Consider the following 115,343-nt stretch of genomic DNA (forward strand, 5'->3'; position numbering starts at 1 on the left):
CATCCCGACTCCCGGGCGATCCGGATCGCGTCGATGCGGTTGCGCGCCTCGGTCTTCCTGGAGACGGCGTTCAGATGATTACGGACCGTCCCCACCGACAGCGACAGCAGTTCGGCGATCTCACGGGTCGGAACGCCGTCCGCCGCCAGCCGCAGCACCTCCCGCTCCCTCGGCGTCAACGGACTCTCCGCCGAGGACAGTGCCAGCAGGGCCAGCTCCGGATCGACGAACCGCTCCCCCGCCGCCACCCTGCGCACCCCTTCCGCCAGGATGTCGCTGGGCCCGTTCTTGCCGACGAGGCCCGCGACCCGCAACGCCAGCGCCTGCCGCAGGAAACCGGCGGTCGCCGACTGGGTCACCAACAGCGTCCGGCACTCCGGCAATCGCAGGGCCAGCTCCCGTGACGTATCGAGTGCCCCGACCTCACCGCTGTCGCCGTCGCTGTCGATGACGACCACATCGGGCCGGTGCGACAGCGCCCGCGCCACCGTCTGCTCGGGCGCCGGACACGCCGCGACGACCTCGATGTCCTCCTCCCGGGCCAGCAAGGCGGCGAGAGCCCCGCGCAGCAACTCCGTCTCCTCGACAAGCAGCACACGGATCAACGTCGCTCCCGCCCGGTCACCAGCGGCCTCCCTCGCACGGTGTGCCTCCGACACCGCGACAACACCGTACGACGTATGACCGCCTATCACCCTGATTGCCGGACTCCTCACCCCCTCAGAGGCGGCTGCGGACGAACACATCCCCGATCAGGTTCGTGTCCTCGGGCACGAGGCCGGGGTGGTACGACTCGAAGACGACGGTCGACTCGTCCCCGCTCAGCGCCGCGTCCCCCACGGTCACGGGCTTGCCGTCCTGCCCCGGCGACAGCAGCTCCTCCTCGCCGGTGCACAGGTCGCGCAGGATCAGACCGAGCGAGGTGCGGTTCGTGTCCGCCGTGTTCAGCAGTAGCTTCGAACCGTCGCGGGACAGATCCGAGACCAGGGTGAGGTCGGTGGGGGCGTGGCCGTCGTACCGCTGGAGGGTGCCGGTGCGCAGGTCGCGGACGAAGGCGTTCCACGAGGTGCTGGTGTTCCCGTTGGGATCGACGCCGGGTACCAGGTTGCTGGCTACAGAATTGAAGCCGACCTTGGAGCCGTCGGCGCTCAGCACCGGGGCGATCGCCGACTTGTCGGCTGCCGCCCCGTCATGGGTGGCGTCGGCCTGCACGGTACGTCCGCTCCTGCGGTCGTAGACCAGGATGTCGCCCTGGTCGTCGCCGGACGGCCCGGAGTAGCCCTCCAGATAGGCGACCTTGCGTCCGTCCGCGCTCATCGAGATCTGCTCGCACCGATGGAAGTCCTTGGACCCGTCCGCGTCCCGGCTGACCCGCCGCACCGTGCCCGTCTTCCGGTCCAGCAGCATGACCCGGCAGGAGAAGGCTCCGTTCGGATCGACGGCGGGCCGGGCGACGAAGGCGACGTACCGCCCGTCGGCGCTGACCGGCGCGATGCCGTACGACACCTGGTAGCCGTCGCCCATGGCGGGCGCCAGCCGCTGCGTGTCCCCCGTGTCCAGGTCCATGACATGCACGGAGGAGGTGGCGGTCGTGGCCGCGTACGAGCCGAAGGTCAGATACCGCCCGGACTCGGACAGCTGCGGAGTCGAGGTCGTCTCCCCCGGCACGGCGACGCGTCGTAACGGCTCCCCGGGCCCGGTCCGGTAGTACACGCTGTTCCGCACGTCCGTGCCGGGCCCCAGGTTGGTGGCCGACGACACGAAGGCGACGACACGCCCGTCCGCGCTGACGACGGGGTCGGTGGAGTGGCCGTTGCCGCCGGTGGTGCCGTCGGGGGCGACACTGATCCGCTCGGTCCTCGGCACGAGCCCCGGCACCTCGTCCCCGCCGGCGGCCTGCGCGGGCCAGACGGGAGTGACGACGGCGGCCACCACAACGGCGTTCACGAGCATGCGTAAGGACGGTCTCATCAACTCGGCTCCCCCTTCGACCAGGGACGACCCCAGCCGCCCCGGACACCCCGTCGCCCCGGCCCTGCGCAGAGGACTCACAAGGGTGGTGCAGGCGATGAAAGCGTGTGACCGGTGAAGGGTCAATGCATCGGGGCTACCTTGCGGAGGTGTAGGTAGTCCGCCCCCCTCCGCGAGGGCAACGGGCGTACCCAGCGCACCTTCCTCACGGAGCTGAGCAGGCAGGCGGGTTGCCCGATCAGCCGGGCTGGACGCGGACGAGAGCGAGAACAAGAACGAGAACGAGAACGAGAACGAGAACGACCGAGCGTCAATCAAGATCCTCGTGGGCGACAACGAAGCTGAACGGTCTCGACTCGGTGGAGATCCGTTCGGACGGCCCGCACGGCTCGACCGGCGTACACATCGGCACGATGTTCCGGTTCAAGGGGCTGGAGTACCAGCGAATGATCATCGCGGGCGTCGCGGCCGGACTCGTACCCCGCGAGGGCGTCAACGGATTGCGTGATACGGACCCGGTCCGCCACGGGCGGGCCCCAAGGCATCGGCGACGTGAGCTGTGGCCACACACCATGGGTGGCTCCGCCATTGCGGAGCGGCCTCAGCTCACAGCCCCTGGTCGTCCATCAGCCGCATGAGATTCCGCTTGCGTCTCTGGGATGCGCGCAGGGCGGCGACGTACGCGGTGAACGTGTCCGGTGTGCCCAGGCGGTGGTGGCAGTCCCGGATGCTCAGCAGCAGGGCGACGAGGTGCTGGTAGACCGGGTTGCCGGTCTGCGCGGACAGCGGCTCGGCCAGGCGAAGGTAGATGTCGAGTGCCGCGGCGGGGCGGTCGGGACGGATCTGGTCGGCGAGAGTGAGCCACTGTCTGTCGTGGGCGCCGGTCTCCACGGCGGCCTGCCACGCGGCGGCCCCGTCCTTGTCGTCGAGCAGGGCGTCGACCAGGACCGGGCCGCCGTACCAGCCCTGTTGCTGTCGCTCCGCGTCGGCGCGCAGCACAGCCAGCGCGCCCTCGCGCTCGGCCGGCCAGCAGTCGGCGGCCCGTGCGGCGGCGCGCAGCTGCTGATACGTGAGCAGGGAGCGGCGGGCGCCGAAGTGATCGCGACGCAGGGCGACGGCGTCAGGGAGCCGGGCCGCCTGTGCGTAGCGTTCGCAGAGGTGGTCGACGAGGGCGGTGTCGACGTCGGCGAGGTCCGGGGTTTCCCGGACGCCACGCTCAGCCCAGGTCAGGGCCTCGTCGGGGCGCCGGGCGGTGTCCAGCTCGCGGGCGATGAGCAGATGTGTGTGGCCGTTCGGCGCAAGGTCGGCCGCGTGCACGGCGATCACCGTGTCGACGTCGCCTCCCGCTTTGGCCAGGCGTTCCATCAGGTACCTCTCGGCCCACCCGGTGCGGTTGCCCCGCCATGCCTCGACCACCAGTTTGCGCACGGCGGCCATCCCCGTGTCACCGAGGACGTCCCGGTAGTCGAGCGGATCGATCTCGGTGAGGCCCTCGTCGATGTCACCGAGTGCTTGGCCGACCAGCCAGCGTGCGAGTTCCTCCGGGTCCGGACATGCCGAGCGGCATGCTTCGAGGTGGGCGGCGGCGAGATCGGCACCGACCTGTCCAAGCCATCCGTCGGAGTCGTCGACGCTCTCCGCGGCCTCGGCCAGCAGTCGCATCGCTTCCCGCGTCAGGTCGATCGCCTCGGCGGCCCGTCCGGAGCCGGTGAGCGCCCCGATCGCGGACACCGCCTGCCCGGCCTGCTCGGCGTAGGCGCGGGCGTCGGCGTACTCGACGTATCCGTACCGGGCGAACGGGCGTACGTCGAGCAGCTCACGGACGCTCGCCCGGACCCCGGCGAGGTCGCCACGGGCGCCCGCAGCGCGCAGTTCCAGGCGACGTCGCAACTGCCGGTCCTCGCCCACCTGTTCCCTCACCAGGTCGAGCAACTCGTCCCTGGACAGAGCCGACAGCCACAGGTCGAGGTCCTGTGCGCGGTCCCGGGCCGCCTTCCGCTGCCTCGGCAGGCTCGCCCCCTGGCCGAGCACGGTCAGGCCGAGGGCCACCAGGTGCTTGCAGAAGTTGCCCTCCATCCCGTACGGGCAGTCGCACTCACCACCCAGCCCGCCGGGCCCGTCCAGGACCAGCTCCACCTCGTACCGCTCCGTGCCTTGGACGCTCGCGGTGACCCAGCCGTCTCCAACCTCGACCCCTGACACCGCGTCGACGTAACCGAGCCCCCGCTCGAAGGAGCGGGGGCCAGCCAACGCTCTGAGGTTCGCTTCGGTGAGCCTGTCCGCCATTCTCTTCTTTCCTGCCCTGCTCGACGTCTCTCAAGAGGGGTTCCAGCGCCGCCTCCTCATGCAGGCGGATCTCCAACACCCTTATTCTCAGAGCCGGTTCCGCATCCCGCAGGGCCGCGACCTGCACACCGCCGAGCACAAGCGGCGGCATGCTGTGCGGTTCGGTTTGCGTCGCAAAATACCCGTAGTCCCACGTGTGCACACGCCACGGCGCAGGGTGCGTCTCCCGGAGTCGGGCCGTCCAGGTTCTGAAGGCCGCCTACGACGCGGGGCCGCGTTGTTACCCTCGCACCATGCATCATGCGGTGCGGGAGATGCGCTCTCCGATTCTGTCGATCCATCCGTACGTGCCCGCCCGGGAGCAACACGGCGAGGTGATCTGTTCCATGGCTTCGCGCGGCGACTGCGACCGCATACTCGTCTATCGCGTCACTCGACGTCATCCCCGTCGTCAAGGTTGAAATCGAAGGTCAGCTGCCCCCGCAGCTCCCCGTCCGGCGGAGCCGCAGGCTGGGGCCGCGTCGGATCTACGGAGTCATCGATCTCGTGCGGCAGGGCATAGTCGTCCGCCAACCGCGCGAGGTGCAGGATGAGGGGCATGCCCAGGCCATCGCGGGCCTCTCGGTAGTCCTCACTGAAACGCTGCTGGTGCACGAACGCTGCCCAGGCTTCAGCCTCGTCGCCCGGCTGGAGACAGGCGACCGTGAATTCGAGAAGATCCGGGTTCCAGGCGTTCACCGTCGGCCGGTGTGCGCTGTTGCCCGACGGGTTGGTGTGCGGCGTCAGCTTCGCGTCATCGTTCGTGAGCTTCGTCTGGGTACTGGACTTGCCGACCGTGCTGTAGAAGACGCGGCCCGGATCGCCCTGTACGCCGGGCTTCCACAACCCCATCGCAAAACCCCCTCGCTGCTGGCCCTCCAGCTCGGGTTTGAGTTCCTCCCGCTCCGCCCACCACTGCGCCGTTTCGTCCCTGGTGCCATCGGCGACCCGGACGACTCGCAATTGCTTGCCATAGAGTCCGATCCGCTGCGTCGGCCCTCCGTCGAGACCGAGGCGGTCCTGCTCCAGTCCGTCGTTCTTCAGCCACATCCAGCGCTTCCGCAGGTCCTGGGCATGTGTCAGTACGAGCGTTGGGGTGCTGCGCAGGCTCGACAGCGTCTGCTTGATGAAGGCCGCCATGAGCGTCGCCTGGTCGGCGCTGGTCCTCTTTGCCTCGACGCGTCCGGTCAACGCCTTGAGGAGTTCCGGATACGAAACCCATCCGTGCATGTCCGCGGACCTGCCGAGGACGCACTTCGCGCCCGGTCGGATGAGGATCGCGATCGGCGTGAACTGCTGCCTGCCCGTAGGCCCGTCGTGGCGGCGCTCCACGAGATGGAAGGCCACCTGGTTCAGGCCGGTGGGGATGAGGTCACCAAGAGTGTGCTGCGGCAACAACCGCATACCGGTCTGGCGCATACCGTCCGACCAGGCCGAGGCAGCACGCATCCGCGCGTCCTCCATGGCCTGCTCCTGCTTTTCAGCGGTGGCGTCCAAGGGACGGATGAACTGGGTTACCAGGCCCGCGTCGGCGCAGCCGAGACGGATCGCGTACTTGGGGTCGCTGCGCCGTCGGGCATGTTGGAAAGCATCCTGGCCGTCGAGTTCCACGATGGCCAACCGCATGCCCGGAACGGTCGCGCGCAGGCTGTTCATGGCTTCCGCCACCTGGGTCCGGCGGCCCGCGATGGCCTCGTCGTGCTCCTTGCCCCTGCGGGGCACGCGGTCACCACCCAGTGGACCGCCCAGAGAGCCCAGTCGCCTGGCGTGCAGCCGAACCGTCAGCTCCTCCGACTCCCAGACCCACGTGTCGGCTGCCTCCTCCCGCCGGAGCCCGGCAAGACCCAGTCCAGCCTCCGCGGCAGCAACGATCTGATCACGCATGATGTCCGACTGATAGAGAACGAGCGTCGTGAGATCCTCACCCTCCATGGCCTCGGCCAGGCGAGCGCGGAGCACCTGGGCGTTGTGCGCCGAGAAGAGTTCTCGCTGGTCAAGGATCGCGGTGAGATCCTCCGGCGTCTGCTCCTTCTTGGGAATGGACGGCAACTTCTTCAACTGCTTCTTGGGCGGTCGAGCGTACGAGCTGCGCGTGAGTGCCGCAATGGGCACGAACTCCGGGGCGAGCGCCTGTTCCGCCCACTCGATGAGCCTCCGTCGTTCGCTGGGCATCAGGCCCGTTCCGATGGTGTGCTTACCCATGACCGCGTGATGCCCGACGGCGATCCGGATGCCGTCCCGGCCGTGGATCCAGTGGTCGGCCTCCTTGACCAGCCGGTCCGGGGAGGGCAATGCGTCAAGAGCGGTGATCTGGGTGAGCATTCCCTCCGGTCCGCCCTGTCGCCACTCGGTCGTGCCGTTCCTCCAGTCCAGCATGGCGACCGCGAAGCGCTGCGGGGCAGGGCCATCGAGGACAAGTGAGGCGTCCGGCAGCAGGTAGGCCGACACACCCTTGCCATAGGGGATGAACACCTTGCCGCTCACGAACCGACGGACACCGGCACTCAGGTGGACCTGCGGAACGGGCGAGAACGGCACGGTACGTACGGTGACCCGAATGGTCGCGGCGTAGTACGCCGGCCTGCCGTCTCCTCCTCCGCGGCGCTTGGGCACGTACTCGATCAGCTCGGACATCAGCTCGGCGCCCCCGCTGCCCGCTCCGCGGGAGCCGCCGAGACCCGCCACTTGGCGGAAGGTGAGTCGCTTCCCGTTGTGCTCGTACGGCGCCAGGCAGGTGATCCTGGCTGCGAGAACGTCGGGCAGGAGCCGGTACACGTGGGCTGCGGGGACCGCGGTCTGGCGTGGGGTATCCCGTAGTTCGAGCAGATCGACCATGCCCTGCTGCCAGCTGAGGGCGGACGTGTCCAGATCCCGGAAGCAGTCCATCAGCAGCCCCGTCGTCTCGGGGTCGTCCGGGTTCCTCCGGAGGCTCTTGAGCCAGGTGGCGACGTAGAGATTGGTCACCGCGATCGGGTACGGGCCCGTGCAGTACAACCAGGGGTTCGCCGAGCCGAACCGGGCCGTCGAGTCGACCGTGACGATGTCCGGGGCGGTGGCGCGCAGCAGCTGGTTGATGCGCTTCGTCGGCACGCGCCGGCGTCGCTCGGCCTGCCGCTCGTGCAACCCGTCGTGGTGCAGGCGCAGGACGGGTTCCTCCCAGTGCTCGGGGAGAGCGAGCGTGTGCATCGGAACCGTGAACGGTCCCTGCGCCGGGTCGGGCATGTAGGCGGCGGCCCGGAGGCACTGGTATTCCACGGTGCTGGTTCTCCTTGGAGGCGAAGAGGGTCGTGTGGTCTCGAATGTGCCGACGAGCCGTCAGCCCATATCCGCAAGGGCGCGGTAGAGCGGTTCGTACAGCTCTCGGACGAGCGACTTGTCGATCGGGGCAGGCTCGGGATCGGCCGCGCCGTCTGCGGCGAAGTAGGGGGCGAGGACTTCGCGCATACTCGCCAGAAGACTCGTGTCGGGCGTGTCCATGGCCTGGAACCCGGCTTCGCGCGGCGAGAACGCCGCGTCGACGAAGACCACCCTGGCCGGCACGCCGCCGCGTACGAGTCGGCCGATGACCTGCCACATGACGACGAGTTGGTCCCAGGTGAACGCCACCTTCTCGTCGTCCCGCAGGCTCGACCAGGCGAGTTTGCGGGTCAGGTAACGGTTCCATTGGCGGCGGGCACGGCTGCGGAAGGCGACGGCGGCTCGGTCGGGTGTGGCCGCGGCGAGCGCCCCTTGCCAGAACGTGCCGTCGATGTCGCGGAGTTGGCGTACGGCCCAGTCGTTGATGGACTGGATGGCGAGCGAGATGTCGTCGGGGCGCGGGTGGGGGCGGGCCAGGAAGTACACGGTGCCGATGGCGGCCTTGCCCCCACGCAGCACGATGTTGTGCCCGCGCTCCACCGCGAGGAGCGGGGCGACGAGGAGGTCGCCGCCGACGGAGGGAAACGACTTGACGTCCCCGCGCGGCAGGGTGCGCGCGGCATTGTCCTCCGGCAGCCGCGTCCAGGCGGTGTCCGCGTCCGCGTCGTCGGACACGAGTTGGGTGACGCGTCCGTTCCACTCGGGGATCTGGTTGAGGTATTCGGCTGCCCTGCGCGCCTCGTCATAGCTGCCGACGAGGAGCAGGATGCGGCGTCGCTCCGGGTCGTCGATCTCGTCCAGTTCGGCGTCCAGCATGCTCACCGAGTCGGGCAGGCTGCGGTCAGGCACAGCCAGCTGGTGCAGCATGTGCAGCAGGGCCTGCGGGCGCTCCTCGGGGTCGCAGCCGGACAGGCGCAACGGCTTCGGCTGGTCGCCTCCGGGCCAGTACAGGAACTCCTTGCGGAACTCGCTGCCCAGCACAGCCTCGACCTCCTCGTCGCGGGGTCGCAGTACGGCTCCCACGTCGGTGTGCACGTGGTACCTGCTGGAGGTGCCCGCCCAGCTCGTGGCGGACATCAGGAGGACGTGCGGTCCGGGGCGGCCGTCCACTGCGCACAGGTCGCCCAGCCGCATGAGCAGCTCACGGCCGACGCCGTTGCAGTGGAAGAAGCGGAGTTCGCCACTGCGGTCGCCGTCTCGCTCCCGGTCGTCGTGGCGGAACTGGAAGCCGAGGACATTGCCCATGGGTGACTCGGGGATGACCGCCTCATAGTCCTTCGGGGGCCTCCTGGAGAGCACGTTGGAGGCGCTCTCCAGGTTGAGGGCGGCTTCGACGCGCGGCCACAGCGTGGTCATGAAGTCGAGCCGGCTGTGCAGGGCGGACAGGATCAGTGTGAACTCGAAGCGCCGGGCCTGGAGGTCGATATCGGCGCGTACGCCGCAGTCGTCCGAGACGACGTCGGTGAGGGCCTCGCGGAGCCGTTCGCGGGTTCGGGCTCCCTGAGGCGCGTGCAGGAGCTCCAGGGTGAGGTGGACGAAGGTGTTGACCAGGGGAGTCACCTCATCGTCTCCCGTGCCGCTCTGTTGCTCGTGCAACGGATCGTCCCTGAACCGTCCGAGTGCGACGTCCAGACTCCGGGCCGCCGCAGGAGGGCGCTCACCCTCATTCCGGCCGGGAAACCAGCTGTCGAGCAGCAGACTGTGCAGGGTGAAGGCGCTGAAGTAGTCCGTGCTGATCCAGCGCCTGAGGCCGTCGTCCTTGACGAGTAGCGCGTAGAGGCGGTCGGTGGCGGCGCTGACCGTGTTGACGGCGTTGGTCCAGTCGTCGACGTCACGGGCGGACAGCTGGAGCCGTCCATCACGGGCCATCTGCTGGAACTTGTGCACGGCGACCTCATCGAACCAGGAGTTCGGGGCTTTACCCACGAGGGTGCTGGCAGGCGCGAAGGCCGTGTCGAGTTGCATCTGCACCCGGTCCGCCTCGTCCACGATGATCAGATCGCTCATCCGGCAGGCGAGTTCGAGATACCTCAGCTGCTCGTCGTGCTGGTGCTGCGGCACGGAGCTGTGCACCAGGCCAGCCGGAGTGGCGACCCACACCTGGGCGTCGACCAGGTCGCGGGCCCCGCGATGTCGGGGACAGCGGTTCCACAGCGGGCACAGCCGCCGCTGTGGCTTCGGACGCCGGGAGTCACGCACCGCCGGGCTCTCGTCGTCGAGCAGCGGATCGCCGTCAGCCGACTCGACCTCGGGCACGGTGAAGAGGGTCAGACACGGTGCCTCACGGATGCCGAGGGGTCGGCGCGCCTCCAGGCCGCGCAGAACGTCGACCGGGCAGGCACTGCTCAGATAGGCGAAGCCCGCATGGTCGTGCCCCAGCATGGTGGCCGCACCGGCCGTGGCGGTGCGGCGGTGCAGCCGGTTGATGTTGCGCTCGCGCGTGGAGTGCCCGAGGATCGGCGCGGCCCGCACGCCCAGCCGGTCGAACTGCTCGACGACAGCAAGGGTTTCCGCCACGTCGCCGACGACAATGGTGACGCGACGGGGTGTCTGGGTCACGACGTGGTACGTCAGGATGTCGCGGATCGTGGACTTTCCGGCGCCGACCATGCCCACCAGGTGCAGGAGCCGGTCGACCGTCAGCCGCCCCTTCTCCGTGAAGTTCTCGGCCGCCTCGTCGCGCACGAGCAGCTTGACGCGCCGAAGACGCCCGGCCCAGTCGTTGCGGGGACCGTGCGGTGCCGCCGCCTCTGCGGTGTCCATCGCGTCGGCGGCTTTTTCGAGTTCCGCCCAGGTGACGTCGATCGGCTCTCCCCGACCTGCGGGCTGCGCGTCGAGGGCGTGCGCACGGGGCAGGGTGTCCGACAGGAGTTCCTCCTCGAACACCACGGAGTGGGTGCGGTCCTGTACGCGGAAGGTGTACTCACCCGCCTCGGCGAAGGGAACGGAGCGCGTCGAGAAGTCGGGCGCGGTGCTGAGCAGATCTTCGAAGATCTCGAAACGACGCGCGGCGCGCGCGGGCTCGCGGCGACGCGGTACGTCATCGGGTCCATCGAGGTCGTAGCCCCGCAGTTGCTGAGGAACTGTCAAGTAGTCGGCCAGTGCCTCGCGCCAGGCGTGCCGCCGGCGCAGGTCCCACAGGTAGTGGCGGGCCCGCAGGACGCGCAGGCGCTGTTCGTCTGTGCGCACGTCGCCGAAGGCTTCGCTGTAGGGGTAGCCGCCCAGCAGCGGCCAGACGTCGGCGGCTGTGCGGGTCGGCGTCACGTCCTGAAGCAGGTACAGGCCCAGTTCGATGTCGAGGAGGTCGCCGGGACGGAAGCTGCCGAGGTTCGCCGGCCATACTTCGGTGAGCTGCTTCGGCGAGCAGCGTCGGTGCCATCCACTGCGGTCACGCATGGCGGCCTCCTTCGGTACGCGGTGGTTCTGGCTCCTGTCGGCTCGGGGCGGAGAGTTCGCGGCCCACCAGCCGTAGAAACGCCTGGTCGTCCAGGAGAGTGACCCGCCCGGCCATGTCGTCGGGCAGGTTGCGGCGGAACTGCCGCCCGTACGCCTCGTTCTCGCGGAAGCGGTACCGGGGTACGACGAGGAAGGCACGCTCGTACGGAGGGTCACCCCGGAAGGGAATGGTCGTGCGCGCCAGGAGTGCGGGGTTGACGCGGTCCTTCACATCCACGGCCCAGTGCCGACGCCCGGGCAGCGGGACGCGAAGGTCGTATGCGTCGTAGTTCGGCCACATCTCGGCCGTGATCCCGAACTTCTTCTTCAGTGCGGCTTCCAGATCCGTCTCGGCGAGTCCCGGGCTCGTGACGAACATGCGGAGGGGACGGCTGAGTTGGAAGACACCGCCCTTGTCGGGGCGCAGTGGAGTGCCATCGCCCCCTGCCCCGTCACGGCGGCAACGGTCCAGTTCGCAGCGGTGTCCGCCGACGAGCAGCGGCACCATGAGGCAGTGGCAGCGCGCGCACTGCCGATACGCGCCGTCACGCAGATAGGACGCGGGGGCGGGTTCGTAGCAGCGCTTGATGACGCTGTGCAGCAGCATCCCGCATTCCGGATCGCCGCCGAGCAGCGCCAGTTCAGCACCGGTGAGCACGGGCCGAGTGGTGAGAAGGGCACGGAAAGCGGTGTAGGTGCCGGGTGACTTGGCTGCGCGGCAGACTGCGAGGGCTTCCAGGATCCGTTCGTTCTCGAACAGTTCGGCGGCGGGATCGGCGGCGCTCACCTCCCACTCCAGGCACAACTGGTGCGGCAGCCTGGTCTCGGGATCGACCAGCAGAGCCGTGCCCGAGCGGACCTCGTCGGTGAGGGTCAACGGCCATTCCCCGAGCGGCCGTTCGCAGGCCCAGCGAACCATTTCAGGCACGCTGCCCGGTGGTTCCTCACCCCGCCGCAGGCAGTGCAGCACGAGGCGGTTGTAGGCGTTCTGCACCTTGGCCGGGTAGACCGGGTTGGGCACGGTCCGCAGTCGGGACAGGCAGGCGAGGGCGCTGGCGATCAGGCGCAACAGCGTCTCGTCGGCGGTCCCTGCGCCTTCGGGAATCGCGGGCAGCAGGTCCGTCGTCGTCATACCTCTCCCTCTCCAGCAACGGTCGGGCCTGGCCCGGCACTCGGACACCACTGGGATACCGGACAGGACTGACAATGCGGTCCGGGCCGGGCGTCCCACGCCTCGTCGTCTCGCCAGGGACCGCCGTACCGCCGCAGCACGGACCGCGCCTTGGCCTGCTGCTCGGGATCGGTCGGATCGATGACATGGGGATCGGAGCCGTCCGGCCGGAGGATCTCCACCTCGACGCGCGATCCGCCCGGGTCACCGCCCAGCGCACCCTGTGCCAGCAGCGTGACGGCCAGAGCGAGTTGGGGATACGTCTCCAGGAGATCCACCTGGTTCCGTCGCCGCTTCCTCGTCGTCTTGAGTTCTCGCCACACCCAGGAGCCGTCCTCCTGGTAGAGCAGGTCGGGCTTGGCGACGACCACGGCCTGTGCGGCGGTGTCGTGGACGACCCGCAGGGCCTCCGGCTCGACCCGCTGGACAAGTCCCGGGTCCTGGAAGGGGCAGGCGTCGACGTGGTGGAGCAACATGTCCCGGCCGGTCGTGGCGTCCTCGTCGGAGACCCGCCACCGCCCTTCCGTCCAGTTCTCGCCTTCGGTAGGCATGTCCGCGACGGCGCAGGGCGGCCACCCGTCACGCCGGTGCAACTTCTCGATCCAGCCGTGCACCGCCTGGCCAAGTTTGGCGGCGCTGCCGTACTCATCGGACCTCGGCAGGTGTAACGCACGCAGGAACGCCTGTGCGGGGCAGGCCGCGTGGTAGCGGAGGTCGCTGACGGACACCTTCCGCAGCGGTGCGACACGCGACGACACCCCAAGGACCCCGGGCCTGCGCGGCACGGCCGGGCAGGCCGTGAACTGCTTGCAGTCGACACAGGAGGAGCCGGGCGTCGGCGCCCCACCCGCCACGACACGAGCGACGTGCGAGTGCCCATGCTCGGCGTAGTACGCCTCGGCGTCCTCGGCGGTACCGTCGAACTGCACCCGGGGCCGGCCATCGGCCAGCCCAACCTCGACGACACGAACGCGCTCGGGCCGGGCGACGGGTCCGAGCGGCTGGAAGGCCCGCGACCACTTGAGGGGCCAGGCCGCCGGTCGCCCGTGGACCGCCACGTACACGGCGATGGCTATCTCGCCGGACTCGGATGCCTTGGCCTGGCCGTGCCGCAACCGCCGGTACTCGCGCAGCCGTCCGTCGGCGGACTCGTACCGCCGCCACCAGGCGTACATCTCCCAGAACTTGCCGTTCTCGCGCTGCGCCACCCAGTAGGCACGGACGGGGCGCAGCTTCTTGTCGCTTTCCGCGGCCAACGCCTGCATGTACGACCGCAGGGCATGCTCGGCGTAGGTGAGATGTCCGGGGTGGAGGGCGGGCGTCCTGAAGCGCAGCCCCTCCAGGGCCTGGTCGAGTGTCTGCTCGTGGAACTCGACCCGGTCGACGGCGTCCATGACCGGCCCGAGGGTGAAGGTTTCGAGCTCCGCCTTCGGCAGCCGCAGGCGCTGGGTCGGCCACAGCCCTGGTCGGGCCTTGGCGGCGGCGTGCGAGGGGCAGGTGTGCTCCTCGTCTCCGCCGGTTCCGGGCCCGACCCGCAGAAGACTGTCGTCCCCCGTGAGCCAGTGCGGCCTGCGCCATGCCATGTCGTGGCCCATTACCTCCCCCTTCGAGACAGACGTCGCCCAGACGCCACCCCTCGGCGTGGCCGGGGGCGTCGATGTCTTCGACCGTAGCACGGAACATTGGAACTCCTTGGAAGTTCTTGGCATAGATTGGCTCGTGCGCTAAGGTGCCCCTCATGGCGGCATCACTGGAGGAGCTCGAGCAGCGCCTGTCCCATCTGCGCACCGAGTTGCGCGGCGCCGTACGCGCCCGGGACAAGGCCGAAACCACGCGCATCCGTCGCGCCCTGCGCGAGGCGGAAACCGCGTGGGAGCAGGCTCTCGATGCAGAGGCCGCGCCGGATGCCGAAGCCGGGCCGGACACCGAGGCACTCGCGCCGGAGGCCGGGACGCGGAAGCCACCCACGACGACAGACGAACCACGCCGCCAGGAGCGCCCCGCGCACGGCTCCATCCCGGTCCGCGAACAGGTGCACCAAGCGCTCACTCTGCTGGGTGCTCCCGCGTCCCCGAAACTCATCTCGTCCGCGTACGAGGCGTTCTTCACCGAGCCGCTCGTCGCCGCCAAGCTCGCGTCGCTGCGCCGGGACGAGGAACGCTCCTTCACGGCACAGGGTTTTGCCCGCCCGTACTACATCTGCGCGGCCCTGACCCACGACCGTCTCGTCCCCGCCCGCGGGCTTCTCGCTCTGTCCACCTGGCCTGTGGAGCGACGGATCATCGCCCCGCTCAGCCCCCGGACCGACTTCCTCACCCACGCGGTGGGCACCGCCGAGCAGATCCAGCGACTGGCCACCGCAGGGCATCCGGCCCCGGACGCGGCCTGGCGGCTGCTGCGCCGGTTCGCCCTCACGATCCCGGGCGCCTGTGATTCCGCGGCCCCGGAACCCGACCCCGCCCGTGTGATCGCCGCCGCCCGTGCCGAAGCGGCCGTCCACCAGCAGGAGGACGACCAACAGCGGCAGACGGCGGCGGAGCGCGTCCGTTCTCAACTCACCGACACACAAAAGCTGTTCGGTGCAGCACCGCTGCGTGATGCCCTGCGTGACGCGAGCGGCAGCATGCACTGACCTCTCCTGGCGGGTGAGACGACCACGGTCGTCCCACCCGCCGGCACACCTCCGAAGACGTCCCCGAAGCAGAGACGATGCCCTCTCAGCAGTCCGAACCCCCCGACGACAGCCTCGCGCGGCTACGCGGACCGCGCCCTCCCCAGCCGTACACCGCCCGCAAGATCACCGCCCTGACCGCCAATCCCGCCTGCGCCCGCCGCGCCGTCCTCGACGCGGCCGGCGTGGACAAGGCGCTGCTCGCCCAGCAGGTCGGATACGAGCCGCGCTTCGGCCAGTCACCCTTCGCCCTCGCCCGCGAGCAGGCGTTCCACAGCCTCGTGAAGTGGGGCGGCTACGCCGAGCTCATCCGGCTGCTGCGCGAGCAGCTCACCGTCCCCGTGGCAGAGGCCCATGTCACCGACCTCAACGAGGTGGCGGGCAACACGGCCCTGCACGTGCGCGAGCGGGAGACCCGCTGCCTCATCGCGCATGTGGCCTCCGGCCAGGACGTACGGCTCATCCTCGACCGCCCCGTGCTCACCCTCGAAGTCGCCGGTCAGACGGCGTACTTGGAACCGGACGCGCTCACCCACCGCATCGACGGGAAGTTCCACGTCGTCCTGATCCGCTCGTTCGCGGCGATCGACGGCCAGGCAAACCCGACCGCCGTCGCCGAGGCGGCCAAGCAGGCCGCGGTCTACGTCCTAGCCCTGCGCCGCGCCTTCGACATCGCCGGGCTGCCCACCGAGCAGATCTCCCACAAGTTCCTGCTCGTCTGCCCCAAGGACTTCTCCAACCGCCCCTACGGCCGCCTGATCGACCTCCGGCAGGAACTCGACGCCCTCCAATTCCAGCTCACGCGCCTGCGGCGCGCCGAGGACCTCGCGGCCCGACTCCCCGAGACGGCGACCCTGGACACGACCCGAAGCACGGACGAACTCTCCTCTTCCATAGAGGCGTTGGACGCGTCGTACACGCCCTCCTGCCTGTCTTTCTGCGAAATGGCGCGCTACTGCCGCGACGAGGCCGACGGATGCGCCTCTCCGGCCCGCCTGGGCAGCGGCGTACGCAACAACCTGCCGGGCATCGACTCCACCCGCACCGCGCTCGACTACCTGGACGGCGTCTCCGCCCCGGGAGAGGCCGAAGCGGAAGCCGCCGACCTGTTGCGCGATGCCGCCCGACTGCGCCGACTCCGCCGGGGGGCCGCATGAGTGTCCTGTCCACCGTCGCCGCGCTCACCGCATCCCGCACCGGCCGTGCCGAACCGCTGACGACCGTCCGCCATCAGCACCTGGACGAGAAGCCGTTCGTCCTGGTGCCACTCACCCTCGCCGGCGAGGCGTGCGCGCCCCTGGCCGCGCTCGCGGGCACGGACCCCGAGCACCCGACCCTCCTCACCGTCCGCCAGCCGCGCAACCGCGCCGAACGCTTCCGGTTCGCCGAACGCCTCGCCGCACTCCTCCTCGCGTACATCGACGGGTGCCGGACGGAGACGGAGCCCTACACCGTCGGCCGCGGCAAGGAGAAGGAGGAACGCCTACGCTTCCAGCGGGCCCCGCAGCTCCTCGTACCGAACGGTGAGGGCATCGCGTACGTGCGCCTGCTCGGCCGTCTGACCAGACTGCGCGCCACCGAGGGGCCGTACGCGGTCGACCCGTCCGTGCCCACCCTCGGCAAGTGGCTGACCTGGTACGCGGAGCTGGCCGAGTTCCCGAACTCCGGTGTGCTCCTCGCGATGACCCGGCTGCTCGCCGCGCACTGGGTCACGGGCCAGAGCCCTTCCGAGGACTCCCACCTCGCGTCCCAGCTCGCCTGGATCGATCCACCGGAGGGCAGCGACGGCGCGCGTGCGGCGCGGGAGGCGGAGGACCCCTCCGTGTGGCCGCCGGCTGGTCCGTCCACGGACCCGGTCTTCGACCGGACCCTCCACGAGCTGATGACGCGCTACGACGAGGCGTCCGACGAGCGCGGACGCGAGGCGGTCGGCCGCCAGATCGACCGTGAGCTGAGCGGCCAGATGCTGCCCACCTGGCGGCTCATGTGGCGCGGCGTGGAGCTGCTCCACGATCTGCCGGAGGGCGCCCACGTCCCCGACCGCTGGGCCCTCGACCGCCGCTGGTTCTCCGAGTACGCCGAGTACCTGGACGCCGACGGCCGCCCGCAGGCCCGCCGCGACCAGGCCGTCAGAGCTGCCCGCCGCCTGGCCCGGCTGGAGGACGCGGTCACCCGCTACGAGGCGGAGCGCGCCTACGACGATCCGCTGGTGATGGCGGAGTACGAGCTGACCGGCGAGGCGTTCACGGGAACGGTGACGGCCAGGGACGAGGACCGCTACGTCCCCGGCGACCGTCCCGGCTCCCAGGTCTGGCGCCCGATGATCACCCTCCGCACCGGCACCGACACCCGCGTCGGTCTCGCGGTCGGCACGGAGGTGAAGTCCCCCGCCCGGCCCGGCCAAGCAGCCCGGATCCTCGAAGTACGACAGGAGGACGACGGCGGCCACACCGTGGTGCTCCAGCTCAAGGGCGGCTTCGCGAACAAGCGCAAGCCACCGGCACCGGCCGGCACCCTCGCGGAGACCGGCGAGGAGCTGACGTACACCACGCTCAACCCCACGGCCATGCCGTCCGCCCTGCCCGACGAGGAGAACACCCCCTGGACCCACGGCGGTCCGCCGCAGCCGTACGAGCCCACCAACGAGGACGCAGAGGAGACCTGGGAGTGACCGCCCTCCTTCCCGACACCGGGGAGCCCGAAGCCCTCACCCCCGGCGAACGCGCGGACCGGGCGGTCGCGGGGATCCTGACCAGCCTCGACACCGCGCCCGGCCGGGGTGTCGTCGTGGACTCGCCTCCCGGGGCCGGGAAGTCCACGCTGGTGGTGAAGGCCACCGGGCACCTGACGTCCGCGGGCCACCAGCTCATGATCGTCGCGCAGACGAACGAGCAGGTCGACGACCTCGTGGACCGCATCGCGCGGGAGCATCCCGGCCTGGCACTCGGCCGCCTCCACGCCGGCGGCCACGTCCTCCCGCCCCGCGTCACCCGGCACTCCAACGTCACCGGGAGCCGCCAGGTGACGGACCTGCGCGACCTGCCCGTCGTGGTGTCCACCGCGAAGAAGTGGTCGTTCGTCACCCCGGACAAGTGCGCGCCGTGGCGGTGGGCCATCGTCGACGAGGCGTACCAGATGCGCTCGGACGGGCTCCTTGCGACGGCCCCGCTGTTCGCCCAGGACCACTCGCAGGCCCTCTTCGTCGGCGACCCCGGCCAGCTCGACCCCTTCGCCACCGTGGAGAGCGACCGCTGGCACGGCCTGACCTGGGACCCCCTGCGCAACGCGGTCGACGTCACCCTCGCCCATAACCCCGACCTCGTCCGCCACCAACTCCCCGTCTCCTGGCGCCTCCCGGAGACGGCGGCACCTCTGGTCGAGCAGGCCTTCTACCCCTTCTACCGGTTCGTCCCCGGCACGACGGCACCGGAGCGCGTGCTGTCGTACGCCAGCCTGCCCCACGGCTCCGGCCCACTGGACGACGTCCTAGCCCGGGCGGCCGACTCCGGCTGGGGCCACCTGGAACTCCCCGCCCGCCACACCCTCGACCAGGACCCGGAGGTGGCGGACGCCCTCGCGGCGACGGCGGCCCGGCTGCTGGAGCGTGGTGCGTTGGTCAATGGGGAGCGGCTGACTGAGGCGCGCATAGCGATCGGCACGGCACGCACCGTGCAGGCCGACGCGGTCCGCGCCCGACTCGCCGATCGCGGCCTGACCGACATCATCGTGGACACCGCCAACCGCCTCCAGGGCCGCGAGTTCGACGTGACCCTGGTCTGGCACCCGCTGTCCGGCCGCCACGACGCCTCCGCCTTCCACCTGGAGACGGGCCGCCTGTGCGTCCTGCTCTCCCGGCACCGCTTCGCCTGCATCGTGGTGGCCCGCGCCGGCATCCGCGACCTGCTGGACCGGCATCCGCGGAGCAGTCCTGTGTATCTGGACGTGCCGCCTAAGTTTCCGGATGGGTGGCGGGCGCATCAGGTGGTCATGGGGTGGCTGGAGCGGGGGGAGCACCGGGTGCGGGCGGCGTGATCATGGGACGAATGGGGTCATTGTCAGTGGCAGGCTGTACGGTCCACGCAGATGTGGCGTGAGGGAGATATCTAGAGCATGGCAGCAGTGATCGAGAACCCGATCATCAATTCGCCCTACGCGGAGCCGGCCTGGCACTGGGAACTGGACGAGCGGGGCCAGCCGACCGGTGAACGGGCTCCCGGTCGCCGCCCGAGCGAGACCTGGATGCCCGTTCCGCGCGCTCGGAAGGGACGCCAGACGTCGGCCGGTGTCCAGCACGAGCTGTTCATCGACAGCATCCTGGAGGAACGCAAGGGCCAGGACGTCATCGGCAACATCCGCAACGAGGTCGACCGCTGGCGCACGGCGGGATACCCCAACATCACGCCGACGACCCGCCGTCTCCTGGAGTACTGGACCGACCCGACCCGGGAACGGAAGCTCTTCTTCGCCCAGGTGGAAGCGGTGGAGACCGCCATCTACCTGACGGAGGTGGGCACGAAACTCGGCAGGCCGTGGATCAAGACCCACCTGGAAGAGACCAACCAGGAGCACAACGCGGGGCTGCCCAGGGTCGCCCTGAAGATGGCGACGGGTGCGGGCAAGACCGTCGTGATGGCGATGCTGATCGCCTGGAACGTCCTCAACAAGGTCGCCAGTCCGCAGGACCCCCGGTTCGCCAAGCGCTTCCTCCTGGTCGCGCCCGGCGTGACCATCCGAGACCGGCTGCGGGTACTGATGCCGTCCGACCCGAACAACTACTACAAGGAGCGGGACATCGTCCCGGCGGACCTGTGGGGTGCGCTCGGCCAGGCGCAGGTGGCGATCACCAACTACCACGCCTTCATGCTCAAAACGACGCGGGAGGGCCAGGGACTCGCGTCCAAGACCAAGAAGCTGCTGCTGGCCAGGTCGAAGAACGACCCCTTCGTCGAGACGCCCAACATGATGGTCAACCGGGTGCTGCGCGATCTGGGCGGAAGCAAGGGCGAGATCGTCGTCTTCAACGACGAGGCGCACCACTGCTATCAGACCCGCGGGGCCGCCCTGGAAGGGGCCGTCACCGTCGACGACCTGAAGGGCGAGGAAAAGAAACAGGCCGAGGAGGAGAACAAGCACGCGCGTCAGTGGTTCGACGGCCTGAACCACGTCATGCGCAAGACCGGCATCAAGACGGTCTACGACCTCTCCGCGACCCCCTTCTACCTGAACGGCTCGGGCTACCCGGAGGGCACCCTCTTCCCCTGGGTGGTCAGCGACTTCGGGCTCCTGGACGCGATCGAGTCAGGCCTGGTCAAGATCCCGCGTGTGCCGGTGGACGATGACGCGGAGCATAAGGACGTCTCGTACCTGAACCTGTGGGAGCACATCAGGGACGAGATGCCGAAGCGCTCCCAGAAGCCGGAGACGCTTGCGGACAAGACGCTTCCGGCTGTCCTGGACGGGGCAGCCCACAGCCTGTACCGCAACTACGCGGAGTCCTTCGCTCGTTGGGAGGAGGAAACCCGGGGTACCGGCTCCACTCCCCCGGTTTTCATCGTCGTCTGCAACAACACGATGGTGTCGAAGTGGGTGTACGACCAGATCGCTGGGCACGAGATGCCGGACACGGACGCCCTCGGCAAGCCGGGCATGTTGGAGCTCTTCTCCAACTACGACAAGCAGGGCCGCCGCTACCCCGTACCACGCACCATCCTGGTCGACTCTGCACAGCTGGAGTCCGACAACCCTCAGCTGGACGCCCAGTTCAAGGCCGCGGCGGCCGAGGAGCTGGAGGCGTTCAAGGAGGAGTATCGCACCCGGTTCCCCGACCGGGACGTGGAGGCACTCACGGATGCCGACCTGCTGCGTGAGGTCCTGAACACCGTCGGCAAGAAGGGCAAGCTCGGACAGGACGTCCGGTGTGTCGTGTCCGTATCCATGCTGACGGAGGGCTGGGATGCCAACACGGTCACGCACGTCCTGGGGGTCCGGGCCTTCGGCAGCCACCTGCTGTGCGAACAGGTGGTGGGCCGAGGGCTACGCCGCATCTCGTACGCGGCGAATGACGAAGGACTGCTGGAGCCCGAGTACGCGGACGTGTACGGCATCCCCTTTCAGTTCATCCAGACCGACCCGAATCGGGAGCTGAAGACCAAGCCCCGACCGGAGCCGAAGCACGTCCGGGCCATGAAGGATCGCGAGGAGCTGCGCATCTCCTTCCCGCGCTTGGAGGGGTACCGAGTAGAGGTCGAGGAGGCGCGCTTCTACGCGGACTTCACGCAGGCGGAGCCGTTCAAGGTGAACGAGCACGTAGCAACGCGGGCCGAGGTGGAAGGCCTCATCGGGAAGAGCGCCACACACACGCTGGTCGACAGCCGAGGTGTCCGCGTCCAGCAGGTCGCCTTCCAGGTGGCCAAGCTGGCGCTGGAACTTCTGGAAGATCCGAAGCAGGGACGCAAGCCTTGGATGTTCCCGAACCTCGTGCAGCTCGCGAAGGACTGGATCACTCGCTGCGTCGGGACGGACAACCAGCGGGACTTGACGATCATCTCCCAGGTCTCCGAGGAAAGGCTGCGCGCCGCCCAACAGTTCTTCGCCGCGCTGAACCGTCAGGAAAGCAACAACTCGTCCAAGGTGGTACCCATCTTCGCGCGGTACGCGCCGGAGGGTTCCACAGACGACGTGAACTTCTACACGACCAAGGCTGTCCACGAGGCCGAACCGGACAAGTCGCCGGTGAACTTTGTCGTCCTCGACGGAATAGGCGGCAACACGTGGGAACAGATCCTGGCTACGCTGCTCGACGGCGGTAAGAACGTGGAGTCGTATGTCAAGAATGACCACCTGGAGTTCGCGATCCCGTACCTCTACGCCGGGCGCACGCACCGGTACCTGCCTGACTTCATCGTCCGATTGAAGCCACGCGATGAAGAGGACCAGCGGCGTCACCTCATCGTGGAGGTGTCGGGCTCGCGAAAGTCGGCTGGCAAGCGGGCCATGAAGGCGGAGACCGCACGCATGTGGTGTGCGGCCGTCAACAACCACGGGGCATTCGGCAAATGGGGTTACGTCGAGCTGTCGGAGGATCCCACCAAGTTCAAGATCGGCCTGAACATGGCGATTCAGTCGCTGTACGACGACGGTGCACTGACGGGCCTCTACGAGGACGGGCTCAAGAGCGTCGAGCGACTCAAGGACGACGATGACGGCGCGGACTGGGGCGGCGACGACTACCCCTGGGACGACCTGTTCAGCGCGGCGCGCGAGGCGGAGGCCGAGCAGCGGCGGCACGACGGCAACGACGAGGAAGGGAAGTAAGGACTATGGCCGCTCCCCGCAGAGGCAACGTAAAGATCGCCGCGAACCGCACCAAGGCCGTGCAGGCCATAAGGCATGAGGACACCCGAGTGAACAACCCCACGGCAGACGCGATCGACCTTGTCACGGAAGAGGTCGAGCAGTCGAAAACACTGCTGTACCCGCGTGACCCCTCGCTCGACCCTCAGCTCGTTTGGAAGGGCAAGGACGAGCAGGACCGCCAGGATCTTGAAATCCCAGCTCCGCCGATCTTCCGCCAGGAGCGGATCGAGCCGCGCTACCTCGTCAAACAGCTGATGGACGAGACGAAGAAGCGACGGGAGAACGCAGGAGGCGAGGGGACCGAGGAAGAACTCTCGCTCTTTGGCACCGACTTCTTCGACGACGGAATCCCGGATGAACTGGACAAAGTCGACTGGTACAACCACCAGATGAACTGGACCAATCGCATGATCCTAGGCGACTCTCTCCAGGTGATGGCAAGCCTCGCGGAGCGGGAAAACCTGCGGGGCAAGGTCCAGATGGTGTACATCGATCCGCCGTATGGGATCAAGTTCAACTCGAACTGGCAGGTATCTGCACAGTCAAGGGACGTAAAGGACGGGGCCCTCACCTCAGCAACGCGGGAAGTGGAGCAACTCAAGGCGTTCCGCGATACGTGGGATTTGGGCATCAACTCATATCTCGCATATTTGAGGGATAGGCTGATTACAGCGCGCGACCTGCTGTCGACATCCGGCTCGGTATTCGTCCAAATCGGGGACGAGAACGTACACCTTGTGCGATGCCTCCTGGACGAAGTATTCGGAGGCGAGAATTTCGTCTCACAGATCACATTCCTAAAGACCAGCAGCTCAACCAGCACATTCGGCGGCACCGCCGACTACATCATTTGGTACGCCAAGTCACGACAAGACATGAAGTTCCGCCAGCTCTTCCGAGAAAAAGCTACCGGCGGCGCAGGCGGATCAGGGTACACGCGCGTACGCCTACCTAACGGCACCGTTCGGCCACTAACTAAGACCGAAGTCGCAGATAATTCCACTCTCCCCGAGGGTGCCAGAATTTTCGCAGGCGATAATTTGACAAGTCAAAGCATGGGGCGCACCAAGGGAGAAGGTGCAGCCTCCTGGTTCAGGGTAGAGATCGGGGGACGATCATTCGACCCTGGACCGAAGGCCCGCTGGAAGACCAACGAACCCGGCATGCGAAAATTGATCGCCGCAAGCCGTGTCACCCCGACTACTGGAAAGAATCTGTCTTACGTTCGTTATCTTGACGACTTTCCGGCCATGCCGTTGAGTGACGTCTGGACCGACACGCTGGGGCAGAACCAATTCGGAGGCGACAAGGTATACGTCGTTCAAACTGCCCTTCCAGCTGTGACTCGATGCATGATCATGTGCACCGACCCGGGCGACCTGGTTCTCGACCCCACCTGCGGATCTGGAACAACCGCCTATGTAGCGGAGCAGTACGGTCGCCGCTGGATCACGATCGATTCTTCCCGCGTCGCTATCACTCTTGCTCGCCACCGTATTATGGGCGCGCTGTACCCCTCCTACCTCCTCGCCGACTCCCCCGAAGGGAAGGCCAAGGAAGCTGAACTCAGCCAGCAGCCGCTTGACCGCTCGCCCTCCAAGCACGACATCCGTCGCGGCTTCGTCTACGAGTGCGTCCCACACATCACGCTGAAGTCGATTGCGAACAACCCCGACATCAAGGATGGGCTGACCCGCGACCAGATCGACAAGGCGATCAAGAAGCACGCCGAGTTCGAGACGCTGTACGACCGTCCCTACGAGAACAAGAAGGCTGTCCGGGTTGCCGGAGCCTTCACCGTCGAGTCCCTGTCGCCGCACCGCTCCGTCTCCTTCGACCAGGAGGTCCCTGCCTCCGAGAAGGCCGCCGAGATGATGCCGTCTGGCGCCTCGTACGAAGAGACGATCCTGGAACACGTCAAGAAGGCGGGCGTGCAGAACGGCTACCGGAACGAGCGGCTGGAGTTCGAGTCGGTCGAGCCGGTCTCCGGTCGGATACTGACCGCCGTCGGCATCCGCAAGGACGCCGAGGAGGGCACGCCAGCCCGCGTCGGCATCGCACTCGGCCCCGAATACGGAACCGTCGACTCGCTCTTCATCAAGAACGCGGCCCGTGAGGCACTCAGGTTCGGCAAGATCGACCTCCTACTCATTCTCGGTTTCGCCTTCGATGCCAACGCGACCGAGGCGACCAACGAGATCAACGAGGAGAGGGGCGAGTTCTCCGTCATCCAGGAGCGCCACGTCGGCACGATGACCGTGCTCAACGTCCGCATGAACCCGGACCTCGCCATGGGTGACGAACTCGCCAACACCGGTGTCGGCAACCTGTTCACCGTCTTCGGCGAACCCGACATCGAGGTGACCGAGACGAGCGACGGCCAGCTCGTCGCCGAGATCAAGGGCCTCGACATCTTCAACCCGACGACGGGTGACGTCCGCGCCGAGGGCCCCGACGACATCATGATGTGGTCCATCGATACGGACTACGACGCCGAGGCCTTCATCGTGCGCCACGTCTACTTCTCGGGCGAGAACGGGAAGTCCACGGGTCTCAACCCGTACGAGCGGCTCGGCAAGGCACTCAAGGGACAGATCGACGAGGAGGCGCTGGCCACCCTCTTCACCACGAAGTCGCGCCCATTCCCCAAGCCCGAGTCCGGCCGCCTCGCGGTCAAGGTCGTCAACTATTACGGCGACGAGGTCCTCAAGGCCATCGAGGTCTGACGTCACCACTCGCGGGGTGGGTGCCTCCACGGCACCCACCCCGCCCACCACCGGCCTCGCACACGGAGGCACCAGTCAGTTCCGGGGGGAACAATGCTGTTCACGGATGCTCAGCACACCGCCATCAACACCCACGACGACAACCTCCTCATCGTCGCCTGTGCCGGTTCCGGCAAGACGGAGGTCATCTCGCAGCGGATCGCCGGCCTGATCGGGCGGCCCGGTATGCAGCCGAAGAACATCGTCGCCTTCACCTTCACCGAGAAGGCCGCAGGTGAGCTGAAGGAGCGTGTGCACACACGGATCCGTGAACTCCACGGCGAGGTGCACGGCCTCGCCGAGATGTACATCGGCACCATGCACGGCTACGCCCTGGACCTGCTGCACAGCCACGTCCCCGAGGCATTCAAGTACAACGTCCTCAACGATGTGCAGACCCGCCTGTTCATCGACAAGTACAGCAAACAGTCCGGTCTGACAACGACGAACGCGGTCGTGAACGGCACCACGAAGCCGCTTCGACGCTATATCAACTCCAAGCTGTACCAGCAGGTCATGTCCATCCTCCGGGAGGACGACGTGGACATGGACGGGCTCCGTCCTGATGTAGCGGACGGGCTCGACAAGTACATGCAAGTTCTCCGCGACCGCTCGTACTTTGACTACACAGCCATCCTCCACTACGCCGCTGTCCTGCTGAACGACGACAACGACGAAGGCAATGAGTCCGTCCTGAGCCTTCAGCGGCACATCAAGGAGACCGTCAAGTACGTCGTCGTCGACGAGTACCAGGACACCAACCCGGTTCAGGAGCAGCTGATCCACGGGCTCACCCGCCACGGCGCGAACCTCTGCGTGGTCGGCGACGACGACCAGACGATCTACCAGTGGCGCGGCAGTGCCGTCGAGAACATCCTCACGATCGAGGGCCGCTACCCTAACGTCCACCGCGTCACCCTGAACGAGAACTTCCGCTCCAGTTCCGCCATCGTCGATCTCGCACGCCACGTCGTCGAGCAGATCCCTCCCGGCGAGCGTCTCAACAAGGCGATGACGGCCGCGGGCCACCAGACCTTCGAGCGCGGTGACCTGCTGGCACTGGAGTTCCCTGACACCGAGGCCGAGGCCACCTGGCTCGTCGACCGCATGGAGCGGCTGCGCGGTGTTCCGTTCCAGGACCGGGAAGGCAGTGAGCCGCGCGGGCTCGACTGGTCCGACTTCGCCGTCCTGTTCCGTTCCGTCAAGGCCGACGCCGGGCCTCTCGTCGAAGAGCTGCGCCTTCGTGGCATCCCGTACGTCATCAAGGGCCTGACCAAGCTCTTCGAGACCCCGGAGGTGCAGGCGTCCGTCACCTGTTTCCGGTTTGTCGCGGGGCTGGCCGACGAGCAGGACGTCATCGATGCATGGGTGGACGCCGGCGTCGGGCTCGCGGAGAGCGACGTCCGTGCCGGGCTTCCCGTACTCACCGCCGCCATGCAGTGGGATGCCTCCAAGTCATGGGACTCCACCACGCTCCAGGGCGTCTTCCTTGAGTTCCTCGAAGCCGTGGAGCTGCGCGAGGAGCGTGTTCCGAACGAGCGGGGCGAACTCGTCTACTACAACCTCGGCCGCTTCTCCACCGCGATCGGGGACTTCGAACGCATCCACCTCACCAGCGAACCCCAGCAGCGGTTCGACGCGTTCGCCAAGTGGGTCGAGCACCAGGCACCCGACTACTACGAGGAGTCCGACGGGGACAACGGCTACGCCCAGCCCAACGCCGTCGTCATCGCCACCGTCCACCAGGCCAAGGGCATGCAGTGGCCCGCGGTCTTCCTGCCCGCCCTGCGCAAGAACACCTTCCCCGCTTCCGGCCGGGGCGGCCTCGGCGTCTTTCACGTGGTCGAGGAGGCCCTCATCCCGGGCGCGGCCCGCTACCGGGGCACCGAGGCGGACGAGCGGCGCCTCTTCTATGTCGCCGTCACACGCGCCCAGAAGTGTCTGGCGCTCTCCTTCGCTCCCAACGGTAAGCGAAACGGCAAGAAGCGCTCGGACTTCTTCAACGAAGCTACGGGAGTCCACACCGTCCTGACCCGGGAGGTCGTCCCCTCCCCCGATGGCCGACTGACGCCGACCCCCAGGCGCGGCACCCCCGAGGTCGTCATGTCCTTCTCGGACCTGAAATACCTCTTCGAGTGCCCGTACTCCTTCAAGCTCCGCCTGCTCTACGGCTTCGACTCGCCCCTGCAGAAGGAACTCGGCTTCGGCAAGTCCCTGCACGACGTCATGGCTGAGATCCACAAGCGTGCCATCGAGGGCGACATCGCCACCCCCGGGGAGGCGGAGGACCTAGTTGACCGCCACCTGAACCTCCCGTTCGCGAACAAGGCGGCGGCGGACCAGCTCCGCCCCGCCGCCGAGACGGCCGTCCGGCGATACCTGGAGCGCCATGGCGCGAGCCTGCACCAGACGCGGTACTCCGAGCAGCCTGTCGAGATCCACCCGGTCCCCGGCGTCACCGTGACCGGCCGTGTCGACCTGATCAAGCGGCTGGACACGAACGAGACGTCGGTCGTCGACTTCAAGTCCAGCGAACGCGCCCAGGCCGAGGACCTGACCCGTGACCAGTTGCACCTGTATGTACTCGGCTACCGGGAGCTGACCGGGCAGGACGCGGACGTCGTCGAGGTCCTCAACCTCGACAAGGCAGGACGCGACACCCGCGAGTTGGTGGACCCCAAGGTCATGACCGACCTCGGCAACCGGGTCACGGAGGCAGCGGATTCGCTGCGTACCAACCGGATGTCCCGCCTGGACCGCTGGTGCTCGTCCTGTGCCACCTGCGACTTCGCAGGCATCTGCCGCAGCCGCGAGAGCTGATGGCCACCGATCCATTATTGAAGGAGTCGGAACTCACAGCTCCGCTGAAACACAGGGCCGTCGGCCGTGAGATCCCACTCCGCCCCAACCGTCTTTCCACCAGTGTCGCTTCACCGACCGCCTTCTGACCCTGACGGCAGCACTACCCTGTGAGTTGGAGGGTTTTCAACCCGAGGAGGCTGACGCGAGTGCCCGCACTGTGTACCGGATGGCTACGTGAACTCCGAGGCCACACACTCATGTTCACCGGTAAGACTCTGGTGGATGGAGAGTGGGTTTTTCGCAAGGACTGCATCTCTCGTTCCGAAAACTTGGGAGCCACCTGTCAAAATAGTTTCTCCAAGCGAGTAACACTCGTCGTTCACGGTGAGTTGGCAGGCAACGTCAAGGACGCTGACCGCGGGCTAAGCCAAAAGCTCCTAAAGGTAATGCAGTCACGCAGAATGGGACAGCACATTCACGTGGTCGACGCCGCCGGCTTCTCAGATCTTCTGTTCGGAGTTCCGGCCCGGTGTCGAGATCTTAAGATGCAAGGTGACCAAGTAGCGGTAGTGCCCGAGGTCGGCGATGGGATTCTCGGTGGACCGTTCAACCGGCTCGATCTGCGTAACCGCAGGATCGGCCAGCTTGAGACTCGCCTTTTCGGACGCGGAACGCCCCGCCATGAGAGGATTTTGACGCGTCTGACTACTCAGATGACCGGACGGGTTTCCCTCGAAATTCGCGGTCCAGCACGCCGTGGTCCGCAATTCGACCTCGGCTGGGTCGACGGACAGACTGCTTACGGGGCCTGGGTAGCCAGCCCCGAACCGCTGAGCGGTGAAGGACTAGATCGGCTGGAGGAGGCCGCCCGGCACATTAGCCGGTCGGCCCGCTCCATCCCTTCGCAGAGTCAGTTTCAGCCACTAATGGTGCTGGAGAACTCTGTGGACCTTGGTTCCGGACTGCAGAAGACTGCTAAATCGGTCGGTGTTTTCGTCAGCAGAATACAGGAGCTTCCCGGTAGGAACTGAAAGTGTCATCCACATAACCGGGTACGCGCCACGTCCACATGATTCCCCTGAGCGGTACATTAACCCCCCCCAAGGCACTCTCCTCCCGCATCTACCCTCAAGGCACTCCAGGGCCGTATGCGCAGGTTCGAGGCCTGCCGGGGCCCACGTAAGAGGTGCCCAAAGCCCGTTATTGGCGATTTCGCTGTGGACAGGGTCTTCGTGTATGGGCAAACAAATGCCGGCGCAGGCAACCATCTGCCCACGAGTGGAAGCCGGCGGCGCTCCGGCGCCGCCCGGGAGCGATCGATGTCGGCCCTTGCCGACCCCGACTCCATGATGCTCTTTCTCGCACGCTACAGGACGCGGCGCACGGTTCCTTTCGAGGGCAGTGAGCGGTGATGGGCAGATCTGTTTCAGGGGCAACCCTCAGGTCGGCGTCCCTGCGGTGGAACACTTCTGCCCGTCGTTGCCGGAGCGGCCTACGCGGGGGCCAACTCGCACCAAACGACCTTCCCTCGACTGCCGCCTCTCGCCAGCGGCTGCCATCCCCACAGGTCGGCGCACGCCCGGACCAACCCCAAACCCCGCCCTTCCTCCGCCTCGGCCATCTGCTCCAGCGGCACGGGGGGCTCCGGCGGCTCGGGATTGGCATCCCACGCTCCGATGCGCAGCACGCCCGCGGACCAGCGCACACGCAGCGCGGCCGGGCCTTTGCCGTGTCGTACGGCGTTCGAGACCAGCTCTGTCGCGAGGAGCTCGGCGGTGTCAACCAGGCAGATCAGGCCGTGCATGGTGAGGATGAGGCGGAGGGTGCGGCGGCTGATGGTGACGGCGCGTAGGTCGTTGGGGATATAGAGGCAGTACTCCCAGGGTTCGTTCACGTTTTCGGGCATGGTCAGCTCCGGTCGGGTGGGGAGAATTGCGGGGGCGGGCGGTGGCATCGCCGCAGCCGTCGCGGCAGGACGGAGCGGTGCGCTTCCATAGTGTGTTCGCTGCATCACTTACGGTAGGCATAACATGTCATACGGAGCAAGTCGGCTGCGCAATCCGCCCCCAAACGAGTCACGCCAGCAGGCGTGTTGACCGAGGAGCAATCGATGGTCCTGAGGCGCGAACCCACGGCACGTCAGATGCGCCTGGCGATGGAACTGCGTCGACTCCGCGACGCGGCAGGGCTCTCCGCTCGCGAGGCAGGAGAGCTGATCGGAGCGAGTCGCGTCCAGATCAGCCACATCGAGGCGGGCCTCGCAGGCCTGAGCGAGCAGCGACTACGCTGCCTCGCGGCCCACTATGCGTGTAAGGACGGCAAGTTCATCGACGCCCTGGCCGCCCTAGCCACCGATCGGACACGCGGCTGGTGGGAGGAGTACCGGGGGCTACTCCCTACCTCGTTTCTGGACCTGTCCGAGTTGGAGTACCACGCTGCCTTCCGATGGGACGTGGACTTCCTGCACGTCCCGGGCTTGCTCCAGACCGAGGACTACGCTCGGGCGCTCTTCTCCCGCCGCGTTCCCGAACTACCTCGAGAAGACGTCGAGTTGCGCGTCCTCCATCGAATGCAACGGCATGTCATTCTGAAGCAGGCGAAGCCGGTCCCGTACGAGGTGCTGGTGCACGAAGCAGCATTGCGGATCAGGGTAGGCGGCCGCGCCACCTCACGTGCTCAGCTGGACCGCGTCCTGGAAATCTCCACGGCAGACCACGTGACCGTGCGCGTCATCCCCTTCGAACTGGACGACTTCGCCGACGTCACAGCTGCCATGGTGTACGCGGGTGGCCCCCTCCCAAAGCTGGACACCGTGGTACGCGACGGCCCGCACGGCGTGCTCTTCATCGACTCCGAAGCACAGCTCGGCGTCTTTCGAACGCTTTTCCGTAGAGTTGAGGGAGCGTCACTCGATCCCGCTCGGTCGCGTGACCTCATCCACAGGTTGGCCAAGGAACTGTGAGGCACTCGTGACCACCCTCGACAACTGGCAGAAGTCATCCCACTCCGGCAGCGGCGACGGCAACGCCTGCGTGGAAATCACAAACCGTCACACCCACATAGCCATCCGCGACTCAAAGGCCCCAGCCGGTGCAGTCCTCTCTTTCCCGACCGGCGCCTTCACCACTTTCATCGAGGCCCTGAAACTCACTCCGCTGCGACGGACTTCGCCAGTTTCCGAGGCTGATCCACCTCGTTCATCCCAAGCGCGGAGTGCCCGCGTTGCAGGTTGTGGAAGATCTCAAGCTACTCGAACAGCGTGGTGGAGAGCTCCAGCCGGGTTTGCCAGCGCCAGCTGTTGAGGAGCGTTATCACCCGCAGATGATGAGAGTCCGTGAGCCTGCCGCAGGCGGTCCGGACCCCTTCGCCGACACCGAACCGGATCACGCCGCTGAACGCCCAAATGCTCGGGACCGCAACGGCTCCGAGCCTGGACAGGTAGGAGCTGTCGGGGAAACGCTCCAGAACTGGCAGCCTGAGTGGGAGACTTGGGGCCTAACGACCTAAGGAGTTCAAGGTATGACAACAGGCGCCCACGACGGACCGGTTCCGGCAGAAGACGGACGTGGGCAGCGAGTCCTCGACCTCCTGGACAAGGCAATCGACAGTCAGAGCGTACTTGTGCGCAAGAACATCGCCCGGGCCCGCCAGCGGAACCCGGAGGCGACACCCGCACAGGTAATCCGCAATCTGGAGCGGATGTACGTCAGCGCCTTGACCGGGACGGGTGCCGCGGTTGGAGGAGTTGCAGCCGCGCCCGGCGTCGGCACGGGAGTCGCACTGGCACTGTCGGCAGGCGAGACTCTCTCGTCTCTTGAACTGAGCGCCCTCTTCGCGCTCTCGCTCGCCGAAGTCCACGGAGTCCCCATCGACGAGGTCGAGCGCCGCCGGACGATCGTCATGGGAATCATGCTCGGCGGGAGCGGCTCCGCCACCATCACCAAGGTCGCCGAGCGTACGGGGCAACACTGGGGACGTCAGATTGTCGCCAAGGTGCCAGTCGAGACGTTGCGTCAGATCAACAAGGTCTTGGGGAAGAACTTCATCACGAAGTTCGGGACCAAGCAGGGCATCATCGTTCTCGGTCGAGTGGCACCGTTCGGTATCGGCGCTGTGATCGGTGGTGGCGCCAACGCTGCCCTCGCCACTCTGGCGGTGAGGGCCGGTCGTCGCGCCTTTGGCCCACCCCCGACATCGTGGCCATGGCTGACGCCCAGCGCACCGCCGAAGTCCGAGAACTCGCCTGACTGACCCTCGGCGCAACCAAGGGGGTGCTTGTGGGCGGCGGAGGGTTCAACCGCACGTGTGTGAAGTGCCGCAACTCCATCGAGGTCGACCAGGACGGCCGCGTGGTCGCCCATGACAGGCTGGTGAGCCGTTTCCCCTGCCATGCCTCCGGTCAGCTCGCCGCACTCGTGTCGGTCGAGTGGGGGCCCGGACCTCGACGTAGCCGGCGGATTGCGAGTGGGGGCGAAGGACGCAGGCGTGACCGACGGAAGAAGACCGAGTACCTCAAGCCCCCTGAGTGGCTGCCGAATTATCGGGGCGAGCACCTGCCGACAATCGGCTTGCCCGCCAACGGGTGGTTCAGTGTCTGGTTCCCTGCTCACACGATGTGGGAGCACGAACGGAAACTCTCTGGCTGGGTCGGAAGCGATCGATCGCTCCGGTGGGACGGCCGCGAGGAGTGTTGGACGGTTGCCAGCGCTCACTTCCCTCGCATAAGCCGGGAGTTGCTCCGCAGGTACCCGAGCGTCCTCATCGGCCGTGAGTACAACCCGCGTGAAAGGTGCAACTCGTCCTGCCAGAACGCCCAGGGCTTCCTGTGTACCTGCTCCTGCCGTGCCAAGTACCACGGCCGTGGCAAATGGCGAAGCGGGTGGAGGACCCTCGGCGAGTTCAGCGGTCGGCGCGGGGGGAGGCCGTGGCACTGGACGGCCGTTGCCGTTGCCGGCTGATCGCCTCGGCACCCGCTCGCGGAGTAGGCCTGCCCAGGGCCGAGCCCCGCGCCCCGCTCCTGCCGCCGGAGCCCGTGCACCGCCCTGCGCAGCCATCTGGACGGGACGGGGCGTGGCTCTCGGCCATCAGACAGCGACCACGTGCACGTCCGTCGGCGCGAGGACCGTCAGGTAGGCGTGGATGTCCCCCGGGTCGGTGGTGAAGATGACCGCGCTGCCATGTCGGGCCGCTGCCAGCGCCACCCAGGCGTCCACCGCGTCCGGCCGCTTCTTCGTCGGCAGGGCCGCCTGCCCCAGAGCGGTGCCGATGCGCCGCCAGTCCGCGAGGTCCGGGCCCGTCGCACAGGCCAGACACTCCGGCCGGCCCGCCTTCGTCTCACGCATGGACGGCTCGGACGTACGGGCCTGAGGGACCACGCAGTCCTTCAGGACGCCGGACAGGGCATGCACCAGCGCCGGCTGGGGGCGCCACACCTGGGCGAGGACCGGGCCGAGCACCAGCACCCGGTGCGGGACCGCGCGCAGTCCCTCGTGGAGAGCCACCGCCTTCGCCTTACGGTCGGCGAGTGCGATGAGCATGCCCGTGTCGTAGACCGGCACCCGTGCGCTCACGCGGCATGTCCCGGACGGCGACCCTGCCGGTCCCGGCCGTGGACGAGGCCCAGGGCCTCCTCGACCTCGCGGCGTTCCTGCTCCGTCAGTTCCGCGGCCGGTTCCGGGACGGGTTCGGCGGGCAGTCCGTCCGCTGCCCGCTCCGCGCGGGCGATGAGTGCGTCCACCTCGGCGAACTGTTCCTCTATGGCATCACTCTCGGCCATCTGGCGCGTTGCGGCATGCACCAGGTAGGCCGAGACGTCCAGGCCCGCCCGCTCCGCGTGCTGCCTGATGCGTTCGGCCTGGTCCTGTTCCAAGCTGATGGTGATGCGCGTCTTTGCCACGAAGGCATCGTAATACGCGTATGACGACAGTGCGAGTGTGGTCACGGAGGGCAGCCGGGACGCATCCCCCTTCCGGGCGCCCCCTTCCGTCCGCCCCCCCGTTATGTTCTTCGCGGTCCTGCAACGGGACCGCTGGCCTCCGGGCCCGGTATGACTGTGTCCCCTCTGTCGAAGGCATGACCTGGGGGGTGGTGTCGCCGGGTCCGTGGGGTGCCGTCGGAGACGCTGATGAGAGACCCGGCCACCGCCCGGTCCGGCGCAAGGCCGGGCACAGACGTGGGCGGCAGGTCTGCATAACGTGGATGCGCGAGCACGGTGCCACCGCCATGGCCGGCGCGGTCAACGGCCTGGAAAGGATGCGATGTTCGACATCGAAGGCGTGGGCGTCTTCCTCGGGATGGACGTCGGCAAGACCGCTCACCACGGCCACGGGCTCACTCCGGCCGGGAAGAAGGTCTTCGACAAGCCGATGCCCAACAGTGAACCCAGGCTGCGGGCCGTCTTCGACAAGCTCAAGGCCAAGTTCGGCACCGTCCTGGTGATCGTGGACCAGCCCGCCTCGATCGGGGCTCTGCCGCTGACCGTCGCCCGCGACGCCGGCTGCGAGGTCGCCTATCTGCCCGGACTCGCGATGCGACGGATCGCCGACCTCTATCCGGGTGAGGCGAAAACCGACGCGAAGGACGCGGCAGTGATCGCCGATGCGGCCCGGACGATGCCTCACACGCTGCGCTCGCTGGAGCTGACCGACGAGATCACCGCCGAACTCACGGTGCTGACCGGCTTCGACCAGGACCTCGCGGCCGAGGCCACCCGCACCAGCAACCGGATACGCGGCCTGCTCACACAGTTCCACCCCAGCCTCGAGCGCGTGCTCGGGCCCCGGCTCGACCACCCAGCTGTCACCTGGCTCCTCGAGCGCTACGGATCCCCGGCAGCTCTGCGGAAAGCCGGCCGCCGCAGACTCGCCGAACTCATCCGGCCCAAGGCCCCGCGCATGGCCGCGCGGCTGATCGACGACGTCTTCGACGCCCTCGACGAACAGAGTGTCGTGGTCCCGGGAACCGGCACCCTCGACATCGTGATCCCGTCCCTGGCCGCCTCGCTTGCCGCGGTCCACGACCAGCGCCGGGCACTGGAAGCCCAGATCAGCAGCCTGCTGGAGGCCCACCCTCTTCACTCGGTCCTGACCTCGATACCGGGCGTCGGAGTCAGGACCGCCGCCATCCTGCTGGTCACCGTCGGAGACGGGAGCGCCTTTCCCAGTGCCGCCCACCTCGCCTCTTACGCCGGCCTCGCCCCGACGACGAAGTCGTCGGGGACCTCAATCCACGGCGAACACGCGCCCAGAGGCGGCAACCGGCAGCTCAAACGCGCGATGTTCCTCTCCGCCTTCGCCTGCATGAACGCCGACCCAGCCTCCCGCACCTACTACGACCGGCAAAGAGCACGCGGAAAGACCCACACCCAAGCCCTCCTCCGACTCGCCCGCCAACGCATCAGCGTCCTGTTCGCCATGCTCCGCGACGGCACCTTCTACGAGTCCAGAACACCCGCCATCGCCCTCGCCGCATGACCACCCCAAACACCCACACACCAGGCACCACGTCCTTGACGAAGGACATAGAGACACCCCCCCCCGCATACCGGCGTCCGCCACCCGCCCCGCACAGAGGACCTGGGGTCCGACGGCGATCCGTCACTATGTCGGGGCGCCGAGGCTCTGATCACCCGCTTCGACCGGCATCACCGAGCATCACCGATGCATCAGCTGCTTGCGGCAGCGGAGGCGGACATCACCCGGGCGCGCCTCGTCGTGCTCGCCGTACGCCCCCTACCCGGCGGTACGACCTCGGCCATCTCCAGTCGTTCCATGCCACGATCTTCGGTGACATCTATCCCTGGGCAGGCGAGTTGCGCACCGTCAACATCGCCAAGCGCACACCGTTCTGTCCGGCGAGAAGCCTGGTGCCCTACGCCGGAGAGGTCTTCGGCCGACTCGCCTCCTCCGGTCACCTACGAGATCTCCCCCGGCGGGAATTCGTCATCCAACTGGCCACGTTGTACGGCGACCTGAACGTCCTCCATCCACACTGTCGGTACCGGCTCAGGCGGCCGAGTAGACCGGTTCGGCCTTGGGGCGGCCATGGCGTCCCCTGCAATCCCGGCAGAGCGCGCGCGGGTCATGCGAGCGGAACGCGCGTTCACAGCCGTCGCAGGTGACGAGCGGTACCACTGGAAGTGGAGCCGTCACCGTCGTCGTCACAGGAGGCCCCGCCGGTAACGGCGGTGGAAGAAGCGTGGTCAGGCGGTAATCGAGAAGGCTCGCCGGGTAGCGGATGGGGTCGGCCTCGGACGGGAGGCCCGCGGTGAGCGTGCGGGTGATCTGATCCGGCGTCGCGGCACGGGCGAGCCAGGTCTCCACGGCGGGCACGAGCCGCTGAACATCTCGTTCGGACAGCAACAGCCGGGAGTCGGCGAGCCGCAGGCGTGCGAGCAGGTCGGCGGCCGGTCCGTCGGGCACCGTAACCGGTTCTGGGACAGCGCGCCTCATGCGTACGGAAGCCGGTGGCGAGTCAGGCCGTGAGCCCTCCGCCCGGCCCTGAACAGCCACCGGCTCCGAAGCAGGACGAGGCTCGGGCTCGTCCCCGGCGGCAGGGGACGGGACAGGGGCGGCGGCCTCCCAGCCGCTGCCCCGCACTGAGGCTCGTACGACCGCCGTCGGATGATCGAGGAAGTACGTACGCGTGGCGATACGGCCGCCCCCGAGCGGCACCCGGCGGCGAACGAGATACCCGGCCGCCTCCAGCTCCCGCAACGCCCGGCCGATCGTCACCTCGCCCTCCTTGAAGCGCAGGGCCAACGCCTTGATGGTGACCGAGGCGCCATCGGGAAGGGACTGGATGTGGACGCCGATGCCGATCGCCGTGGCGGAGAGGCGGGGGTGCTGTGCGAGATGGTTGCCGACGACCGTGTAGCGCTCGGTGTGGCGGTGCCGTACGTGGAGGACTCCGGCGCGGGGCGCGTCCGGCGGGAGTTCCGGAGGCGCGGGCGGCGAGTGCTCGGGCGACGGGTACGCGGGCAGGGCCGCGTTAGACTGCGGATCAGCCATCGGGAAGCTCACATCTTCCTGGTTGGTCAGGCCCTCGCCGGGATTGCAGTCCCGCCGGGGGCCGTTCTCTGTTTGCGGTTGTGTGCGGCGACCGTACCCCACCCGCCCGACCGCCCGGCGCTTCCATCACTCGAACGAGTGGCGCCCCAACTCGCGGGCGAACAGGGCGGGTTTGGTGGGGTTGGTAGTTTCCCCAAGGGCTTTGAAGAACATCGCGCACCACCGGGTCGCGGGAGTCCGCGCCCCGGTGCCGACCTGCACAGTCGTCGTCCCGAGCAGGCGGACAGCAATGGGGGGGGCGGCAAGTGAAGAACGTGAGGTTCTCAGTCGTCGCGGCGGTCGCGTTGCTTCTCGCCACTGGCTGCTCGGCTCGGACGAGCGTCGGAGGCGACGGGGGGTGATCTCTGTCCGCCCCCCGTCGCCTCCGACGTATTCCGATAACAGTCCCGTGGCTGCGGCTCTCTGGTGTGCAACGCGGCATGGCCCACGTAACACACCTTTGGCTAGAACTGCGTTGCTGCTGCAATGGTCGACTGATACAGATGAAGCCCTGCTGTCAGTGGCGTGTGTGACGCTGAGATGCGACCGGGGCAAGGCATCAGCCGGGGGATTCACGGGGGTTGGTATGACGGGGTGGGACATCTCGCCTGCCGGGGTGGGGGCGGTGATCTCGACGGTGCGGGAGGCCGCCGAGGGCATGAACAAGGGCATCACGCTGTACGGCGGTGCCGTGCAAGGCGCGATGGAGTCGGCGGGCACGCTGTCGTTCGGCGGTGAGGGCGCGACGAAGACGGATGGCCAGGCGTCGGGTCTGGTGGCGGTCGCGCTGGGCGAGTTCGTCACCGGTACGGAGCGGGACGTGGTGTTCCTGCCGCTGCGCGCGAGCAATTCGGCGAACGGCGCGGTTGAGGCTACGAACGCGTATGGGGCGGGGGAGCTGGAGCAGGCGTGGAACGCCCAGCGTCAGGCGACCCTGGCGCCGGATGTGACGGCGTTCCTGGAGGAGGCGCGCAAGCGGGCGTACGAGGCGCGGACGCCGACGAACAGCGGTGGTCAGCCGTGATCAGCCCCGAGAAGATACCCAGCTTCACCGGTGATCTGGTCGACCTGCAGCAGCAGATCGCCGCGATGCGCCGGGCGGCGAGGGCGATCCGGGAGCACGGCGGTGACGTGCACACCCGTTTCCAGAACCTGTCGTCGTCGTACAAGGCCCCGGAGGCGGGCCAGCTGTTCGCGACGACTCAGGCGGTGGAGTCGAGGTCGTCCTCGTTCGCGGACGACCTGGAGACGGTGGCCACCGCGCTGACCGACTACGTGGTCGAAGTAGCCGGGATCGTGCGGCAGTTGGAGGCGCTGCGCGGTCAGGCGCGGGTGTTCGTGGCGTCGGTGCAGGGCGAGGACGGCCTGCTTCAGAACTGGCAGAAGGACCAGGACAAGGTCGACCAGCACCAGGCCATCTGGGACGCGGTGAACGCGGCGGTCGCGGCCTTCCAGCAGGCCGAGGTGACCTGCGCCGACAAGATCACCTCCCTGGTCGACGGCACCCAGTGGCACATCAACGACGGCAGCCCCAAGCAGGACAACGCCTACGGCTTCAGCGCCGACCAGCTTTCCGCCGCGGACAAACTGCCCTGGGGCACGCCGGCCCACCACGAAGCACTCCCCTTCGGTATCGACTACCACCTGGAGCAGTTCGGGATCAGCCTGAAGGACAACGTGGTCGGCGCCTTCGAGGGCGTGGTCAACCTCTTCAGCTCCGGCGAGGAGGGCGACGCCACCCGCGAGGGCCTGCTCCGGGTGATCGTCGGCGCGGAATCGTATCTGCTAGACCCCCACGGCGACCGGAAGCCGACCTTCGGGCCGTGGCAGGAACAGTTCATGGACGAGAGCCGGCCGTACGCGAAGGAGTTCGCCAAGGGGCTGGTCGGCTGGGACGACTGGGCGGACAACCCGGGCAAGGCCGCAGGCACCCTCGTCTTCAACGGCCTCACCCTGGGCGCCGGCCCTCTCGGTGCCACTGCCAAGGGCCTCTCCGCCGCGGGCAAGGGCGGGGCCGGGGCCCGCGTGGCCGGTACTCTCGCCACGGTCGGTGAGGTGCTGGACCCGATCGGTGCCGCAGCCAAGACGGTCTCCACGACCGCCCGCGTCCTGCCCACCATCCGTGAACTGACCACCGGCATCCGCACGGCCACGGACGCGGCAGCCGCCGCGGACGCCACCCACAGCGTCCTGCGCCTTTCCGACGGCTCCGAAGTCCGCATATCCGACGGCCAGTTCATCCCCGGCAGGAACGGCGTCCCGGACACCACCCCCGCCCGGCCTGAGCCCCCGGCGGCCCAGCGCCCGCCGTCGGTTGAGCTTCCCCGCGACCGCGAGTTGGTCGGCGCAGGCCCCCGTACGAACGAGGCCACCGCCCACGCGGGCGAGAACCAGTCGCCACGGGCCGGTCCCGAGGCCACACCCGACAGCCGCGTCGGCGGGGACAGTCATCAGTCGTCAGCACGTGAGGCGTCGGAGAGTGGCACCGGAGCCACGCGGGGATCTGGTTCTGGCCACTCCGCTGAAGGCGCTCACGGTTCGTCGGACGGCCCGCACCATGGCGGCCAGGGGTCCGGCTCGGGCGCGGCGTCTCCTGATGGAAGCCCGGCTGATCCTCCGTCCGGCGATGATGGCGTGCGCGCCGACGGCGACCCGACAGTGCCTGGCGAGGAGCCGCAGTCACCCGGCGGCGCTTCGGACGAGCCCCCCGGGATCGATCCCGCGAAATATGCGAAGAACATCGATGACGTCGCGCAGACCCATACGGGCCGTATGGAGCCGGAGCAAGAGGCCGGAGTCGTTGCGGAACTCGAGCGGGCCAGGATGGACGCACGCGATCAGGCGGGCGTGCTCCGTTCCCTGCGCAAGGACCCGTACGGAGCAGGTGTCGCCGAGATGATCTCGCGCGGGCATCTGCGAGAGGTGGAGGGCTACGACAAACTCCTCGACATGTGCAAGAAGGGACCCTCCAAGGGCGACCCGAAAGGCATGATTCCCGCCGCCTACATGGCCATGCGGCTTGCGGACGACTTGCAGGCCCAAGGCGTCGGCCGGGTGGGCGTGGAGCTCGATACGGCCACGTTCGACCTTGATGTCTACACACGGCACCCTGACGGTTCGATCGACTACGGCTACCAACTCAAAGACGTCGACAGGATCGACGGCATCAAGAGCGCCGCCAAAAAGGCTGCCGGACAACTGGCACACGAAGGGGTGAGTCACCGGGTAGCTATCCTGGACGTACATCAACCGATGGGAAGCCTCACCCCCAAGATGTTCAATGAGGCCGAGTTTCACGCCCGAAGGGCAGGGGGGACATTCCTCCTGCGCTTCACGGACGGATCCATCACCGTCCCACCGAACGGACCCACATTCCCGTAAGGAACAATCATGTCGACATTGATGCGTGCACCGCGGGAATGCGGTTCCTGGTTCTGGGATCTCGACGAGGTCGCCGCACCGGGACTGGAATCGGCTCTGACGACGGCAGCGCGGATGAGTGAGGTACTCGTACGCCTTGAGCTTCTCACCCCTGCCAAGATTGAGTACGGCTGGTACGTCCTGGACCTCGGCTCCACCGGTGTCACGAGCAGTCTGGAACTCACGACGCCGTTGGGAGACTCCAGCCTGGCGGGACGGCTGCTCGGTAGCCGTCCCGCGGCCTTTCCCACCGCGGAGATCGATGACCTGCACGTCATCGGCACAGGGACATGGATCGACGAGGCAGGGAAGGCCCGCCAAGAGCCGCGACTGATTGATCTGTCGGTCTCTCCAGGGCCCACCGGCCTCTCAGCCGAGCTGTCCGTGCATCATGACATCTGGGGCTGGTACGACTTTTCCGGCCGCCCGCATCCCGACGTCTACCGGCACAACGCTCCCCGGCTCGCGACCGCACTGAAGGAACTCTCCAGCCTGCTCGGAGTTTCCCCTGAACCCGGCGAGCCGACTTATTTCGGCAGTGCCACGCCCGAAGGGCTGGCGACGCCGGAAGCATATGAGGACGGAATGGGGCCCGACTTGACCAGCAGACTTTGAATTTTCGGCACAGGGGTGGGCTGACAGTGGGCTGACTTTCCCACGATGCGGGGTTCCCGATCGAAGCCGAATCGGAGTACCTGCCCGAGCATCTACCGCAAGGAAGCTGGATACACGAGTTCGAGACGTGATCTCGTCCTCCACCATCACGTCCGAGACCGCTCAAATCTCCGCTGACATAGGAATTTCGTGACACAGGATGTCATAGCCCTCACTCCAAAGATGCCGGATACCCACACTCTGCTCGCCGGGTTGTACGCCGGCGGGCCCGATCTGCGGGTGGACAGCCTGTCCGAGGGCGCCGCCGTCCAGTTGTGCACACCCGACGGGGGCCGTGCGGTGACCGTTGAGGTCCCGATCTTCCTTCAAGTCCCAGGTGAGATCAGCCGGTTGTTCGGTCCCGATGTACCGGCTGACGCGCCCGTGTGGTGGACCGAGGTGCGGGCGACCACCGCCATCGAGGAGGCCGGCCGTCTGGCCGGATCGGTGGCAGGGCGCCTGACCACAGTGCTGGGCGGCACCACGTGGCCCCCGGAGGCCGCGCACGTCGAGGTCGTCGCCATTCCCGGCGCGGACAACGAGGGCTCCGCTCCGTTTTCCGACGCCGGTACTTCGCTCGCCGCCGATGTCCTGACCGATCGGGCAGCCGTGGTCTTCCAGGACCGTCCCGTCGTCGCGGCGACAACCTGGCTCACCGACCTCGCGCAGACCGCAGCCGGGTCGGGGCGTGAACTGCAGATCGTCACCACGGCTGGCACCCGGCTCACCCTGCCTGTCCATTCCCTGCTCACCAGTCTCCCTGTCCGTTGGGTCGTCCGCGATCCTGCGGGTGCCTTCTACGACGCGCTCACCGGCGCCGTAGTCCACTGGCAGGGAGGCCTCTTCACGCCGGTACGGAAGGCGGACGGTGGCCCCCAGACGGCGGAAGCCTTCAACTCCCCCACCGGAGCCGCCCCGGAGGGCGAGCGGCAGATGTTGCTCTCCATCCGCACGGCTCACCCCGCAACGGGGGATCTACTGCTGGGCGGTGCGCTTGAGGCGGCGTGGGAAGCCCTCACCGGCGCCCCGCCCGCCGGTTGGTCCACCTCCGAGCCCGTCAACCTGCCCTGGTCACGCCGCCAGTTGACGGAGCTGGCGCGTACCCGCGCCCGGAAGTCGGCCCCCACATGGCTGATCGCCGTGGGCGCCCCCGACCGACCGGCCATCGCCACCCTCCGTATCGTCCGCACCCCGGCAGGGGTCGAGGAGCACATCACCCTCGCCCTCGGACACACCGCTGACCAGCCCCCACCTCTGGCCGCTCTCCCCGCACTCGCCGAGACCCTGGCCACCCGTCACAACCTGGCCTCGATGCTCACCCACCTGCGCTCCGCCAGAGCCGACCTGACGACCCCACCCCACCGCGAAGAGCTCCCGATCCCGGTCTCCTTCACCCTCGGCCCGGACGCCGTACGAGCCGTCGGCCACGAGCTCGCCGAATCCGCTCCGCGGACGCGCCCCGCCCGCCTCGGCCCGGCGGCACGACCGGCCCTGCATTACGCCTTGGGCGACGGCAGCGACGCCGTGGCCTGGCACCACCTCAAGCAACTCAACGACCATCTGCAGACCGCGCGATGAGCATCTGGTCGGACCACCCGGCACACTTCACCGGCTGCCTCTTCAAACGGGTGGCGCCCGCCGCCTGAAGGAACGTGTCGAGGTCCGGCCCGAGCTGCCGCCCCAGGGATCAGAATTTAGAGCATCGGTCGGGGGTGGTTACCGTTCAGAGGCCTCGCGCACCCATTCGCTCCAGAGACTTTCTCGGGACTTTCAGCTCTGTCCGAAGGACTTTTTGCCGCCCAGCGCGGCAAGCTTCTGAAAGATCAGAAAGGGCCTCCGACGCAGGTCAGAAACCCTTTCCCAGGCAAAGCTGCAGATGGCGGCAGACGAGTCGGGCTATACGCCGGGTTCTGTCGCCGGTCGACCTCGCGGTCGGCCGGGAGACGGCCATCCATCTAGGGCCGGCGTTGCCGCCGGCCTCGTGCGGTCTACCCGCGGACTCGGGCGGGCAGCCCTCGAACGTCCGCGCAGGGTCGCCCTTCTTGCGAAGAGGCGGCCCCTCTTGACCTTGCTCCGGGTGGGGTTTACCTAGCTGCCCAGGTCACCCTGGGCACTGGTGGTCTCTTACACCACCGTTTCACCCTTACCGAGGACCGAGGTCCCCGGCGGTCTGTTTTCTGTGGCACTGTCCCGCGGGTCACCCCGGGTGGCCGTTAGCCATCACCCTGCCCTGTGGAGCCCGGACGTTCCTCGGGAAGACCCCCGTCAAGGGGACTCCACGCGGCCGTCCGCCCGGCTCGTCTGCCGTGTCGACCATGCTACCCGGCGGCCGCCCGTCCTCTGTCCCGTCGGTGCCGTCGACGCCGTCGCCAGGAACGAGCCCGCCAGGATCAGGGCGAAGGACGCCAGGATGCCGGGGGTCAGCCGCTCGTCCAGGAAGATGGCGCCCGCCGCCACCGCCACCGCCGGGTTGACGTACGTGAAGACCGTCGCCCGGGTCGGGCCCACCTCTCGGATCAGTTCCAGGAACGCCACGAAGGCCAGGGCCGTGCAGATCACGCCCAGGGCCGCGAGGGACACCAGGGCTGGGGTCGAGGGGAGGGTGGACGGGCGGGTGAGGGCCGCGGCGGGGGCGTAGACCACCGCCGCCAGGAGCAGGACCGGGGCTATCAGCTGGAGGGTGGGGACCTTGCTGAGGTGGCGGGCCATGATCAGCGGGGCCGTCGCATAGCCGATCACCGTGATCAGGACCTCGGTGAGGGAGAGGATGTTGCCTCCGGTGAGGTGCGGGACGGTGAGGACCCCTACGCCTCCCAGACCCAGGGCCAGGCCCGTCATACGGCGGGCGCCCAGCCGTTCCGTGTCGCCGAAGAAGCGGGCCAGCAGCACGGCCACGATGGGGACGCCCGCGATCAGCAGGCCGGCCGTGGAGCTGGAGAGGTGGCGTTCGGCGTCGGTCAGGGTCCACCAGGGGCCGATGACCTCGATCACGGCGAAGGCGAGCATCGGGCGCCAGTGCTGCGCGACCACCCGGATCAGCCCTCCCTGGCGGATCGCGAAGGGGAGCAGGAGGGCCGCGCCCAGGGCACAGCGTACGAAGACGACCATGGACGGCGACACCTCGTCCACAGCCACTTTGATCATCAGGTAGGGGATGCCCCAGAGGACTCCCATCAGGGAGAACAACGCCCAGCCGCGTGCAGTCATGGGACGATTTTCGCCAGTTCAGCGGTGTACGTCTTGAACGCTGTTGCGGTACACCGCCGGCGTCACCCCGAGCACCTTCCTGAACCAGCGCGTCATATGGGCCTGGTCCGCGAAGCCCACCTGCCCGGCCACCTCCGCGGGGCGGCCGCCGGACTCCAGGAGGGTCCGCGCCCGGCTCACCCGGTGCTGGGCCAGCCAGGCGTACGGGGGCATGCCCATCGTCGTGCGGAAGGCTCGGAGGAGTTGGTAGCGGGAGAGGCCCAGGTCCGTGGCGAGGTCGGCGAGGGAGGGTGGGGCGAGGAGTTCGTCGGCCAGGCGGTCCCGTACGGCCAGGGCGATGCCGCTCGCGCCGGGGATCACGTCGGGGGCTGCGCGGGACGTCGAGTGGCGGCGGGCCAGCGCCGTGAGCAGCCAGGGGAGGCGGGACTCGGCCTCCAGCGGGTCGGGGCCGGTGCTCAGCTCGGTGTGGGCGGTGCGCAGGGCGGCGGAGAGTTCGGGGTCGTGGAGGAGGGGGTCGCGGAAGTGCGGGGTGCCGCCGAGGATGCCGTCGGTGAGGAGGGCGGGAGCCGGGTAGAGGGCACGGTAGGCGTAGGTGCCGTAGGCCGACTCGCCGGTGTGGACCTCGCCGGGGGCCAGGACGACGATCGAGCCCTCCCCCACCCTGAGGCCACCGCCCCGGTAGTCGATGCACGAGGCGCCGAGGACGCAGATCCCGATGCTGAATTCCTCGTGCGTGTGCGGGGCGTAGCGGTGGCGGTCGAAGCGGGCGGTGAGGAGGTCGAGGGGGCGGTCGGGGCGGCCGAGGGTGGCCCGGGTCCACCGGGTCTGTCCGTGTCTTTCCTGTCCGCCGCCGCCCACCTCGCGCACCCCTTTCCAAGGCTGTAAGGGGTGCAACACCTGGGAGTCCGGCTTTCATACCGCAGCCGCACGCCCCCGGTACTCAGAGGAAGTCCGCCGTGTCCAGGTCGAAGGCGAACGGGGCGGGGAGGTCGAGCGGCTTGCCGAAGGCACGCGTGCAGTGGTCGCGGTAGTCGTCCTTCTCCGGGCTACTGAAGAGTGTGACCTGGGATGTGTCACGGTCGGCCAGCAGGTAGAGGGGGATGCCGCTGCGGGCATAGCAACGGCGCTTGGCCTCACGGTCGGCCTTGGGCTTGGTGGATGTCACCTCCACCACCATGGCGACACCGTCGCAGGGCATCCAGGATCCGGCGCTCCCAAAGAGATCGAGCTCGATGGGAGCGAGAGTGGCGTCCGGGATCACGTAGTTCTTGGGGCAAGCCTCCCCGCGCCTCAGGATCAGCCCTTTGTTCCCGGAGAAGTCCATGTCTGTCCGAGATCGCTTGATCACTTGCCTCACGATCCGGCTGATGTACTTCTCGTGCTCCCCGTCCGGCGGCGGCGTCACAACGATCTCCCCCTCGATCAGCTCCGCCCGGAAACCCTCCGGAGTGTCCAGGGCGAGAAACCACTCCAGCAGGACGTCTTCCTGCGTGAGCGGCTCGTGGGCCATGGCAGTCATGTCACGCCCCTCCTTCTTCGGTCGCTCGCCGGACTGGGACATCGGCTGATCACCTGGCCGTGAGATCGGGAACCGTTCCCTCGATCGTGGCACATGATCCCGGTCACCGTCAGTCGCCGGGCCCGGTCGAGAACGGGTGCTTGACCCTGCCGCAGCGTCAACGTTTCTACTGGTCGTATGCGGATCGGAGAGCTGGCCGCGGCCGTCGGTGTCACGACGCGGGCCGTGCGGCACTATCACCATCTCGGGCTGTTGCCGGAGCCGGAGCGGCGGGCCAACGGGTATCGGGACTACACGTTGCGGCATGCGGTCGTGCTGGCGCGGATCAGGCGGCTGACGGAGCTGGGGCTCGGGCTCGCCGAGGTACGGGACGTGCTCGCGGACGATGCGGGGCGTGAACTCGTCGAGGTGCTCGGGGAGTTGGACGAGGATCTGGCGCGGCAGGAGGAGGGGATCCGGGAGCGGCGGGAGCGGCTGCAGGTCCTGATCGAGGACGCGCGGGCCGGGCGGCTGCCGGCCGAGGGGCCCGTTTCGCCCGAACTCGCCGCGCTCTTCGGGAGGTTCGGGCCCCTGCCGCAGTCGCCGATGGCCGCCAAGGACCGGGAGGTCTTCGCGCTGCTGGAGGCCACCGCGACGCCGGAGGTCCGCGCCGAGATGGTCGCCTCGCTGGAGCGCATGATGGCCGCCCCCGGCGCGGTGGAGCGGGCGCACGAGGCGTACGCGCTGCTCGACGCGCTCGCCGACGCCGAGCCCGGCGACCCCCGCGTGGCGGAGGCGGCTCACGTGCTCGCCGGCCTCGTCCCGCCCGAGATGGTCCCGCCGGACACCGACACCGGTGAGGGCGGCGGCCACGGCAGCTTTCTGCGTGCCTTCTACGCCGACTTCGCCCCGGCCCAGGCGGAGGCCATCCGTCGCACGCTCCAGCTTCTGCGGGAGGACCGTCCATGAGGATCACGAGGACAGCGACGGGTATGACGGGTATGAGGAGCGCCTACCGGGTCGGGCGCACCCTCGTGCGGCATGAACTCCTGCTGCTGGGCAGCCTGTTGCGCTGGATGGCGCGGCGGCCGCACGGGGTCGGGGACGGTGGGCGGGCCTTCGGGTATGCGCGCGGGCAGGGGGCCATGATGTTCGGGTTCGGCTTCGTGTGTGCCGTCGAGACCGTGGCCATGGCCGTCCTCCTGCACGACTATCCGCTCGTGCACACAGCTTTCCTCGTCCTCGACCTCTACACGATCCTCATCGTCGTCGGGCTTCACGCGGCCTCCGTGACCCGCCCCCACGTCCTCACCGGCACGACCCTGCGCCTGCGCCGCTTCGCCACCGTGGATCTGCGCGTGCCGCTCGACGCAGTGGCCTCGGTACGTCGTGAGCTGCGTACGACGCACGAGAAGCGGGACGGTGAGTTGAACCTGGAGGTGGGTTCGCAAACCACCGTCACTGTCGAACTGGCCTCATCTGTCACGCACTTGACCTTCTTCGGGCGTCCCAGAGAAGTGCGTCTGGTGCGTTTCCACGCCGACGAGTCCGATCAACTTGTGTGTCTGGTGAGGGAGTTCACGCCGGAACGAAACGCACCTTCGCCACTCCCGGCTCGGCCTGCGTGAGCCGTACCCGCAGCCGCTCCCCCAGCGGCAGCCGGCCGCCGGGGGTGGCCGCGACGCGGCCGATGACCGCCGGGTTCTCCAACTGGACGCTACCGACGTCCGGTTGATCCTCCTCCACCTCCACCACGCACCCCTCGAAGACCTCCCCCACCCGGTCCCTGAGCAGCGCCGCCTCGACGATGTCCACGCACTCACGCTCCACGCGTCCGGCCCTCCGGGTGCCCTCGGTCATCTCGTCGGGGAGGGTGTCGAAGGCCGCCAGGACCCAGTCGGGGGTCGGGGTGCCGGCTGCCGCCGCGAGGCAGATCTCCGAGGCGTAGCGGTCCACCAGGCGGCGGAGGGGCGCCGTGCAGTGGGCGTAGGGGGCGGCTACGGCGGAGTGCGTGGTGATGCCGGGGAGGCGGCCGTCGCGGAAGGGGGTGTAGTGCGCGCCGCGGAGCAGGGTCGTGCACTCCAGGAGGAAGGCGGCGTGGCGGGGGTCGTGCGGATCGAGGGAGCGGACGAGCTGCGCGTACGAGACGTGGTGCGGCCAGTCGATGTGCAGGGCCTTGGCGGTACGGCGGAGGCGGCCGACCGCGCCGTCCGGTGCGGCGGGGAGGGTGCGGAGTACGCCGGTGCCTGCGGCGAGCATCAGTTCGGCCGCGGCCATGCCGGTGAGGAGGGAGATCTTGGCGTTCCAGCCTTCGGCGGGGAGGGGGGTGCGGTAGGTCAGCTCGTAGGTCGCGTCGACGAGGCCGCGGTCACCACTGCCTCCGCCGTCGCCGTCGCCGTCGCCGTCGCCCGAGGCCGTGTGCTCGGTGATCTCCTGCTCGGGGATGTTGAGGGAGATACCGCCGCGTTCGACCTCCAGGCGCTCGCGCAGGTGCCCGATCTCCTTCAGCAGGTCGAGGGGTTCCTCGGCGGTACCCGCGTCGATCTCCTGCTGTACGCCGGCGTAGTTCAGCTTGGCGCGGCTGCGTACGAGGGCCCGGCGGACGTCGACCCTCTCGGTGCGGCCGTCCGCGTCGAGGTCCAGTGTCCACAGGACCGCCGGGCAGGTGTGGCCCGGGAGCAGGCTCGCCGCGCCCTCGGAGAGGCGGGCGGGGTGGAGGGAGACCTTGCCGTCGGGGAAGTAGAGGGTCGTCACCCGGCGGTGGGCCTCGGCGTCGAGGGCGCCGCCGGGGGTGACGAATGCGGCGACGTCGGCGATGGCGTAGCGGACGCGGTATCCGCCGCGGCCCCCGTCGGCCGGCCGTCGCGACAGGTGCATCGCCTGGTCGAGGTCGGTCGAGGTGGGCGGGTCGATGGTGAAGAGGGGGAGGTCCGTGGCGTCGTACGACGGCAGGCGCGGTGACTTCGCGGACTGCTCCGCCTCGACGAGGACCTGGAGCGGGAAGGCGTCGGGCACGCCGAGTTCCCCGCGCAGGGCGCGCAGGGCCGCCCGGAGGGGAGCCTCGGCGGCGCCCTTGACGCGGAGATGGCGGCGGGGCATGGGTCGAGCGTAGGGCCGGGTGGGCGGGACGGCACCCTGTCGGGGGCCGGCGGACGGCCCTGGGATCGTGGCCACCTGTGCGGGGCGCGGCTCCCCCCGGGCGCGGGGCGCTCCGGTCGGCACCCGTACGCTGTCGCGGAGCCCGAACCCCCGGAGAGCCCCCGAGAACACCCCGAGAGCCCCCGGGAATCCCCGAGAACAAGGAGCCCCCGTGCTCGTCCTGCTGCCCCCCTCCGAAGGCAAGGCCCCCTCCGCGGGTGGCGCTCCGCTGAAGCTGGAGGGGCTTTCGCTGCCGGCGCTCAACGGGGCGCGGGAGGCGGTGATCGGGGAGCTGGTGGACTTGTGTGCCGGGGACGAGGACAAGGCGCGTGAGGTGCTCGGGCTGAGCGAGGGACTGCGTGGGGAGGTCGCCAAGAACGCGGAGCTGCTGACGGCGGGCACGCGGCCGGCCGGGCAGGTCTACACGGGGGTGCTGTACGACGCCCTCGACCTCGCCACCCTGGAGACCGCCGCGAAGCAGCGTGCGGCGCGTTCGCTGCTGGTCTTCTCAGGGCTGTGGGGCGCCGTCCGCGTGACGGACCGCATCCCCTCGTACCGTTGCTCGATGGGCGTGAAACTGCCCGGCCTCGGCGCGCTCGGCACGCACTGGCGTACGCCGATGGCCTCGGCGCTGCCCGAGGCCGCCGGCGGTGGACTCGTCCTCGACCTGCGGTCCTCGGCGTACACGGCAGCGTGGAAACCGAAGGGCGAGGTGGCCGGCCGGACCGCGACCGTACGGGTGCTGCACGCGCCCACCCGGAAGGTCGTCAGCCACTTCAACAAGGCGACCAAGGGCCGCATCGTACGGAGCCTGCTGTCGGCGGGGATCGCGCCCAAGGGCCCGGCGGAGCTGGTGGAGGCGTTGCGGGACCTCGGGTACGTGGTGGAGGTGGAGCGTCCGGCGGGGGCCGGGAAGGCGTGGACGTTGGATGTGCTGGTGGACGAGGTCCACTGATCACCCTTTCCCGTTTCCGTCTCATTGCAGCATGCGCAACACGCGTTGTGCATGCTGTTCACCCCGGGCAGGATGACGGCATGTCCTCACCCCCGCCGCCGTCTCCGTCTGCGCCCTCGCCTCCGTTCCCGTCCCCGTCCCCGCGCGACTCCGTCCTCGGCCTGGCGCCCGTCCTGCCCGTGGTCGTCGTCGACGACCCCGCCGACGCCGTGCCGCTCGCGCGTGCGCTGGTCGCGGGCGGGTTGCCGACGATCGAGGTGACCCTGCGGACGCCGGGCGCGCTGGACGCCGTACGGGCCATGTCGGCGGAGGTTCCGGGGGCGGTGGTCGGCGTGGGTACCGTCATCACGCCCGCGCAGGTGGCCGAGTCCGTCGCGGCGGGCGGGCGCTTCCTGGTCAGCCCGGGGTGGACGGACATGCTGCTGCGGGCGATGCGGGCGTCCGGGGTGCCGTTCCTGCCGGGGGTGTCGACCGCGTCGGAGGTCGTGGCGCTCCTGGAACGCGGGGTGCGGGAGATGAAGTTCTTCCCGGCCGAGGCGGCGGGCGGTACGACGTATCTGAAGTCGCTCGCCGGGCCGCTGCCGCAGGCGCGCTTCTGTCCGACCGGCGGAATCGGGCCGGGCAACGCCCCGGACTACCTCACCCTCCCCAACGTCGGTTGTGTGGGCGGTACTTGGATGCTGCCGCCCGATGCCGTGGCCGCGCGGGACTGGGCGCGGATCGAGCGGCTGGCGCGGGACGCTGCGGGCCTCGCTGACCGCCGTTCAGCGCAGGTGTGACGTGTCGTTGAGGAGGCGGAGCGTGGCGTTGCCGTCGGCGTAGTAGGCCAGGGCCGACAGGGAGGCCGCCGAGAGTTCCATGCGGAACAGGGACTCCGGGGGCGCGCCGAGGGCCAGGCGGACGAGGGTCTTGATCGGCGTGACATGGCTGACGAGCAGGACCGTACGGCCCCGGTGCGCCGCGACCAGCTCGTCGCGGGTGGCGGCCACGCGGTGTGCGACGGCTTCGAAGCTCTCGCCGCCGCCGGTGGGTTCGGCGTCCGGGGAGGTCAGCCAGGCGTTCATGTCGTCCGGGTAGCGCTCCCGCACCTCACCGAAGCTCAGCCCCTCCCACGCGCCGAAGTCCGTCTCCCGCAGCCCGTCCTCGACCGTCACGCCGAGCCCGAGCCGGGCCGCGACGATCCCCGCCGTCTCGCGGCAGCGGGCGAGCGGCGAGGACACCACCTCCTGGACCGTCCCGCGGGCGGCCAATGCGGCGGCGACCCGCTCCGCCTGGTACCGGCCGACGTCGGAGAGAGACGGGTCCGAACCCCCGCTCCCGGAGAACCGCTTCTGGGGGGTGAGGGGCGTCTCGCCGTGCCGCAGCAGGACGAAGGTGGCGGGAGTGCCGAGATCGGGGGCGGCCGACGCCACGTTCCTGGCGGCGCGGAGGTCGGCGGCTGTTCTGTCGGCGTCGGGACCGGTGGCCGTTCCGGCGGCGCGCGGATCGGCGGCCGTTCCCGCGGCCCGGGGATCGGTGGCCGTTGCGGCGGCCCGGGGATCGGTGGCCGTTCCCGCGGCCCGGGGATCGGTGGCCGTTCCCGCGGCCCGGGAACCGGCGGCCGTCCCCGCGGCCCGGGGCCCGTCCGTGCGTGCCGCGGTCGTGGCCCCCGCGAGCGCCGCACGGGCCTTCGCCGCGCCGGCCGTCGCGTTCCCCGGCGGTCCCGAGGGCTCGGGCACGGCGGTGGCGGTGCGCGTCGCGCGGGTGTCCAGGTCCGCGGTGGACGCGGCGGGCGACCACTGCTCGCCGCGCTTGCCCGCGTCCATCGCCTCGTTGGCCAGCCGGTCGGCGTGCTTGTTCTGCTCCCGCGGCATCCACTCGTACGTCACGCGGCCGGGCGGGAAGACCCGCGCGGCCTCGGCGGCCAGCGGCTTCATGTCGGGGTGCTTGATCTTCCAGCGGCCCGACAGCTGCTCGACGACGAGCTTGGAGTCCATGCGGACCCGGACGGACGCCTCCGGGTCCAGCTCGTACGCCGCCTTCAGACCCGCGATGAGCCCGCGGTACTCGGCGACGTTGTTCGTGGCGACGCCGATGTACTCGGCGGTCTCCACCAACGTCTCGCCCGTCACCGCGTCGAGGACCACGGAACCGTAGCCCGCGGGCCCCGGGTTGCCCCGGGAACCGCCGTCGGCCTCGACGATGAACTCCCGCACGCCGACAGCCCCTCGCCGCCTCTAGAGGCCGGACTCGGAGGTCCGCACCAGGATGCGGCCGCAGTTCTCGCAGCGGACGACCGTGTCGGGCGAGGCCTTGCGGACGTCGTTGAAGTCGGTGATCGACAGCTCCTGGCGGCAGCCCTGGCAGGTGCGCTGGTACAGCTTGGCCGCGCCGACGCCGCCCTGCTGGTCGCGCAGCTTGTCGTAGAGCTTGAGGAGGTCCGCGGGGACGGCCGCCGAGATGACCTCGCGCTCCTTGGTCACCTTCGCCACCTCCCCGTCGATCTCCTCGAGCGCGGCGTCCCGGCGCGCGGTCGCGTCGTCGATCTTCCCCTGGACGGCACCGACCCGCTCGGTCAGCTCGGCGACCCGCTCCTGCGTGGACTCCCGGCGCTCCATGACCTCCAGGACGATGTCCTCCAGGTCACCCTGCCGCTTGGCGAGGGAGGCGATCTCGCGCTGGAGGTTCTCCAGGTCCTTCGGCGAGGAGACGGCACCCGAGTCCAGGCGCTGCTGGTCACGGACGGCGCGCTGACGCACCTGGTCCACGTCCTGCTCGGCCTTGGTCTGCTCGCGGGCGGTGTCGCTCTCCTCGGTCTGCGCGGCCACGAGCAGGTCGCGCAGCTGGGTGTGGTCCTTGGTCAGCGACTCGATCTCGGCGTGCTCGGGCAGCGACCTCCGCCTGTGCGCGAGCTGCTGCAGGCGTACGTCCAGGCCCTGGACGTCGAGGAGGCGGATCTGGTCGGCGGGCGCGGCGTTCAGTTGGGGGCTCCCAGTGGGTCAGAAGTGGTGGCGGACGCCGCGTGGGCGGTCCAGGGGTCGGTGACCGTCTTGGAGACGTGGACGCGCAGGTCCCAGCCCTCCCGGTCGGAGATCTCGTCGAGCTGGGCGGCGGCCAGCTCGCACCAGGGCCATTCGGTGGCCCAGTGCGCCGCGTCGAGCAGCGCGAGCGGTGTGTGGGTGCCCTCCGAGGTGCGGGCGACCGCCTCGGAGGCGGGGTGGTGGCGCAGGTCCGCGGTGAGGAAGGCGTCGACGCCGGCCGCGCGTACGGCGTCGAAGAGGCTGTCGCCGGAGCCGCCGCTGACGGCGACCGTGCGGACGACCGCCTCGGGGTCGCCCGCGACGCGGATGCCCTGCGCGGTGGCGGGCAGCCGCTCGGCGGCCCGCGCGGCCAGCTCCCGGACCGTCAACGGGTGGTCCAGCTCGCAGACCCGGCCGAGACCGCGCCGGCCGGTGGGGTCGGCGGGGTCCGGTACAAGGGGACGTACGACCCTGAGGTCCAGCGCGCCGGCGAGGGCGTCGCTGACGCCGGGGTCGGCCGTGTCGGCGTTGGTGTGGGCGACGTGCAGCGCGATGTCGTTCTTGATGAGGGTGTGCACGATGCGGCCCTTGAAGGTCGAGGCCGCCACCGTCGTCGTACCGCGCAGATAGAGCGGGTGGTGGGTGACCAGCAGGTCGGCGCCCAGCTTCACCGCTTCCTCGACGATCTCCCGCACCGGGTCGACGGCGAACAGGACCCGCGTGACCTCCTGGTCGGGGTCTCCGCAGACCGTGCCGACCGCGTCCCACCCCTCGGCCCGCTCGGGCGGCCAGAGGGCGTCGAGCGCGGCGATGACTTCAGACAGACGGGGCACGGACAAAGGCTACCTGCACCTCTGCCGTCCCCGACCGGCCGCGGGTCGGTTGGCCGGACGCCCCTCGGCCGCCGCACCCACCCCGGGGGGACGGCCGCCCCCTCCCGGCCGTCCGGCAGCACATGAATCGCCGTTCCCTCAGGCGAATCGGGGGACGAGCACCCTTATGTGTGAAGGGGGTGCGAGCTGTCCCACGTCTGTGCGTGCGAAAACTAGCCTTCGTCGCCGGAGGTGATCGAACCATGACGGCCTGTGCTTCCCCACCACCCTCGACGGGCCACGGGAACGAGTCGGGACAGGGGGACGAGGAGAAGGAGACGGACACCACCGGGGAGAGATTCGGGAGCGAGGGGCTCGTGACCGACTCGGGGGCCGACACGGGGGCCGACGCGCACGTCGGGCGGCCTGAGGCGCACGCGGGGCTTGGCGTGCACGCGGGGCTTGGCGTGCACTCGGGGCTTGGCGTGCACTCGGGGCGGCCTGGGGCGCACGCGGGGGGCGGTGGTGGTGGCGGGGACAGCCGGCTGCGCCCAGCAGCACACTCACCCGCACACTCACCCGCACCCACACCCGCACCCGCACCCGCACCCGCACCCGCACCCGGCTGTGTGATCGCCGCCGACGGGTCGTACGCGGCGCGCCTCGCGCTGGACGGGGAATCCTGGTTCCCCGAGCGCTGGACCCTCGACGGCCCCGAGCCGTATGCCGTGCCCCTGCCCGGCAACCAGCCCGAGGAGCCCGGCACGGAACTGCTGCCGCTGGCCGACGGCCGGGTCCTCATCCACCGGCTGGCCGCCGACCGGCATCTGTTCTCGCTGCTCTATCCGACCGGTCCCGGCACCGGTGAACTCCCGCTCGGGGCGGTCGAATGCGCCGACCCCACGGCCGAGTTGCGTCTGCTGCCACCCGCGCCGTGCGGACAGCGGGCGTACGCCCTCGCCCTGGGCCGGAGCGCCACGACCGTGTGGCTGGTGGCGGGCGGGGCCTTCGGGCCGGAGGTGCTGGCGCAGGTGCCGGGGCGGTGTTCGGGCGGGGTCTGGCTGGACGGGACGGGCCGGATGCTCGCCCTGGACCAGGAACAGGACGGCCGGACCAAGTCGGTGGTGGTCGATCTGGAGCAGGGCGGCGCGGTCTCGCCACTGCTGCAGATCTCGGACGACAGCAACGACCGGGTCCTGCTCGCCGACCCCGACAGCGGGCTGCTCCTGATCCGTTCGGACGCGCCCTCCCCCGGGCACGACCGGCTCGGCTGGGGCGTGCTGGGCAGTACGCTCCCGGTCCGCTTCCCGGAGTGTCTGCGGGTGCCCGACGGTCATCGCGTCACCCCGTTCGCCATCCAGCCGGGGCAGATCCTGACCCCCGAGAGCTGCGCGGTCGCGCTGCGCCTGGACGGCCCCCGGGGCAGCTGGGTCGGCGTCTGGCGCCCGGCGGCACGACGGATCCTTCATCTGCCCGCCCCCGAGGGCTGGTTGGCGGGAGCCGGGCTGTGGAGCCGCGAGGGGGTGCTGCACCTGCCGTACGCGACCGGGATGGTGAGGTGCGGGGTGGCCCGGATGGGGGTGACCTGGGACGCGGACGAGCCGGAGGGGTCATCGGAGGCGTCCCCCGAAAGGGAGAGCCGGGCGGGCTGCGAAGAGGCCCCGGGGCCGGAGGATTCGGACGGGTCGCTCGGGGCCGGAGCGTCAGCCGCGCCGACGCCCGGGGCGGAGCCGTCCGTGCCTGTCGTCGCTCGGCCCGTGCCGTTGCAGCAGGCGCCGTTGGAGGGGCGCGTACCCGAGGAGGTGACCGTCGGGTGAAGGTGCGGTGCGGGGCTCGGGCATGGTGGACGCGGGGCGGGCGACACGCCCACGGGTGCCTTCGAGACGCTCGGGTTCGCCCGTTAAAATCACCCGCCGATAAGAAGATCATTCGACGGGGAACACTTCCAATGAGCGACGTGCACACCATCCAGCCGCCCACGGCCGACTCCCACGAGGCGGACGGCCACGGAAAGCACCGGGGTCAGCTCTCGGCCCAGGAGGCCGAGAGGACGAGCCCTCGCGGGCGCCACCGCAAGCCGGCGGACCACATGGAGTCGACGACGTCCGCCTGACCGGCGGCACTCGTCTCCTCGGTCGCCTCTGGAGAAACGTCCCAGCGACGCCAGAGCCGATCACCACGGCACCCGGCCCCGCTCGTCGCCGACGAGCGGGGCTTCGCCGTTCCGGGTACGGCCCGCGCGGAGGCGGAGGGACAGGCGGGGGCGGGCGCTCCCGCCTATCCCTCCGCCGCCCCCCGGCCGTGCCTCAGCCCCAGCACCTCCGCCGCCGCGAACGTCTCCCCCTCCGGCCGGTCGGCGTAGTGCGGCGTGAGCAGGCCGTCCAGTTCGTCGTACGTGAACGCGTCCTGCTTGGTGTCGAACTTGGCCCGCACGCGCGGTCGCTCGACGATCGCGACCATGCCGCCGTGCACGACGAGGAGCTGGCCGTTGACCCGCGCGGCGGCGGGTGAGGCCAGGTAGCCGACGAGCGGGGCGACGTGCTCGGGCGCGAGCGGGTCGAGGCCGGTGCCGTCGCCCTCCCCCGTCGCCCCCGGGAGGCCCGCGAAGACGTCCTCGGTCATCCGGGTCCGGGCGCGCGGGCAGATGACGTTCGCGGTGACGCCGTACTTGGCGAGCGCGAGGGCCGTGGAGGTGGTCAGCCCGACGATCCCGCCCTTCGCCGCGGCGTAGTTGGGCTGTCCGGCGGAGCCGGCGAGGAACGCCTCGGAGGAGGTGTTCACGATCCGCCCGTAGACCCGCCCTCCGCCCTCGCCCGACTTCGCCCGGGCCCGCCAGTGGGCGGAGGCGAACCGGGTCGTGTTGAAGTGCCCCTTGAGGTGTACGCGCACGACCGAGTCCCACTCGTCCTCGGACATGGAGAAGACCATGCGGTCGCGCAGGATGCCCGCGTTGTTGACGAGGATGTCGAGTCTGCCGAACCGGGCGACCGCCAACGCGACGAGTTCCCGGGCCTGTTCGTGGTCGGACACGTCACCGATGTGCGCCACCGCCCTGCCGCCCGCCGCGCGGATCGACGCCGCGACCTCCTCGGCGGGCCCCGTGGACACCTCACCGGAACCGTCCCGCCCCGGCCGGCCGTAGTCGTTGACGACGACGGCCGCGCCCAGCCGGGCCAGCTCCAGCGCCTCGGCCCGGCCGAGACCGCGCCCCGCGCCGGTGACGATCGCGGACAGTCCTTCGAGCGGCAGTCCGCCGAGTGTCGATGTCATCCCGAGCCCCTCTCCCCTCTCCTCAACTGCCATCCGCTCTCGTCCGTCCGGTGATCAGATCTCGATGCAGGTCCGGAGCGCCACGCCCGTCCGCATCTGGTCCAGCGCCTCGTTGATGTCGGCCAGGGGCACCCGGTGGGTGATCAGGCCCGCGAGGTCGATACGGCCCGCCCGCCACAGGGCGATGGTCCGCTCGTAGGAGCGCAGGACGTCCCCCCCGCCGTACATGGACGGCAGGATCCGCTTCTCGTCGAAGAACAGCTCGAACATGCTGAGCTGGAGGAAGTCGTCCAGCGCGCCCGCGCCGACCACGACGAGGGTGCCGCCGCGCCGGGTGGCCTCGTAGGCGGTGCGGGCGGTGGTCGAACGGCCGACGACCTCGAAGACGTAGTCGAAGCCCTCGCCGGCGGTGACGGACTGCTTGGTGTCGGCCAGTTCCTCCGGCGAGATCGCCTTGGTGGCGCCGAACCTGAGCGCCGCCTCGCGCCGCGAGACCACCGGGTCGACGGCGACGATCTCGGCGGCGCCCTTGAGCCGGGCGCCCTGGATCGCCGAGATGCCGACGCCTCCGCAGCCGATGACCGCGACCGACGAACCGGCCTCCACGTCAGCGGTGTTGAGGGCCGCGCCGAGCCCGGTGGTGACGCCGCAGCCGATGAGGGCGGCGATGTCGAAGGGCACGTCGTCCGGTATCGGCACGGCGCAGCCGGCGTCGACGACGACCTCCTCGGCGAAGGTGCCGGTGCCCGCGAAGCCGAAGACGTCCCCGGCGGGCCGCCTGAAGTTGGGCGTACCGGCGTTGAGGAATCCGGCGAGGCAGAGCTGCGTCTGACCGCGCTTGCAGGCGGGACAGGTGCCGCAGGCCGGGAGCCAGCACACGACGACCCGGTCGCCGGGCTTCACGTGGCCGACACCTTCCCCGACTTCGACTATCTCGCCGGCACCCTCGTGCCCCGGCACGAACGGTCCGGGCTGCGGCAGCACCCCGGCCATCGCGGACAGGTCGGAGTGGCACAGCCCCGTGGCCCGCACCCGGATCCTCACCCGCCCCGGCCCGAAGCCCACCGCCTCGACGTCGTCGAGCACGTCGAGCTTGTCCTGGCCGATCTCGTGCAGTACCGCTGCGCGCATGGTGCGGCTCCCCTCAGGAGTACCTGACCTACGTCTGTACCGATGGGCTCATTCGTGTGCGACCAGCGTGTCCGCCAGCACCGGCGCGTCGTCCCTCTCGACGGCGCTCACCGTCACCCGCACCGAGCGGTCGTCCGGCCGCCACATCCGGATGCGGAGGGTCTCGCCCGGGAAGACGACACCCGCGAAACGCGTCCCGTACGAGCGGACGCGCCCCACGTCCCCGCCGAGCACCGTGTCCACCACGGCCTTCAACGTCATCCCGTAGGTGCACAACCCGTGCAGGATCGGCCGGTCGAACCCGGCCCGCCCCGCGAACTCCGGGTCGGCGTGCAACGGGTTCCAGTCGCCCGAGAGGCGGTAGAGCAGCGCCTGGTCCTCCCGGACGGTCCGCTCGACCTCCTTGTCGGGCGCGGTCGTGGGCGGTTCCTGCCGGGCGGACGGCCCGCGCTCACCGCCCCAGCCGCCCTCCCCCCGTACGAAGATCTGCGCCTCGTTCACCCACAACGGGCCCTCGTTGTCGGCGACTTCGGTCCGCATCACCAGCACGGCCGCCTTGCCCTTGTCGTACACCGCCGCCACCCGCGAGGTCGCGGTCGCCCGCCCCTCGACCGGGATCGGCCGGTGCACCTCGACGCGCTGACCGCCGTGCAGGACCTTCGCCAGGTCGACGTCGACGCCGGGTGCGTTCAGGCCACCGATGACATCCGGTGAGCCCGCGCCCGCGACGGTCGCGAAGCTGGGCAGGACGTGCAGCCGGGACTCCAGCGTGTAGCGCAGCTCGCCGGGGTCGGTCGCGGGGACACCGGCGCCGACACCGAGGTGGTAGAGCAGGACGTCCTTGCGACTCCACGCGATCTCGGCGGAACGGGGCTCGGCCGCGAACGCCTTGGCTGCGTCGATGGGCATGGGGCTCCTGTGTGCGACGGGGGCGGATGGTGGCTGAAGGGGTTGAGGGCAGAAGGGGGACGGAGGGTCGGACGAGGGGAAGCGGAGGGTCGGACGACGGGAAGCGGAGGCCGTACGGCGGCGGGGGGCGGAGGCCGGACGGCGTGGGGCGGGTGGTGGGTGGCTCGCGCTGAGAAACCTCGGTACGACCGTCCGCACCAGCGGTCGCACCGAGGTCGTCACCGCCGACCCGGAACCCGCCCACCTAGAACGCGTTCCAGTCCGGCGACCCTCTGTATAGCCGAGCCCCGTGCACTTGTGAAGACCCCTGACACTACGTCAGATACGTGCCGCACGGCCCAGGACATTTGTCCCGCCGAACTCCGTACACGTGCATCTGCCGGGCCGCGTCCGGTCTTCGTACCGTCGAACACATGAGACAGAGAGAAGCGACTACGGCGACCCCGGGGGATGCGGGCGCCGCATGTACGGGGGACGTGGGTGCCGGGGACCTGGGCGCCGGGGACAGCGGTGTCGAGGACACCGGGTGCGAGAGCCGGCGCCCAGCTGGGAGGGCGGCATGGTTCCCGTGGCGGGTGTGGCGTGGGGGCGGGCGGGCGGCGTCGGACGAACCGGGGCCGCCCGCCACCGGGCTCACCCTGGTGCCGTGGCTGATCATGGGAATGGGCGCGTACGCGAACCTCCTCCAGGGCCGCGCCCCGAACCCCTGGATCGGCGGTCTCGGCATCTTCACCTTCAACTCCCTCTACATCTACGTCGTCATCCGCGCCTTCGTGAAGGAGAAGCGCGAGTCCCGCTCCACCCGCGTCGCACTCGCCGTGCTCGGCTTGATCGCCTGCGGTCTCGCCCTCGCCTACGGCGGCAGCTGGCTGAACTTCCTCCCCCTGTTCGGCCTGGCCGTGGGCGCCGCCACGCGCGGCCGGCTGTTGCGCGGGACCGGGCTGGCGGTCACCGTGCTCGCGGGCGGGGTCGCGGCGGTGCGGGAGGGCTGGGCCGCGATCAGCATCGCCTACGGCACCTTCATCTCCATCGTCGTGACGGCCGCGATCCTCTCCCTGGTGGACGCGGTCCGCGAACTGCGCGCCGCCCGCGAGGAACTCGCCCACCGCGCGGTGGAGCGGGAGCGGCTGCGCTTCTCCCGCGACCTGCACGACCTCCTCGGCCACACACTGTCGGTGATCGTGGTGAAGTCGGAGGCGGCCCGTCGTCTCGCCCCGCACGACGCGGACGCGACGCTCGCCCAGATCACGGACATCGAGGCGGTCGGCCGCCAGGCCCTCACGGAGATCCGCGAGGCCGTGACCGGGTACCGCGAGGGGAGCCTCACGACCGAACTGGACCACGCCCGGCCCGTGCTCTCGGCCGCGGGCACGACCCTGACCGTGCGCCGCCGCGGACCGGCTCCGGATCCACAGGCCGAGGCCCTGCTGGGCTGGGTCGTCCGTGAGGCGATCACCAACGTCCTACGACACAGCCAAGCCACCGCCTGCGACATCACCCTCACCACCACCTCCACCCACACCCGCCTCACCATCACCGACAACGGCCCCCTCACCCCTCCCTCGCCCGCACGCACCACCCCCAACGGCCTGAGGGGCCTCACCGAACGTCTCGCCACGGCCGGCGGCACGCTCCAGGCCGGGCCCGCACCGCGAGGCGGCTTCACGGTCGCGGCGGAGCTGCCCATCGCCGAACTGCCGCTCACCGCGCACGGAGCGGATGACGAGGGGCCGACGGGGGCGGCTGCGGGCTCGGAGAGGGGGCGGCATCCGTAGTGGTGTCCCCGCACGACCCGCTGTCGCTAGCCCGTCCGAATCGTCGCCCCCGCCCTACTCTTGGGCCGTGAACGAGATGCCCCGGGATCACCGGACCACCAAGTCCATCAGGGTTCTGCTCGCCGAGGATCAGGGGATGATGCGGGGGGCGCTGGCGCTGCTGCTGGGCATGGAGGCGGATATCCAGGTCGTGGCGCAGGTCGGGGCGGGGGACGCGATCGTGGACGCGGCGCTGATCCACCGGCCGCATGTCGCGCTGCTGGACATCGAGCTGCCCGGGATGAGCGGTCTGGACGCCGCCGCCGAGCTGCGGGACCAGGTGCCCGACTGCCGGGTGCTGATCCTCACCACCTTCGGCCGGCCGGGGTACCTCCGACGGGCCATGGACGCCGGCGCCGCCGGGTTCCTGGTCAAGGACGGGCCCGTGGAGGAGCTGGCCCAGGCGATCCGCCGGGTGCTGACCGGCGAGACCGTCGTCGATCCGGCCCTCGCCGCTGCCGCGCTGAGCGCCGGTCCCAACCCGCTCACCGACCGCGAACGCGACACCCTCAACGCCTCCGCCGACGGCGCCACGGTCGCCGACATCGCCGCCCGGCTCCACCTGTCCGAGTCCACCGTGCGCAACTATCTCTCCTCCGCCATCGGCAAGACCGGCAGCCGCAACCGCATGGAGGCGATGCGGGAGGCCCGGCAGCAGGGATGGCTCTAGCCCCGCCCCCGCCAGGCAGAACAGGATGGCCCGGGCCACCTCGTCACCTCGTCACCCGGCGCCAGGCCACGTACACCTGCTCCAGCGTCGTCTGGACCAGGTCCTCCGCGGCGTGCCGCTCCCCGGTGAGCAGAAACGCCGTACGCATCAGTCGTGGCCGGCGGCCGACGAGGAAGCTCTGGAACTCCTCGTCCCGAGCGGCCCTCGCCTGTTTCCGATCCCCCATCGAGCACCTCCCAGATGCTTCGAACAGTCCACGAGGGATCGGATTCGTTGCCTCGTCCCGGCGGAATTTTTCGAGCCGGACCCCGCCGGCCCTGACGCGCCGTCACTTCCCCATGAGCGAGTCAAGTTTTCGTTAGTCACTCAAAACAACGGAATAGTTGCCCCGGCACACGAGGTTCAGACGGCACACATACGAAGACCCGGCCAGGAGGCCCCGCTCAATGACGCAACCGCAGACACCGCCGCCGACCGACGGGCCCGCCACCGGGGCCACGGGCGCGACACGAGCCCCCGGAGCGATCGTCCCGGTGCTGGCTTTCGCGGGAATCGTCGTCGCGGTGATGCAGACCCTGCTGGTCCCGGTGATCAAGGACCTCCCGCAGCTGCTGGACACCTCCCCCAGCAACGCGACCTGGGTACTGACCTCCACCCTGCTCTCCGGCGCCGTCGCCACCCCGATCATGGGCCGCCTCGGCGACCTCTTCGGCAAGCGCCGCATGCTGCTCGCCAGCCTCGCCGTGATGGTGGTCGGCGCGCTGATCAGCGGTTTCACCAGCGCGCTCCTCCCGATGATCGTCGGCCGAACCCTCCAGGGCTTCGCCATGGGCGCGATCCCGCTCGGCATCGGCCTGATGCGCGACGAACTGCCCCGCGAACGCCTCGGCTCCGCCATGGCCCTGATGAGCTCGTCCATAGGCGTCGGCGGCGGACTCGCCCTGCCGCTCGCCGCCGCGGTCGCCCAGAACGCCGACTGGCACCTCCTCTTCTTCGGTGCGGCCGGTCTCGGCGTCCTCTCCATCGTGCTGACCCTCGTCGCCGTACCGGAGACGAAGACGCGCGCGCCGGGCACCTTCGACCACCTCGGCGCGCTCGGCCTCTCCGTCGGCCTCGTCCTCTTCCTCCTGCCGATCACCAAGGGCAGCGACTGGGGCTGGAGCTCCACGACCACGCTCGGCCTGTTCGCCGCGTCCGCCCTGGTACTGCTCGTCTGGGGCGTCTGGGAGCTGCGCGTCACCGCGCCGCTGGTGGATCTGCGCACCACGGTCCGCCGCGAGGTCCTCCTCACCAACCTCGCCTCGATCATGGTCGGCGTCTCCTTCTACGTCGTCTCCCTCGTCCTGCCGCAGCTCCTCCAGCTGCCCTCCGCCACCGGCTACGGCCTCGGACAGTCGATGATCGTCGCGGGTCTGTGCGTGGCGCCGCTCGGTCTGACCATGATGTTCACCGCACCGGTCTACGCCCGGATCTCCGCCAAGTACGGCCCCAGGAGCACCCTCATCATGGGCCTGCTGATCATCGCGGTCGGCTACGGCGCCGGTCTCGGCCTGATGAGCGCCGCCTGGCAGACCGTGGTCGTGTCGGTGGTCCTGGGCGCGGGCATCGGCCTCGCCTACTCCTCGCTCCCCGCGCTGATCATCGGCGCCGTGGACCCGTCCGAGACGGGTGCGGCGACCGGCCTCAACACGCTCATGCGGTCCATCGGTACGTCCGTGTCGAGCGCCGTCATCGGGATGGTGCTGGCCAACACCGCGAACCACGTGGGCGGGGTCGCGATCCCGACCATGCACGGCTTCCGCGTCTCCTTCCTCATCGCCACGGGCGCGGTCGCGGTCGGCCTCCTCCTGGCTCTGTTCCTGCCGGGCCGCGACCGTCGGGCGACCGGGCATCGGCTGCTCGCCGCCAGCGAGGGGGCCGAGCCGACCGACGTGGCCGACGTGGCCGACGTGGCCGACGTGACCGACGTGACCGACGCGGTTTCCAAAGAGGACCGGGCTGCCGTCGCCCGGTAGGCCGGGGGCCGCGTGCCCTTCGAGGCCGTCTGCGGGTCCGGTGGGGGCTGGTCGCGCAGTTCCGCGCAGCCCCTGAGAAGCAGGGGCCGCGCCCTCTGCTTCTCGGTCCGAAGGGGGCGTAGGTCTCCCCGGGCCCTCCCGCCGATCACCGCATGACAGCATGAGGCGCCCCCCTTGACGTACGACCACACGGAGGACCCCATGTCCGCGGCATCGAGCCCCCCGACCTCGCCGGCGCCCGAGCCGGAGATCCTCCGCGCGTTCGAGGCGGCCAAGGGGTTCATGCCGGCCGGCGAAGGGCTGGCGTTGTACGCGGCGGCGGTGGAGGCGGGGCGGCTGGGGCTGCCGTTGCTGGAGGTGGGGACGTACTGCGGCCGTTCGACGATCCTGCTGGCCGACGCCGCCCGTGCGGCGGGCGTGCCGGCGATCACGGTCGACCATCACCGGGGCAGCGAGGAGCAGCAGCCGGGCTGGGAGTACCACGACGCGTCCACCGTCGACCCCGAGGTGGGTCACATGGACACGCTCCCCGCCTTCCGCCGCACCCTGCACCGGGCGGGACTGGAGGAGCACGTCGTCGCCGTCGTCGGCCGTTCCCCGCAGGTCGCCGCCTTCTGGGGCACTCCCCTCGGTCTCGTCTTCGTCGACGGCGGCCACACCGACGAGCACGCCACCGCCGACTACGAGGGCTGGGCGCCGCACGTCGCCCCGGACGGTCTCCTCGTCATCCACGACGTCTTCCCGGACCCCGAGGACGAGTTCACCGGCCAGGCCCCGTACCGCGTCTACCTCCGCGCCCTCGCCTCCGGCGCCTTCACGGAGGTCTCCGCGACGGACTCGCTGCGGGTACTGCGGCGGACCGGCACCGGCATCTGACCAGCGGCACCCCAGCACCACTGCTCCTGGGCCGCTGGGCTACCCCACTTCTATGCCGTAGTCCTGGACCAGTTCCTCCAGACCGCCCCGGTACCCCTTGCCGCCGACGACGAAGTCCCAGTCGCCGCCCGCGCGGCGGCGGAAGGAGCCGAGGGTGAGGGCCGTTTCGTCGGCGCGGCCGTCGGAGACGTCGAGGCGGCCCTGTTCGGCCCTGGCGGGGTCCAGGAGGCGGATGCCGGCGTCGGTGAAGCCGGAGAGGTCGGCGTCGGGGTTCACGGCCGGGTCGATCGCCGCCACGAGGACGAGACGGTCGGCCTCCGTCGGCAGCGCGTCGAAGGAGACCAGGATCGCGGCCTTGTCGGGGGTGGTCGGCGGGACCGCGCGGACGGTGCCGTCGGGCGTGCCGAGGTTGTTGTAGAAGACGAAGTGGTCGTCGCTGAGGACCCGGTTGCCGTGGCAGACGAGCGCACAGACGTCCAGGGCGACGCCCCCGGTCCAGTACATGCCGAGCACGCTGTGGTCGTCCGGGGCGGAGGCCGGGCCCGAGTCCGCGCCGTCGGCGGGATCTGCGGCGTCCGCGGCGTCCGCCGAGGTCCGCTGGGCGGGCAGCACCACGGTGGGGGCGGTCGGGGACACGGGCGCGGGGCGCTCACCGGCGCCCAGGCGCCCCCGGAGCCCGTGCCGGTGGAGCAGGTCGACGAGTTCGCGCCCCGAGACCAGCTCCAGCGGCTTGCCGTTGGCGAAGGTGTGGGAACCGGGCCCGAACTTGGACGTCGTCACCAGGACGCCCTTGTTGGCGCCGGCGTCCTGGACCGTGCCGTAGAGGTCGCGGACGGCGGTCGGCGGGACGGTGTTGCGGTACCGCTTGACCTGCACGACGATCTTGCCGCCCCGGATCGGGGCCGGGTCCAGGGCGTCGACGTCCACCCCGCCGTCACCCGAGCGCTGGGTCGTGACCGCCTGCATGCCCATGGCCCGGAACAGTTCGGCGACGAGGGCTTCGAAGGCGAGGGGGTCCATCTCCATCAGGTCGGGCTCGTCCTCGCCGCCGTGGGTGACGACGCCGTTGCCCACGTCGTCGGGCCTGCGCTCGGGGCGGACGGGGGTGCGCTGGTCGGGGCGGGCGGACAGCCGGCCACGGAGGCCGTCCGTCAGGCAGTCCACGGCGCTCACCTGCTCCAGATGCAGCCCGGCGAAGACCGACCGGGGCACGGTGACGGTCGCCAGGAAGATCTGGGTGCGGCGGCCGGTCGCCGGGTCGTGGTCGTCCACGAAGCCGTTCAGGACGACCGACTCCAGCGCGCCGAACTCGTCGGCGGCGAAGAGGTCGTGGAGCACGAGGAGGACGCACTGCGCGAGGACGTCCCGGTAGAGGGCACGTCGCTGGGTGACCGGGCGCGGGCGCTCCTTGTCCTGGTCGACGCTCGGCATGTAGACGACGCTCTTGGCCTCGGGGACGGCGTCGTACCTGGGCAGCTCCCAGTCCAGGACCAGCTGCCGGGCCGCCGAGTCGTAGGCGGCGGACACGCCCCGGGGGAAGCCGTCGGGCCAGGCGGGCGAGGCGTAGAGGGCGGCGGAGAAGTAGTCGACGGCCGCTTCCGGGTCGCCGTCGCGCAGGGCCGTCGCCATCTGTGCGAGCCCGGCGTTGTGCCGCCGGATCTCCGCCCGCTGTCCTTCCGCCCACTGCTCGTACTGCCGCTGATACTGGGCCAGTTGACGCTGTCGCTGCTGCTCGGCGGCCTGCGCGGCATGCCAGTCGTGCTCGTACCGGGCGCGCGCCTCGGCCTGCGCCTGCGCCCGGCGCTGGGCGGTCCAACCGCCCTGCGCCTGGTAGTGGTTGGGGTCCGGCATGGGTACCGGCTGGGCGAGGGGCCCCGGGGAGAACGGCTCCAGCCGCTCGGTGCGGGTGAGGGAGGCGGACCGGAACGCCGGGGCCCGGCAGCCGGCGACCAGCAGCCCCTCCAGTGCCTGGACCTGCGCGTCCAGTTCCTCCGTGCGTCGGCGCGCCTCCGCCTCGCGCTGCTGGCGGTAGGCCGCCTGCTGCTCCCGCTGGCTGCGCGCCACCTCCCGCTGGTACGCGCGCTGCTGTCGCTCGTACTCGCGCTGCTGGCGAGCCTGTTCCTCCGACTGACGCTGCTGCTGGCGTTGTGCCTCGGCCCAGATCCCGGCCAACCCGTTGGAGCGACGACTCATGCGCTACAGGCCCTCCCACCGGAGCCCACCGACCGCGCGCCGAGGCCCCGCCCCCACAACCAGACGTAACCGCCCGACTTTATCCCGCGACGGCCCGTACGCCTACCGCTGGTCAGCGCCGCGGCTCCGGGCGCCACGCGGAGCGGGGCGCCGCGCGCAGGGCCCGACCCGTAAGGTGGCAGGCGTGTCGTATGTAGGTCCGGACTTCGATCCGCCCCAGCCCCGCCGTTCCGCGCTGCGCCGCCCGCTGACCGTGGCGGTGGCCGCGGTCGTGGTGGGGGCGGTGGCCGGGTGGGGGGTCTGGCAGGCCGTCGGGGACTCCGGGGACGGGAAGGGCGGCTCGGGCGGCGTGGCCGGGCCGCAGACCCGGTCGGCGAAGACCCCGGCCTCCTCCTCCGGCCCGTCCGGCGCACCGACCGCCTCGGACGACGGCAAGGACGGCCCCGGCGGTGGGGGCGGCGACAAGGCGAGCCCCTCCGGCTCGGCTTCCGCGCCCGCCGCCACCGGCCCCCTCAAGGGCAAGGTCGTCGTCATCGATCCCGGTCACAACCCCGGCAACTTCCAGCACACGACCGAGATCAACCGCAAGGTGAACATCGGGACACACGCGAAGGAATGCGACACGACCGGGACGACCACCAACGACGGCTACCTGGAAGCCAGGTTCACGCTCGACGTCTCCCGGCGGCTGCGGACGCTCCTCGAACAGGAGGGCGCCACGGTGAAGTTCACGCAGGACGATGACCGGGCCTGGGGTCCGTGCATCGACGAGCGGGCGCGGATCGGCAACGAGGCGGAGGCGGACGCGGTGGTGTCGATCCACGCCGACGGCTCCGGCGCCGGCAACCGCGGCTTCCATGTGATCCTGCCGGGTTCGGTGAACGAGGGCGCCGCCGACACCCGGCCCATCGTCGCCCCCTCCCGTGACCTCGGCGAACGCATCGTCGGCTTCTTCGTCCGCGCCACCGGCAGCGCGCCCTCCAACTACGTGGGCGACGGCACCGGCATGGTCACCCGCACCGACCTCGGCGGCCTCAACCTCTCCACCGTGCCCAAGGTGTTCATCGAGTGCGGCAACATGCGCGACAGCAAGGACGCGGCCCAGCTCACGAGCGGAGCCTGGCGCCAGAAAGCGGCCCGGGGAATCTCGGACGGCATCACGAGCTTCCTCGAAAATTGAACGACTCTCTCCTTTGGGGAACTCCGGCCGCTAACCCCAAGTGCCACGGAATGAAGTGCGCGCGGTCTCAATCTGTCAACGGTTCCCGCCGTGTTCGTCTTACGTACCGCGATGCGCGATATCCATGACCCGGCACCGTTGACCAGCGGTGCGTGGGGGCAGAAAGCGGGGCGGGGAGAACTCTGAGGGAATCGTGAGTTTCCTGCGAGGGTAGCGGGCGGGTCGTGATCACCGAGATGATCCCGGAGGACACCCAAGTCGGTCGGACGATAAGGTCGTCCCTACGATGAGGGGCCACCCCCGCGCTTCCCACCACGGCCTGACGGCGACATGGTGACGGCGACGCCTCCACCGATGACGAGACGACTGACGAAGGACCTGAAGTGAATATCCGCTCCCTCACCAGAGGCGACGGCGTCGTGATCGGAGCAGCGGTATTGCTGTTCATCGCGTCGTTCCTCGACAACTACTCCATCGACGGGATCCCCGACAGCATCGATCTCCCGATCCTCTGGGAGAGCGGACCGGTGCTGCTGAGCGTGGTCCTGGCTGGTCTGATCGGCGCCGTCTTCATCGTTGTCGCCAGGGGTCTGCCGCAGGCGCCCAAGATCGCCGGGATCGAACTCGGTCACTTCGGCATCGCCTTCACGATCTTCGCCGCGTGGAGCGCGCTGGGCAACATCTTCGATCCGTCCGGTGGCGGTGACAACTTCCCCGACACCAGTGGCAACGGCACCGACGCGGGCATGGGCCTCATCCTCGCCCTCATCGCCACCCTGGTCATGGCCGGCGCAGCCGTCGCCACCCCCCTCGTTCCCGCCCTCAAGGTCGCCCTCGTCGGCGCCCCGCGTCCGGTCGCGCCGCAGCCGTACGGGGCCCAGCCGCCCGGTGGTTACGGGTACCCGGGCGCCGGTGCGCCGGGTCCCTTCGGTGCGGGTCAGCCGGGGCCCGGTCAGCCGGGGCCGGGCCAGCCCGGGCCGGGGGCGCCGTTCGGTGGTCCTCAGCAGCAGCAGGCGGCGGCTCCGCCGCCCGCCGGTGACTTCTCGCCGTTCTGGTTCGCGGTGCCGGTGGCCCGTCCGCTGTTCGCCGAGGACGGTTCCCAGTCGACGATCGCCGAACTGGCGCCGGGCACCTGGTACCTGGCGGTCGAGCAGCGCGGCGCCAACCTGGTGGCCCAGACGCAGGACGGCCGTCGTGGTGTCCTGCAGGACACCAGCGGTATCCAGCGCGGCTGATCATCACGCGCTGCACAGCCGTACGACAGCGGCCCCTCGCTCTTCCGAGCGGGGGGCCGCTGTCGTACAGTCGCCTCCCGCCCGAACAGCTGACGCACCGTCAGGAGGCAGGCGTATGCGGCTCGGTCTGGCACTCGGCTACTGGGGGCGCGGTCCCTCCGCGGAGCACGTCCCGCTCGTCCAGGAGGCGGAGCGGCTCGGTTACGACTCGGTGTGGACCGCCGAGTCATGGGGCTCGGACGCCTTCACCCCGCTCGCCTGGATCGCCGCGCACACCTCAAGGATCAAGCTGGGCACGGCCGTCGCGCAGATGGCCGCCCGGTCGCCGACCACGACCGCGATGCAGGCCCTGACCCTGGACCATCTCTCCGGCGGACGCGCCCTGCTCGGGCTCGGGCTCTCCGGGCCGCAGGTCGTCGAGGGCTGGTACGGGCGGCCGTTCCCGAGGTCCCCGCTGACCGCGACCCGGGAGTACGTCGACGTCGTACGCCAAGTTCTCAGGCGCGAGGCCCCTGTCGAACTGGACGGACGCTTCCACCCCCTCCCCTACGACGGCCCGGACGGCACCGGCATCGGCAAGGCGCTCAAGTCCATCACCCATCCCCTGCGCGCGGACCTGCCCGTACTGCTCGGCGCCGAGGGGCCGAAGAACATCGCGCAGACGACCCGGATCGCGGACGGCTGGCTGCCGTTGTACTGGTCGCCGAGCCGGACCGACGTCTACGAGACGTCCCTGACCGAGGTGCCCGAAGGCTTCCTCATCGCGCCCATGGTCCGGGCGAAGGTCTGCGAGGACGTCGCCGAAGGGCTGCTGCCCGTGAAGGCCATGCTGGGCTTCTACATCGGCGGCATGGGGCACGCCAAGCGCAACTTCCACGCCGACCTCATGGCCCGCATGGGGTACGAGGAGGAGGCCCGGCGCATCCAGCGGCTCTTTCTCGACGGGCGGCGCGAGGAGGCCGTACTCGCCGTGCCGGACGCCTTCGCCGACGAGATCTCCCTGGTCGGGCCGCGGACACGGATCGCGGAACGGCTGGAGTCGTGGCGGAAGGGGCCGGTGACGGATCTGCTGGTGCTGTCCCCGGATCCGCACACGCTGCGGGTGCTGGCGGAGCTCAACTCATAGGGAGTGTCCGGGTTTCAACGACGGTATGCGGGCAACCCGTTGAGCATGTCTCGATATAGCGGTTCCAACCAGGCGGGCCGGGTCATAGCGATCGTGGCCGACGTCATGGCCTTCATCCTGGGCCTGTGGATCCTGATGTATCTGTTGGGCGCGAACGGCGCGAACGACTTCGTGCAGTTCATCCATGACGCGGCTCGCTGGCTCGCCGGCTGGTCGCACGACCTGTTCACCTTCGACGAGCAGTGGGCGCGGGTCGTGGCCGGCTACGGTCTGGCGGCCGTGGTGTACCTGTTCCTGGGACACGCGATCGCGAACCGGATGCATCGCCACTGAGGCCCACCGCGTGGTGCCGTGCGGGTCCTCCGCCCGAGCGCCCACGCGGAAGCGGTCGGGAGGCCGAGGTGGTCAGGCGGGTGCGGGTCGGTCGGGGTTGGTCGCGCAGTTCCCCGCGCCCCTGAGAAGCAGGGGCTGCGCCCCGTGCTTCTCGGCCCGCCCGTCCCGAGGGCCCCGGGGAACTGCGCGACAGGCCCCACCGGGCCGTAGGCCGCGCACGCGCCCCTCGGCTCAGCAGCACTCCGAGTCGTCGAAGTCGTCCAGCCCCCGCGGCAACCGCTCTCCGCCGAACACCGCGCACGTCGCCTCGTCGCCGCCCAGCGCGGCCACGGCCAGCAGGACGGATCCGGCGGTCCAGGAGGTCAGCTCCTCGGGCCAGACGGCTCGGTCCTCGAAGACGTAACCCGTCCAGTACAGGCCGGAATCGGGGTCGCGGAGGTGCTGGATGGACTGGAGGATGTCCAGGGCGCGGTCGGACTCGCCCATCGCCCAGAGTGCCAGGGCCAGTTCGGCCGACTCACCGCCGGTCACCCACGGGTTGGGGACCACGCAGCGGACGCCGAAGCCGGGCACGACGAAGCGGTCCCAGCTCTCCTCGACACGGGCCTTGGCCTCGGAGCCGGTGAGCGCGCCGCCGAGCACGGGGTAGTACCAGTCCATCGAGTAGCGGTCCTTGTCGAGGAACCGTTCGGGGTGCCGGCGTATCGCGTGCCGGAGTGCGCCGACGGCCAACTCCCAGTCGGGCTGCGGCTCCTCGCGCTGCTCGGCGATGGCGAGGGCGCAGCGCAGCGCGTGATGGATGGACGAACTGCCGGTCAGCAGGGCGTCGTTCACCGGAGTGCCGTCGTCCTCGCGCTTCCAGCCGATCTGGCCGCCGGGCTGCTGGAGCCGCAGGACGTACTCGATCGCCGCGTGGACGGCCGGCCACATGCGGTCGAGGAAGGTGTCGTCGCCGGTGGCCAGGTAGTGGTGCCAGACGCCGACGGCTATGTAGGCCACGAAGTTGGTCTCGCGGCCGCGGTCGGTGACGTCGTCGGCGTCCCCGTCGGCGTAGGCGGCGTACCAGGAACCGTCTTCGTTCTGGTGCCGGCGCAGCCATGCGTAGGCGCGTGCGGCGGCCTCGTGCTCACCGGCCGCGTCCAGGGCCATGGCCGCCTCGGTGTGGTCCCACGGGTCGAGGTGGTGTCCCCTGAACCACGGGATGGCACCGTCCGCGCGCTGCACCGCGAGGATGCCCCGCACGGTGGCGGCGGCCTCCTCTGCGGTGAGGACCCCGGGCAGGACCAGGTGTTCTGTCCGGGGCGTCGTCACTTGGCGGCCGCCTCGGACACGCCGGTGGTGTCGCTGTCGGCCAGCGCCGGCAGGTGCGGCTTGGTCGCGTAGGCCACGAAGCTCTTGCCGATCACCGGGTTCAGCGCCTCCTCGGCGACCCGGGTGAGCAGCGGCTTCTTCATGATGTCCCAGACCAGCAGCTTGTGGTACGCCCGCACGGGCAGCGCCTTGTCGTTGTCGACGCCGAACGCGCACTTCAGCCACCAGTAGGGCGAGTGCAGGGCGTGCGCGTGGTGGGTGCCGTACGGTTCGAGGCCCGCCTCGCGGATCCTGGCGAGCAGTTCGTCCGCCTTGTAGATGCGGATGTGGCCGCCCTCGACCTCGTGGTAGGCGTCGGAGAGTGCCCAGCAGACCTTCTCGGGGCCGTAGCGCGGGACGGTGACGGCAATGCGGCCGCCGGGCTTCAGCACCCTGACCATCTCGGCGAGGACGCCCTTGTCGTCGGGGATGTGCTCCATCACCTCGGAGATGATGACGACGTCGAAGGACTCGTCGGGGAAGGGCAGCGCGAGGGCGTCGCCCTCCATCGCGGTGGCGGTCGCGCCCTCGGGGGCCTCCCCGGCCTCCTTCATCGCGGCGAACCACTTGGCGACCTCGCGGATCTCCTCGCCGTTCTGGTCGAGGGCCACGACGCGGGCGCCGCGCCGGTAGCACTCGAAGGCGTGCCGGCCCGCTCCACAGCCGAGATCCAGGACCCGGTCCCCCGGGGCGAGGGGGAAGCGGGAGAAATCGACGGTCAGCACGTGGCCCTGCTTTCGCGGTTGGCGTTTTCGCGGTTGGTCTCGACTACGTCGTCGGCGGCTGCGACAGCCCTGTGGGGCTCGACGGGCCCGTGGGGCTCGACGCCCTCGTGGGTCGCGACACCCCCGTGCGGGTCACCGGCCCTGTCGATCGCGGCGGCGTCGGCCGCTTCGACGGTCGCCGTGGTCTCGACGGTCGCCGTGGTCTCGACGGCTGGATCGGCCGCCGGTACGGCGCTCGCGGCGGCCTTCGCCGGGCGTACCCCCGCGCGGGCGACGGCCTCGCGGTAGTGGGCGACCGTGCCCTCTGCGGCGCGGGCCCAGGTGAACCGCCGGAGCACCCGCTCGCGGCCGGCGCGGCCGAGCCGCCGCCGCAGTTCCGGGTCGCCGAGGAGCCTGCTCAGGGCGGCGGCCAGGGCGCCCGGGTCGCCCGGGGGCACCGCGAGGCAGGTCTCGCCGTCGGGTCCGGCGACCTCCGGTATGGCTCCGCCGGTGGTAGCGACCAGCGGCGTGGCGGTGGCCATGGCCTCGGCGGCGGGCAGGGAGAACCCCTCGTACAGCGAGGGCACACAGGCGGCCTCGGCCGAGCGGACCAGGTCGACCAGCTCGGCGTCCGAGATGCCCTTGACGAACTCGACGGCGCCTTCGAGGCCGTACCGTTCGATCGCCTGCGCGACCGGGCCCTCGGTGGGCCGCTTGCCGACGACGACGAGATGGGCGGCGGGATGCTCGGCGCGCACCTTGGCGAGCGCCTCGACGAGGAAGACGAGTCCCTTGAGCGGCACGTCCGCGCTGGAGGTGGTGACGATCCGTCCGGGCACCTCGGCCACGGCCGGATTCGGCGAGAAGAGGTCGGTGTCGGCGCCGATGTGCACCACGTGCATCCGGTCGTCGCGGACACCGAGGTGGTCGACTATCTCCTGGCGGGAGGTGCCGGAGACGGTGAGCACGGACGGCAGCCGCCGCGCGACCCGCTTCTGCATGCGCGTGAACGCGTACCAGCGGCGCACGGACATCCGGCGCTGCCATCCCTCGGCGGCGTCCAGCTCCAACTGGCGGTCGACGGTGATGGGGTGGTGGATGGTGGTGACGAGGGGCGCGCCCACGTCACCCAGCAGACCGTAACCGAGGGTCTGGTTGTCGTGGACGACGTCGAACTCCCCGCGCCGGGCGCGCAGATGGCGGCGGGCGCGGAGGGAGAACGTCAGGGGCTCGGGGAAGCCGCCGGTCCACATCGTCGCCACTTCGAGGGCGTCGACCCAGTCGCGGTACTCGTCCCGCTTCGGCGTGCGGAAGGGGTCGGGCTGGCGGTAGAGGTCGAGGCTCGGCAGCTCGGTGAGGGAGATCCCGCCCGGACCGTCGAGGGGTACGGCGTCCTCGTCGAGAACGGGGTAGGGCTGGGAGCCGATCACCTCGACCTGATGGCCGAGGCGGGCCAGCTCGCGCGAGAGGTGCCGTACGTAGACGCCCTGCCCCCCGCAGAACGGGTTCCCTTTATAGGTGAGGAGCGCGATGTTGAGCGGTCGCTCGCCGTCCGCGGCGAGGTCACGTCGGGACCCCGCCTGACTGGCCTCCGCGGTCACTCCTGGCCCCCTTCTCACTTGCGATTTCCCGTGAGATTACGACGAGACGGTAATCTAGAACAAGTTTCAGAGTTGATCGTTCAAGAGGCTCTGAATCTACCGGCTGGTAGAACGGCTGTGAGAGGTGGATCAGGTGATTCACGCCACGGCACACGCCCTGGCATGCTATTTGATCGCATACCCTCACCGATCGTCACGACTGTCACGGAACGAGACCCATGCCTGCGGAAGTCAAGGTGGAAGCCGGCGCCGGGCGACCGGACTCACCGCCCCTCACGGAGCGGCAGGAGGCCCGTCGGCGCCGGATCCTGCACGCGAGTGCCCAGCTGGCCAGCCGGGGCGGTTTCGACGCCGTGCAGATGCGGGAGGTCGCCGAGTCCTCACAGGTGGCGCTCGGCACGCTCTACCGCTACTTCCCCTCGAAGATCCATCTGCTGGTCGCCACGATGCAGGCCCAGTTGGAGCACATGCACGGCACGCTGCGCAAGAAACCCCCGAGTGGCGCGACGGCGGCCGAGCGCGTCGCCGAGACCCTGATGCGCGCCTTCCGCGCCCTGCAGCGCGAGCCCCACCTCGCCGACGCCATGGTCCGCGCCCTCACCTTCGCCGACCGCAGCGTCAGCCCCGAGGTCGACCAGGTCTCCCACCAGACGACCGCGATCATCCTCGACGCGATGGGCCTGGAGGACCCGAGCCCGGAGCAGCTGTCGGCGGTCCGCGTCATCGAGCACACCTGGCACTCGGCCCTCATCACCTGGCTCTCCGGCCGCGCCTCGATCGCCCAGGTGAAGATCGACATCGAGACGGTGTGTCGCCTGATCGACCTGACGGCGCCGGACCGGCGGAAGCAGGCCTGAAGCAGGGGCTCGAAGCAGGCGGGAACCGGCGGGGGCAGGCCTGTCGGGGAAACGGCAGCACGAAAGACCTACGAGACGGGTTCCCTGTGCCGGCACCACTCATCCGGCATCAGGTGCCGAGGGTCACCGTCAGGCCCTGTCGTGCCGCCTTCCGGCCTCTCAGCCCGACCGTCGACGTCGGCACCGGCGGATCTGCTGCCTCTCGCCGCTGTCGGCTACTTCGGTCGGCTCCCTCACTCGTCTCGTAGGCTGATTTCTACGATAGAACGCCCGCACGGGAATGCAACCCCTCAAAGGTGATTTTTTTCCCATTCCGGGCGAAGTGCTCGGCGACGCGTATGCCCCTACGCCACGGCCTCCAGCCCGCTCCAGCTCCGCCCGATCGCCTTCTCCCCCGCCCATCGGTCGAGCAGCCGGCAAGCATCCTCCTCCGGGGCCGCCAGACAGACGCGCTGGGCGCCCGCGTGGGCGGGCCGGGGCTCCTTGTGGAGGGTGCCCTCGCTGCAGCAGGCGCAGTGCGTCGTCAGGGTGTCGGCGGGCTCGGCGGCGAAGTCGTGGTCGGCGAAGAGGGTGGTGAGGGCTTCCAGGTCGCCCGGTTCGGCGGCCGCGACCGTCACCTGGAACGTGGGCAGGTCGGAGGGCTCGAAGAGGAGCAGCTCGTCGAAGACGGGATAGGTCGTGCCGTCGACGACGCGTTCGCCGTTCGGTTGCCCGTCGTGGAGGACGATCTCGCCGAAGCGGCGGCCGCCGGTCACGGGGACGTTCAGCACGCGCCCGCGCGTCGGGCACAGCCGGTCGATCCACACCACCTCGCGGGCACCGTCGGTGTCCAGGCGGACGCAGGCCCGGCCGAAGCGGCCGTGGATCTCGCCCTCATCACCACCCGCGCCCTCGCTCTCGCCCTCGCTCTCACTCTCGGGCAGCCGGATGCCGAAGCCGGCCCAGGCGTCGCGGGCGACGGCCCAGTCGCGGCGGACCGTGGCCGCGATGCCCAGGTTCCAGAAGGCGGGGTCGCCCTCGCCACGTGGTGCGCGGGCGGCGGCCTGGACACCGAGTTCGTACGCCTTGTCCCAGTCGCGCAGGAACTTGTGGGCGAGCGCGGCGTCGTACCACCACTCCGCGCTCGGCTTCTCGTCCGGGAAATGGGCGAGCACCTGCTCGTAGAGGTCGGCGGCGCGCTGCCACTCCTCGGCGTCCCAGGCCGCGTACGCCTGCTCGATCAGCTTCCTGGCCTCGGACTTCTCCACGTTCCCCGCTCCGGCTTCCCGATCGTCCCGTTACCGACCGCAGAGCGTAGGCCCCTACTCCTCGGGCGGGAACACCGGCTCCCCGCTGCCCAGCAGGGCGATCGCGATCGCCTCCACCGGGCAGCCCTCCGCCGCCTTCAGGATGCGTTCGTTGGCGTCGGGGTCGGGGGCGGTGGGGTGGGACTGCATGGCGGAATCGAGGCGGAAGGCGTCCGGGGCGAGGTGGGTGCACTGGGCGGAGCCGATGCAGAGGGCGCGGTCGACCTCCACGTGCCAGCGGTCACCCATCGCCGGTCACTCCTCCCCGTCGACGGTGGCGGTGTGGGTGGCCTCGGCCTCGGCGGGCGGCTCGTATCCGGCCGGGAGGTGGATCATCTTGTGTTCCAGGTACTCGCCGTAGCCCTCGGGTCCGAACTCCCGCCCCAGGCCGGAGTTCTTGTAGCCGCCGAAGGGGCCGAGCATGTCGAGGCTGAAGGTGTTGACGGAGTAGGTGCCGGTGCGGACCTGGCGGGCGATGTCGACGCCGTGTTCGTCGTCGGCGGTCCAGACGCTGCCGCTGAGGCCGTAGTCGGAGTCGTTGGCGATGCGTACGGCCTCGGCCTCGTCGCCGTACGGGAGGAGGCAGATCACCGGGCCGAAGATCTCCTCGCGGGCGATGCGCATGGAGTTGTCGACGTCGCCGAAGAGGGTCGGCTCGACGTACCAGCCGTGCTCCAGGCCGGCGGGACGGCCGCCGCCGGTGAGGATCTTGGCGCCCTCCTCCTGGCCGATGCGTATGTAGTCGAGGCTGCGGCGCTGCTGGCGCTGGGCGACCAGCGGTCCGAGTTCGGTGGCCGGGTCGAGGGGGTCGCCGATCTTGAGCGCGCAGGCGTAGGCCGCGAAGGCCTCGGCGAACTCGTCGTAGCGGGAGCGGGGCACGAGGATGCGGGTCTGGGCGACACAGGCCTGGCCGTTGATCATCCAGGCGAAGGGGGCGATGCCGTCGACGGCCGTCTGCGCGTCCGCGTCCGGCAGGATCACCGCCGCCGACTTGCCGCCCAGTTCCAGGGTGACGCGGGTGAGGTTGCGGGCGGCGACCTCCATGACCCGTTTGCCGGCGGCGACCGAGCCGGTGAAGGAGACCTTGTCGACGCCCGGGTGCCCCACCAGGTACTCGCTGACCTCGCGGTCGGCGGGGAGGATGGACAGCACCCCCTCGGGCAGGCCCGCCTCGGCGGCGATCTCCGCCAACAGGTAGGCGTCCAGGGGGGTTTCGGGCGAGACCTTCAGGATCGCCGGGCAGCCGGTGAGGAGGGCGGGGGCGAGTTTCGCGGCGGCGGTGAACTGCGGGACGTTCCAGGGGACGACCGCCGCCACCACCCCGACCGGCTCGCGCCGCACGAGGATCTTGCCGAGCACGCCGTCGCGCCGCTCCTCGTACGTGAATCCGCGCGCCGTCGTGATCGCCGCGTCCCACACCAGCATCGAGGCGAGCGCCTGCACCATCACGCTGGAGGTGACCGGGGTGCCGTTCTCGGAGCTGATGATCCGGGCGAACTCCTCGTGGCGTACGGCGAAGGCGTCCTTGATCCGGGTGACGACCTCGATGCGCTCGTCGAGAGACATACGCGGCCAGGGGCCGTGGTCGAAGGCGTGGCGCGCGGCGGCCACGGCCCGGTCGACGTCCGCGCGCGACGCGTGCGGGACGCGGCCGATGACCTCCTCCGTGTGCGGGGAGACCACCTCGATGACGTCGGTGCCCAGGGGGTCCGTCAACTCCCCGCCGATGAAGAGCTGTCCGTGTTCCACGAGTTCGGTCATGGCCGCTGCCTCCCGGAGCCACTTCTCTGACGTACCGTCAGTTTCTGGTAGGGAACTGATACCAGTTCCAGGGGGAGGAGTCCATGTCGTTCGCCGACGGACGGCCACGACGACGGGCTCGCACGCCCATCCCTGGTGGAACTCGTTCTAGTTATAGTGACTTCATGACACAGGTGACCGATCACGGCGGAGGCGTACGGTCCATCGAGGTCCCCATCCCGGACAACCCGCTCGGCCACACCCTCGTGTACGTCGTCGACACCGACCGGGGGCCGGTCCTCGTCGACACCGGCTGGGACGACCCGGCGTCGTGGGACACGCTCGCCGCCGGACTGACGGCGTGCGGTACGTCGGTCACGGAGATCCACGGGGTCGTGATCACACATCACCACCCGGACCACCACGGCCTGTCGGGGGCGGTGCGCGAGGCGTCCGGGGCGTGGATCGCGATGCACGCGGCGGACACGGCGATCGTGCGGCGCACCCGCGGTACCGGCCCGGACCGCTGGTTCACGTACATGACGGACAAGCTCACGGCGGCGGGCGCCCCGCAGGAGCACCTCGCCGCCCTCCGCGCCCCGCGCCGCCCGCGCGCCCTGCCCGGCTTCTCCCCCGCGCTCCCCGACCGCGACATCGTCCCCGGTGAACTCCTGGAACTCCCCGGCCGTCGCGTCCGCGCGATCTGGACGCCGGGGCACACGCCGGGGCACGTCTGCCTCCACCTGGAGGAGGCGCACCCCTCCCGACTGCCGGGCCACGGACGCCTGCTCTCCGGCGACCACCTCCTCCCCGAGATCAGCCCGCACATCGGCCTCTACGAGGACCCCGACGACGACACGGTCACCGATCCTCTCGGCGACTACCTCGACTCCTTGGAACGCGTCGGCCGCCTCGGCCCCGCCGAGGTCCTGCCCGCCCATCAGTACGCGTTCACGGACACCGCCGCCCGCGTGGGCGAGTTGCTGGCCCACCACGAGTCACGGCTCACCGGCCTGCTCACCCTCCTCGCGACCCCCCTCACCCCCTGGCAGCTCGCCGAACGCATGGAGTGGAACCGCCCCTGGTCCCAGATCCCCTTCGGCTCCCGCAACATCGCGGTCTCCGAGGCGGAGGCGCATCTGCGGCGACTGGTGAAGCTGGGGCGGGCGGAGGCGGTGACGGGGAGCGATCCGGTCATGTATGTGGCGGTCTGAGGGGCGTCGGTCAGGGGCGCTCACCCCGTCCACCGCGCGCTCGGGTCATCGTCCCCGGCTCGGCGAGGGTGCGGACCAACTCCTCGGCGGCGTGGATGAGTTCGGTCTCCCGCGCGGTCATCGTCGGGGTGGCCGCCCGGCGCCGCCCCGCCTCGACCAGCCCCGCCTCCGTCAGGGCGGAGGGGCCGTCTGACCGGCGGGCGAGGAGGGACACGAGGGTGGCCTGGGCGATCCCGGCGCGTAGATCGGCGCTGTCCACGGCGACTTGGGCGAGGATCACGGCGGACATTCCCCAGTCGAGGCCGGGCGGCCCGTCCTCGGCGTTGCTCCAGTCGATGACCTGGGGGCCGTGGGGAGTGAGGATGACGTTGTCGGGGTGCAGGTCCAGGTGGAGGACGTGGCTGGTGGGAGCTGCCCCGGTGGGGGCAGGGCGAGTGAAGGCAACTCGTTTGCCGGGCCCGGAGGCTGTCCGGTCGGAGGGCGGGCGCATCGCCCGGTCGCGGGGCGGGAGGGCGTGGAGGGCGTGCAGGAGGCGGGCCAGGGTGGCACCCGCGCGCGCCGGGTCGAGCAGGCCGGTGGCCATCGCCTCCAGCATCGTCGGACCGGACAGGCGCTCCAGCACCATCTCCGTACGGGTCGCCGAGTGCACGCGCGGGACGGGGTACCCGTGGCCCCGGACGTACGCCATGACCTCGGCCTCGGCGGCCGCGTCTCCCCAGTCGGCGTTCCGGTAGCGCCGCAGCACCCAGGCATCGGCGGGCCCTTCCGCGCCGGCGCGCCCTTCCGGGCCGACGGGGCCGCCCATGTCGGCACGGTCGCCGGGGTCGGCGACCTCTCCGGGACCGCGTCCGGTATGTCTGTCGACTCCGTCACGGTCGCCGCGGCTCTCGGGGGCGGTGGGTTCGCCGGGGGCCGTGAGCGGGGTGTGGGCGGGGGGCGTGGACTCGCCTTCGTCGTGGCGGAGTTCGTACACGTCGGCCGTGCGGCCCGAGCCCAGCAGTCTCCCCGTGCGCATGGCCCGAACCTATCCCGGGGTTCCGGCGGCCCTCAGGGGTTTTGCTACCGGCAGGTACAGTGACCGGGTCGTCATCACACCCGTACAGGGGAAAGCCGGTGCAAATCCGGCGCTGACCCGCAACCGTGAGCCGGCCCCGGCAGGGGGCGGCAAGTCGGACCGCCCTGAACGGAATTGTGACCGGCTCCCCCCCCCCCCCGCCCGCCGGTGTACGGCACCGTCGAGGAATACGGAGCCGAGCCGCCCGGCGCTTCGCCGTGCGTCCGGCTCCCGTCAGGGAGAGGCAGCCGCCGATCATGAATGTCCGCCGCAGCGCCACGGTGGTCGCCGTACTGGCCGTCACAGCCGGACTCGGGACCGGACCGGGTGCCGGAGCCGGGGCCGGTTTCGCGCCGGTCGCGTTCGCCGCCGACGCGACCTCGGTGTCCGCCGACTCCTCCCCCGCTCCCTCCGCCTCGCCGTCGCAGGCGATCCCCACCGGTCTGTACGGCTCCACCGATCCCACGTACGACGGTGTCTGGCGGCAGTCCCTGGCCCTGCTCGCGCTGGACACCGTGGGCGAGAAGCCCGGGGCCGGGGCCGTGGAGTGGCTCGTCGGGCAGCAGTGCGCGAGCGGGGCGTTCGCCGCGTACCGGGCCGACGCCACCGCCCGGTGCGACGCCGGGACGGCGGTCGACACCAACAGCACGGCCGCCGCGGTCCAGGCGCTGGCCGCAGTCGGCGGGCGGGACGCCGAGGCCGGGCGGGCGGTGCGCTGGCTGAAGGACAGCCAGAACAAGGACGGCGGCTGGGGCTACACCGCCGGCGGGCCCAGCGACGCGAACTCGACCTCCGTCGTCATCGGCGCGCTGACCGCCGTCGGCTACGCCCCCGAGAAGCAGGAGAAGGCCGGCAACTCGCCCTACGACGCCCTCCGTTCCCTGGCCCTGCCCTGCGGGGGCGGGAAGGGAGGCACGGGTGGCGCCGGCGGCAAGAAGGACGGCGGCGCCTTCGCCTATCAGCCCGACAAGAAGGGCGCTCTCGCGGCGAACGCCGACGCCACGGCCGCCGCCGTGCTCGGCAGCCTGGGTGCGGGGTTCGCGGCCGGGCCGGACGGCGGGTCGGCCGCCCCAGGGGGTTTCGCCGAGAAGTGTGTCCCGGGTGACTCCCCGGCGGATCTGGCCCACAACGGGGCCGTCCACCTGGCCGGTGACCTCGCCGCCGACGGCTACCTGACGTCCGCCCTCGCGGGCGCGAAGGATCAGCCCGACCACGGCAACACCGCCGACGCGGTCGTGGCGCTCGCCGCCGCCGGGGACCTGGACGCGACCGAGAAACCGCTCGCCTGGCTGGCGAAGAACCACGGCGCCTGGGCGGCCGGGGCCGGGCCCGCCGCGTACGCCCAGCTCGTCTTCGCCGCGCACGCCACCGGTGCCGACCCGCGTGACTTCGGTGGCACGGACCTGGTGGCCGGCCTCCAGGGCACCGGTCCCGCGCGCGATGTGGACGACTACTCCTCCGTGCCCAGCCACGACACGGCGGGCGAGGTGGACGGTGACGGTCCGGGCGCGGGCACGTGGTGGGCGGTCGGACTCGGGCTCGTCGTCGTCGCGGCCGTCGTCGGGTTCGTGTCGGCGCGGGCCGGCCGGAAGCGGCGGGAGGCGTGACCGGGCTTCGGCGGGACACCGTGGCGCGGTCGGCCGCGTGGCCGCTGCTCCGGCCGCGTGGTGTGCTCCTCGTACTGGCCGGCGTCCTGCTCGTGCTGGCGAGTGTGGGCGCGGGGCAGGCCCGGGCCGCCGCGTACCGCTACTGGTCGTTCTGGGAGCGGGACGGCTCGGCCTGGGCCTACGCCACGCAGGGGCCCTCGACCACGCGGCCGTCCGACGGGGATGTGCAGGGGTTCCGGTTCGCGGTCAGCCGCGACTCCGCGGACGCGGCCCGGCCGCGCGGGGGCGCCGACTTCGCCACCGTCTGCGGGGGAACGGCCGCGCGGGGCGGGGAGAAGCGGGTCGCGCTGGTCGTCGACTTCGGTACGGCGGCGGACGCGCCGGACGGTGAGACGCCTCCGGCGGCGCGTACGGCGTGTGCGCGGGTTCCGGACGACGCGAGTACGGCGGAGGCGCTCGCGTCCGTCGCGAAGCCGCTGCGGTACGACACGAACGCGATGCTCTGCGCGATCGCCGGGTATCCGGGGCAGGGGTGCGGTGAGGCGGTCGGCTCGGATGCCGATACGGATGCGGATGCGGATGCCGGCACCGACGCCGACGCCGATGGCCGTGCCGATGCCGACAGCCGTGGCGCTTCCGCGAGTTCACAGTCCGCTGCCGCCTCCGACGCGGGAGACGGGCCGCCTGACGGGCCCTCCGTCGGGCTGTTCGTCGGCGTGGGTGTGGTCGCCGTGCTCGGCGGCGCGGCGGTGTGGCAGGCGCGCCGGCGCCGGAGCTAGGGGGCGTGATGCGGTGGTTCACCCGACGCCCGGAGGCGGCGCCTGCCGGGGGCCGGTCCCGCGGCCCGGCGCCACGAGGTGCCGCGGCGCCCGCCCGTGGCGTCCCGGCGGCACGACTGCCCGCGGCGAGGACGGCCGAGCGGCGCGCCCTCGGCCCTGCGCTGCGGCAGTCCGCGGACAGGCCGGCGCCCCGGGGCCCCGGTGTGCACCCCCTCGCCTGGTGGCTCTGGGCCCTCGGGCTGGCGACCGCCGCGTCCCGGACCACGAACCCTCTGCTGCTCTGCCTGCTCATCGCGGTCTCCGGGTACGTCGTGGCCACGCACCGGACGGACGCGCCGTGGGCCCGGTCGTACGCCGCGTTCATGAGGCTGGGCCTGGCGGTGCTGCTCGTCCGCCTCGGCTTCGCGGTCGTGCTGGGCTCGCCCGTCCCCGGTACGCACACCCTGTTCACCCTGCCCGAAGTACCGCTCCCCGCCTGGTCGCAGGGCATCCGGCTGGGTGGCCGCGTCACGGCGGAGGGGGTGCTGTTCGCCCTGTACGACGGGCTGCGGCTGGCCGCCCTGCTGATCTGTGTCGGCGCCGCGAACGCCCTCGCGAACCCGGCGCGACTGCTCAAATCGCTCCCCGGCGCCCTCTACGAGGCGGGCGTCGCGGTGGTGGTGGCGATGACGTTCGCGCCGCATCTGGTGGCTGACGTCCAGCGGTTGCGGGCCGCACGACGGCTGCGCGGGCGTCCCGACCGTGGCGTGCGCGGACTGCTGCAGGTCGGACTGCCGGTGCTGGAGGGCGCGTTGGAGCGGTCGGTCGCGCTCGCCGCCGCGATGGACTCGCGCGGCTACGGCCGTACCGCTCGGGTCCCGGCCCGGGTCCGCCGTACGACCGCCGCGCTCACCCTGGGCGGGCTGCTCGGCGTCTGCGCGGGAACGTACGGCGTGCTGACCGCCGAGGGCGGCACCTACGGCCTGCCCGTCCTGTTCACCGGACTGGTGGCCGCGCTCACGGGCCTGCGGCTGGGCGGCCGGCGCTCGCCGCGCACCCGCTACCGGCCGGACGCGTGGGGCGTGCGCGCCTGGCTGGTGGCCGGCTCCGGGACCGCCGTCGCCGTGCTGCTGATCGTCCTCGCCGCGTACGACTCCGCCGCCCTGCGCCCCGGCGTCGTCCCCCTCGCCGCCCCGGACCTCCCCCTCCGCCCGGCCGCCGCGATCCTGCTGGGCCTGGTTCCCGCGTTCGCCGTGCCCGCCCCGCCGAGGCCCGCCCGGCCCGGCTCCCCGCCGACGGCCGTCCCACCGACCGACGTTCCACCGACCGCCGTTCCATCAACCCCCGTTCCACCGACGAAGGAACCCGCGTGATCCGCTTCGAGGATGTCTCCGTGACGTACGACGGAGCGGCCGAACCCACCGTCAGGGGAGTCGACTTCGAGGTCCCTGAGGGTGAACTCGTGCTGCTCGTCGGACCGTCGGGGGTGGGCAAGTCGACGGTCCTCGGCGCGGTGAGCGGGCTCGTGCCGCACTTCACCGGCGGCACCCTGCGCGGCCGGGTCACGGTGGCCGGGCGGGACACCCGCACGCACAGGCCGCGTGAACTCGCCGACGTGGTCGGCACGGTGGGGCAGGACCCGCTGTCGCACTTCGTGACCGACACCGTCGAGGACGAACTCGCCTACGGCATGGAGTCGTTGGGGCTCGCTCCGGAGGTGATGCGGCGACGGGTGGAGGAGACGCTCGATCTGCTGGGCCTCGCCGGTCTCCGCGACCGTCCCCTCGCCACGCTCTCCGGCGGTCAGCAGCAGCGGGTCGCCATCGGGTCGGTCCTCACCCCGCACCCTCGGGTGCTCGTCCTCGACGAGCCGACCTCCGCGCTGGACCCGGCCGCCGCCGAGGAGGTCCTCGCCGTGCTCCAGCGGCTCGTCCACGACCTCGGCACGACCGTCCTCATGGCCGAGCACCGCCTGGAGCGCGTCATCCAGTACGCCGGCCGGGTCGCGCTCCTCCCGGCCCCCGGCGCCCCGCCGGTCCTCGGCACCCCGGCCGAGGTGATGGCCGCCTCCCCGGTGGCTCCGCCGGTGGTCGAGCTCGGGCGACTGGCGGGCTGGTCCCCGCTGCCGCTGACGGTGCGGGACGCACGCCGCCGGGCGGGCCCCCTGCGGGATCGCCTCGCGGCGCACACCCCGGATGCCCCCCGCACCCTGGAGAGGCGCGGGGACCTGCGCGAGGGCCTGCGCGGAGACCTGCGCGAGGGACCACGAAGCACCGGCACCCCGCGCCCAGCGGAAGCCCCCGCTCCCCCCCCGGCCCGCCCCTCCCCCTGGTTCTCCCCCCGCTTCTCCTCCCGTTTCTCCCTCCGCTCCCTCTCCCTCCTCCGGCGCCGCCTCGACAGGCGCCCCACCCCTCCGACCGCCTCTCCGCCCGCCGAACCGGCGGTCCTCGCGGCCCTCGATGTCCACCGCGGCCACGTCCACGCCCTCACCCATGTCGACCTCACGGTCACCCCCGGCGAGACGATCGCGCTCATGGGCCGCAACGGCGCCGGAAAGTCCACACTGCTCGCGGCACTGGTCGGGCTGGTGGAACCGGCGGCCGGTTCGGTGCGCGTGGGCGGGCTGGTCCCGCACCGGACGGCGCCCGGAGATCTCGTACGCCGGGTCGGGCTCGTGCCGCAGGAGCCCCGCGATCTCCTCTACACCGACACGGTCGCGGCGGAGTGCGCGGCGGCCGACCGGGACGCGGGGGCGGAGCCGGGCACGTGCCGGGGGCTCGTCTCGGAGCTGCTGCCCGGGGTCGGGGACGGCACGCACCCCCGGGATCTGTCGGAGGGGCAGCGGCTGGCCCTCGCGCTCGCGGTCGTCCTCACGGCCCGCCCGCCGCTGCTGCTCCTCGACGAGCCGACCCGGGGCCTCGACTACGCGGCCAAGTCCCGCCTGGTCACGACCCTGCGTACGCTCGCCGCGGCCGGCCACGCGATCGTCCTGGCCACCCACGACGTGGAACTGGCCGCCGAGCTGGCCCATCGCGTCGTGATCCTCGCCGACGGCGAGATCGTGGCCGACGGGCCGACCCCCGAGGTGGTGGTCGGCTCCCCCTCCTTCGCCCCTCAGGTCACGAAGATCCTCGCGCCCCAGAGGTGGCTGACCACGGCGCAGGTACGAGGCGCCCTGCGGGCGGCGGACCCGGATCCCGGGCCGGACCCGGACCCGGACCCGGCCCGGGAAGTGCGGCAGGCCGTCGCCGCACCGGAGACCCTCGCCGCGCCCGGGGCCCCCTCCCCGCCCCACCCCGAGGAACAGCCATGAGCGACCCCTCCCCCGCGCTCCCCCGCCGACGCCCCCGTCCCGTCCCCCTCTCGCCCCGCACCGTCGCCGCCCTCCTCCTCGTCGGCCTCGTCGGCGCGGCGGCCTTCGGCTGGCCCTTCCTCGCGGACCCCGGCTCGCAGGTCACCGCGCACGCGCGGGACGCGCCCTGGTTGTTCGCGGGACTGCTCGTGCTGCTGGTCGGTGTAGTCGGCGCGACACTGTCGGAGGCGGGGCTGGGCGCGAAGGCGGTGGCGATGCTGGGGGTGCTCGCGGCGACCGGTGCCGCGCTGCGCCCCATCGGGGCCGGAACCGCCGGCATCGAGCCCATGTTCTTCCTCCTGGTGCTCAGCGGCCGGGTGCTCGGCCCCGGCTTCGGCTTCACCCTCGGCGCGGTGACGATGTTCTCGTCCGCGCTGCTCACGGGTGGTGTGGGGCCGTGGATGCCGTTCCAGATGCTGGCGATGGGATGGTTCGCGATGGGTGCCGGGCTGCTGCCGGGCGCGCACCGCCTGCGCGGCCGCGGCGAACTGGCGCTGCTCGCCGCCTACGGCTTCGTCGCCGCCTTCGCCTACGGCACGGTCATGAACCTCTACGGCTGGCCCTTCATCGACACGCTCGCCTCGGACATCGCCTTCGACGCGTCGGCGGCCCCGGCCGCGAACCTCGCCCGTTTCGTCGCGTACTGCCTGGCCACGTCCCCCGGCTGGGATCTGGGCCGTGCGGTCGTCACCGTCGTTCTGACCCTCACCCTCGGCACCCCGCTCCTGAAGGCGCTGCGCCGGGCCACCCGCAGGGCCGCCTTCGAGAGCGCCGTCACCTTCGACCCGCCCTCGCGGTGAACCCCCTGTGAGACCCCGGCCACCGTGCGTCGCGTGAGCCGTGAACCACCCCACAGGACCCACATCACATACGAACCGGGGTCGTAGATCGAAGCGCGTGGCATGCGCATGAAGAAACCCGCGCCGACCTGCGCATTGAGAGCCACGTCACAGAGACGACTTCGGACGCGGATACGACCACAACTAGCAAAAGGGGTCATTGCGGACGGCCGCCCGGACTGTTTCTCTGGAGGAGTCGCACGGCGCCGACGAGCCCACCCGGGCCTCGGCGCCGACGTACGCCCCCACCGCACACCCACGTGGTGAAGGCATGCCCGCGACGGCCCAGTCCCCGTAGAAAAGGATCCCCGTGACCCGCTCCGCTCTCCGCCGCATCGCCTCCCCGAAGAAGGCCCTCGCCGGTGTCACCCTGGCCGCTGCCGCCACCGGTGCCCTGCTCGTCGCCGCGCCCGCCCAGGCCGCGTCGGAGGCCTCTCAGGCGCAGGCTGTCGCGAAGAAGATGATCGCGGACTCGGCCCAGTACACGTGCTTCTCCCACATCGTCGACCACGAGAGCGACTGGAACATCCACGCGACGAACTCGTCCTCCGGCGCCTACGGCCTGGTCCAGGCCCTTCCCGGCTCGAAGATGTCCTCCGCGGGTTCCGACTGGAAGAACAGCGCCGCCACCCAGATCAAGTGGGGCGTGGACTACATGAAGGACCGCTACGGCAGCCCCTGCGGCGCGTGGAACTTCTGGCAGGCCAACAACTGGTACTGATCCGGCGCGCCCGGCACCGCACCCCCGCACGACCAGCACCACCGGCACCACCGGCACCACCACCCAGAGCGAAGGCGGCGGCCCCCGATCCCCGGGGCCGCCGCCTTCTTCGTCGTCCCCGTCCCGGATGCGGTGGCCATGACCGGGGCGGAGAATGGAACAAGTCCCTGAACTCCCTCCCCCGCCACGCGCATCGGGAGCCGTGATGGACCGAACGGAACTCTTGACGGTGTTCTACGGGGAGGGACCCGTCCCTGTTCTCTGGGCGACCGACTGTCCCGTGCACTTCGACGTGTGGCTGGCGTTCGCAGAGTCTCCCCCGCCCCCGCCGCCGCCCACGCCGGCAACACCGCCGTCGTCGCAACCACCGTCGTCGTACCGGCAGGATCTGATCCTCGCCGTGCGTGAGGAGTACGGCGTCGAGCGGGCCCTCGAACGGCTGCGGGAGCTGCGGTTGACGGACGCGTGCCGGCCGGTCGCGGCCGGGAGCTTCGTCGTGGCACAGGTGACGCTGGAGGAGCTGGTGACGGCGTTGCTGCCGCTGACCAGTCTCGCGGGGGTGGTGCGGGTCGCCCACGAACTCGCCGTCGCGAGCGGGGCGGAAGGGATCGAGGCGGCACTCGCGGGGCACATCCGGGCGCCGGCGACCAGCGAGATCCACGACAACATGCAGCGCCGGCAGGAACGCGGCCGGCAACTCACCTGGTTCCTCAACCTGCTGGCCCACGTCGTGGCGGAGGCCGGCCCGCGCGCCGGCGAACAGGACGTGACCTGCACCCTCGTGCGGATGCTGGCCGAGTCCGCCCCGGACGCGTACCCGGTGCGCGGCGCCCACAGCCCCGTCGGGCAGGTCGTCGACCGGCGGCTGAAGTACCCCATCGTCTCCGTGACGACGAACCGCCGGGCGACCCACGCGGTCGTACGGTCCCGGCGGACCATCAAGGCCGACGCCGCCGAGCAGGTGTTCTCGGTGGACAGTGCCTCCATCGGCTGGGCCGTCGTGGACAGCGGCATCGACGCGCGGCACTCGGCGTTCCACGAGTGGGACACCACCGTCTCGCCGCCGCGCCGGCTGGAGTCGCGCATCGCCCGCTCCTTCGACTTCACCTGCGTACGGGCGAAGCTCCCCGACCACGCGCTGGTCAACGGCCTGGTGAACTGGTCGGCGGCGCTGCCGTCCGTCGAGACGGCCCCGGCCTCCGGCCCGCCCGCGCCGGGGCAGGCGGACCCGTACGTACCGCCCGCCGACCAGCACGGCACGCACATCGCCGGGATCATCGGCGGGTGGTGGCCGGAGCTGGAGTTCCGGGGCATCTGTCCGCGCATCCGGTTGTACGACTTCCGGGTGCTGAACGACGACGGCGAGGGGGACGAGTTCTCCATCGTCACCGCGCTGCAGGCGATCCGGCACATCAACGAGCAGGCCGGACGGTTCGTCATCGCCGGGGTCAACCTCAGCCTGTCGGTGCCGCACGACGTCGCCACCCACTCCACCGGGTGGACACCGGTGTGCGTCGAGTGCGACCGGCTGTCCCGGTCCGGGGTGGTGGTCGTGACGGCGGCCGGGAACGCCGGCTTCACCGGGGCCGTACGCACCCTCGGCTCCGGCTTCCACGACATCAGCATCTCCGATCCCGGCAACGCGGAGTCGGTCATCACGGTCGGCTCCACCCACCGCAGCAATCCCCACCGCCACGGCGTCAGTTACTTCTCCAGCCGTGGCCCCACCGGAGACGGGCGGCCCAAGCCCGACCTGGTGGCGCCGGGTGAGGACATCGACGGACCGATTCCCGGGGAGGGCATCGCCGCCATGCACGGCACCAGCCAGGCGGCGGCACACGTCAGCGGGGCCGCGGCCATGCTGCTGGCCCGCTACCGCGAGTTGCTCGGCCGCCCCGAGCGCGTGAAGGAGATCCTCTGCGCGACGGCGACCGACCTCGCCCGAGAACGCGACTTCCAGGGCCATGGGCTCGTCGACGTACTGCGTGCCATGCAGTCCGTGTGACGGCCGAGCACCGGTCCGGCGAGGCAGGCGACCATGCTGACCTTCGATTTCCTCGACGCCCGCCACGGCGACTGCTTCCTCGTGCGCTGGGACGCGGACCACGACGGACACGCCCCGCCGGGCGCGCCGGGCCCGGGCGACGAGCGCGTGATGCTCGTCGACGGCGGCCCCGCCGGCGTGTACCGGGCCTCCCTCCAGGGCCGGTTGCACCGGCTCACCGGCCCGAACGGTGGCCCCGCGCCCGGCCCCCCGCCGAGCGACACCCCTCCCCACCTCGACGTCGTCTGCCTCTCCCATGTCGACGACGACCACGCGGGCGGGCTCGTACGTCTCTTCCGGGACATGCGCCAGGCCCAGCAGGACGGGGAGGCCCTGCCGTACGAGGTGGACGCGCTGTGGTTCAACTCGGTGGAGGAGCTGGTCGACCAGCGGGCCCCGGGCCTGAGCGCCTCCGTGCATCCGCTCCTCGAACGCGCGGCCGCCTCCGACACGGCGGTCACCGCCAGCTACAACCAGGGCCGCGACATCCGCAACGCGGCCGCCGCCCTGCGCCTGGAGGGCAACGCCCCCTTCCGGGGCCCCCTCACCGAGGGGGCCGAGGCGACCCTGCACGACCTGGACGTCACGGTCGTCGCGCCGGACGAGGGCGCGCTGGCCGAGCTGGCGGAGAGGTGGCGCGAGGCGAAGCGGCGCGGCGACCCGGAGGTCATCTCGGCGGCGTACGCGGACGATTCGGTGCCGAACCTCTCCAGCATCGTGCTGCTCCTGCGGCACGCGGACGGCACCGCGCTGCTCACCGGCGACGCCCGCGGGGACCACGTCCTCGCCGGACTGCGCGCCCTCGACCTGCTCGACGACGCCGCCCCGCTCCACGTGGACCTGCTGAAGCTCCCGCACCACGGCAGCGACCGGAACGTGGAGCCCGGCTTCTTCGAACGGATCCGGGCCGACCACTACGTCGTCTCGGCCGACGGCGTCCGCCACCACCACCCGGGCGAGGACACCCTGCGATGGCTCGTCGAGTCCCGCGCGCCCGAGGACGAGTACGTCGTCCACCTCACCAACCACATCCCCTTCGCCGAGGAGGCGCTGGCGCGGCTGCGCACGGACAGGGCCTTCGAGGTCGATGTCAGGGGGCCCGCCGACCAGGCGCTCGTCATCACGATCGGAGACCGGCCATGACCAAGTCCCGGCGCGCGCAGGACACGTTCACCCGACCTGCCCCGGACCCCGCCCCACCGCTCGCCGACCCCTCCCGCGAGAGGCACACCGGCCCGCCCGACGGCCCGGCGTGGGCCGTCGACTCCCCCGCCCTCGGCACCGGCCTGACCGTCCGGCCCTGCGGCGATCCGCTCCGCCCGGCCGAACCGCCGCCCGCCGCCGGCATCCCGGTCGCCCTCGCCCTCTCCGGCGGAGGCTTCCGCGCCACGCTCTCCGCCCTGGGCTTCGTCCGTCTGCTGGCCGGCACCGGACTGCTCCGTCACCTGCGCTACTCGTCGTCCGTGTCCGGCGGCTCGCTGGCGAACGGATGCCTGGCCACCGCCTGGCCGGCGCTGCGCGAACGGGACTTCACCCCGCAGGCCGTGGACGAGCTGGTGATCGCACCGTTCGTCGACCGCGTCTCCTCCCACTCCCTGAAGCGGACGCTCCTGCGCGACATCTGGCGCACCCTCGGCCCCACCACCCGCACGGACCTGCTGGCCCGCCGCCTCGACGACTGGCTCTACGACGGGACCGAGCTGGAGAACCTGGATCCCCAGGTCCGCTGGATCGTCAACGCCGCCAACCAGACCACCGGCGTCCGCTTCACCTTCGAACGCGACGTGTACGGCGACTACTCCATCGGCCTCGCCCGCACGAACGGCACGGGCCTGCGCCTCAGTCGGGCCGTCTCGGCCTCGGCGGCCGTCCCCGGCGCCTTCCCGCCCGTGGTCCTCGACGCCTCCCCCTTCCCCTGCGCCACGCACCGCCCCGCCCTGCTGGACGGCGGTACGTACGACAACACCGGCCTCGAAGCCATCGACAGCGACACCTACCGGCACACGTTCCTGTGCGCGCTCAACGCGGGGGGCCTGCTGCGTCCCGGCGTGTACGGCCGTGTCCCGGTGATCCGGGACCTCGCGCGAGCCAACTCCCTCCTCTACCGCCAGAGCACGTCCCTGCGCACCCGGGCCACCGTCGAACGCTTCCGGCGCGCCGCGGCACTCGGCCCCGTCGGCGAACTCCCGCCCGGGGCCCGTCGGGGCATCCTGGTCCAGCTCGCCACCGACTTCCCGGCCGCGGACCCGCTTCCCCGCACCTGGCGCGCGACCTTCCCCGAACACCGCACGCACGACGGCCGCGACCTCGCCCTGGTCCCCACCGTCTTCGACCGTCTCAGCCCGTCGCTGTGCCGGGCCCTGGTCCACCGGGGCTGGTGGCTCGGCGGCGCCGCCCTCGCCGCCCACCACCCCGAACTGCTCCCCTCCGACCTGACGACCCTCGACCCGCCGGAACCGTGAGCGTCACCGACGGCCACGGTCACGGCCCCGCCCCCGCCTTCAGCAGACCCGGCCCGGTTCCCCGTCCGGCAGATACAGCGCCCGTTCCTGCTGGGTGAGGTCGCGGTGGATCGCTCGGCAGATGCCGGTGACCGCCTCGGCCGGGAGCGGCAGGTCCGCGTCCCACAGGCTCAGACGATCGCGGTGGTCACCGACCGCGAGGGTGCGGCCGTCGGGGCTGAACGCCAGCCTCGCCGCGCCGTCCACGCCGGGAAAGCTCGCGCGCGCGTACCGCGTGGCGGTGTCCCACAGCCGTACCGCGCTGCCGCCGGCCGTGGCGAGGGTGCGGCCGTCGGGGCTGAACGCCAGCTCGACGGGCCCCTCCGTGAGGCTGACGGTGAGCGTGGCGTCGAGGTGTCCCGTGTCGGTGTTCCACAGCCGTACCGTCCCGTCGGACTCGGCGGAGGCGAGAGTGCGGCCGTCGGGGCTGAACGCCATCGACTCCACCTGCCGGTAGAACAGGGGGAGGTCGCCCCTCGCCCCCTTCGGCGACGCGCTCCCCTCGGGTTCGCTGAGCGTGGACCGCACCCGCCCGGTGACGGGATCGCGGAGCCGGATGTCCCGGTTCCGGCCCCCGGTGGTGGCGAAGAACTCGCCCGTGGGGCTGTACGCCACCGGAGAGCCCTCCTCGGCCTTGGGGAGTTCGACGCGGGGCCGCCCGGTGCGGGCGTCCCACAGCACGAGGCCGTCGCCCACCGTGACCAGCGTCTTTCCGTCGGGGCTGAACGCCATCCCGTTGACGAAACGGACGGGCAGGGTGGTCCGGGGCCGCCGGGTGGCGACGTCCCACAGCTGTCCTCGCGGGCTGTCGCTGATGGCCAGGGTTCTGCCGTCGGGGCTGAACAGGACCGATCCTCCGCCGGTCAGCCCGTCGGCAAGGGTCGCTCGCGCACGGCGGGTGGCCGTGTCCCACAGCCGGACCACCCCGTCGGTCCCCGCGTCACGGGCGGACATCCGGACACTGCTGGTGGCGATGGTCTCGCCGTCGGGGCTGAAGGCCACCGACTGCAGATCTCCGCCGGGCACGTCCAGCGTGGCGCGGGGGCGGTTCGTGCCCACCTTCCACAGCCGGACTCCGGCATCGCCGCCGCCGGAGCCGTGGGCCTCGTCGCCCGTGGCCAGTTCCGTGCCGTCCGGGCTGAACGCCACCGACATCACGGGGCTGGTGTGGCCGGTGAGGGTGGTGGCGGCGCGGCCGGTGGCGAGGTCCCACAGGCGTACCGTGCCGTCGTAGCTGCCGGCGGCCAGGGTCCTGCCGTCCGGGGCGAACGCCATGGACTCCACGCGGCTGCTGGCGCTGGTGAGGGTGGTCCGCCGCCTGCCGTCGGCCGTGTTCCACAGGTGGACGGTGCCGTCCTCGGTGCCGGTGGCGAGAGTCCTGCCGTCGCGGCTGAAGGCCAGTGAACTGACCACTCCCGTACGACTCCTGAGGGTGAACAGCATGCGCCCGGTGGCCAGGTCCCACAGCTGCGCGGTGTGGTCCCGGGTGCTGGTGGCGAGGGTGCGCCCGTCGGGGCCGAACGCCACCGCCATCTCCAGGCCGGTGGGGCCCCTGAGGGTGGTCGTGACGCGGCCGCCGGCCACGTCCAGCACCTGCCCGCTCTCCGTGACGGCCAGCGCGCGCCCGTCGCGGTCGAAGCCCACCGCCGCCATGTTGTCGTCGTCGGGTTCACGGACGGCGACCGAGGCCCGGACGCGCCCGGTGTCCGGGTCCCACAGTCGCGCGTCGTCGTTGCCGCTGGTGGCGATGGTCCTGCCGTCCGGGCCGAAGGCGAGGGTGCGTACGAAAGCGGGGTCGTCCTTGTCCTCGGGGCCGGCGAGCACCTTCCGGGTACGGCCGGTCGCCGGGTCCCACAGCCGTACCGTGCCGTCGAACCCGCCGCCGGCGAGGGTCTTCCCGTCGGGGCCGTAGGCCAGGGTCGACACGGTCGAGGTGTGTCCGGTCAGCCGGTGCTCCAGCGGGACGGCCGCGGCCGCGTACAGGCTCCGGGTGGCCTCGCGGGTGGGGCTGGTCCGGTAGGCCTTGATGGCCAGGAGCGAGGCGAGATCGGTGTCGCTCTCCAGCAGCGCGGCGGACTGGGCGGCCAACTGACGTGAGAGTCCGTCGCGTTGGGCGTCCAGGGCGCTCTGCCGCTGCCAGTAGGCGACGGCCGTCGCGGTGAGCGCGAGGGCGAGGAGACAGGCGAGGGAGCCGACGAGGACGCGCAGACGGCGGGTGGTCCGGGCGCGGGCGCGTTCCTCCTGGTCGAGGGCGGAGATGCCGGCGGTGAGGAACGCGGCCTCCCGGGCGGTCAGTTCGTCGGTGTGGCGCGGCCCCCCGAAGTACTCCCGTGCCGTGGCGAGCCGGCTTCCCCGGTACAGCGCGCCCGCGTCGCGGCCCAGCTCCTCCCAGGCGCGGGCTGCCTCGGTCAGCTGCCGGTGGGCGCGCAGGCGGTCCCGGTCCTCCTCGATCCAGCCGCGCAGCCGGGGCCAGGCCGTGATGAGCGCCTCGTGGGCGAGGTCGACGCTCGGGCCGTCGAGGGTGAGGAGGCGGGCCCCGGCCAGGGACTCCAGGACCCGGGCGACCTCCACCCGGCCGGTGCCCGTGGTCTCCAGCTCGGCCCGGTCGGCGGGCCTGCGGGTGTCGGGTGTGCCGTCGCCGGGGGAGATCAGCCGCAGGAGCACCCGGCGGGCCGTCACCGCCTCGCCCTCGGTGAACCGGCCGTACGCGTCCTCGGCCGTCTTGGCGATGGCCCCGTCCAGCCCGCCGGCCGCCTCGTACCCGGCGAGGGTCAGCGTCTTGCCCCTCCGGCGACGCCATGTCTCCAGCAGGACGTGCGAGAGCAGCGGCAGACCGCCGGGCGCGTCGGTGATCTCCTCGACCAGCCGTGTGGTCAGTGCCCGTTCCACGGTCAGTCCGGCGGCCGCGGCGGGCTTGACGACGACCTCGCGCAGCTCCGCCGGACTCATCGGCCCGGCCAGCAGGTTGGCGTCCCCGAGCGCCCCGGCCAGTTCACGGTGTTCGGCGCAGCGGCCGTAGAAGTCCGCGCGCACGGCGACCAGGACCCGCAGCCGGCTCTCCGGGTCGCGTGCCGTCAGCAACAGGTCGATGAACCGCGTCCGCTCGGCCACGTCGTGGCAGAGGGTGAAGACCTCCTCGAACTGGTCGACGACGACGAGGGTGTCGCCGCCGGTGCCGTCGCCGGGCGCGATCGCCTCCCGCAGCAGTTCACGGGTGCGGGCCAGTTGGTCGCCGGGGGTCAGGATCCGGATCCCGGACAGCCGCGGGCCCGGTTCCGGGTGTTCCGGGGATTCCCGCGGCTCCGGCGACTCCCGCGCCTCCCGGAGTACGGGTATCAGGCCGGCGCGCAGCAGGGAGGACTTGCCGATCCCCGACGGACCGAAGACCGCCGCGAACCTTCGGCGGCGCAGCAGCCCGGCCAGCTCGGCGGTGAGGCGGTCCCGGCCGAAGAAGAGTCCGCTGTCGTCGGTCTCGAACCGGGCCAGCCCCCGGTACGGCGGCCGCGCGTCCCCGCCGTCGCTCTCCGGGTCGAAGGCGGCGGCCTCCTCGACCGCCTGGTGCCAGCGGCTCTCCCACTGCGCCGGGTCGCCTCCGCAGGCCCGGGCGAAGGCCAGGGCCACCGCCAGCGTGGGCAGCTGCTCGCCGCCGGCGGCCTGGGAGAGGGTGGTGATCGAGTAGCCCGCCCGCTCGGCCATCGCCCGGTAGGTGAGGCCGCCCGCCTCGGTCCGCAGCTTCCGCAACTCGAACGCGAACCGCTGCACCGGCCCGGCCCCCGGATCGACCGGCACCTCACGACGACCCGCCACCGTGCTGAATCCCCTCTCGCACCCGTACTGTCCCGGACATCCCACCGTACGCATCCGGCCACCTAAGCGGAGAGATCGCGTCCGGCCATTGTTTGGCAGGCCCGACCCCCCTGCCTGACAATGCGCGACCCGCTGGAATAGGTGTTGCGGGCGGTACGGCCACGGGGGACATGCCGCCCACGGGGGAACGGGGCGGCACGACCGGCCGCCACGGGGGAAAGAGGCGGCACGGGGGACTTGCCGCACGGGGGAAGGGCCCTGCTGGTCGCGGGACGACCAGCAGGGCCACCTCTGTCCTCGGGCCCACCGGACAGCTGGACGGCTGGACGGCGAGGAGCGACAGCCGGGCGGGGCACGGACCCACCGCCGGGCGGGGCACGGGCCGTCGGTCCGAGGGCCCCGGCCGACCGACCGAGGGCAACGACCCGCGACCGGAACCGGCGAGCGCCGGACGGCCACGGGCCGACAAGAGGACGGCTTCCGCCTCACAACCGCGGGCAGCCGACGCGAAGCCGTACGGCCGTCGGCAACCGGGCGGCGGCCACGAGGCGTCGACCGTCCCGCATCAGCCGTCACGCATACGTCACGCATCAGCCGTCACGTATCGGCCGCAGGATCCGGCCGGGAGCCGCGGGGCGGCACGCCGGCCATCGGCGACAGGGCACCAGCGGTGCACAGGGCGCGGCGGACGGAAGCGGCGGAGCCCCCTCCGTGCCTCCCAGCCCGTCACCCCGCACACCACCTCACCTCACAACCGCTGGATGATCGTCCCCGTCGCCAGCCCTCCACCCGCGCACATCGTCACCAGCGCGAACTCCTTGTCCGTCCGCTCCAGTTCGTGCAGGGCGGTGGTGATGAGCCGGGCGCCCGTCGCGCCCACCGGGTGCCCGAGGGCGATCGCCCCGCCGTTGACGTTCACCTTCGTCAGGTCCTGGTCGAAGACCCGCGCCCAGCTCAGCACCACCGACGCGAAGGCCTCGTTGATCTCGACCAGGTCGATGTCCTTGAGGGACATCCCCGCCTTCCCCAGCACCGCCTTGGTCGCGTCGATCGGCCCGTCGAGGTGGAAGTGGGGGTCGGAGCCGACCAGCGCCTGGGCGACGATCCGCGCCCGGGGCCGCAGCTTCAGCGCACGCGCCATCCGCTTCGACGCCCACATGATGGCCGCCGCGCCGTCGCTGATCTGGGAGGAGTTGCCCGCCGTGTGGACCGCCGTCGGCATGATCGGTTTCAGTCGGGCCAGTGCTTCCGCCGACGTGTCCCGCAGTCCCTCGTCGTGATCGACGAGCCGCCACATGCCCTGCCCGGCCCCCTGCTCCGCCTCGGTCGTCGGCACCTGGACGGCGAACGTCTCCTTCTTGAACCGCTCCTCGGCCCACGCGGCGGCGGCCCGTTCCTGGGAGAGCAGCCCGAGCCCGTCCACGTCCTGCCGGGTGAGCCCCCGGTGCCGCGCGATCCGCTCCGCCGCCTCGAACTGGTTGGGCAGGTCGACGTTCCACTCCTCCGGAAACGGCTTGCCGGGCCCGTGCTTGGAGCCCGACCCGAGCGGCACCCGGGACATGGCCTCGACCCCGCAGCTGATGCCGACGTCGATGACACCGGCGGCGACCATGTTGGCCACCATGTGCGAGGCCTGCTGCGAGGAGCCGCACTGGCAGTCGACGGTGGTCGCTGCCGTCTCGTACGGCAGGCCCATGGTCAGCCAGGCCGTGCGCGCGGGGTTCATGGACTGCTCGCCGGCGTGGGTCACCGTGCCGCCGACGATCTGCTCGACGCAGTCGGCGGGGATGCCGGTGCGGCCGAGGAGTTCACGGTAGGTCTCGCCCAGCAGGTAGGCGGGGTGCAGGTTGGCGAGCGCGCCGCCGCGCCTGCCGATGGGAGTGCGTACGGCTTCGACGATCACGGGTTCCGCGGCCATGGGGATTCCTCTCAACGGTTACCCGCGCGGCGCGGGGCGTCCCGGCCCGGCCCGCCACGCAGAACTAGTACGCGTTCTAGTTCTCCTCAGCAGTCTGCTGAGCGCGACTCCGGGACCGCAAGGGGCGTGCGGCAACTGAAAAGCCGACCGAAAGCCCCGCACCCCTTGCTTGTTCTAGAACCCGTTACTACGGTCACCGCAATTCCCTCTGTCTGATGCTCCGTCAGGAGTGGCCGATGCCCTGTCCAGCGCTGCCCGACGGGTTCGACTTCACCGACCCCGACCTGCTGCACCACCGTGTCCCCCTCCCGGAGTTCGCCGAACTGCGCCGCACGGAACCGGTCCACTGGATCCCGCAGGCACCAGGCATCGCGGGCTTCGCGGACGAGGGCTACTGGGCCGTCACCCGGCACGCGGACGTCAAGTACGTCTCCACGCACCCGGAGTTGTTCTCCTCGACGGTCAACACCGCGATCATCCGCTTCAACGACCACATCGAGCGCGACGCGATCGACGCCCAGCGGCTGATCCTGCTCAACATGGACCCGCCGGAGCACACCCGGGTCCGCCAGATCGTGCAGCGCGTCTTCACCCCGCGGGCGATCCGCGCGCTGGAGGACAACCTGCGCCACCGCGCCCTCACCATCGCCCGGGAGGCGAGCGCCCACGCCGGGCCCTTCGACTTCGTCACCGAGGTCGCCTGCGAACTCCCGCTGCAGGCCATCGCCGAGCTGATCGGCATCCCGCAGGAGGACCGCATCCGGATCTTCGAGTGGTCGAACCGGATGATCTCCTACGACGACCCGGAGTACGCGATCACCGAGGAGGTCGGGCAGCAGTCGGCGATGGAACTCATCGCCTACGCCATGAACATGGCCGCCGACCGCAAACAGTGCCCGGCGAAGGACATCGTCACCACGCTCGTGGCCGCCGAGGACGAGGGCAACCTAGCCTCCGACGAGTTCGGCTTCTTCGTGCTGATGCTGGCGGTCGCCGGCAACGAGACGACCCGCAACGCGATCACCCACGGCATGCACGCCTTCCTCACCCACCCCGATCAGTGGGACCTCTACAAACGCGAACGCCCGGCGACGGCGGCCGAGGAGATCGTCCGCTGGGCCGCACCGGTCAACTCCTTCCAGCGCACCGCCACCCAGGACCTCGAACTCGGCGGCAAGCAGATCAGGAAGGGGGACCGCGTCGGCATCTTCTACGCCTCCGCCAACCACGACCCGGACGTCTTCACCGACCCCGACTCCTTCGACATCACCCGTGACCCCAACCCCCACCTCGGTTTCGGCGGCGGAGGCCCGCACTTCTGCCTCGGCAAGTCCCTGGCCGTCCTGGAGATCGACCTGATCTTCAACGCGATCGCCGACGCGATGCCCGGCCTCCGGCTGGCCGGCGAGCCGAGCCGGCTGCGCTCGGCCTGGATCAACGGGGTCAAACACCTCCAGGTGACCACCGCCTGACCGCTCCACCCCCGCAAGTCTCGGGCCGACGGCCTCCCGGCGCCGTCGGCCCGTCCCGATGGAGGCAGGGGCGCAACCCCCCTACGCCCCGCCCCTGCCTCCGTCGTTCTGACGGGAGGCCGGCGACAGGCCGCGGTCCGCCGGCGGCGGCTCGCCCGGTTCTCCGGGCACCTGCCGGGGCCCGGTGGCCCTCGGTCCCGTCAGGAGGTACGTCAGGCCGAAGCCCGCGCCCACCACCGCCGCGCCGCCGACCGCGTCGAGGATCCAGTGGTTGCCCGTCGCCACGATCGCCAGACCCGTGAAGAAGGGATGCAGCAGGCCCAGCACCTTCATCCACATCCGGGGCGCGACCAGCGCGATCGTGAGCCCGCACCACAGCGACCAGCCGAAGTGCAGCGACGGCATCGCCGCGTACTGGTTGGTCAGTTCGGTCAGCCTGCCGTAGTCCGGCCGGGAGAAGTCCTGGACGCCGTTGATGGTGTCGATGATGCCGAGGCCGGGCATCAGGCGCGGCGGTGCCAGCGGGTAGAAGAAGAAGCCCACGAGCGCGAGGACCGTGGTGAAGCCGATGGCCGTGCGGGCCCAGCGGTAGTCGGCGGGGCGGCGCCAGTAGAGGACGCCGAGGACGGTCAGCGGGACCACGAAGTGGAACGACGTGTAGTAGAAGTCGAAGAAGTCCCGCAGCCGGTCGATCCCGACGACCGTGTGGTTGACCCAGTGCTCGATGTCGAGGAACAGGGCCTTCTCCACGGCGAGGACCTGCCCGGCGTGCTCCTCGGCGGCGGCCCGGCTGCCGGTGGCCTCCAACCGGGTGCGCTGGTAGGCGGCGTACGTGACGCGGATCAGCAGCAGTTCCAGGAGCAGGTTGGGACGGGTCGCCACCCGGCGCAGCAACGGCGCCCAGCTGAACCGGGTCTCCACCGCGGGGGCGTACTCCGTCGGGATCGGCGCCCGGTAGTACTCCGAGGTGCGGGACAGGAACGGCACGGCGAGCGCGGCGGCGAGCGCGGTCAGCAGGACGACGTTGTCACGCACCGGATGCAGGACGGCCCCGTTCGGCACCATCATCTTCGCGGGCAGCGTCGTCACCAGGACGACGGCGACCGGCCACACGTACCGTGACGAGGCCTTCCGGCCGACCCGGCCGACCGCCGCGAGCAGCACCCACAGCAGCTGGTGCTGCCAGGACGTCGGCGAGACGGCGACCACGACGCAGCCGGTCAGGGCGACCGCGAGCAGCAGCTGTCCGTCGCGGGCACAGTGGACGGCCCGGCGCAGGCCGAGTACGGCGACGGCGGCGGCCAGGGCGAGGAAGACGGCGATCTCCAGCGGGCCCGTGAGGCCCAGCCGGAGCAGCGCGCCGTGCAGGGACTGGTTGGCGAGGCCGTCCGCCCGGCCGCCGAGGCCGACGCCGGCGAGGTGGTGCACCCAGTAGGTGTACGAGTCGTGCGGCATCGCGGCCCAGGCGAGGGCGGTGGCCCCGGCGAACGTGATGCCGGTGCCCGCGGCGGCGCGCCTGCGGCCGGTGAACCACAGCAGCGGGACGAACAGCAGCACGGTCGGCTGGAAGGCGGCGGCGAGCCCGACGCAGACGCCGCTGACGCGCTCGCCCCGGACGACGAAGCAGCCCACGAGGACGAGCAGGACGGGGAGGACGCTGGTCTGGCCCAGGTGGAGCGTGTTGCGCACCGGCAGCGACAGCATCAGCAGGGTGACGGCGACGGGGGCCGCGAGCAGGGCCGTCCGGCGGGTGACGGGCCGGGGCAGGGCGCGGGCGGCGACGAGGCCGAGGGCGACGACCAGCAGGAGAGTGCCGAAGGTCCAGCCCCAGCCGAGGGCCTGTTCGGCCGTTCGGGTGAGGGGCTTGAGGACGAGGCCGGCTAACGGGGTGCCGGTGAACTGTGTCGAGTCGTAGAGGGAGCCGTTCACATGCAGGACGCCACCGGCCCCGACCCAGGTCTCCAGGTCCGTGAGCCGCTCACCCCTGGGTGTGCGCAGCACGACGGCGATCTGGCGCACCGCCAGGATCGTGGCGACCAGCCACAGCACGGCGCGTACCGTCACCAGCCGGCCCGCCGTCGGGCCCGCTCCGGCGGCACCGCCCGGTCCGCTCTGCTCCGTCGCCACGCGCTGTCGTCCTCCCGACCCGTCGACGTCCCCCGGCGAGGCTCGCACCGCCCCCGGGTAGGAGGCGGGCACCCCATCTCTTCACCTGAGAGTCGCCCCTGTTTTGTCCGGATGACGATAGTGCGCGCAGAGCCGCCCCCACGCCCAAGGGCGCGACGTGGATCACGGATGCACACCACGGGCGGGGTCGTGACAGGCCACTGACAAACACCTGAAAGCATGGCTGTCGGCATGAACGCACGGCAGCGCACGGCGGGGGGAGCACGGGGGATGAACGGTCGCGTACGGGGGCGCGGACGACTACTGGTCGTCGTACTCGTCCTGCTGGGCCTGCAGCTGGCGTCGCTCGTGGCACCGGCGTACGCCTGCGGCTGCGGTGCGATGGTGCCCGACGACCGGCGGAACGTGTACGTGAGCCGCGAGAGGTCCGTCGTGCGCTGGGACGGCCGCGAGGAACAGATCGTGATGAGCCTGACGGTCTCGGGTGACGCCCGCACGGCCGCCTGGATCATGCCGGTGCCGAACCGGGCGTCGGTGAGGCTCGGTGACGCGGCCGCCTTCGAGCGGCTCGACGAGGAGACGGCGCCCGTGTACGAGCGGCGGGAGTACTTCTGGCCGCGTTCGGGCGACTGGCCGTTCGACATGTTCGAGGGCGACGGCACGGCGGGGGACGCCGCGCCCCGGAGTCCCGGCGCCCCGGTGGACGTCGTCGGCCGTGAACGGCTCGGCCCGTTCGACGTGGCCCGGCTGACCGCCACCGACTCCGGCGCGCTCGGCGACTGGCTCGACGACAACGGCTTCGCTCTCCCGGACCGCCTGGACACGGCCCTGGAGCCGTACGTCCGACAGGAGTGGGAGTACGTGGCGGTCCGGCTGGCCCCCGAGGACACCGCCGCCGGTCTGCCGCTCACGGGCACGCTCGACCCGCTCCACCTCACCTTCGCCAGCGACGAGTTGGTCTACCCGATGCGTCTGTCGCGGCTGGCCGGCACCCCGCAGGCCCTCGACCTGTACGTGCTCGCCGGGCACCGGATGGAGCCCGGTTCCTCGATCGGCGGGGACGAGCCGGTGGTGACGTTCGCCGGGCGCCTCGGCAGGCAGGCAGGCCCGCTCGGCGATCTCACCGGGGGCGGTACGGACTTTCTCACCGCCGTCGAGCAGGACTTTCCTCGGCCGGAGCTGATCTCCGGCGATCACACGCTGCGGCGGGCCGCGGCCGACGACACCTATCGAAAGGTCATCCACGTGGACGAGATGTGGACCGTGTGGGGCATCCCCGGCTGGCTGGTGTCGTTCGGCATCGGCATCGCCGTGCTGGCGATCAAGGCGGTGGCCGTCGCGTTCGTGCTCCGACGCAACGCGAAGCGGCAACTGCCGCCCGTGCCGCCGCCGGGCGCGGCCCTGTACCCGCCGGGCGCCCACCCGCAGGCCGGCGCCCCCTACCCGCCGGGGGCGCCGGGGCCGTACCGGCCGGAGGCGCCCGCCGCCCCGGCCGACCCGAAGCTCGGACCCCGCCCGGGAGCGAACTCCGGACCGAACGGCTGAAACACGCCCCGGGAACCGCTGACAGGGAGGCCGCCCCGTGCCTATATTCATTAGCGCACCTACTTAGCTGATCTAAGTAACTGTCCTGATGAAAGGCGCGGGAGGCACAGCTTCATGAGCGAGTCGCGGACCTGGGACGACGTCGACGCCTACTTCACCACCCACCTCGCCCCGAACGACGACGTCCTGGAGGCGGCGCTGCGCGACAACGAGGCGGCCGGGCTCCCGGCCATCGACGTCGCCGCCAACCAGGGCAAGTTCCTTCATCTCCTGGCGCGGATCCAGGGTGCCCGCCGCATCCTGGAGATCGGCACCCTCGGCGGCTACAGCACCATCTGGCTGGCCCGGGCGCTGCCCGCCGACGGCCGGCTGATCTCCCTGGAGTACAGCGCCCGGCACGCGGAGGTCGCCTGCCGCAACATCGCGCGCGCCGGACTGGAGGGCATCGTCGAGGTACGGGTCGGCCCCGCCCTGGAGTCGCTGCCCAAGCTGACCGACGAGAACCCCGAGCCGTTCGACCTGGTCTTCGTCGACGCGGACAAGGCCAACAACCCGCACTACGTGGAGTGGGCCCTGCGCCTCACCCGGGCCGGCAGCGTCATCGTCGTCGACAACGTCGTACGCGGCGGCCGGGTCGCCGACGCCGGCAGCACCGAGCCGGACGTGCGCGGCACCCGGACCGCCATCGAACTCATCGCCACGCACCCGAGGTTGAGCGGCACGGCGATCCAGACGGTGGGCAGCAAGGGGTACGACGGGTTCGCGCTGGCCCGGGTGCTGGACTGACCTCGCCCGGGGTCCCCGTCAGGCCTCGTGGTAGAAGCCCACGTTGACGCTGCGGGGGCCCGTGCGGTCGTAGATGACGAGTTCGCCGGAGCTGCCGTGCGGGAGCTTCGCGGTGCCGCCGTACGGGAGCGGCGAGGGCTGGTGGCCGAGCAGGGTCAGCCGCACCTCGGAGGAGGGGTCGGCGTGCGAGCCCCGCAGCCAGGTGACCTGCCAGCTCCCGTCGGGGGCGCACAGGAACTCCAGGTGCACGCGGGAGACGAAGAGCCAGTCGTCCGGTGTCGCGAGCCGGCACACCGCCCGATCGCGGCCCACCCGGAGCACGCCGCCCGGCTCGCTGGGCGCGTCGGCCATCTGCATGCCGGCCGTCGCCCCGGCGTCCGCCTCGGAGACCGAGGCCATGGTGAGTTCGAGCACGTACCGCTCCTAACGGGTCAAACTCCGATTGTCGCTGCGCACGGCACGTTCGCGGTGCCGCCGCCGCATGATAATTCGCCGGATCGTCCTGTTGTGCGGGCTCCGGCACAATGGACGCATGACCGAGCGCAAGCCCCCTGGTGTCAGCTTCGAGTCCTTCGTCGACAAACAGATCCGCGACGCGGATGCACGCGGCGACTTCACGACCCTCCCCGGCGCCGGCCGCCCCCTGCCGGACGACAACACCACCTACGACGAACTCTGGTGGATCAAGCGGAAGATGGCCCGCGAGGGCCTCTCCGTGCTGCCCCCGACACTGGCCCTGCGCAAGGAGGCGGAGGACGCCCTCGCGACCGCCGCCGACGCCCCTTCCGAACACGCCGTCCGCAAGATCATCACCGAGATCAACACCAAGATCCGCGACATGATGTTCAAACCACCCCCGGGCCCACCGCTCGGCCTGAAGCCGTACGACGTGGAAGAGGTGGTACGGCAGTGGCGGGCGGGACGGGAGCGGCGCGAGGGGTGTGACCCGGCGAACGCCGGTGAGTGAGGTCCCGGCACGCGCCCACGCAGGAGGCCGCGCCCCGGTGCACGAACCGGGGCGCGGCCTCGTCTGTCGCTGTCCGCGGTGTTACAGCCGCAGCAGCCGTTCGGTCAGCTCCCGGTAGTCGCGCAGGGCGAGGCGGAGCTGTTCGGTGTCGGTGGAACCGCGGTCGGCCGCCGTGGTCTCCCAGGAGGTGCGCAGGGTGCGGCGGCGCTGGGTCATCGCGTCGGTGAAGCGGGCGGTGACCTCTTCGAGGACCTGGTCGGCCTCCTCGACGGCGGACCGGGGCTCGTCGACGAATCCGCCGACCGCGTGCTGCAGCCGCGCCGTCAGCTTGTCGGTCTCGTCGTGGGGCAGGAGATCGGCGCCCCCGGAGTGGGAGCCGCCGGGGGCGGCGCCCCCGGTGCGGTTCTCGCCGCGGTCGCGGCCGGGCTCGTCGTCGGCGCCCAGCTTCCGGCCGATACGGTCGTCGGTGCGGCCCTTGGTGGTGTCGTGCCCCGCGACGAGCGGGGCCCCGGTACCCGTGCCGGCCGCCGAGCCGGTCGCGTCGGCCGCCCGCGTGCCCGGCGCGGTCCCGTTGCCCCGGGCCCCCTCACGCCTGGTGTCCGTGCCCGGTGTCTCGCGCGTACCGCGTTCGCGGATGGCGTCGCTCCTGGTCATGTCGTCAGTCATCGTGTCCTCAACTCCCCTTCGCGTGGCGCCTGGTGAGCGCCCATGGCAGATGGGACCGGTGGTGGCCGTCACCGGCCGCTCCGTCGCGCTCGTCGTGCCGCACCGTGCCGTCGCGGTGGGCCGGGTCCTGTCGCCCGGCGGTGTCGTGCCGGTCCGCGCGCGCGTCCCGGCGGCCCGGTGTCACCAGGTCCTCGAACAGGGCGCGGGCCTCGATCATGGCCTCGCGCATCTCCTCGGTACCGGTACCGGGGCCGGCGCCGTCGGCGGTGCCGGCCTGGCCGTGGACGCCGTCGCCGGTGGTGTGCGCCGCGAGGTGCACCCGGCGGTAGCCGTGCACATGGTGGGCGTGGTGGACGGACAGCGCCTCCACCTGGGTCTCGTAGTGGCCGCCGTCCGGGAAGCCGCGCGCCGCGGCCACCTCGGAGAGCAGCCGGTCGGCCTCGGCGACCGCCTCACGGGGCGAATCGACGAAGCGTTCCTGGGCGGCCGCCCAGCGGGACTCGTAGCGTTCGCGCTCCGCGCTCGGCAGCGCACGCTTCTCCATCGAGCCGTGCCGCTTCACCCGCTCCGCGAGCTCCCGGGCGGCGGCCCGCTCGTCGCCGTCATGGCGGGTCACGGTCCGGTCGTACTCCGGTCCGAACCGCCGCTTCAGCGATCCGCCGCCACCCGTACCCGCACGGGCACGCCCGGCCAGGACGGCCGCCACAACGACCACGACCGCCACGATCACGATCAAAGCGATGATCAAGCCTGTGGACATGAATGCCTTCCAGAGTCCTCGGCCCGCCCGGGCGTCTCGCCCCATCGGGCCGTTTCGGACCGGGTTGCCCGAACCCGTTCGTTCAAACGGCAAGCGCGTGGGAGGCGGACATCGGCGTAAATCGTTTGCGGGTCACCCGCCCCCGCTTCCGACAATGACCGCCATGACCCACATCGCCCCCGTCCCCCACCTCGCCCACCCCGCTCGCACCGCCCCCACGCCGCCCGGCTGGTCCGTGGCCGAGGAGCCGTACGACTCCCCCGTCGCCGCCGCGCTCTGGCGGGCGTACTACACCGAGGTGAGCGACCGCTGGTACCTCCTGTACGAGGGGCACGCCACCGACCCGGACGAACTGGAGCGGGAGATCGCGGCGGACACCGGGGAGTATCTGGCGCCGCCGGGCGGGCTGCTGCTGGTGGCGCGCTACGGGGGCGAGCCGGCCGGGACGGCGGGGGTGCGGCTGACGGACACCGCGACGGCCGAGCTGAAGCGGGTGTTCCTGTTGCCGCAGGCGCGCGGCAGGGGCGGTGCCGCGCTCCTCGTGAACGCGGCCGAGGACGCGGCCCGCGCGCTCGGCGCCGAGCGGATCGTCCTCGACACCCGCGGCGACCTGGTCGAGGCCCGCGCGCTGTACGCCCGGCTGGGTTACGAGGAGAGCGCCCCGCACAACGACCAGGCGTACGCGGAGCACTGGTTCACGAAGACACTGACGTAGACGTGTCGGACGCGGGGGGCGGGGGCGGTGTGGGCGGCGTACCCGGGGCCGTCCCGCCCGACGGCCGTCGTGTGATCGACCCGCCGTCGTGCGGGCGTTCCGCGTCGGAGCCGCACAGCTCGGCGTTGAGTTCCCCGACGAGACGGACGAGGTCGGTGGGGCGGTCGGGCCCCCACCAGTCGCCGAGGAGTTCCGCGAGGGAGTCCTCGCGGGCCTGGGCGAGCCGGTCGGCGGCCTCATGGCCGGCGTCGGTGAGGACGAGGTCGATGCCGTCGCGGCGGGCGAGGCGGCGCCCCTCGACCTGCCGGGTCGCGGCCATGATCACATCGAGCGGGACGGTGCTGCGTTCCGCGAGCACGGCCGGTTCGGCCCAGCCGTACCGCCGGATCCGCAGCAGCAGCCAACTGGTGGCGGGCAGCAGGTCGTAGCCGGCCCGTGCGGTGATCTTCCGGTAGACCTCGCGGCGGCCCTCCCGCGACCCGAGCACCGACAGCGCCCGGCACACCTCGTCGTACGACGACCGCTCGACCGGGTTGCTGGCGAGCGTCTCCGTGGCGTCGGGCGCCGTCACGGAGGCCCGCAGCCGGTCCTCGCGCAGGAACCAGGCGAGGACGAAGCCGAGCAGGGCGACCGGAGCCGCGTAGACGAAGACGTCGGTGATGGAGGACGCGTACGCGTCGAGGACGGACGGGCGCAGCGCGGCCGGGAGTTCGGCGATCTCACGCGGGTCGGCCTTCAGCCCGTCCACGCTCACGCCGGACGGGAGCTGGGCCCCGTCGAGTGCGTCGGTGAGCTTCTCGCCGAGGTGCCCGGCGAAGACCGTGCCGAAGACGGCCACGCCGAACGAGGCGCCGATGGAACGGAAGAAGGTCGCGCCGGAGGTGGCGACGCCGAGGTCCTCGTAGGGGACCGCGTTCTGCACGACGAGGACGAGGACCTGCATGACGAGGCCGAGCCCGAGTCCGAAGACGAAGAGGTAGGCGCTCATCTCACCGTTGCCGCTGTCCGCGTCGAGCTGATGCAGAAGCAGCAGGCCCAGCGTGGTGACCCCCGTACCGACGACGGGGAAGACCTTCCAGCGGCCCGTGCGGCTGACGATCTGCCCGGAGACCGTCGAGGACAGCAACAGCCCGAACACCATCGGCAGCATGTGCACACCCGACATGGTCGGTGACACGCCCTTGACGACCTGGAGGAACGTCGGCAGATAGGTCATCGCGCCGAACATCGCGAAGCCGACGACGAAGCTGATCACGGCGGAGAGGGTGAAGGTGTGGACGCGGAACAGCTTGAGGGGCAGGACGGGTTCGGCGGCCCGCCGCTCGACGGCCACGAAGACGACGACGAGCAGGACGGCCAGGACGGAGAGGCCGATGATCTGCGGTGAGTCCCAGTCCCACGTGGTGCCGCCGAGGGAGGCGACCAGGACCAGACAGGTGGCCACGGAGGCGATGAGGAAGGTGCCGAGGTAGTCGATGACATGCCGTTCGGCCCGGCGCGGGATGCGCAGCACGGCGGCGATGACGAGCAACGCCACCGCTCCGACGGGCAGGTTGACGTAGAACACCCAACGCCAGCTCAGATGCTCGGTGAACAGCCCGCCGAGCAGCGGCCCGAGCACACTCGTCGCGCCGAAGACCGCGCCGAACAGCCCCTGATAGCGCCCGCGTTCGCGGGGCGGGACGAGATCGCCGACGATCGCCATCGACAGCACCATCAGCCCGCCGCCGCCGAGCCCCTGCAGGGCCCGGAACCCGATCAGCTGCGGCATGTTCTGCGCCGCCCCGCACAGCGCCGACCCGATGAGAAAAATCACGATCGCCGTCTGGAAGAGCCGCTTGCGGCCGTACTGGTCGCCGAGCTTGCCCCACAGCGGGGTCGCCGCCGTCGCGGCCAGCATGTACGCCGTGACCACCCACGAGAGGTGCTCCAGCCCGCCCAGTTCGCTCACGATCGTGGGCAGCGCCGTCGACACGATCGTCTGGTCCAGCGCCGCCAGCAGCATGCCCAGCAGCAGGGCCCCGATGGAGACCATCACCCCGCCGGGCACCCCCTCGGCGACGGGAACGCCCTGGCCACGGGGGCCGGGCGGGGGCGTGCCCCCGGCGGCGAGGCCGGTGTCGCCGGTGCCGTCACCGGTGCGCGCGGTGCCGGCACGCGCGCCGGCGGCGGCGTTCGCGTGCTCGTCGCCGCCGTCGGCGGGGGCGTGGCTGGTGTCGTCGGTCATGCAGACCTCCCGTGGGGCCGAGGGTCTCCCACAGCGTGCTAGTACAACGTCCTTGGGTTTCCTCTTCCTCCATGTCCATTCCATCGTGGTCGGTGTGACCGGGTATGGCCTGTCGAGCCGTTCCGGAACCCTTGATTCCAAGGGCAACCGGGAGATTCTGTGTCGGCCATTTGCTTAAACTCTGGAGTCTTCACGGGGAGGAACGACACGTGAGTGAACCGACCAGTCACATATGCCCGGAATGCTCCACCCCCCGGGCCTCGGACGGCACGCCGTCCTGCGCGTGCGGCCGCCGCGCGTCCGAGGCCCTGCTCGAAACCCGTACGGCCGAGGCGGCGGCCGCGGAGGACTTCGACCCCCTCCGGATTCGCCCGTACGTGGAACTGGGCGAGGAACGGGGCGGGCACGACGGCCGCGACGGCTCGGCCGTCGCGACGGGTGACGGACGGGGACCCGACCGGACGTCGACGATCGCCATGCCGATGACCACGGCGGCGACCACGGCAGCGACCACGGCGGCGACAGCGGCCACGACGACGACAGCGGCTCCCGGGCTGGACCCGACGGACACACGGGCGTTCGGCCGACGGGGTGAGGGGGCGGGCGGGGCGGGATTCGACGGGTGGGGCACGTCGAGTACAGCAGGTACGTCCGGTACGTCCGGTGCGCCGGGTGCGCCGGGTACACGGGGTGCGTCGCACTCCGCCGCTTCGACCCGGGCGCTGTTCCCGGCACCGCCGTCGCAGCCCTCGACGCAGCCCTCGACGCAGGCCTCCTCGCCGGACGCCGCCGCGGGGCACCCCGTACGTCGTCGGCGACGCCGCCGCCGTGCGGGGATCGCCGTCGTCCTGGCCGGTACCGCCGCCGCGGGGGTGATGGCCGCCGCCGGGTTCGCGAGCGGACTGTTCTCGTACAACGCCCCTGAACGCGACCGCGCGCTGCCGGACGACCTGCGGGCGAGCGCGCCGGACGTGTCGCCGGACGGGGAGGCGTCACCGGCGGGGCCGTCCGGGGAGGGCGAGGGCGGGGCGCCCGCACCGGCGCCGGGTGGCGGCGGGGGCAAGGCGACGACCCCGAGCCCCACGCGGAGCCCGTCCCCTTCACCCTCGGCGTCGGAGGCGTCCGGCTCGCCGTCGCCGTCGGTCTCGGCCGACCCGACGCAGAGCGGCTCGCCCAGCGCCGGCGCCTCCACCGGCTCGTCGGCCACCGGCTCGGACGGGTCGAAGGACAGCCGCATGGTCGCGCCCAAGACGCTCCGCCCGGGTGACGACGACCCCGAGGTCACCGAACTCCAGCTGCGGCTGCGTCAGTTGGGCCTCTACACCGGCGACATCGACAAGAACTACGACGACCAGGTCGAACAGGCCGTCCTCTTCTACCAGAGCAGCCGCGGCATCACGAAGGACCAGGACGAGCCGGGCGTCTACGGCCTGGTGACCCGGGAGCGACTGGAGTCCGAGACGAAGCAGCCGTGACCCACGGGGCAGGGCGGAGCCGGCGATCGAAGGGAGCGACGGGGGCGACGGGGGCCGAGCACGACCGACGGGGTGGCGCGGGGGTCGGCCGACGTTCTCTCGTCGTGGGTGATGCAGGATGAGGGCATGAGCATCGTCAAGATCAATGTCCTCACTGTTCCGGCGGAGCAGCGCGAGGTGCTGGAGAAGCGGTTCGCCTCCCGCGCCGGAGTGGTCGAGAACTCCGACGGCTTCGAGTGGTTCGAGCTGCTGCGTCCCGTCGACGGCACCGACAACTACCTCGTCTACACCCGCTGGCGCGACGAAGCCGCCTTCCAGGCGTGGATGGACGGCCCCATGAAGCAGGCCCACCAGGGCGGCGGCGACCGCCCGCGGCCGGCCGCCTCCGACTCGTCCGTCTGGACGTTCGAGGTCATCCAGCAGACGGGCGCGAAGACCGGTTCCTGACGGACACCGTCACCGGTAGCACCAGCACTCCCCACATCCACCCCCTCGCCCCCGTCCGACGGCTGCGCAAGCTCCGCCGGGCGGGGGCGAGCCGGTCCGCTGAGTACCCACCTTTTTGTGGGTACTTGGCGAGCTGAGCCCGTCGGGCGACCCTTGTGGAGAAGGAGCGGCCGACAGGTCGCACGGCACGGACCAGGGGACCGAAGGCGGACGCGATGAACACGACGGCGACGGTGATCACGGCGATGACGACGGCGTGAGGCGTCACGAAGCCGGGCGGCACACGGTCTCGTCCTCGACCCCCGTGAGGGTCTCCAGGCGCCGGTGCCCCCAGTCCGACAACGGCCCCAGTGCCTCGGAGAGTTCACGGCCGAACGGGGTCAGGCTGTACACGGTCTTCAGCGGCAGCACGTCGTGCACCTCCCGATGCACGAGCCCGTCGGTCTCCATCTCCCGGAGTGCCTGAGTCAGCACCTTCTCGCTCAGGCCCGGCAGTGTCCGGCGCAGTTCACCCGGGCGGTGCGGGCCGGACTCCATCAGCCAGAGCAGCGACGTCTTCCACTTGCCCTCGATCACGGCGATCGCCGCGGTCACCCCGCAGACATTCGGGTCCTGGGCACGTTTGCGCGACATTCTCGCTCCCCCTCGCCCGTTCGTGGCGAATCGACAACCCACCTATTTTCCACAGGAGTTACCGAGTCATGCCCGCACACACCGTAGAGCCCACCAGCAGCGCCACCGGTACGGCCACCCCCGCCCCCACCGTCACCGTACTCGGCCTGGGCCCGATGGGCCGTGCCCTCGCCGACGCGTTCCTCGACGCCGGGGTACGGACGACGGTCTGGAACCGCACGCCGGGGCGGGACGCCGAACTGGTCGCGCGGGGCGCGGTCGGCGCCGGGTCGGCCGAGGAGGCGGTGGCCGCGAGCGCGCTGACCGTCGTCTGCGTCGTGAACTACGACGCCTCGGACGCGATACTGCGAAACCCGGCGGTCACCCGGGCCCTCAAGGGCCGCGCGGTGGTCAACCTGACCGCCGACACCCCGGACCGGGCCCGCTCCACCGCCGGCTGGGCGGCCGAGCACGGCGTCGACTACCTGGACGGGGCGATCATGACGCCGACGCCGACCATCGGCACGCCGGACGGTGTGTTCCTCTACAGCGGAGCGGCGGACCTCTACCGCACCCACCGGCCCGTGCTGGACGCGCTCGACGGCACCCACACCCACCTCGGCGAGGAGATCGGCCGGGCGGCGACGTACGACATCGCGCTGCTCGACCTCTTCTGGACCTCGATCGCGGGCTACACCCACGCCCTGGCGCTGGCCCGTGCGGAGGGGGTCGGCGCGCGGGAGCTGACCCCGTTCGCCCAGGGGATCGCCGCGATCCTCCCCGCGCTGTTCGAGGCGGGGGCGGAGGAGGTCGACAGCGGCCGGCACTCCGGCGAGGGCAATCCGCTCACCTCGGCGGTGTCGACCATGGCCCACATCGTCCAGGTCTCCGAGTCCCACGGCATCGACGCGAGCATCATGCGGTCGGCCGAGGGCTTCGCCCGCCGAGCGATAGCCCGAGGCCACGGCACGGACGGCTTCACCCGCCTGACGGACGTCCTCGACGACCCCGAGCCGATCGCCCCCGGCCGGCACTGACGGGTAGGGCGACGACCGACGCCGTCCGGGGGCCCTGGAACCCCCGCTCCACCCGCCTCACGGACACGGCCGGTCCGGGCGGCCACCGACCCGCTCGCCGCCGGTCGGCCGCAGGGAGCCGAAACCTGCCCCGCCGACCCCACGGTCTTGATCGCGGCCGGCCGATCACCACCGACCGGCGTGGGGACGGGACCCGGCATGGGTGGGGCCCCCGCATGGCCAGCCGGGCCTACCGACAGGGACACGTCGGCCACCTCGCCAACCCGCCAACCCGCCAACCCGCCAACCCGCCAACCACAGAAACGTCTGCGATGCGCAACCGGCCATCCCACAGTTCGACTTCACGACGACACCGGCCGGCTCCGCCGGGAAGCCGGAACACCGGCATCACCGCGAGGGGGCGCGGGCGCCCCGCCGAGCCCCGTCAGCCGCGCACGTGCAGCCGTACCGCCCCGTCGTCCGCCACCTCGACCCGCACCGCCGTCAGGTCGGGCGCCACCACGTCCGGGCCGTGGGACCGTGCGCGCTCGCCGATGCCGACGACCCGCATCCCCGCGGCGCGCCCCGCCGCGATGCCGGCCTCGGAGTCCTCGAAGACGACGCAGTCCTCGGGCGCGACGCCCAGTTCGGCGGCCCCCTTCAGGAAACCCTCGGGGTCCGGCTTGCTCGCGCCCACCGACTCGGCGGTGACGCGCAGCTCGGGCAGCGGCAGCCCGGCCGCGGCCATCCGTGCCGTGGACAGCGGGACGTCCGCCGAGGTCACGAGGGCATGCGGCACGTCTCCGGCGACGAGGGCGGCGAGGAACTCCGGCGCGCCGGGTATCGGGACGACACCGTCCACGTCGGCGGTCTCCTCGGCCAGCAGCCGCGCGTTGTCCGCGAGGTTCTCCGCCATGGGCCGGTCGGGCAGGAGGACGGCCATGGTGGCGTATCCCTGGCGGCCGTGGACCACCTTCATGATCTCGGTGCCGTCCAGCCCGTGCCGCCCGGCCCAGCGCCGCCAGACCCGCTCGACGGCGGCGTCCGAGTTGACGAGGGTGCCGTCCATGTCCAGCAGGAGGGCGCGGGCGGTCAGAACGGTCGTGGCCGTCATCAGCAGCTCCAAAACGCGAGGGGCGAGCAGGGGCCGCGGACGATCGGGCCCGGCGAGGCGGCCCGCAGGGACAAGGCGGCCCCGCCCACCGGTCAGGGAATGCGGGCGGGAGCCACTTTGTTCACCCACGGTACAAAACAAACGGGGTTCCCCGCCACCCCGTCACCCACCCGGCCCCTCATCCCGTCACCGCCTCCCACAGGCTCCACACGCCGAGCCCCAGCATCAGCACGGCCGCGACCTGCGTGATCAGCTTCAGCGGCACCCGCTTCATCAGCGCCTTTCCGCCCAGGATGCCGAGCCCCGCGACGGCCCACAGGGCGAGCACCGCGCCGAGTCCGACGGACAGCGGGTCGTCGTAGCGGGCGGCGAGGTTCGCCGTCATGATCTGCGTGAGATCGCCGAACTCGGCGACCAGGATGAGCATGAACCCCGCCCCCGAGACCTTCCAGAAGCTCTGGTCCTCGGGCCGCCGGACCTCCGCGTCGTCATCGGCCCCGCCCTTCGTCCTGAGCAGCACCGCCGCGCCGCCCAGGAACAGCACGCCGGTCAGCGCGTGCACGATCTGTTGCGGCAGCAGGGTGAGGACGCTGCCCGCCGCCACCGCGAGCACCACATGCACGGCGAACGCGGCGGCGACACCGGCGAAGACGTACGAGGCGCGGTAGCGGGTGCCGAGGACGAGACCGGCGAGCGCGGTCTTGTCGGGGAGTTCCGCAAGGAAGACGACGCCGAAGACGAGCGCCGTGACACTGAAGCTGATCAAGGTTCCTCAGACGGTCGGGCCACCCCACCGAGAGAAATCATCCGCTGACGCGACATCGACACCTCGGCACGGCAGCACACGGACGGTCCGTGCCGGGCGGCACGGACGGTGCACTGCTTGCCGAAGGTCTCGCTGGCCGGTTACGTCGACGGGCGACGGACCTGCCTCCGGGCGCCGGCTCAGACGAGCTGAGCAGTATGTCGACGGTCCGGCGAAGAGCTACTCCCCTTCTGCGCCGTCCATGGTACGCCGGTCGCGCGGGGTACGGGTGCGTCGGGGGTACGCAGCCGACCGCGGGCCCGATGAGGGCTTCTCGCGCAGTTCCCCGCGCCCCTAAAAGCACCAGGCCTTGCGGACCTCAAAGCGCAGGCCCTGCGGACCCCAAAGCGAAAGCACGGGGCGCAGCCCCTGCTTCTCAGGGGCGCGGGGAACTGCGCGACCAGCCCCCACCGGACCCGCGCCCGCACGCCACCCGACCCCGCCCCGCCACACCGTCCCACCCCGACGCCCCACCCGCCCACGCCGGAGGCCCCGGCATCAAATCACCGCCGCACCCCTTGTCGTGTCATGCACACGTCACTAGCTTCTCACCAGACGCACATCCGCCGGTAACACGGCGACGCGACCCTTCAATCGCTCGCACCCCCCACCGCCCCGCCCCGCTCGACATCCCCGGCCCCGCAAGGAGTTCACATGCGCAGGTTCTACGCGCGTCGACGAGTCAGCATACTCGCGGCGCTCAGCGGATTGATAGCCTCCGTCGCGCTCTTCAACGCGCCCGTCGCCTCCGCCGCGCTCCCCACCCCGGTCAGCGCCGCCACCGCCCGCTCCTACCTCGCCACCCTCACCGTGACGGCCGAGGACCGCACCGGGTACGACCGGGACCTGTTCAACCACTGGATCACCATCAGCGGCACCTGCAACACCCGCGAGACGGTCCTCAAGCGCGACGGTACGAGC

At 70.9% G+C, this 115,343-nt stretch carries 88 protein-coding genes, 1 other RNA gene and 3 pseudogenes (2 of these 92 cut by a window edge); 50 read left to right on the forward strand and 42 right to left on the reverse strand.

The window, feature by feature from the left end:
* Positions 1–605 carry the 5' portion of a LuxR C-terminal-related transcriptional regulator gene (locus STRBO_RS0130590; protein WP_020115316.1) on the reverse strand. It extends 7 nt beyond the left edge of the window, so only the first 605 of its 612 coding nucleotides appear in the window; its start codon is at positions 603–605; its stop codon lies off the left edge, out of view.
* Between the two features lie 115 nt (positions 606–720).
* Positions 721–1,971, reverse strand: a complete 1,251-nt coding sequence (locus STRBO_RS0130595) for a TolB family protein (RefSeq protein WP_106438195.1) — start codon at positions 1,969–1,971, stop codon at positions 721–723.
* 332 nt (positions 1,972–2,303) lie between these two features.
* Here STRBO_RS0130595 and STRBO_RS46100 point away from each other — a divergent pair.
* Positions 2,304–2,498: pseudogene (locus STRBO_RS46100) on the forward strand (3'-5' exonuclease); the annotation flags it as partial.
* A gap of 79 nt (positions 2,499–2,577) precedes the next feature.
* Here STRBO_RS46100 and STRBO_RS0130605 read toward each other — a convergent pair.
* From STRBO_RS0130605 to STRBO_RS0130625, 5 genes are all read right to left on the reverse strand, one after another.
* Positions 2,578–4,257, reverse strand: coding sequence for an SWIM zinc finger family protein (locus tag STRBO_RS0130605; RefSeq protein ID WP_005478558.1), 1,680 nt, complete (start codon positions 4,255–4,257; stop codon positions 2,578–2,580).
* Between the two features lie 429 nt (positions 4,258–4,686).
* Positions 4,687–7,551 carry a pPIWI_RE module domain-containing protein gene (locus STRBO_RS0130610; protein WP_005478560.1) on the reverse strand — a complete coding sequence of 955 codons (2,865 nt, stop codon included), beginning with the start codon at positions 7,549–7,551 and terminating at the stop codon, positions 4,687–4,689.
* A 60-nt stretch (positions 7,552–7,611) separates the two neighbouring features.
* On the reverse strand, positions 7,612–11,049 hold the full coding sequence (locus STRBO_RS0130615; protein WP_005478561.1) for a pPIWI_RE_Z domain-containing protein: 3,438 nt from the start codon (positions 11,047–11,049) through the stop codon (positions 7,612–7,614).
* Complete coding sequence (locus tag STRBO_RS0130620) at positions 11,042–12,220, reverse strand: pPIWI_RE_Y domain-containing protein (RefSeq protein ID WP_005478562.1); 1,179 nt, start codon at positions 12,218–12,220, stop codon at positions 11,042–11,044. Before STRBO_RS0130620 ends, STRBO_RS0130615 begins: the two co-directional genes overlap by 8 nt.
* Positions 12,217–13,842 carry a PD-(D/E)XK nuclease family protein gene (locus STRBO_RS0130625; protein ID WP_237547320.1) on the reverse strand — a complete coding sequence of 542 codons (1,626 nt, stop codon included), beginning with the start codon at positions 13,840–13,842 and terminating at the stop codon, positions 12,217–12,219. The genes STRBO_RS0130620 and STRBO_RS0130625 overlap by 4 nt, the downstream gene beginning before the upstream one ends.
* Before the next feature lie 155 nt (positions 13,843–13,997).
* On the opposite strand from STRBO_RS0130625, the gene STRBO_RS0130630 reads away from it, so the two are divergent.
* From STRBO_RS0130630 to STRBO_RS0130660, 7 genes are all read left to right on the forward strand, one after another.
* Entirely contained in the window at positions 13,998–14,891 is an 894-nt protein-coding gene (locus STRBO_RS0130630) for a hypothetical protein (protein ID WP_005478564.1), read from the forward strand.
* Between the two features lie 77 nt (positions 14,892–14,968).
* A complete protein-coding gene (locus STRBO_RS0130635) occupies positions 14,969–16,087 on the forward strand; it encodes a hypothetical protein (protein WP_005478565.1) in 1,119 nt (372 codons plus the stop codon).
* Complete coding sequence (locus STRBO_RS0130640) at positions 16,084–17,601, forward strand: hypothetical protein (protein ID WP_005478566.1); 1,518 nt, start codon at positions 16,084–16,086, stop codon at positions 17,599–17,601. The genes STRBO_RS0130635 and STRBO_RS0130640 overlap by 4 nt, the downstream gene beginning before the upstream one ends.
* Positions 17,598–18,962 carry an AAA family ATPase gene (locus STRBO_RS0130645; protein ID WP_005478567.1) on the forward strand — a complete coding sequence of 455 codons (1,365 nt, stop codon included), beginning with the start codon at positions 17,598–17,600 and terminating at the stop codon, positions 18,960–18,962. Before STRBO_RS0130640 ends, STRBO_RS0130645 begins: the two co-directional genes overlap by 4 nt.
* Positions 18,963–19,040: 78 nt before the next feature.
* Entirely contained in the window at positions 19,041–22,244 is a 3,204-nt protein-coding gene (locus STRBO_RS0130650) for a BPTD_3080 family restriction endonuclease (protein ID WP_202498799.1), read from the forward strand.
* Positions 22,245–22,249: 5 nt separating this feature from the next.
* Positions 22,250–25,012 (forward strand): site-specific DNA-methyltransferase, encoded by a 2,763-nt coding sequence (locus STRBO_RS0130655; protein ID WP_005478569.1) that lies wholly within the window; start codon positions 22,250–22,252, stop codon positions 25,010–25,012.
* A gap of 93 nt (positions 25,013–25,105) precedes the next feature.
* Positions 25,106–27,871, forward strand: a complete 2,766-nt coding sequence (locus STRBO_RS0130660) for an ATP-dependent helicase (protein ID WP_005478570.1) — start codon at positions 25,106–25,108, stop codon at positions 27,869–27,871.
* Positions 27,872–28,353: 482 nt separating this feature from the next.
* On the opposite strand, the gene STRBO_RS0130665 is transcribed toward STRBO_RS0130660, so the two are convergent.
* On the reverse strand, positions 28,354–28,536 hold the full coding sequence (locus STRBO_RS0130665; protein WP_005478572.1) for a hypothetical protein: 183 nt from the start codon (positions 28,534–28,536) through the stop codon (positions 28,354–28,356).
* Positions 28,537–29,345: 809 nt separating this feature from the next.
* On the reverse strand, positions 29,346–29,759 hold the full coding sequence (locus STRBO_RS0130675; RefSeq protein ID WP_020115322.1) for an ATP-binding protein: 414 nt from the start codon (positions 29,757–29,759) through the stop codon (positions 29,346–29,348).
* A gap of 204 nt (positions 29,760–29,963) precedes the next feature.
* Here STRBO_RS0130675 and STRBO_RS0130680 point away from each other — a divergent pair, with 204 nt between their 5' ends.
* From STRBO_RS0130680 to STRBO_RS0130690, 3 genes are all read left to right on the forward strand, one after another.
* Positions 29,964–30,815, forward strand: a complete 852-nt coding sequence (locus STRBO_RS0130680) for a helix-turn-helix domain-containing protein (RefSeq protein ID WP_028796932.1) — start codon at positions 29,964–29,966, stop codon at positions 30,813–30,815.
* A 7-nt stretch (positions 30,816–30,822) separates the two neighbouring features.
* Positions 30,823–31,155, forward strand: coding sequence for a DUF397 domain-containing protein (locus tag STRBO_RS45735; RefSeq protein ID WP_078531421.1), 333 nt, complete (start codon positions 30,823–30,825; stop codon positions 31,153–31,155).
* A gap of 217 nt (positions 31,156–31,372) precedes the next feature.
* On the forward strand, positions 31,373–32,104 hold the full coding sequence (locus tag STRBO_RS0130690) for a hypothetical protein (protein WP_005478576.1): 732 nt from the start codon (positions 31,373–31,375) through the stop codon (positions 32,102–32,104).
* Between the two features lie 833 nt (positions 32,105–32,937).
* On the opposite strand, the gene STRBO_RS45560 is transcribed toward STRBO_RS0130690, so the two are convergent.
* Complete coding sequence (locus STRBO_RS45560; protein WP_020665635.1) at positions 32,938–33,423, reverse strand: hypothetical protein; 486 nt, start codon at positions 33,421–33,423, stop codon at positions 32,938–32,940.
* A complete protein-coding gene (locus STRBO_RS0130700) occupies positions 33,420–33,749 on the reverse strand; it encodes a plasmid mobilization protein (protein ID WP_245170629.1) in 330 nt (109 codons plus the stop codon). The genes STRBO_RS45560 and STRBO_RS0130700 overlap by 4 nt, the downstream gene beginning before the upstream one ends.
* Positions 33,750–34,110: 361 nt before the next feature.
* Here STRBO_RS0130700 and STRBO_RS0130705 point away from each other — a divergent pair, with 361 nt between their 5' ends.
* Entirely contained in the window at positions 34,111–35,325 is a 1,215-nt protein-coding gene (locus tag STRBO_RS0130705; RefSeq protein ID WP_005478582.1) for an IS110 family RNA-guided transposase, read from the forward strand.
* 531 nt (positions 35,326–35,856) lie between these two features.
* Here the strand turns inward: STRBO_RS0130705 and STRBO_RS0130710 are convergent.
* Positions 35,857–36,861 carry a helix-turn-helix domain-containing protein gene (locus STRBO_RS0130710; RefSeq protein ID WP_005478583.1) on the reverse strand — a complete coding sequence of 335 codons (1,005 nt, stop codon included), beginning with the start codon at positions 36,859–36,861 and terminating at the stop codon, positions 35,857–35,859.
* A 625-nt stretch (positions 36,862–37,486) separates the two neighbouring features.
* Between STRBO_RS0130710 and STRBO_RS0130720 the strand changes: the two genes are divergently transcribed.
* The 4 genes from STRBO_RS0130720 (at position 37,487) to STRBO_RS0130735 (ending at position 42,552) form a co-directional block, all read left to right on the forward strand.
* On the forward strand, positions 37,487–37,924 hold the full coding sequence (locus tag STRBO_RS0130720; protein ID WP_020115325.1) for a DUF6507 family protein: 438 nt from the start codon (positions 37,487–37,489) through the stop codon (positions 37,922–37,924).
* Entirely contained in the window at positions 37,921–40,281 is a 2,361-nt protein-coding gene (locus STRBO_RS0130725; protein ID WP_005478586.1) for a hypothetical protein, read from the forward strand. Before STRBO_RS0130720 ends, STRBO_RS0130725 begins: the two co-directional genes overlap by 4 nt.
* 9 nt (positions 40,282–40,290) lie before the next feature.
* On the forward strand, positions 40,291–40,935 hold the full coding sequence (locus STRBO_RS0130730; RefSeq protein WP_005478587.1) for a hypothetical protein: 645 nt from the start codon (positions 40,291–40,293) through the stop codon (positions 40,933–40,935).
* A gap of 222 nt (positions 40,936–41,157) precedes the next feature.
* The gene (locus STRBO_RS0130735; RefSeq protein WP_005478588.1) at positions 41,158–42,552 is read left to right on the forward strand and encodes a DUF6177 family protein; all 1,395 of its coding nucleotides are present in this window, start codon (positions 41,158–41,160) and stop codon (positions 42,550–42,552) included.
* A gap of 305 nt (positions 42,553–42,857) precedes the next feature.
* On the opposite strand, the gene rnpB is transcribed toward STRBO_RS0130735, so the two are convergent.
* From rnpB to STRBO_RS0130750, 4 genes and pseudogenes are all read right to left on the reverse strand, one after another.
* An RNA gene (rnpB, locus tag STRBO_RS41020) (RNase P RNA component class A) lies at positions 42,858–43,274 on the reverse strand.
* A gap of 127 nt (positions 43,275–43,401) precedes the next feature.
* Positions 43,402–44,181: pseudogene (locus STRBO_RS46105) on the reverse strand (DMT family transporter); the annotation flags it as partial.
* 18 nt (positions 44,182–44,199) lie between these two features.
* On the reverse strand, positions 44,200–45,048 hold the full coding sequence (locus tag STRBO_RS0130745) for a helix-turn-helix domain-containing protein (protein WP_005478596.1): 849 nt from the start codon (positions 45,046–45,048) through the stop codon (positions 44,200–44,202).
* A 73-nt stretch (positions 45,049–45,121) separates the two neighbouring features.
* On the reverse strand, positions 45,122–45,700 hold the full coding sequence (locus STRBO_RS0130750) for a Uma2 family endonuclease (protein ID WP_020115327.1): 579 nt from the start codon (positions 45,698–45,700) through the stop codon (positions 45,122–45,124).
* A 177-nt stretch (positions 45,701–45,877) separates the two neighbouring features.
* On the opposite strand from STRBO_RS0130750, the gene STRBO_RS0130755 reads away from it, so the two are divergent.
* Complete coding sequence (locus STRBO_RS0130755; RefSeq protein WP_005478600.1) at positions 45,878–46,648, forward strand: MerR family transcriptional regulator; 771 nt, start codon at positions 45,878–45,880, stop codon at positions 46,646–46,648.
* A 23-nt stretch (positions 46,649–46,671) separates the two neighbouring features.
* The gene (locus STRBO_RS0130760) at positions 46,672–47,307 is read left to right on the forward strand and encodes a hypothetical protein (protein WP_020665636.1); all 636 of its coding nucleotides are present in this window, start codon (positions 46,672–46,674) and stop codon (positions 47,305–47,307) included.
* Here the strand turns inward: STRBO_RS0130760 and STRBO_RS0130765 are convergent.
* Positions 47,258–48,778, reverse strand: a complete 1,521-nt coding sequence (locus STRBO_RS0130765; RefSeq protein WP_005478604.1) for an RNB domain-containing ribonuclease — start codon at positions 48,776–48,778, stop codon at positions 47,258–47,260. The two genes, STRBO_RS0130760 and STRBO_RS0130765, sit on opposite strands and share 50 nt — an antisense overlap.
* Before the next feature lie 211 nt (positions 48,779–48,989).
* On the opposite strand from STRBO_RS0130765, the gene yaaA reads away from it, so the two are divergent.
* Positions 48,990–49,772 (forward strand): peroxide stress protein YaaA, encoded by a 783-nt coding sequence (yaaA, locus tag STRBO_RS0130770; RefSeq protein ID WP_005478607.1) that lies wholly within the window; start codon positions 48,990–48,992, stop codon positions 49,770–49,772.
* Between the two features lie 80 nt (positions 49,773–49,852).
* Complete coding sequence (eda, locus tag STRBO_RS0130775) at positions 49,853–50,551, forward strand: bifunctional 4-hydroxy-2-oxoglutarate aldolase/2-dehydro-3-deoxy-phosphogluconate aldolase (RefSeq protein ID WP_005478609.1); 699 nt, start codon at positions 49,853–49,855, stop codon at positions 50,549–50,551.
* Here eda and STRBO_RS0130780 read toward each other — a convergent pair.
* From STRBO_RS0130780 to STRBO_RS0130790, 3 genes are read right to left on the reverse strand one after another with little or no spacing between them, the layout of a single operon-like run.
* Entirely contained in the window at positions 50,537–51,967 is a 1,431-nt protein-coding gene (locus STRBO_RS0130780; protein WP_005478610.1) for a bifunctional RNase H/acid phosphatase, read from the reverse strand. The genes eda and STRBO_RS0130780 overlap by 15 nt on opposite strands.
* A 21-nt stretch (positions 51,968–51,988) precedes the next feature.
* The gene (locus tag STRBO_RS0130785) at positions 51,989–52,732 is read right to left on the reverse strand and encodes a CT398-like coiled coil hairpin domain-containing protein (RefSeq protein WP_078531422.1); all 744 of its coding nucleotides are present in this window, start codon (positions 52,730–52,732) and stop codon (positions 51,989–51,991) included.
* Entirely contained in the window at positions 52,729–53,604 is an 876-nt protein-coding gene (locus STRBO_RS0130790; protein WP_005478612.1) for a Nif3-like dinuclear metal center hexameric protein, read from the reverse strand. The genes STRBO_RS0130785 and STRBO_RS0130790 overlap by 4 nt, the downstream gene beginning before the upstream one ends.
* A gap of 242 nt (positions 53,605–53,846) precedes the next feature.
* On the opposite strand from STRBO_RS0130790, the gene STRBO_RS0130795 reads away from it, so the two are divergent.
* Both STRBO_RS0130795 and STRBO_RS43960 read left to right on the forward strand, forming a co-directional pair.
* Positions 53,847–55,400 (forward strand): hypothetical protein, encoded by a 1,554-nt coding sequence (locus STRBO_RS0130795; protein ID WP_028796936.1) that lies wholly within the window; start codon positions 53,847–53,849, stop codon positions 55,398–55,400.
* 131 nt (positions 55,401–55,531) lie between these two features.
* Positions 55,532–55,696 carry a hypothetical protein gene (locus STRBO_RS43960; RefSeq protein WP_005478621.1) on the forward strand — a complete coding sequence of 55 codons (165 nt, stop codon included), beginning with the start codon at positions 55,532–55,534 and terminating at the stop codon, positions 55,694–55,696.
* A gap of 164 nt (positions 55,697–55,860) precedes the next feature.
* Here STRBO_RS43960 and STRBO_RS0130805 read toward each other — a convergent pair whose 3' ends face one another.
* From STRBO_RS0130805 to STRBO_RS0130815, 3 genes are read right to left on the reverse strand one after another with little or no spacing between them, the layout of a single operon-like run.
* Positions 55,861–56,853 carry a 3-oxoacyl-ACP reductase gene (locus STRBO_RS0130805; protein ID WP_020115329.1) on the reverse strand — a complete coding sequence of 331 codons (993 nt, stop codon included), beginning with the start codon at positions 56,851–56,853 and terminating at the stop codon, positions 55,861–55,863.
* Positions 56,854–56,907: 54 nt separating this feature from the next.
* Positions 56,908–57,984, reverse strand: a complete 1,077-nt coding sequence (locus STRBO_RS0130810) for a Zn-dependent alcohol dehydrogenase (protein ID WP_005478624.1) — start codon at positions 57,982–57,984, stop codon at positions 56,908–56,910.
* Positions 57,985–58,032: 48 nt separating this feature from the next.
* Positions 58,033–58,893, reverse strand: coding sequence for a MaoC/PaaZ C-terminal domain-containing protein (locus STRBO_RS0130815; protein ID WP_005478625.1), 861 nt, complete (start codon positions 58,891–58,893; stop codon positions 58,033–58,035).
* A gap of 575 nt (positions 58,894–59,468) precedes the next feature.
* Between STRBO_RS0130815 and STRBO_RS0130820 the strand changes: the two genes are divergently transcribed.
* Both STRBO_RS0130820 and STRBO_RS0130825 read left to right on the forward strand, forming a co-directional pair.
* Positions 59,469–60,668 carry a sensor histidine kinase gene (locus STRBO_RS0130820; protein ID WP_005478627.1) on the forward strand — a complete coding sequence of 400 codons (1,200 nt, stop codon included), beginning with the start codon at positions 59,469–59,471 and terminating at the stop codon, positions 60,666–60,668.
* 76 nt (positions 60,669–60,744) lie between these two features.
* Entirely contained in the window at positions 60,745–61,377 is a 633-nt protein-coding gene (locus STRBO_RS0130825) for a response regulator transcription factor (RefSeq protein WP_020115330.1), read from the forward strand.
* 52 nt (positions 61,378–61,429) lie between these two features.
* Here the strand turns inward: STRBO_RS0130825 and STRBO_RS0130830 are convergent.
* A pseudogene (locus STRBO_RS0130830) lies at positions 61,430–61,603 on the reverse strand (sigma factor); the annotation flags it as partial.
* Positions 61,604–61,823: 220 nt separating this feature from the next.
* Between STRBO_RS0130830 and STRBO_RS0130835 the strand changes: the two are divergent.
* Positions 61,824–63,392, forward strand: coding sequence for an MFS transporter (locus STRBO_RS0130835; RefSeq protein WP_005478631.1), 1,569 nt, complete (start codon positions 61,824–61,826; stop codon positions 63,390–63,392).
* Positions 63,393–63,593: 201 nt separating this feature from the next.
* Complete coding sequence (locus STRBO_RS0130840; protein ID WP_028796937.1) at positions 63,594–64,268, forward strand: class I SAM-dependent methyltransferase; 675 nt, start codon at positions 63,594–63,596, stop codon at positions 64,266–64,268.
* A gap of 39 nt (positions 64,269–64,307) precedes the next feature.
* On the opposite strand, the gene STRBO_RS0130845 is transcribed toward STRBO_RS0130840, so the two are convergent.
* Positions 64,308–66,461, reverse strand: coding sequence for a restriction endonuclease (locus STRBO_RS0130845; protein WP_202498802.1), 2,154 nt, complete (start codon positions 66,459–66,461; stop codon positions 64,308–64,310).
* A gap of 184 nt (positions 66,462–66,645) precedes the next feature.
* Between STRBO_RS0130845 and STRBO_RS0130850 the strand changes: the two genes are divergently transcribed.
* From STRBO_RS0130850 to STRBO_RS0130865, 4 genes are all read left to right on the forward strand, one after another.
* Positions 66,646–67,641, forward strand: coding sequence for an N-acetylmuramoyl-L-alanine amidase (locus tag STRBO_RS0130850; protein WP_005478638.1), 996 nt, complete (start codon positions 66,646–66,648; stop codon positions 67,639–67,641).
* A gap of 383 nt (positions 67,642–68,024) precedes the next feature.
* Complete coding sequence (locus STRBO_RS0130855) at positions 68,025–68,876, forward strand: DUF5336 domain-containing protein (protein WP_028796938.1); 852 nt, start codon at positions 68,025–68,027, stop codon at positions 68,874–68,876.
* A gap of 115 nt (positions 68,877–68,991) precedes the next feature.
* Complete coding sequence (locus tag STRBO_RS0130860; protein ID WP_005478641.1) at positions 68,992–70,002, forward strand: LLM class F420-dependent oxidoreductase; 1,011 nt, start codon at positions 68,992–68,994, stop codon at positions 70,000–70,002.
* A 45-nt stretch (positions 70,003–70,047) separates the two neighbouring features.
* Positions 70,048–70,335, forward strand: coding sequence for a hypothetical protein (locus STRBO_RS0130865; protein ID WP_037627623.1), 288 nt, complete (start codon positions 70,048–70,050; stop codon positions 70,333–70,335).
* 231 nt (positions 70,336–70,566) lie between these two features.
* Here the strand turns inward: STRBO_RS0130865 and STRBO_RS0130870 are convergent, their stop codons facing one another.
* Genes STRBO_RS0130870 through STRBO_RS0130880 form a run of 3 tightly spaced genes read right to left on the reverse strand, consistent with a single transcriptional unit; the run spans position 70,567 to position 73,990 of the window.
* Positions 70,567–71,646, reverse strand: coding sequence for a prenyltransferase/squalene oxidase repeat-containing protein (locus STRBO_RS0130870; protein ID WP_005478644.1), 1,080 nt, complete (start codon positions 71,644–71,646; stop codon positions 70,567–70,569).
* Positions 71,643–72,410, reverse strand: coding sequence for a class I SAM-dependent methyltransferase (locus tag STRBO_RS0130875; RefSeq protein WP_005478650.1), 768 nt, complete (start codon positions 72,408–72,410; stop codon positions 71,643–71,645). The genes STRBO_RS0130870 and STRBO_RS0130875 overlap by 4 nt, the downstream gene beginning before the upstream one ends.
* Positions 72,404–73,990, reverse strand: a complete 1,587-nt coding sequence (locus STRBO_RS0130880) for a glycosyltransferase family 4 protein (protein ID WP_005478654.1) — start codon at positions 73,988–73,990, stop codon at positions 72,404–72,406. Before STRBO_RS0130880 ends, STRBO_RS0130875 begins: the two co-directional genes overlap by 7 nt.
* A 218-nt stretch (positions 73,991–74,208) precedes the next feature.
* Here STRBO_RS0130880 and STRBO_RS0130885 point away from each other — a divergent pair, with 218 nt between their 5' ends.
* Positions 74,209–74,847 carry a TetR family transcriptional regulator gene (locus tag STRBO_RS0130885; protein ID WP_020115331.1) on the forward strand — a complete coding sequence of 213 codons (639 nt, stop codon included), beginning with the start codon at positions 74,209–74,211 and terminating at the stop codon, positions 74,845–74,847.
* Between the two features lie 344 nt (positions 74,848–75,191).
* On the opposite strand, the gene STRBO_RS0130890 is transcribed toward STRBO_RS0130885, so the two are convergent.
* From STRBO_RS0130890 to STRBO_RS0130900, 3 genes are read right to left on the reverse strand one after another with little or no spacing between them, the layout of a single operon-like run.
* Positions 75,192–76,094 (reverse strand): tetratricopeptide repeat protein, encoded by a 903-nt coding sequence (locus STRBO_RS0130890; protein WP_005478657.1) that lies wholly within the window; start codon positions 76,092–76,094, stop codon positions 75,192–75,194.
* 54 nt (positions 76,095–76,148) lie between these two features.
* Positions 76,149–76,382, reverse strand: coding sequence for a ferredoxin (locus tag STRBO_RS0130895; protein ID WP_005478658.1), 234 nt, complete (start codon positions 76,380–76,382; stop codon positions 76,149–76,151).
* Positions 76,383–76,388: 6 nt separating this feature from the next.
* Complete coding sequence (locus STRBO_RS0130900) at positions 76,389–77,894, reverse strand: aldehyde dehydrogenase (RefSeq protein WP_005478659.1); 1,506 nt, start codon at positions 77,892–77,894, stop codon at positions 76,389–76,391.
* 164 nt (positions 77,895–78,058) lie between these two features.
* Between STRBO_RS0130900 and STRBO_RS0130905 the strand changes: the two genes are divergently transcribed.
* Entirely contained in the window at positions 78,059–79,087 is a 1,029-nt protein-coding gene (locus tag STRBO_RS0130905; protein WP_005478660.1) for a Strvi_7410 family MBL fold metallo-hydrolase, read from the forward strand.
* A gap of 10 nt (positions 79,088–79,097) precedes the next feature.
* Here STRBO_RS0130905 and STRBO_RS0130910 read toward each other — a convergent pair whose 3' ends face one another.
* The gene (locus tag STRBO_RS0130910; RefSeq protein WP_005478664.1) at positions 79,098–80,102 is read right to left on the reverse strand and encodes an aminoglycoside phosphotransferase family protein; all 1,005 of its coding nucleotides are present in this window, start codon (positions 80,100–80,102) and stop codon (positions 79,098–79,100) included.
* Between the two features lie 296 nt (positions 80,103–80,398).
* Between STRBO_RS0130910 and STRBO_RS0130915 the strand changes: the two genes are divergently transcribed.
* The 9 genes from STRBO_RS0130915 to STRBO_RS0130955 all read left to right on the forward strand — a co-directional run bounded on the left by STRBO_RS0130915 (position 80,399) and on the right by STRBO_RS0130955 (position 91,924).
* Complete coding sequence (locus STRBO_RS0130915; protein WP_005478668.1) at positions 80,399–81,748, forward strand: SCO2321 family membrane protein; 1,350 nt, start codon at positions 80,399–80,401, stop codon at positions 81,746–81,748.
* Positions 81,745–82,527, forward strand: a complete 783-nt coding sequence (locus STRBO_RS0130920) for an SCO2322 family protein (RefSeq protein ID WP_020115332.1) — start codon at positions 81,745–81,747, stop codon at positions 82,525–82,527. Before STRBO_RS0130915 ends, STRBO_RS0130920 begins: the two co-directional genes overlap by 4 nt.
* Before the next feature lie 203 nt (positions 82,528–82,730).
* Positions 82,731–83,879, forward strand: a complete 1,149-nt coding sequence (locus STRBO_RS0130925) for an energy-coupling factor transporter transmembrane component T (RefSeq protein ID WP_005478671.1) — start codon at positions 82,731–82,733, stop codon at positions 83,877–83,879.
* Positions 83,876–85,819: an ABC transporter ATP-binding protein gene (locus STRBO_RS0130930; RefSeq protein WP_005478672.1), complete on the forward strand. Its 1,944-nt coding sequence runs from the start codon at positions 83,876–83,878 to the stop codon at positions 85,817–85,819. The genes STRBO_RS0130925 and STRBO_RS0130930 overlap by 4 nt, the downstream gene beginning before the upstream one ends.
* The gene (locus tag STRBO_RS0130935; protein WP_005478673.1) at positions 85,816–86,658 is read left to right on the forward strand and encodes an ECF transporter S component; all 843 of its coding nucleotides are present in this window, start codon (positions 85,816–85,818) and stop codon (positions 86,656–86,658) included. The genes STRBO_RS0130930 and STRBO_RS0130935 overlap by 4 nt, the downstream gene beginning before the upstream one ends.
* A gap of 349 nt (positions 86,659–87,007) precedes the next feature.
* Complete coding sequence (locus STRBO_RS0130940; protein WP_005478676.1) at positions 87,008–87,418, forward strand: aggregation-promoting factor C-terminal-like domain-containing protein; 411 nt, start codon at positions 87,008–87,010, stop codon at positions 87,416–87,418.
* A gap of 205 nt (positions 87,419–87,623) precedes the next feature.
* Positions 87,624–89,423, forward strand: a complete 1,800-nt coding sequence (locus tag STRBO_RS0130945) for a S8 family serine peptidase (RefSeq protein ID WP_028796941.1) — start codon at positions 87,624–87,626, stop codon at positions 89,421–89,423.
* A 33-nt stretch (positions 89,424–89,456) separates the two neighbouring features.
* Positions 89,457–90,605, forward strand: a complete 1,149-nt coding sequence (locus STRBO_RS0130950; RefSeq protein WP_005478682.1) for a ComEC/Rec2 family competence protein — start codon at positions 89,457–89,459, stop codon at positions 90,603–90,605.
* Positions 90,602–91,924 (forward strand): patatin-like phospholipase family protein, encoded by a 1,323-nt coding sequence (locus STRBO_RS0130955; RefSeq protein WP_005478683.1) that lies wholly within the window; start codon positions 90,602–90,604, stop codon positions 91,922–91,924. The genes STRBO_RS0130950 and STRBO_RS0130955 overlap by 4 nt, the downstream gene beginning before the upstream one ends.
* A 39-nt stretch (positions 91,925–91,963) precedes the next feature.
* On the opposite strand, the gene STRBO_RS0130960 is transcribed toward STRBO_RS0130955, so the two are convergent.
* The gene (locus tag STRBO_RS0130960) at positions 91,964–95,770 is read right to left on the reverse strand and encodes an nSTAND1 domain-containing NTPase (RefSeq protein WP_005478684.1); all 3,807 of its coding nucleotides are present in this window, start codon (positions 95,768–95,770) and stop codon (positions 91,964–91,966) included.
* Positions 95,771–96,518: 748 nt separating this feature from the next.
* On the reverse strand, positions 96,519–97,688 hold the full coding sequence (locus tag STRBO_RS0130965; RefSeq protein WP_005478685.1) for a steroid 3-ketoacyl-CoA thiolase: 1,170 nt from the start codon (positions 97,686–97,688) through the stop codon (positions 96,519–96,521).
* Between the two features lie 236 nt (positions 97,689–97,924).
* Between STRBO_RS0130965 and STRBO_RS0130970 the strand changes: the two genes are divergently transcribed.
* On the forward strand, positions 97,925–99,160 hold the full coding sequence (locus tag STRBO_RS0130970) for a cytochrome P450 (RefSeq protein WP_020115335.1): 1,236 nt from the start codon (positions 97,925–97,927) through the stop codon (positions 99,158–99,160).
* Positions 99,161–99,241: 81 nt separating this feature from the next.
* On the opposite strand, the gene STRBO_RS0130975 is transcribed toward STRBO_RS0130970, so the two are convergent.
* Entirely contained in the window at positions 99,242–101,287 is a 2,046-nt protein-coding gene (locus STRBO_RS0130975) for a bifunctional glycosyltransferase 87/phosphatase PAP2 family protein (RefSeq protein WP_005478691.1), read from the reverse strand.
* 270 nt (positions 101,288–101,557) lie between these two features.
* Between STRBO_RS0130975 and STRBO_RS0130980 the strand changes: the two genes are divergently transcribed.
* Together STRBO_RS0130980 and STRBO_RS0130985 are read left to right on the forward strand one after the other, a co-directional pair.
* Positions 101,558–102,832: a DUF2330 domain-containing protein gene (locus tag STRBO_RS0130980; protein ID WP_005478693.1), complete on the forward strand. Its 1,275-nt coding sequence runs from the start codon at positions 101,558–101,560 to the stop codon at positions 102,830–102,832.
* Positions 102,833–102,946: 114 nt separating this feature from the next.
* Positions 102,947–103,618, forward strand: a complete 672-nt coding sequence (locus tag STRBO_RS0130985) for an O-methyltransferase (protein ID WP_005478695.1) — start codon at positions 102,947–102,949, stop codon at positions 103,616–103,618.
* An 18-nt stretch (positions 103,619–103,636) separates the two neighbouring features.
* Here STRBO_RS0130985 and STRBO_RS0130990 read toward each other — a convergent pair whose 3' ends face one another.
* Complete coding sequence (locus STRBO_RS0130990; RefSeq protein WP_005478697.1) at positions 103,637–104,032, reverse strand: FHA domain-containing protein; 396 nt, start codon at positions 104,030–104,032, stop codon at positions 103,637–103,639.
* Positions 104,033–104,150: 118 nt separating this feature from the next.
* Between STRBO_RS0130990 and STRBO_RS0130995 the strand changes: the two genes are divergently transcribed.
* The gene (locus STRBO_RS0130995; protein ID WP_005478698.1) at positions 104,151–104,585 is read left to right on the forward strand and encodes a DnaJ family domain-containing protein; all 435 of its coding nucleotides are present in this window, start codon (positions 104,151–104,153) and stop codon (positions 104,583–104,585) included.
* 81 nt (positions 104,586–104,666) lie between these two features.
* Here STRBO_RS0130995 and STRBO_RS0131000 read toward each other — a convergent pair whose 3' ends face one another.
* On the reverse strand, positions 104,667–105,251 hold the full coding sequence (locus tag STRBO_RS0131000; RefSeq protein WP_005478700.1) for a hypothetical protein: 585 nt from the start codon (positions 105,249–105,251) through the stop codon (positions 104,667–104,669).
* A 7-nt stretch (positions 105,252–105,258) separates the two neighbouring features.
* The gene (locus STRBO_RS0131005; protein WP_020115336.1) at positions 105,259–106,011 is read right to left on the reverse strand and encodes a hypothetical protein; all 753 of its coding nucleotides are present in this window, start codon (positions 106,009–106,011) and stop codon (positions 105,259–105,261) included.
* A gap of 163 nt (positions 106,012–106,174) precedes the next feature.
* On the opposite strand from STRBO_RS0131005, the gene STRBO_RS0131010 reads away from it, so the two are divergent.
* Positions 106,175–106,726 (forward strand): GNAT family N-acetyltransferase, encoded by a 552-nt coding sequence (locus tag STRBO_RS0131010; RefSeq protein ID WP_020115337.1) that lies wholly within the window; start codon positions 106,175–106,177, stop codon positions 106,724–106,726.
* On the opposite strand, the gene STRBO_RS0131015 is transcribed toward STRBO_RS0131010, so the two are convergent.
* Positions 106,707–108,953, reverse strand: coding sequence for an MDR family MFS transporter (locus STRBO_RS0131015; protein WP_005478705.1), 2,247 nt, complete (start codon positions 108,951–108,953; stop codon positions 106,707–106,709). The genes STRBO_RS0131010 and STRBO_RS0131015 overlap by 20 nt on opposite strands.
* A gap of 209 nt (positions 108,954–109,162) precedes the next feature.
* On the opposite strand from STRBO_RS0131015, the gene STRBO_RS42335 reads away from it, so the two are divergent.
* Together STRBO_RS42335 and STRBO_RS0131030 are read left to right on the forward strand one after the other, a co-directional pair.
* Positions 109,163–110,428, forward strand: a complete 1,266-nt coding sequence (locus tag STRBO_RS42335; protein WP_078531424.1) for a peptidoglycan-binding protein — start codon at positions 109,163–109,165, stop codon at positions 110,426–110,428.
* 126 nt (positions 110,429–110,554) lie between these two features.
* Positions 110,555–110,875, forward strand: a complete 321-nt coding sequence (locus STRBO_RS0131030) for an antibiotic biosynthesis monooxygenase family protein (RefSeq protein ID WP_020115338.1) — start codon at positions 110,555–110,557, stop codon at positions 110,873–110,875.
* 264 nt (positions 110,876–111,139) lie between these two features.
* Here the strand turns inward: STRBO_RS0131030 and STRBO_RS0131035 are convergent, their stop codons facing one another.
* The gene (locus STRBO_RS0131035) at positions 111,140–111,508 is read right to left on the reverse strand and encodes a winged helix-turn-helix transcriptional regulator (protein ID WP_020115339.1); all 369 of its coding nucleotides are present in this window, start codon (positions 111,506–111,508) and stop codon (positions 111,140–111,142) included.
* Positions 111,509–111,576: 68 nt separating this feature from the next.
* Here STRBO_RS0131035 and STRBO_RS0131040 point away from each other — a divergent pair, with 68 nt between their 5' ends.
* Positions 111,577–112,524 carry an NAD(P)-dependent oxidoreductase gene (locus STRBO_RS0131040; RefSeq protein ID WP_005478711.1) on the forward strand — a complete coding sequence of 316 codons (948 nt, stop codon included), beginning with the start codon at positions 111,577–111,579 and terminating at the stop codon, positions 112,522–112,524.
* Between the two features lie 424 nt (positions 112,525–112,948).
* On the opposite strand, the gene STRBO_RS0131045 is transcribed toward STRBO_RS0131040, so the two are convergent.
* Both STRBO_RS0131045 and STRBO_RS0131050 read right to left on the reverse strand, forming a co-directional pair.
* Positions 112,949–113,617, reverse strand: coding sequence for an HAD-IA family hydrolase (locus tag STRBO_RS0131045; protein WP_020115340.1), 669 nt, complete (start codon positions 113,615–113,617; stop codon positions 112,949–112,951).
* A gap of 178 nt (positions 113,618–113,795) precedes the next feature.
* Positions 113,796–114,383 (reverse strand): TMEM165/GDT1 family protein, encoded by a 588-nt coding sequence (locus STRBO_RS0131050; protein ID WP_005478715.1) that lies wholly within the window; start codon positions 114,381–114,383, stop codon positions 113,796–113,798.
* A 693-nt stretch (positions 114,384–115,076) separates the two neighbouring features.
* On the opposite strand from STRBO_RS0131050, the gene STRBO_RS0131055 reads away from it, so the two are divergent.
* A protein-coding gene (locus tag STRBO_RS0131055) for an HNH endonuclease family protein (RefSeq protein WP_005478717.1) crosses the window boundary here: on the forward strand, positions 115,077–115,343 show its 5' end (the start). The gene runs 378 nt beyond the window's last position; 267 of the gene's 645 nt are visible here — the first part of the coding sequence; the start codon lies at positions 115,077–115,079; the stop codon falls past the right edge of the window.

It is taken from the genome of Streptomyces bottropensis ATCC 25435, from assembly GCF_000383595.1.
GTDB classification, from domain to species: Bacteria; Actinomycetota; Actinomycetes; order Streptomycetales; family Streptomycetaceae; genus Streptomyces; species Streptomyces bottropensis.

Coding starts and splice junctions, on each gene's coding strand:
- STRBO_RS0130595 (WP_106438195.1), bottom strand. CDS start 1,971: ATGAGACCGTCCTTACGCATGCTCGTGAACGCCGTTGTGGTGGCCGCC.
- STRBO_RS0130605 (WP_005478558.1), bottom strand. CDS start 4,257: ATGGCGGACAGGCTCACCGAAGCGAACCTCAGAGCGTTGGCTGGCCCC.
- STRBO_RS0130615 (WP_005478561.1), bottom strand. CDS start 11,049: ATGCGTGACCGCAGTGGATGGCACCGACGCTGCTCGCCGAAGCAGCTC.
- STRBO_RS0130620 (WP_005478562.1), bottom strand. CDS start 12,220: ATGACGACGACGGACCTGCTGCCCGCGATTCCCGAAGGCGCAGGGACC.
- STRBO_RS0130625 (WP_237547320.1), bottom strand. CDS start 13,842: ATGGCATGGCGCAGGCCGCACTGGCTCACGGGGGACGACAGTCTTCTG.
- STRBO_RS0130630 (WP_005478564.1), top strand. CDS start 13,998: ATGGCGGCATCACTGGAGGAGCTCGAGCAGCGCCTGTCCCATCTGCGC.
- STRBO_RS0130635 (WP_005478565.1), top strand. CDS start 14,969: ATGCCCTCTCAGCAGTCCGAACCCCCCGACGACAGCCTCGCGCGGCTA.
- STRBO_RS0130640 (WP_005478566.1), top strand. CDS start 16,084: ATGAGTGTCCTGTCCACCGTCGCCGCGCTCACCGCATCCCGCACCGGC.
- STRBO_RS0130650 (WP_202498799.1), top strand. CDS start 19,041: ATGGCAGCAGTGATCGAGAACCCGATCATCAATTCGCCCTACGCGGAG.
- STRBO_RS0130655 (WP_005478569.1), top strand. CDS start 22,250: ATGGCCGCTCCCCGCAGAGGCAACGTAAAGATCGCCGCGAACCGCACC.
- STRBO_RS0130660 (WP_005478570.1), top strand. CDS start 25,106: ATGCTGTTCACGGATGCTCAGCACACCGCCATCAACACCCACGACGAC.
- STRBO_RS0130665 (WP_005478572.1), bottom strand. CDS start 28,536: ATGGCGGGGCGTTCCGCGTCCGAAAAGGCGAGTCTCAAGCTGGCCGAT.
- STRBO_RS0130675 (WP_020115322.1), bottom strand. CDS start 29,759: ATGCCCGAAAACGTGAACGAACCCTGGGAGTACTGCCTCTATATCCCC.
- STRBO_RS0130680 (WP_028796932.1), top strand. CDS start 29,964: ATGGTCCTGAGGCGCGAACCCACGGCACGTCAGATGCGCCTGGCGATG.
- STRBO_RS0130690 (WP_005478576.1), top strand. CDS start 31,373: ATGACAACAGGCGCCCACGACGGACCGGTTCCGGCAGAAGACGGACGT.
- STRBO_RS0130705 (WP_005478582.1), top strand. CDS start 34,111: ATGTTCGACATCGAAGGCGTGGGCGTCTTCCTCGGGATGGACGTCGGC.
- STRBO_RS0130710 (WP_005478583.1), bottom strand. CDS start 36,861: ATGGCTGATCCGCAGTCTAACGCGGCCCTGCCCGCGTACCCGTCGCCC.
- STRBO_RS0130720 (WP_020115325.1), top strand. CDS start 37,487: ATGACGGGGTGGGACATCTCGCCTGCCGGGGTGGGGGCGGTGATCTCG.
- STRBO_RS0130730 (WP_005478587.1), top strand. CDS start 40,291: ATGTCGACATTGATGCGTGCACCGCGGGAATGCGGTTCCTGGTTCTGG.
- STRBO_RS0130735 (WP_005478588.1), top strand. CDS start 41,158: ATGCCGGATACCCACACTCTGCTCGCCGGGTTGTACGCCGGCGGGCCC.
- STRBO_RS0130750 (WP_020115327.1), bottom strand. CDS start 45,700: ATGACTGCCATGGCCCACGAGCCGCTCACGCAGGAAGACGTCCTGCTG.
- STRBO_RS0130755 (WP_005478600.1), top strand. CDS start 45,878: ATGCGGATCGGAGAGCTGGCCGCGGCCGTCGGTGTCACGACGCGGGCC.
- STRBO_RS0130760 (WP_020665636.1), top strand. CDS start 46,672: ATGACGGGTATGAGGAGCGCCTACCGGGTCGGGCGCACCCTCGTGCGG.
- STRBO_RS0130765 (WP_005478604.1), bottom strand. CDS start 48,778: ATGCCCCGCCGCCATCTCCGCGTCAAGGGCGCCGCCGAGGCTCCCCTC.
- eda (WP_005478609.1), top strand. CDS start 49,853: ATGTCCTCACCCCCGCCGCCGTCTCCGTCTGCGCCCTCGCCTCCGTTC.
- STRBO_RS0130795 (WP_028796936.1), top strand. CDS start 53,847: ATGACGGCCTGTGCTTCCCCACCACCCTCGACGGGCCACGGGAACGAG.
- STRBO_RS43960 (WP_005478621.1), top strand. CDS start 55,532: ATGAGCGACGTGCACACCATCCAGCCGCCCACGGCCGACTCCCACGAG.
- STRBO_RS0130805 (WP_020115329.1), bottom strand. CDS start 56,853: ATGACATCGACACTCGGCGGACTGCCGCTCGAAGGACTGTCCGCGATC.
- STRBO_RS0130810 (WP_005478624.1), bottom strand. CDS start 57,984: ATGCGCGCAGCGGTACTGCACGAGATCGGCCAGGACAAGCTCGACGTG.
- STRBO_RS0130815 (WP_005478625.1), bottom strand. CDS start 58,893: ATGCCCATCGACGCAGCCAAGGCGTTCGCGGCCGAGCCCCGTTCCGCC.
- STRBO_RS0130825 (WP_020115330.1), top strand. CDS start 60,745: ATGCCCCGGGATCACCGGACCACCAAGTCCATCAGGGTTCTGCTCGCC.
- STRBO_RS0130835 (WP_005478631.1), top strand. CDS start 61,824: ATGACGCAACCGCAGACACCGCCGCCGACCGACGGGCCCGCCACCGGG.
- STRBO_RS0130840 (WP_028796937.1), top strand. CDS start 63,594: ATGTCCGCGGCATCGAGCCCCCCGACCTCGCCGGCGCCCGAGCCGGAG.
- STRBO_RS0130845 (WP_202498802.1), bottom strand. CDS start 66,461: ATGAGTCGTCGCTCCAACGGGTTGGCCGGGATCTGGGCCGAGGCACAA.
- STRBO_RS0130860 (WP_005478641.1), top strand. CDS start 68,992: ATGCGGCTCGGTCTGGCACTCGGCTACTGGGGGCGCGGTCCCTCCGCG.
- STRBO_RS0130865 (WP_037627623.1), top strand. CDS start 70,048: ATGTCTCGATATAGCGGTTCCAACCAGGCGGGCCGGGTCATAGCGATC.
- STRBO_RS0130885 (WP_020115331.1), top strand. CDS start 74,209: ATGCCTGCGGAAGTCAAGGTGGAAGCCGGCGCCGGGCGACCGGACTCA.
- STRBO_RS0130895 (WP_005478658.1), bottom strand. CDS start 76,382: ATGGGTGACCGCTGGCACGTGGAGGTCGACCGCGCCCTCTGCATCGGC.
- STRBO_RS0130900 (WP_005478659.1), bottom strand. CDS start 77,894: ATGACCGAACTCGTGGAACACGGACAGCTCTTCATCGGCGGGGAGTTG.
- STRBO_RS0130905 (WP_005478660.1), top strand. CDS start 78,059: ATGACACAGGTGACCGATCACGGCGGAGGCGTACGGTCCATCGAGGTC.
- STRBO_RS0130910 (WP_005478664.1), bottom strand. CDS start 80,102: ATGCGCACGGGGAGACTGCTGGGCTCGGGCCGCACGGCCGACGTGTAC.
- STRBO_RS0130915 (WP_005478668.1), top strand. CDS start 80,399: ATGAATGTCCGCCGCAGCGCCACGGTGGTCGCCGTACTGGCCGTCACA.
- STRBO_RS0130935 (WP_005478673.1), top strand. CDS start 85,816: ATGAGCGACCCCTCCCCCGCGCTCCCCCGCCGACGCCCCCGTCCCGTC.
- STRBO_RS0130945 (WP_028796941.1), top strand. CDS start 87,624: ATGGACCGAACGGAACTCTTGACGGTGTTCTACGGGGAGGGACCCGTC.
- STRBO_RS0130950 (WP_005478682.1), top strand. CDS start 89,457: ATGCTGACCTTCGATTTCCTCGACGCCCGCCACGGCGACTGCTTCCTC.
- STRBO_RS0130955 (WP_005478683.1), top strand. CDS start 90,602: ATGACCAAGTCCCGGCGCGCGCAGGACACGTTCACCCGACCTGCCCCG.
- STRBO_RS0130965 (WP_005478685.1), bottom strand. CDS start 97,688: ATGGCCGCGGAACCCGTGATCGTCGAAGCCGTACGCACTCCCATCGGC.
- STRBO_RS0130970 (WP_020115335.1), top strand. CDS start 97,925: ATGCCCTGTCCAGCGCTGCCCGACGGGTTCGACTTCACCGACCCCGAC.
- STRBO_RS0130980 (WP_005478693.1), top strand. CDS start 101,558: ATGAACGGTCGCGTACGGGGGCGCGGACGACTACTGGTCGTCGTACTC.
- STRBO_RS0130985 (WP_005478695.1), top strand. CDS start 102,947: ATGAGCGAGTCGCGGACCTGGGACGACGTCGACGCCTACTTCACCACC.
- STRBO_RS0130995 (WP_005478698.1), top strand. CDS start 104,151: ATGACCGAGCGCAAGCCCCCTGGTGTCAGCTTCGAGTCCTTCGTCGAC.
- STRBO_RS0131000 (WP_005478700.1), bottom strand. CDS start 105,251: ATGACTGACGACATGACCAGGAGCGACGCCATCCGCGAACGCGGTACG.
- STRBO_RS0131005 (WP_020115336.1), bottom strand. CDS start 106,011: ATGTCCACAGGCTTGATCATCGCTTTGATCGTGATCGTGGCGGTCGTG.
- STRBO_RS0131010 (WP_020115337.1), top strand. CDS start 106,175: ATGACCCACATCGCCCCCGTCCCCCACCTCGCCCACCCCGCTCGCACC.
- STRBO_RS0131015 (WP_005478705.1), bottom strand. CDS start 108,953: ATGACCGACGACACCAGCCACGCCCCCGCCGACGGCGGCGACGAGCAC.
- STRBO_RS0131030 (WP_020115338.1), top strand. CDS start 110,555: ATGAGCATCGTCAAGATCAATGTCCTCACTGTTCCGGCGGAGCAGCGC.
- STRBO_RS0131035 (WP_020115339.1), bottom strand. CDS start 111,508: ATGTCGCGCAAACGTGCCCAGGACCCGAATGTCTGCGGGGTGACCGCG.
- STRBO_RS0131040 (WP_005478711.1), top strand. CDS start 111,577: ATGCCCGCACACACCGTAGAGCCCACCAGCAGCGCCACCGGTACGGCC.
- STRBO_RS0131045 (WP_020115340.1), bottom strand. CDS start 113,617: ATGACGGCCACGACCGTTCTGACCGCCCGCGCCCTCCTGCTGGACATG.